A 115,343-nucleotide genomic window follows, 5' to 3' on the forward strand; every position below is an offset into this window, starting at 1 on the left:
AATTCAGCGCCACTATGGGGAACGGTGTCGGTCGCTACGTTGGCCTGGGTGCGGTTGCTGATGTCGCCCTGGTCGATGGAGACCTGGAGACCAGCGAAACCACCGCGGCCTTCGTCGCCTACCGTCACCACTGGAACTCACAATGGCGCTCGAGTGCTGTCTACGGCATGCTTTCCGCTGACTACGATGACTCTGTGTCAGGCGCCATCACCGATGTTTCCAGCATGCGGGTTAACCTGATGCACTCACCGGCAAAACCGTTAACCTACGGCGTCGAACTGAGCACGGCCAAAGTCGAGCGTGAAGATGACGAAGTCAGCATGAACCGCGTCTACTTTACGACCAAATACACCTTCTGAATCTGCTGTTACAAAAAGCCCGGCAAATTTGCCGGGCTTTTTTATGGCCGGAATCCAAAAGTTCCGTCATATCCGGCCATGCTTACACTTTTCTTACATAATTGGCCGGAATTATCCTTAATCTTCGGGTTTTGTGACACAAATACCATTCTGTATATAAGATTAGATCAGCCAGAAGAACAATTTTCCCCTCACGCCCTGATTCCGTCATTTTCCACAACTAATACCATCTTATTTCTGTAACTTACTGAATCGGCATGAAAAATATAAATTTAACAAATAATCACTTAATTGACGGGCTACCTTACGCACCGTAACATCGGGCGTCATAAAGTGACCCTCAACCGATGAGGGCGCGTTGTCATTTGGGTGAGCTGGCTGTTTGAACAATTGGTTTAAGCGCTCAGGAGCAGAACTGCAAAGAGCGCGCAGGACGATCAGAAAACTGACTTTAGTGGGAGCAGCTCTCTCGGGCCTGCTGCTGTCTGTTGTTCCTGCCCATGCTCAGGAAATCGCCCTGTACCGCAGCTATGCCGGCAACATGTCGTTCGCACTGACCGGCAACACCATGCGCAGCGGAGCAGATGGCTGTACCGCACTGAGTGACTCGGCAGCCGTGCTGTCACTGCCTGCGGGATCAACTCTTAAAGCCGCCTACCTCTACTGGTCGGGCTCAGGTCAGCCAGATAACTCAGTCACTCTTAACGGTGCTCAGGTCAATGCCGGTGTCAGCTACACACTGAGCGTCGAAAACCGCCCGTACTACAGTAACCGCGCAGATATTACCTCACGTATTTCCGCCAGCACGGCGAGTTACCGCGTAGGAAACCTGACGTTCGATACTTCTCAGAACTATTGCGGTGGCGAAGCAGCCTACGGTGGCTGGGCCATTGTGGCGGTATATGAGAATGCGGCGGAGCCTCTGCGCGTCATTAACCTGTTCGATGGTTTCAGAGACTACTGGGGCAGCTCCATCACTCTGACACCACAGAATTTTATCGTTGCCAGTAATCCCGGGGCGAAAGGCGGCAAGCACGCGCACATCACCTGGGAAGGCGACGAAGGCAATTCCCAGAGCCGTAACAACGTCAGTGAAGCACTGACATTTAACGGCGCCAGCCTGACAGGAAGTGGTAACCCGTCCGGCAACCAGTTTAACTCATACTCAAACGCCGTATCGTCAGGCACCTCGGGGGTAGACCTCGATGTCTATGATATCGGCAACCTGCTGACAGCGGGCCAGAACAGCGTCACCACGACCTATTCTTCCGGCCAGGACCGGGTGTACCTGTCGGCTGAAATCATCAGTATTCCCAATGAAGCCGTCAGCGATCTGGCGGTCGACATCAGCACTTATGAGACCACAGTGTCACGCGGTTCCGAGATCACATACAGCATCAGTGTTCTCAACCAGGGCCCCAGTGACGAACCTGCCGGATCCGTCGTCCGCCTGCCATTCGGAAGCCAGACGAGTTTTGTCAGTGCCTCTGGTACCGACTGGCAATGCAGCACCTCAGCCAGCGAGCTGACCTGTACACATTCGGCGACTCTGAGACGGAATGCCACGGCTTCGCCACTGTCAGTCATCCTGTCCACCGAGGGCAGTACCGAAAACAATGCCGTTACGACCGCAACAGTGACAGGCGTGAACTTCGATAACAATACAGGCGACAACTCAGATTCTGTGACAGTGCCGATTGCAGATGCTGACTTCTCGGCCTCAGTGAAAAGTGTGACGGACCTTAATGGTGGCCTGCTGTACCCCGGCGACACCCTGCGGTTCACTCTGGATCTGGTCAATAACAGCGGGTTTAACGCTGAGAACGTGCGTCTGACTGATCAGATGCCCCAGTACATCAGCAGTTTCGAAGTCGTCAGACGGCCTGCGGGCAGCACAGACGCTAGCCTGCCGGCACCCAATGGCAGCAACGGTACCGGTACGGTTGTCATTAACAATCTGAGCATCGCCGGTGGCGGCAGCGAAGAACTGGTCATTGACGCAGTGCTTGCCGCGAATGCGCCGCAAGGCTACTCACTGGTGAACACGGCACAGATCACCAGCGGTTCTGCGACTTACAACATCAGCTCACCATCGATCACAGTGGCGTCTCAGAACCAGTCCAATGGTGAGATTCTGTTGCGCGCCAGTCTCGCCGGCAACCTGAACTATGAACTGCTGGGGGGAAGCTTCCGGACCGGCGAAAATGGCTGTGGGACACCTGCCAACTCTTCATCAGACAGTATTACCCTGCCGGGTGGCAGCACCATTAAAGCAGCGTATCTGTACTGGTCGGGATCCGGGAATACCGACAACACAGTAACCTTTAACGGTGCGACGGTCACGGCGGGTTATACCTATAACGAAACCTACGACAACCTCGTCTACTACAGTGCGCGCGCCGATGTGACCAGCCGTGTCACAGGCAGTGGAACCTACACCGTATCTGGCGTCAGTTTTGCCCGGACACAGGACACTTACTGCACAGTTCAGTCAGCTTACGCGGGTTGGTCGTTGCTGGTTGTCTATGAAAACGCCTCAGAACCCCTGCGCGTCGTTAACCTGTACGATGGTTTCCGGGCGTTCCGTGGCGCGTCGATCACGCTGAGCCCGGACAACTTTATTGTTGCGCAGAACGCAGCCAGCCTCGGTGCCAAACACGCGCACATTACCTGGGAAGGTGATCAGCAGAACTCCCAGAGCTTCAATAACTTTTCTGAAGCACTGGTGTTTGAAGGCAACAGCCTCACCGGACCGAACAACCCGACGAACAATCAGTTCAACTCATACTCCAACACCGTGGGCGGCACCACACCCGGTGTGGATATTGATGATTTTAATGTTGGCCAGTATCTGACCCCCGGCAATACGTCAGTCACCACGACCTATTCATCGGGCCAGGATCTTGTGTTCCTGACGGCTGAGGTCATCAGCATCCCTAACGAACCGGTTGCAGACCTGGTGCTGCAAACCAGTGCGCCTGCGCGCGTCAGTCGTGGTGCCGATCTGACATACACCTTTACTGCACAGAATAAAGGCCCGCTGACGGCGCCAGAGGGCACCACCATCACCCTGCCCCTCAATGACGGTGTGACCCTGGTTGGATACAGCGGTACAGGCTGGACCTGTACCCCGTCGGCGTCTCAGCTTATCTGTACTTATGCCGCGACCATTACTAACGGTGCCTCCGCATCCCCCTTGTCCGTGACACTGAACACAGACAGCACAACTCAGTCGGCGATTTCCGGCGAAGCGGTACTCGACGGCGTCTATTTCGATAACAACCTTGCCGACAACCGGGATGATCTGACGGTTCAGCTGCAGGATGCCAATCTGGCAACCTCTACTAAGACTGTGACCGACCTGAACGGCGGCCAGGTGCAGCCGGGCGATACGCTGCGTTATACCCTGAACCTGCGTAATACCAGTAATTTCAACGCGACAGACATCCGTCTGACCGACCACATGCCTGCGCTGATTTCATCGTTCAGTGTCTACAGCCGCCCTGCTGGCAGCACCGATAACAGTGTCACTGCCCCTGCCGGAGACAACGGAACGGGGACGGTTGTCATCGATAATATCCGTATCAATGCGGGCGCGACGGCGACCGTTATTATTGACGCTGTGATTTCCTCGGGCGCTCAGAACGGCAACAGTATTACCAACTCAGCTGTGGTGGGTAATCCCGCCGTCAATTACACAGTGACCTCGCCGACAGTGACGATTAACAGTGCACTGGATAACAGCGGAAATAAGCCTCTGTATCTTCAGTCTGACGCCACACTGAACCGTATCGCTGACACGGGCGGCAACTATCGTACGGTAAATAACAACACGACCCTGAACTGGGGACTGTCTCCAGCTCTGGCGACCGACGTCTCCCTCGATTACAGCAACGCCATTCCGGTGACTCTGCGACTGCTGAACAACGTGTCTTCAGGTCAGGGGATGAACAATGAATATCAGCACAACGTAACCGTCACGCTCTCTCGGGTACGCAATGGTACAGCAACGACGATTGCTTCAGCCTCACGTCAGGTCGGGCTCTTAGCCGCGGGTAACAATAACGTCGCTGACAAAGTCCGGACCTTCCAGTTTGACCTCAGTATTGCCAATGCAGCCACCCTGCTGGCGGGTGACGTACTGCGCCTCAGCATCAGTCAGACCCGCCTGAACGGTTCGTCGCAGTTCCCGCAATACAACAATATGCGTGTTTACAGCTCAGACAACGGCGTAACGTCTCTCGTCGCCCTCACCTCAAACACAGTGATTAACGTTGCCTCTGTTGTTTTGTTCGATGCCGCTTACCCGGATGGCAACAGCATCACCGGTCTGAACCCGGGGCAAGCCGTGTTTGTCCGTGCCGAAGTGACAGACCCCTTTGGTGCCTATGACATCCGCCGCACGCAACTGAACGTATCAGACAGCCAGGGCAATAACCCGGTCAGCAACGCGGTCATGTCAGCCGTGAATACCACCACCGCAGGCATTACTGCGGAATACCCATTCACGCTGCCTGCCGACGCAGCCACGGGTGACTGGCGTTTCCGGGTGCGCGCTGATGAAGGATTCGAAAACAAGGTCTTCCACGAGCGCCTGCTTACCGTTCCGGTGGTACTCCCGGCGCAGCTCAGTATGACGAAAACCATGCGGGTCATCAGTGACCCTCTCAATGGCACACAGAATCCGAAAGCGATTCCTGGCGCCATTGTCGAGTATGAACTGACAGTGACAAACACAGGCGAAGGCACCAGCGACACCGATAGCATAGTCATTGTCGACCACCTGGCTGATAACACTGTCCTGCTGACTGGAGATCTCTCTGGCAGCCCTGTGACGCTCACAGATGGAAGCCCTGCTTCGTCACTGACGCTCAGCTGGTCAGCGTCTGAGCCCGCCACTGACGACATCGATTTTTCGGCCGACAACGCACAGAGCTTTGGCTACCAGCCTCAGCCTGATGCCGAAGGCTTCGACCCCCAGATTACCGACCTGAAGATTTCTCCCAAGGGCGCTATGCCCGGAGAGAGCGACGAAGGTAGTCCCAGTTTCACCCTTAAATATCAAGTAAAGGTCCAATAAGGAGAGCCCTATGAAGACCCTTTCAAAAGCCGCTCTGCTCGCCGCAGGCCTGGTTGCTTCTTCCGCAACCTGGGCTGTGGGTACTCCGGCAGGCACCATTATCTCTAACACGGCAACGGCAACCTTTGATGATCCGGCCACAGGAACAACAGGCGTCACTTCCAGTGACTCTGCAGACCTGACCGTTCTGGAACTGATCAGCGTTAACGTCACTGCAGAAAACACCACTCCGGTTGTTACTGAAGCCGGTGATACTCAGCAGGTGCTGACGTTCACTGTGACAAACACAGGTAACGGTAGCGAAGCCTTTAACCTGGACGCAACCAACCTCGCGGGTGACGAAATCGACGCTGAAAATATTCAGGTCTATATCGACACCAACGGTGACGGTGAACTGGATGCAGGCGACCAGCTGCTGACTGCCGGCTCTACCATCAACCTGGATGCAAACGCATCTAACCCAGACGCGACTGTGTTCGTTGTCGTTGATATTCCTGCTGCCGGAAACGTGGGTGATACCGCCGATATCCAACTGGCAGCAACATCCAACACCCCAGGCGCAGCCACCGGTACTCCGGGTGACCTGCTGGCAGGCGAAGGTACCGGCGTATCTGATGCTGTCGTTGGCAACAACGTGACTGACAGTGCCTCTGCCACCTTCACCATTGGCGAGCCACCAACAGAAGCCACTGTAAACATCGAAAAAACTGTGGCCAGCCGTGTTGACCCGTTCGGCGGCACAACCGATATCCCTGGCACGGTAGTGACCTACCAGATCGCCGTTGAAGTGGTTGGTGGTGACGTTGAAAACCTGGTGATCACTGACTCCATCCCATCTCAGATGCAGTACGTTGCTGACTCAGTCACCGTCGATGGTGCAACTCAGACCGACGCAGCAGATGGCGACATTACCTCTGTTACTGGCGCTGACGTGTCCGTCAACCTTGGCTCTGTTGCCACCGGTACCGATATCGTTATTCAGCTGAAGGCTGAAATCCGCTGATCAGGAGATACCTATGCGTTTACTGACCACTTTATTACTGCTTTTTCCTTTCGCGGCTCTCGCAGGTGTCAGCCTGGAGTCCGCTTCATACCGCATCGTCGCAGTGAAGCAGGACGATGGCAGCATCGCCGAGGAATGGCAGACCGCAGAGACAATTGCACCGGGTGACAAGATTGGTTACCGGGTTACATACGTCAATACCGGGAATGAAGCGGTCAGTGGCGTCACCATCAACAATCCGGTACCGGAAAGCACCGTTTACATCATGAACAGTGCAAACGGCGCCGGTACTGAGATCACCTATACAGTCGACGGCAAGACCTACGGCCGTATTCAGGATCTCAATGTGACGGAAGATGGTGAGGTTCGCCCAGCCCGGGCTAAGGACATTGAAGGTATCCGTTGGGTAATTCCAGCCCCTGTGGCACCGGAAAGCCAGGGATACGTTGAGTTTCAGGTCCGGGTTGACTGACCCGGCGGAGGTATAGAATGAACAGACAGATGAAAATGATCAGTCCCCTGCTGTTAGCTGCAATGGCCACCCTGCCAGCGGCAGTTCAGGCGGCAGGCACCGCAGCGGGCTCTGAGATCACCAACACCGCAACACTGAACTATCAGATTAACGGTGTAGACCAGACTGAAGTCACTGCTCAGGACGTGTTTAATGTCGATATTAAAGTCGACTTCGCCCTGACCCGGCTGAACACAACCGAACCTAACGAAACCTCGCTGGAAGCAGACAACGTCGTGGTTGCGGCAGTTCAGATCACCAACGACGGTAACGCACCCACTGCGTTCGTCGTGCGTGCAGAAGATGAAACCGGTACGACACTGGACATCAATGGCACTACCTATACAGATACTATCGACAGTGGTGCTGCCTACAGCTACTACCTGGATAACCCGCTTGCGGGTACTCAGGGTGTACTCGATGCAGAAGATACCCTGCTGACCGGAAGCACCGGTGAAATCGCAGCGGATGACACTGTGACTGTCTTTGTCACTGTGCCTAAAGGCGACCTGACAGGCGTTGATGGCGATGCGCTGCTCTCCAGTGTGGTTGTTAACGGACTTGAGTCCACGGTTAACGACACCACCTACAGCCTCGACACGGGTGATAACGACCCATCCAACGGCTCTACCGACGATGCGGCCAACCCTAACGGTGCAACGACCATCGAAGTCGTATTCGCAGATACGGATTCCGACAACAGTGAAATCCTGCGGGACGCGCTGGTATTGGTATTCCCGAACCTGGAAGGCGATGGCATCAACAGTAACCTGACCAAAAGCTCAGTGGTCATCAGTGATCCAATCAACGGCACTGAGAACCCGAAAGCTATTCCTGGCGCGGTTGTTGAGTACACCATCACTCTGATTAACACGGGTACTGCAGACGCGACCAACGTCGTGATCACTGACGAGCTGCCAGCCAATACCACCTTCATTGATGCTGAAGGCATCAAAGTTGCGATGGATGGTGCAACCGAGCCGGTGACCGTAGACGCGAGTATTGCTTCCTACGATTCCGACAGCCGCACTGTTACCGTGAACCTGGGCACCGTTGAGGGCGGCCCGGCAGACGGCGATGACGAAACCAACGTCATCACCTTCCGTGTGACCATCAACTGAGGCCAGACGGAAGCGTATGAAGCTGTTTCGCTCAATAACTGAAGCCGGCCGGCGCGGGATATTCCCCGTGCTGCTGAGTGCCGTGCTGTCTGGGGTTTCGTCGCTGGCCAGTGCCGCGACGACGCCTGCAGGCACAGTTATTACCAATACAGTGACAGCTTCATACACCAACGAGAACGGCAGCCGGACACGTTCGGCTTCCGCCTCTTTGACAACTCAGGAAGTGAGTCGGGCTGGTGTAGCACCGACGCCTTCTGATATCCGCCTGTATCACCTCGACCCTGCAGGTACCGTGTTCAACCTCAACGGTACTGATCGCACTGACAGCAGCGGTAACTTCATCACCGGTACCGGATTTGATGATGATAAAGGCAACAGTTACAGCTACCCGGTTACTGTGGGTGGCAGTCCGGACGAGTATGGTTTCAAGGCGGGTGAGCCGGTCCTTGTCGTCGTGACCGACAGCGACGAAAATCTCAACCCGGGTGCGATAGATACCATTATCGTCACTGTACGCAATCAGGATGGCAGTGATTCTGAAACCCTGCGTCTGTACGAGACAGGCGACAACACCGGTGTCTTCGCCGGGGTTCTTCCTACCCGCGATGTCAATCAGGGTACCGCGAATAACGACGGTGTCCTGTCGGTTAAAACAGGCTCCGAGCTGTCCGTCAGCTACACCGACGTAGACGATGCGTCAGACAGCACAACAGCAGTTACCCGCTTTGATCCGCTAAGCCGTATTTTCAGTTCGGCCGACGGTACTCCGGTGAATGGCGTCAGCATCACCCTGATGGACGCGGCCACCGGTCTGCCAGCGACGGACAAAGTCTTTGATGATGACGGCGTGACCCCTTACCCAGTGACCGTCGTCAGCGGTCCGGCAGCGGGAATCACCGCCAGTGCAGTCACCCCCGACTTCCCTGTCGGCAGCTTCCGCTTCCCTGTGATCGAAGACGGTGAGTACTACCTGGCGATTTCGGCGCCGGACACTTTCCGTATTCCTTCCGATCTGAGTGACGATGAACTGCGCCAGACAGCCAATGGCCCCTGGAATGTAAGCGGTATTGCCCGCGGTGAAAACTTTACCGTCAGCAACCGGGTATTCCTGACCGACATCGGTGCCGACCCGCTCGATAATTCTGTTCTGCTGAGTAAGCAGGCAGGTAAAACCGAAGCGGCCATCGGTGATCACATCCGCTTTACGGTGACGCTGACCAACAACGAAGTCCGTGGTACTGATGTAACCATCGTTGACCAGCTGCCTGCCGGCCTGCGTTATGCTGAAGGCTCCGCACGGCTCAATGGTACCGACGTTGACCTGACGGTCAGCGAAGATGGCCGTCAGCTGACCCTGCAACTGGCGGAGATCGCGCCCTTCGAGCGCCTGACCCTGACCTACGTGACTCAGGTCAGCGTGCTGGCCAAAGGCGAAGTCATTAACCGGGTTTCTCTTAACGACGATGTCGTGATTTCAAACGAAGCCTCTTCCCGGGTGATTATCCGCGACGAATTCTTCAAAGACACAGCCCGCCTCTTCGGGCGGATTTACCTGGACGACTGTGAAGGCAACCAGGCCTCTGTCGACGGCGTCCCGGGTATCCGCCTGTTTATGGAAGACGGCACCTATGTCGTCTCCGATAATGCTGGCGAGTGGCATATTGAAGGTGTCCGCCCGGGCGCTCACGTCGTTCAGCTGGATAAAGCGACCATTCCTCCTTACATGGAGCTGATGGAATGTCCGAAGCGTGGTTTTCATGCCGGCCGGAACTACAGCCAGTTTGTCGACGTTCAGGCCGGCTCCTGGTGGCGCGTTGATTTCTTCCTGAAGATGCGCGAGCCGGAAACCGGGGAAATCCGTCATCAGCTGACCCACGAACTGCGTGAATTCTCAGCAGATGAAAGCGTTACGCTGCCCTATGGTTCACCGGTCACTCAGAAAGTTCATTACACCTACACGATGACCGGTAAAGGCATTCCCCTGCAGAATGTCACCGGCATGGTCGCTCTGCCTGAAGGGTTTGTTTACGAACAGGGTTCAACTCAGATTAATGGCAAACCGGCCGCTGATCCTGAAGTCAGCTACGGCACACTGATCTACCGCCTGAAAGATAAGCCTGCGGCGTGGGCATCGGATATCAGCTTTAACGCCTACATCAGCGACCGGACGCCGATGGGCACGCTGACGACCCGGGCAATCACCCGTTTCCAGGCCGATGCACAGGCACCTCAGCAGATTCAGCCGGTCACCACCGCGGTGGATCTCGCGCTGCCCCCTCGCGAAGAAAACGTCAAACCTGTGATTCCGCCTAAGTTTGCTAACTTCTCAGACGTTCTGACCGACGAAGACCGTCAGAACCTGGCAGGCGTTATCCGTTCACTGAACGGGCTGGCCAACCTGAAACTGGAAGTGGTCGGCCATACGGACAGCTCCCGGATTTCCTCCCGCGTGCAGCATATCTTTGCAGATAACCAGGTGCTTTCAGAAGCCCGGGCTCGTTCGGTGGCGCAATACCTTGCCGAACAACTGGGCGTGAACCAGGACCAGATCCTGTCGTCGGGCCGTGGCTTCAGCGAGCCGGTAGCCACTAACCGCACGGCCGAGGGCCGGGCGCAGAACCGTCGGGTTGAAGTCCGTGTTCTTAACGCCGATGCCGCAATCAACCTGGAGAGCGCAGGCAGCGATGTCCGTATGGCGCGCGTGCAGTCTCTTATCCCGGGCCTGACCGGTCTCACCGCCACGGCGGCGGGGAACCCGGCACGCCTGCCGTCCGAAATGATCATGCCTGAGTACGACGAGCGCTGGTTTGAAACAGCACCGGAAGAAGCACAGTGGTTGTGGCCACCGCTCGACCGCAGCCCGTCAATCAGCTCAACCAAAGTCGCGATTTCACACACGAAGGGCCAGCGTGTCACCCTGTCACTGAACGGTAAGCCGGTGAATGCGCTTAACTACGATGGTGATATCAGCAGTAAAACCCGTGATCTCGTGGTATCGCAATGGCGCGGTGTAGACCTGGAATCCGGCCCGAACCGCTTCCGTGTGACCGTCCTCGATACCCGCGGCAACGTCGTCAGTCAGATGGATAAGGTCGTCCATTTCTCTGAAGCACCGGCGCATGCAGAATTTGTTGAAACTCAGAGCACTCTGCTGGCCGACGGTATCAACAGCCCACTGATTGCTGTGCGCCTGACGGATAAAGACGGTTTCCCGATTCGGGCAAACGTTCAGGGTCAGGTAGAAATTCTTGAGCCCTACCGTCTCTGGTCAGAGCAGCGTGAGCAGGAAGTTAATCCTCTTGCTGACATGCAGAAACCGCACTATCAGGTCGGTAATGACGGTGTCGCCCTGATCCGCCTTGAGCCGACGTTCCGATCCGGCGAAGTGGTGTTGCGTTTTAACCACGCCAACGGCCAGAAAGATGAAATCCGTGCCTGGCTGAAACCGAAAGAGCGCGACTGGATCCTTGTGGCACTGGGTGATATGTCCGTCGGCTACAACGCCGGAGGTGGAGATCGTGCTTCAATGAAAGCAGCAGGTGTCGACGACAACATTTATCACGATGGTCGTCTGGCGTTCTTCGCTCAGGGGCAGGTTCTGGGTGAGTGGCTGGTCACTGCCGCTTACGACTCAGGCAAAGAAGACGCCGAGCCTTTTGCACGCCTGATTGAGCCCGACAGATACTACACACTCTATGGCGACGCCAGTCAGCAACAGCTGGACGCCAGCTCCGCCCGTAAGCTCTACGTGCGTGTTGAAAAAGAGCGTTTTTATACCGTCTTTGGTGATATCAATACCGATCTGACTGTGACCGATCTGGCTCGCTACAACCGCAAGCTGACAGGTATTCAGACCGTTTATCAGGGCGACCTCGTCGAGTTCAGTGGCTTTATCAGCCAGACTGACCAGGGCTTTATGCGTGAAGAAATTCAGGGCGACGGCACCTCTGGTCTCTATCGCCTGCAGCATCAGCAGCTGGTTCTGAACAGCGAAAATGTCCGCCTTGAAGTCCGTGACCGCTACCGCAGTGAGGTTGTTCTCTCAACCACCCTGCTCACCCGTGACACTGATTACGTCATTGATTATTCGGATGGCACCCTGTACTTCAAGGGGCCAGTGTCGAGCACCGATGACGCATTCAACCCGCAGTATATTGTCGTCGAATACGAAGTGGAGTCTGGTGAATCGCTGGGCTACATCGCCGGTGGCCGTGCGGGCGTCAAGCTCCTGGACGATACCGTCAAAGCAGGCGTCAGCACCATTACGCAGAACCAGTCGGGTGATGACCGCCACCTGCGGGCGGTCGATGCGAGAGTCACGCTCGGCAAGACCGAGATCCGCGCTGAGGTTGCCGAGTCTGAGGAAGTCATTTCCGGCAATGCTGAGACCGCTGCTGCACACCTGGTTGAAGTTTCTCATCGCGACGAAAATTTCGACGCCAAAGCCTATATCCGCGAACAGGAAGATGGTTTCGGGCTGGATCAGACCAATGCCGCAGAAAACGATTACCGTAAAGAAGGCCTGGAGGGTAACTGGTACCTGAATGACCGTAACCGCATTCAGATGCTGACCTTCCACCATTACGGGCTGACCACCGGCTTCGACAGCTACCAGGGGCAGGCTGACTGGATTCACCGGATTAATGAAGATCAGCAGGTATCGCTCGGCTTTATTTCGGCGCAGCAGGAAAGCACAGACGACGTACTGTATACCGATCAGCTCAGCCTGGGTTACAGCCAGCGTATGCTCAACAACCGTCTGACTCTGAGCAGCCAGCTGCTCACTAATATCAGTCAGCGCTCTGACTCGTACGACCGCCTGTTGCTGGGTGCGGACTATCGCCTGACTCAGCACTACAGCCTGTTTGCCGAACACGAAACCGGCTTCGCCGACGATGCCCCGATGCGCACCGTGATGGGCGTGCGCGCGACACCGTGGGCAGGCGCCCGTGCTGAACAGAGCATCGAGCAGGTTGAAGTCGACGACAACTACCGACTGTTCGCTGTGTCCGGACTGAGCCAGGACTTTATGCTCGACGAGCACTGGAGCCTGAGCATGGGTCTGGAGCAGACGCAGGATCTTGAGAACAGCGCTCCGGAAGAAGCTGGTACCACCGAAAACTTCCATGCCGTTCATGCCGGCTCGGCTTATCGCAGCGAATTCTGGCAGTGGAATAACCGCGTTGAATACCGCAATGGCAGCTCGCTCGATAAGTGGGTTGCCCGCACCAACCTCTATCACCCGCTCAATGAGGCGCTGGCGACCGGAGGTAGCATTGACTGGTTTAACGAGTCTTCGGAAGACTACTACTCCAACCTGCTGGATGCCCGCTTTGACCTGGCACTGCGTCCGCGCGTCAGCCCTGTCGCTTTACTGTGGCAGACCCGCTGGGTTCAGGAAGCTCTGGGCGGCAACGGCAGCCCGGACCGTACGCGCAAGTTCATTAACAACGTACACGCCAACTGGCTGATCAATCACAGTAACCAGCTCGCAGGACAGTACGGTGTCAAACGCGTGTTAGATCAGTTCGATGGCAGTGACTACGCCACCACGACAGACTTTATGGCCGCTGAGTGGCGCCATCATCTGACCGAACGCTGGGACGTCGGTGCGCACGGCCGTCGTCTGCACGCATACGAGGCGGGACAGGTTCAGCATGGCGCTGGTGTATCAGTGGGCTTTATTCCTGCCACCAATACCTGGGTGGGTGTTGGCTATAACTTCAGTGGCTTTATTGATACTGATTTCTCTGATGCGAACTTCACTGCACAGGGCGTCTACCTTAAACTGCGCTTCAAAGCGGACCAGGATTCTCTCGCAGCAATGCGCGCAGCCTTCCGCTGATACACCGGCAGAAACAGGAGTACCTATGTCGTCGCTGGCGCAGCTGATCGGAACCGACGGTCAACCACTATATGGCCGTCTTGAAGCTCCGGTTCAGGACATAAATTTCACCGACTTTGATCTCCGCACCCCGATGGGAAAGGCCATCCCACCGGGCCGCCGGGGCCGCCGGTTTAATCAGTTTCAGTTTATCGGCATTCACAGCGACGCCATCATCGCCGGACTGGCGATCGTTCGCCTGCGCTGGGTCTGCCACGCGTTTCTATACCTCTACGATACCCAGAGCGGCGCCTGGAAAGAGCATAAGTTCACCCGGCCGCTGACATCAGGTCTGGTATTCGGCCAGAGGCCCAATGACGACGTCACCGCCTTCCGGCACGGCCGTAACCGTCTGACCATCCGGGCGACGCCACGTCCGGGAATCCGTCAGCTACGGGTCTCTCTCGCCGATGGCACCCGTATACGGGCAACGATTGATGAAAGTACCGGATACGATCCACTGGCGCTCTGCACGCGGACTGGCTTTACCGGCTGGACCTACACCCAGAAGGCCAGTGCCCGGGTCTGCCATGGACGAATCGACTGGCAGGACAGAAAGTACGATCTCGAAGCTCTCGGGGCTCTGGCATGCGTTGACTGGAGTGGCGGGTACATGCGCCACGAAACCAGCTGGAACTGGGCGTGTATTTCCTCCCGTCTGAGCGATGGGCGTTCATTGGGGCTGAACATTGCGGCAGGCGTGAATGAGACCGGCTATAACGAGAACACCCTGTGGCTGGATAACCGCCAGATCGCCCTGCCCCCGGTGCATTTCCGTTTTGACCGCTACCATGAAAAACACGGCTGGGCGCTGACCTCGGCCGATGATTCAGTGCGCCTGCATTTCGATCCGGTTACCGCCTATCGCGATAAGATCAATGCCCTGATCATGGCGAGTAACTTCAGCCAGTATCTGGGACGGTATTCCGGAGAAATTGATATTGAAGGTGAGACGCTCCATCTGGAGCGCCTCTGGGGCGTGGCGGAAGATCACTACGCCCGCTGGTAATGCGGGGACGCTCAGTCGATCTGTTCTGAGATCGTCAGCAGCTGTTGTGGCGCACCACGGGTGGGAACATTGTGCTGCTGGACCTGCCAGTCACCACTCTGCGCCATTGGCTGACCCGACAGGGACACCCGCGCAGTGACCGTGACCTGTTCGACTGAGCTGAGAGAAGCCCCTGCCGTCATCGCCATTGAGTTATCCAGCAGGATATCCGCAGGCAGCTGAGAAACCACAAGACGCTGAACGGCCAGTGGCATCGGCGGTCCATCCAGTGCACGTGCAAGCACAAACACTGTGGCGCCTGCAGGGACGGCCGCTCTGGCTTCGTCAGAAATATCCACTCTGACCCGGATGCCGGCCGAAACCAGCCAGCTGAGATCCACCGCCTCGCCCTGTTCTGTCAGTACTTCGGCCGCCCGACGTATACCGTTCTCGATTGTCATGGCTTCCATTCCCGCCGGCAACTGCACCCAAAGACTACGCCAGTGACCTATAGCATTACGGTAATCGCCCAGTTCGTAGGCCAGAATGCCAGCCAGTCCAAGCGGCTTACGCTGCTGGGGTGCCAGTTCAAGTGCCGCCAGCAGACGTTGATAAAGCTGCTCATCCGGCTGCTGGTTATTCGCGAAAAAACGGGCCTGCACTGCCAGTGTCATGATGGCCGCGCGATCCTGAATCTGATCCTGGGACAGACGTGCCAGCAAGCCGTCGTAGGCATCCGCAGCCGCGGCAAAGTCGCCTTCGGCTTCCAGCAGCCGCCCCTGCAGGAATGCCCACTCCATGGTGTCCGGCTGTCGTTCAGAGGCCTGTGCCAGACGCTGGCCCAACTCGCTGTATTCTTCGGCGGTCAGCTCGGCCGACGTTGAGTATTCCAGCAACTGCGTTGCACGCACCTCGTTACCCGCCCCCCAGAACATATACAGAGCCGCAACCGACACCAGTGTCACGACCAGCAATGCCAGGCTGAATACCAGACGGGGGCCTTTTGCCGGGCCATCACCGAAACGGGTATCGTCACCCACGGCAGCAAGAAGCTCACGATCCAGTTCGAGCTGCATCTGTGCTTTTTCCGACTCGCTCAGTTCCATAGCCTCAAGATCCGCGACGCGCTCCTGATACAGACGGAGGTTCTCGTCTTTCTGAACCTGATCCTGCTCGGCAGCTTCCGCCCGGGACTGACGCAGCGCCGGATAAAACAACACCAGTAGCAGAGTTACGACCAGAAGAATGATCGACAGCAGCATTAGTTCTGATCCTTTTTCATTTGAGCTTTCAGTTCTGCGAGGCGGGCTTTGTCTGCTTCAGACAGGCCCTCCTGCGGCTGCGATGCCTGCTGGCGGCGTATCGCAGCGAGAATCAGCAGGCCAATAACCAACAGAATGACCGGCCCACCCCACAACAGCAGAGTGTCGATGCGGAAGGGTGGGCGATAGCGGACAAAATCACCGTAACGGTCAACCAGGTAACCGACGATTTCGTCGTCACTCTGCCCTTCCTGCATCAGTTCGTACACTTTATCGCGAAGATCAACAGCCACAGGCGCGTTGGAGTCTGCCAGATTCTGGTTCTGGCACTTAGGACAGCGCAGATCTTCTGCCAGTTGCTCGAAACGCGCGGCGTCTTCTTCAGAACTGAAGCTGTATTTATGACCATCGATCACCGCCAGCGAAAGCGCCGGAAGAAACAACAGAGTCAGAAAAAGTGATCTCATTTCATGCCCTCAAAGCGGGGCTTCAGACGTGCCCAGACCTGTGGATTAAGATCGCCGATGTGCTTGTCACGGATAATGCCCTGACTGTCGACCAGAAAGGTTTCCGGCGCTCCATAAACACCCAGCTCCAGACCCAGCTTACCGTCCGGATCAGACAGGTTGTAAACGTAGGGATTACCGAACGCGGCCAGCCAGTCCTGCGCTTTCGCCACATCGTCTTTGTAATTGATTCCGATGATGCGGATACCGCCGGCCGCCAGCTCATTCAGAAATGCGTGTTCGGCTTTACAGGTCGGGCACCAGGTCGCCCAGACATTCACCAGAACGGGCGCCCCTTTCAGGTCCTCCGTGGTCAATGTCCGGCCATCTTCAACGACCCCCAGCTGAAACTCGGGAAACGCTTTACCGATCAGAGGCGACGGCAGACTGGTCTTATCTTCTTTACCGAGACCGATCCAGAAGACCAGCCCCATAAGAAGAAAAATCACCAGAGGAACAAACAGCAGGATCCGGTTCATCAGTTTTTACTCCGGCGGCGATAACGTTTATCGAGTGTCGCCAGCAGGCCGCCCAGCGCCATAAAGATGGCGCCCAGCCAGACCCAGCGCATAAACGGTTTCACCTGCAGTCGCATACCCCAGGCACCGTCGTCCAGCGATTCACCCATCGACACATACACATCACGGAACAGGGACACATCAATCGCGGCCTCCGTCATGATCGAACCCCGTGCGTTGTAGCGGCGCTTCTCAGGTGTCAGCAGGGCCACAAACTCACCGTCACGGGTGACGTTGAAGCGGGTCGCCTGAGACACATAATTAGGACCTTCGATCGTGCCCGCCTGAGTAAACTCAAAGGTGTAAGGGCCCAGCGTGGCTGTCTCGCCCGGGCTCATCCGCACCGATTTATCAATGCTGTAGTTGGCCACCAGCGTGACACCAATAATAGAGACCGCCACACCGACGTGCGCCAGCACCATTCCCAGGTAACTCATACCCAGTTTCGGAATCCGGCTCAGTTCACCCCGGGACTTCTTCCAGATATCCGCGAGTGTCGCCAGAATCAGCCAGAAAGCGATGCTCAGTCCGAGCAATACCTTACCGTTGAGGTCGCCGTGCCCCACCAGCGTTGCTACTACTGCAAACACAACAGCAGCCACTGCTGCGATCGCCAGTAACTTAACCAACCGCGATGCGCTGTCGGACTTCCAGCGTGTGGCCGCACCGACGCCCATCAGCGCCACCAGGGCCACGGTAAGTGGCACAAACATGGTATTGAACCAGGCCGCGCCCACAGACAATTTGCCCAGCCCCATAAAATCGTATACAAGCGGATAGAGGGTGCCCGTCAATACCGCCAGTGCCATCACCACCAGCAGCAGGTTATTCAGCAACAGAAACATTTCCCGCGACAGTAACTCGTAGCGTCCGACAGACGCCACCGTAGGCGCCTTGAAGGCGTACAGCAGCAACGAGCCTCCGACACAGATACCGAGCAGAGCAAGAATAAAGACACCCCGCTCAGGATCCGACGCGAACGCGTGCACCGAAGTAAGAACCCCGGAGCGGACCAGGAAAGTCCCCAACAGGCTGAGTGAGAAAGCAAAGATTGCAAGCAGCACCGTCCAGCTCTTGAACATGCCGCGTTTCTCCGTCACGGCCAGAGAGTGCAGCAGGGCCGTCGCGACCAGCCATGGCATCAGGGAGGCATTTTCAACCGGGTCCCAGAACCACCAGCCGCCCCAGCCAAGTTCGTAGTAAGCCCACCAGCTTCCCAGTGCAATTCCCACCGTCAGGAAAATCCAGGCGGCCGTGGTCCATGGGCGGGACCAGCGCGCCCAGGCGGCATCCAGGCGGCCACTCATCAGAGCCGCCAGAGCAAAGGCAAAGGCGACCGAAAGACCCACATAGCCCATATAGAGCGTCGGCGGGTGAACGATCAGACCAAAATCCTGCAACAGAGGGTTAAGGTCAGCACCGTCCACCGGTGGTGTCGGGAGGGTACGGGCAAAAGGATTGGAGGTTTCCAGTGTAAAGAGGATAAAGCCGACAGACACCATCCCCATGATGGCCAGCACACGGGCGACCATATCAAGCGGTAAGGACCGGCTGAGCAAGGCAACCGCTACGCTCCACAGCCCCAACATGGTGACCCAGAGTAACAGCGAGCCTTCGTGGGCGCCCCAGACGGCGCTGATTTTGTAAGGCACCGGCAGCAGTGAATTGCTGTTAGCCGCGACATAGGCCACGGTAAAGTCATCCTGCAGGAATGCCAGAGTCAGCATCACCAGACTGATCACCAGAAACAGCGCCTGCCCCACCGCAAACGGGCGCGCATATCCCATCAACCAGAGACGTCCAGCACCGACCCCGACCAGAGGCACGACCACCTGAAATACCGCCATGATGAAAGCCAGAATTAACGCTGTCTGACCAATTTCAGGCAGAAAAAGTGCGATATCACCCATCAGTAATCGCCACCCATCATTGCTTTTTTGCCATCCTGATGAGCCTGTTCAAGTGCATCCTGAACCTCAGGAGGCATGTAGTTTTCATCGTGTTTCGCTAACACTTCAGAGGCGACAAACACGCCATCCGCACGCACCTGTCCGAGGGCGACAATCCCCTGCCCTTCGCGGAACAGATCCGGCAGGATACCTTCGTAATAGACAGGGACTTCTGCAGCACCATCCGTTACCCGGAAAGTGACACCCAGCCCTTCCTGATCACGCTCTACACTGCCAGCAACCACCAGTCCTCCTGCGCGTATCGTACGCCCCGGTGGTACTTCACCGTTGGCGATCTGCGTCGGCGTCTGAAAGAGATTGATGTTCTGCGACAATGAATACATCGCCAGGCCTACGGCTGCGGCCACGGCGACCACCAGAAACAGAATCAGGTGCAGACGTTTTTTACGCTGAGGGTGCATTGCGTTTCTCCCGACGCAGGCGCTGTGCCTGCTCTTTCAATAAACGACGACGACGCAACAGCGGCTGCGCCACGTTATAGGCCACGATGGCGGCAGTCAGACCATACGATAACCAGACGTACAGTCCATGCCGCCCCATGGCGAGAAATTCGGCAAACGAATTAAATTCCATCAGGACTCCAGAATCTTCTTTACCCAGACACGCTTACGCTCATGCAGCAGAATCTCATTGCGGGTACGCAGTATCACCAGCAGTGCGAACAGCAGATACGTACTGACAATCATGATCAGCAGCGGCCAGAGCATGTCAGGATGCATGGATGGCTTTTCCGTCAGCTTCAGCGTGGCTGGCTGATGCAGGGTATTCCACCACTCCACCGAATATTTGATGATGGGGATATTCACCACGCCGACCAGCGCCAGAATCGCGCCCGCTTTATAGGCAGCTTCCTCTGACTCCATCGCCTGCTGTAACGCCATCACCCCGAAATACAGAAACAGCAGCATCAGCATCGACGTGAGACGGGCATCCCAGACCCACCACGTACCCCAGGTAGGTTTGCCCCAGATTGCCCCCGTCAGCAACGCGATCAGGCAGAAAGAGGCGCCAATCGGAGCGATCACACGGGCCACCCAGGCGGCCATTTTCATGCGCCAGATCAGATAGACAGCCCCTGCAACCGCCATCATGATGTAAGCACTCTGTGCCAGCAGAGCCGCCGGTACATGGATATAAATAATGCGGAAACTGTCGCCCTGCTGATAATCTGCCGGCGCAAACAACAGCCCCAGCACCAGACCCACCAATCCGGTTGCCACCGCAGCCAGTGTCAGCCAGGGAATCCAGCGTTCAGTTAATTCATAAAACCACTTGGGCGAACCAAGCCGGTGATACAGCTGCTTGAGCCACTGCCACATAATCAGTTACCGCGATAAATTCAGTTTCAGTGCTGCACCTGCAGCAAAGGGAGTCAGGGCAACGGCCAGCGCCAGCATGGCACCGAGCATTGCAACCTGACCATTGTAAGCCATACCAATCCCTGCGTGGTAAACCGCACTGGCCGCAAAGATAAGTACCGGCACGTAAAGCGGCAGAATCAGCAGCGTCAGCAGAAGCCCGCCACTGCGCAGACTGGCCGTCAGAGCAGCCCCCACAGCCCCTAGCAGGCTGAGCACCGGAGTCCCTACTGCCAGGCTGAGGATCAGTGCCGTGTATGCCTCACCCGGCAGATTCAGCATTAACCCGAGCAGAGGCGACATCAGGGTCAGAGGAAGGCCGGAAATGCACCAGTGCACCAGCGCTTTCCCCAATGTCAGCGCAAACAGAGATTCACCGGACGCCAGCCACTGTTCCAGCGAGCCATCATCGACGTCCGCCCGGAACAGGGAATCCAGCGACAGCAGAGTAGCCAGCAAGGCGGCAACCCAGATCACTCCCCCGGCGATTTTGCCAAGAAATACCGGGTCAGGATCGACCGCCAGAGGAAACAGAGCAGCAACCATGAGAAAAAACATAAGAGGGTTAGCCCACTCTCCCGGGTTACGGGCGGCAAGCAGCAGGTCGCGACGGACAGTAGCGCTGACAAGACTCATGAGGTGCCTCCCAGCTCCAGCTGTTTCAGGCCGGGGATACCTTCGAGCGCGTGATGACTGGTGATAATGACAGCGCCCCCCTCTGCCACTTTCTGTTGCATCAGACCTTCAAGCCAGCTTACCCCCGCTTTATCGAGTGCAGTAAAGGGCTCATCGAGAATCCAGAGTGGGCAGTGGCTGGCCAGCAGACGCGCCAGCGCGACGCGACGCTGCTGACCGGCAGAAAGATGCTGGCAGGGAGTATCTTCATAGCCCAGCAATCCCGCCTGCTCCAGTGCCTGATACAGGCGCTCGGTATCGGGGGCATCCTGAGCCGTTAACCAGCGCAGATTTTCCAGAGGCGTCAGGGCTTTTTTCACCGCGGAGAGGTGCCCGAGGTAGAGACGCTGACGGGCGTAGTCAGGGTAATTGTCATACAGTGGCTGACCGTGCCAGAGAAGGTCTCCGGAGTAATCCCGGTTGAGACCAGCCAGTAAGCGCAGTAAGGTGGTTTTACCGGCACCATTTGGCCCTGCCAGTTGCAGCAGATCGCCGCTACTGACAGAAAGAGAGAGTTCGGAAAACAATTCACGGTCATCGCGTTCACAATGGAGCGCGACGGCCTGTAAATTTACCTGAAGGGCGCCCTGCGATGGCGTCATCCGAACCTCGAGATATCTGAAAGCGGCCGCATTATACCCAAAAAGGCGCCGACAAACCTGAGCTGAAGCAATAAAGATTTGTCAATTGAGGTCGATAGCTAAAGCATGACAAGACCGACCGGCAGCAGTGATCTGCCCCTGATCACCAGGACTGTAATGCAGTCACTTCAGCGTGCGCAGCCAACCGAATCGCCAGCGCAGGAAGGGCAACGCACAGAATTCACAGCCCGGGTGACATCCAGCCAGCCGGCGCCCACTCCTGATTCCGGGTCGCAGAAAGCCAGCACTCCGCCCCCCGGAGATCGATCCGCCTCCTCACAACCTGATCAGATGCCCGCAGGAAAACCGTCCAGCGGCGACACCCGTCAGCCACCGCATTGGTTACTGACGCTCACCAGTGGTGGCAAATCCATTCAGGTGAGTAGTGAGCGGCCACTCGCGACAGGAACTCTGGTAACACTGGCCTCTGACAAAGCGATGCCGTCGCTCCTCAAGGTCATCAGCACCCTGCCTCCCGGCACCCAGGCATCGTCTCAACCGACCCCTACCCAACAGACAGGTGCCCAACCGGGATCAGGTATCGAGCAGAGGCTCCAGCAGGCCATCAGCCAGTTATTGACCTCCCGCATCCCCTGGCAGCCCAGCGCAGGCGATCCCCGCCAGCCGCCGCCCTCACTGACCTATCAACAGGGCAACCGTCCTGCAGGCTCGCACAGCCAACTGCAGACACCTTCCGGCACCCCGGGGCCGGTTACCACGGCAATACCCAATCCGATCAGCGGAGCACAGGTTGCCGTCTCGGGCGAAGCAGCGCTACTGGCCCGACTGCAGCAGGTTACCGCCGCCCTGCCGACGCCCTTACAAGCGCCGCTGAGGCAGTTTACTCAGGCATTACCCACCGAGGGGCAACTGTCACAATCAGGGGGGATCCGCAACGCCGTTGAACACGCACCGGTCCACTACGAACGGAATCTGTTTCGGGGTCCTGCCCCGTCAAACTCGCCTCTGGCACCCGGCCGCGACAGCAGAGACATCGGTCAGATTTTCCAGCAGCTCTGGTCCTCCGCTGCCAGAACTTTGTCGCAGGGAAAAGGCGAGTCTGCATCTTCAGCCGCGCCTTCTCCTGTTCAGACCGGGAGAAAGGCAACCGGTATTTCGGCGAACAGCACGAATTTATCGTCTGCCGGGACTTCTCAGGCTCATTCACCTTCGACCACGGCGGGCAAGCCTACCCTGATGCAGTTGATTGCTCAGCTGGGTGGAAAAACAGAGTCGGCGACTCAGCCCCCGGGCACAGGACCATCACCGGGTGCCATCACTCCGTCGACACAATCTTCTCACCCGGCATTGGTTCCTGCGCCCGTCCTGAGCAACCTGAAGGGGCTGATGATGCACCTGATTCAGCACTGGCCCGAGGGCGACAGGGGCGGTCTCAGCAGCGGTGCGAATGCATCTGTTCCTCAACCACAGGCTCAGGTCATCGCTGCCGCCAACGCTCAGTCGCGCAGTGACAATCTTGCAGAGGTCTTCAGGCTGATACAGCAGGCCGTTGCTCAGACAGAACAGGAGCAGGTCCGGTTGCTGCAGAGCAGTGACCCGACACCGACCTATATTCCTCTGTTGTGGCGCCAGGGGGATCACATCCAGCAGGCCCAGTTGGGAATCTGGCACCACCCACAAGAAAGAAATACGCCAGATAAAGAAAAACGCTGGCAACTGACACTGCACTTTGACCTCACTCAACTCGGCCCTCTCGATGTCGAGCTGGATCTGCGCCCGTCTGGCGTATCCGCAACCTTCTGGTCAGAAAAGCCAGAGACCCTCAGTCAGTTGAATCAGGCCTTACAACCTCTGCGCCGTTCATTAACCGACCTTGGCGCCGACGTCACAGAGCTGATGGCGCGACATGGTCGTCGCCCGCCCCGCACAGACTCGTTCGTGCGTCAGTCACTGGTGGATATACACACATGAGCATTCCGGATCATCTGTTTGAAGTCAGTGAAGCCATTGCACTCAGCTATGATGGCGACCAGGTGCCTAAGGTTGCGGCCAGCGGCAGCGACGACCTCGCACAGGCCATCGTACAACTGGCGCTGGAGCACAATATCCCGGTTTATGAGAATGCCGGGCTGGCGCAGTGGCTGAGCCAGCTGGAGGTGGGAGAAGAGATCCCGGAACAGTTGTACCGGGTCATTGCGGAAATTCTGGCGTTTGTCTTTGCACTGGAGGGACGTACGCCGCCCTCCGGAACCGATCAGTGAGTGTGCTCTGCCTGACGCTCCAGCGAATTCAGCAGCCACTCAATATGAGTTTCAACGATGTCATCAGGAATCAGATCAACGCCGGACAGCAGTTTCGGCAGCGCTTTGTAGTAGTAAGTGTCTATAAGCCCGTGGAGCGATGACACAAAAAACAGCGCCAGCTGCTTCTGGCGGGTCTCACTGGCGGAAGCCAGCGCAGGCACGGCATCGGCCAGCATGGTCAGCAGGTGGGACTGCCATTCTTCTGCCAGGCGATCGACCTGCTGCAGGACATCACGATCCACCAGCTCAGGATCACTCAGACTCAGACGCGGCGGCTGGAACATCAGCTGATAGTAACCAGGGAAGCGCTGCGCGAACTGAATCAGATGTCCGGCAAAATTGAAGAGTGCTGAGCGAGGGTCAAGGTGCTCAGCCATCTGCGAATTAATATCCAGAAATGCCAGTTCAAAACCACGACGGCGGGTATGAACAAACAACGTTTCTTTGTTCGGGAAGTAGTTGTAGATATTGCTGGCTGTCATGCCAAGCTGAGAGGCCAGCTTACGCATCGACAGGTGGTGGAAACCGACATCCGCCATCACATGGGAGGCACTGTCCATAATCCGCTCTCGTTGGGCCGCAATCTCTTCCGGTGTAAACGGCTTCTTTGGCATATATCGACCTTAATCACTACTGTTATGTACGCGCCCGCTGGGCACACTGCATGTACATTTCCCAGGCAGCGTCTATAAAACGACCAAATCTTTACAAAATCAAGGCCCATTAGAGCCTAATTGGAATGAGAATGAAATTCCCTCGCGACACAACTGACATAGCGGCGCTTTAAGGGTCCGGTTCAGCCACGCTATTGATATACAGCAATAAACGCCCAGACACGAACCGTTAGACTTCCGGTCCTGTTTAACGTGAAGCCTGAATTATGACCGAGCACCTCATCTGGGACCCTCTGATGGTCCAGCGCTACAACCGGGCGGGTCCTCGCTACACCTCTTACCCGACGGCAATCGAATTCTGTACTGCCTCTGATGATGCCAATCAGCGCCGGGCGTTAAGCCAGAGTACCTCGCGTCCGTTATCACTGTACCTGCATATCCCGTTCTGCAGTCACGTCTGCTACTACTGTGGCTGCAACAAGATAGTGACGCGGAATAAAGACAGGGCCGAACCCTATCTGCAGTGGCTCCTGCAGGAAATTGATCTGAAAGCCGCCCTGGTGCGTCAGGACCGTGTCGTTGAACAGCTTCACCTGGGAGGAGGAACACCCACCTTTTTTTCGGATGAGCAACTCGACCGGCTGATCACTCACCTGCGTCGACGCTTCCGCTTCAGTGACGCGGACAGCGCTGATTTTTCAATTGAGATTGATCCCCGGGAGCTTGGCCCTGAGACCCTCAGCACCCTCCGGGCACTCGGGTTTAACCGTGTCAGCTTCGGGGTTCAGGACCTGGATCCGGACGTTCAGAAAGCTGTTAACCGCATACAATCGCAGGAAATGATCCACCAGGTCATGTCAGAAGCCCGTGCACTGGGATTCCGCTCAATCAATGTCGACCTGATCTATGGCTTGCCCCTGCAGACGCTGGAGAGTTTTGAACGCACCATCAGAGACATCATTGACCTGCGCCCGGATCGTCTCTCTGTCTTTAACTATGCCCCCCTGCCGCAACGCTTTATGCCCCAGCGCAGAATAAACGCGGAAGATCTGCCGGCTCCCGAAGAAAAACTCACTATCTTCGGTATGGCGATCAGATCACTCAGCGAGGCGGGCTATCACTATGTGGGCATGGATCACTTCGCCCTGCCCGACGACGAGTTGTCGCTGGCACAGGCGAAGGGCACGCTGCATCGGAACTTCCAGGGCTACACCACCCACGGAAACTGTGACCTGATTGGCTTCGGAGTATCATCAATCTCCCAGCTCGGCGACCTGTTTATTCAGAGCCCGGTGGAGCTCGATGCCTGGCAGACTGAGCTTGCCAGAGGTCGCTTACCGACTGCCCGGGAATGTCGCAGCTCCCGGGAAGATGAGATCCGCAAACGCATCATCATGGGCCTGCTGTGTCACCTGAGCGTGCGTTTCAATGATCTGGATGAAGAATTCGGTATCAACAGCCGTGACAGGTTTTCTGCCGAACTGGCGCGACTGCAGGGAATGCAGGAAGACGGCCTGCTGATCATAGATAGTGAGGGTATCCAGGTGACGGATGCCGGGCGACTGCTGGTACGACAGGCCTGTATGGCCTTTGACGCCTACCGCACAGAGAGCGAACAACCACGGTTTTCGCGGGCCATCTGAATCAGTACAGCTCGGGTACCCAGATCTCCCAGCGCTGATTACGGTATTCCAGGGTCAGAGCAGCTTCAAACGGACGCTGCTTCGATTCCATGCTGCGCCTGAGAGTACGCGCCTGACGCAGAACCGGATCGCTCAGCCACGATGGCAGATCGCTGACGTACCAGCGCAGCCTGACTTCGGCAAACCAACGCTCTCCCTGCTGTACCACATCCGATACCGAGTCCACCTCGAGTACCTGACGCATGCCGTAGTACGCGCCTTCATGCGCTTTATCGGCCCATTCATAGGTCCAGTTCATAACCACCCGACGACGTCCGGTGCCAATTTCTTCGGTCGTGATTTCGCGCTCGCGCGTGACCAGCCCGGCGCTATACAGCGAATCCAGCGTCTGGCCCTCGCGACTCTCCTCCCCCTGCCGGACAGTCAATGGCAGGCGGAAGGGAGTCCAGTACAATCTTTGACCAATGTATTCACGCTGCAACGCCTCGTGCGCCAGGTTGGGCGTCAGCAGTGGCGCAGCGTGGGACAAAAGGGGAAACAGTAACAAAAATATCTGTAACAAAGGTTTCATAATTACCTCCATCCCCTTAGGATAGCCCCACTTTTTAAAGGGGCTGTGACAGATAAACACGGAGTAAGGAATGACACTGTCATTCGGCTGTCACATAACTGTTATAAAAATTATACGAAGCAATGCAAAACACCGGTGAGCCCATGCCACAATCAAACGCTCAGATCTGTGCAGAACCAGTCCTCTCTGGCCTGACTGCCCGCATCACGACTGATGTCCGAGAAATCCGCCAGGCGCAGGAACTGCGCTACCGTGTTTTCGCTGAAGGTATGGGAGCCTCTGTTCAGGGGGCAGCCCATGGCATCGACAAAGATCGTTTTGACGATATCTGCATGCACCTGATCGTTAAAGACAACGAGACAGATGCCGTCGTTGCCTACAGCCGCATTTTGACCAACGATCTGGCCGCCCGCGCAGGTGGTTTTTATTCTGCAACTGAGTTTGATCTGAGCCAGGTCCTGCAGCCAGGACGCTCCTATATGGAAATCGGCCGCACCTGTGTCGACCCGGACTTCCGCAGTGGTGCAGCCATTGGCCACCTCTGGGGCTTCCTTGCCAACTACCTGGAAGAACACCGCATTGATTTTCTGATGGGCTGTTGCTCCATCCCCGTCAATGAAGGGTATGAAGAAGTCAGCGCCATCATGGCGTATCTGCGTAACAAACACATGACCAGCGAGTCCATGCGTGCTATACCACGTATTCCGGTACCGCAGACAGACTCCACCCTCGATGGCGGGAAGCTGATTCCATCCCTGCTGAAAGCCTATCTGCGCATTGGTGTCAGAGTGTGTGGCGAGCCGTTTCTGGATTCGGACTTCGGGGTCGCAGACGCCATGATTCTCCTCCGTCGTGAGGACATGAATTATCGTTTTCTCAACCGCATCCTGCGCGGCTGAAATTCCCTCCCCTGCCCGACTACGCCAGTCGGGCCAGCTGTGCACTATACTCATAGAGTACAGACAGATAAGGGGACAGGCATGACTTCCACCACCATCGGCGGTGCCATCAGCACCATCAGCGAATTACTGACTGCACTTGAAACCTGTTACTGGGAATCCGCGGACTGCGCTGAGAAAGATAACGTCTTCAATCTGCTACAGAGCCTGACCAAAGAATATATCGAGCTGATGAAGCTCAGTGTGCAGGATCACGATTACCCGTACGAGGTGATCACTATGCCCGTGACCAGTCTGGCAACCCTGCTGGGAGAATTCGCTGAGGTCCACTGCCCGGTGCTACGACGTCTTCAGACCCGGGAAGAGGTGCAGCACCAGATTCAGGCGCTGCGACACGCCCTGACACCTGTATCCTGACCCTCAGTTAGCGATCAGGCTACGCACTGATGCCAGATCGACAGTTTCACTGAAGCGGTTTCTGCCGCCGGATTTGGCCGCGTAAAGCGCTTCGTCCGCCGCTTCGATCAGCGTTGTTACTTTATCTTTTGCGTTTGGCTCTGCCCAGGCGAGCCCCATACTGACGGTGACCCTTGGGTCCGTGTCCGACGCAGCATTCGGAATGGCCATTGCGGCCAGCGCATCCCGGATACGCTCAGCGACAACTTTCATACCTTCAAAATGAATCGACGGCAGCACAATGGCGAACTCTTCACCACCGTATCGGGCAACCATATCGCGTGGGCGCTGCGCCTGCTCTTTCAGACACTGAGCCACCCGCTTCAGACACTTGTCACCTTCCGGGTGCCCATAGTGGTCGTTAAACCCTTTGAAGTGATCAATATCCACCATGATAAGGCCGATGTTGCCTTCCTCACGGATTGCCCGACGCCATTCAGCGGTCAGGAAATCATCAAAATACCGGCGGTTTGCAATCTGCGTCAGACCGTCTGTTACGCAGAGTGCCTCGAGACGACGGATCTCTTCGCGGGTATCGAGAATTCTGCCGATACGCACCCGACACAAAGGCGAACTCAGCGGCTTGCGCAGATACTCACTCGCGCCCGCAGACAAAGCACCGGTCTCCAGCTCTTCGTCATCCGGCCCCATGACCACCAGACTGATATCCCGGGTAGCAGGGTCATGAGTCCACTGATGACAGAAGCGCTGCAACTGCTGACCAACAAAGGCATGATCGAGCAGCAGCACATCGGGCTGACGCTCAGGTTCGTGCAGCCAGTATTCGAGCTGTTCCTGATTCATTGCACTGACGAGTGAAATCCCCTGTCCCAGGGTTTCACCCAACTGTGCCTGAACGGACAGTGTCTCATCCGCAATGATAATGATGGGTTCTGTTCGCATAATGGAGTATCCAGACCACGTATTCGCGTGAGAATAGTATCGGCCAGCATACCCCAAACTTGCGCTAAGTTAATAAAATTTAACGCTTTTTTACTGGACGCCAATTAAATATACGTTTGATCAGAAAAAAGCGGCAGATAACCGTCAGACTTTGCCTGATATGCCACATCCGAACGGAAGTAGCTTGTCCGGATAAGGCCTTTGTAACGGGTCAAAAGCGAAGTACTTCAGGCTGAGGAAAAAATTGATACACTCCGTGCTTCACAAATGTTCGGAGTGTCCAAGTGAGTGCAGCGGTATCCCATCGCGGTCGCGTTAAATGTCTGTGGTTTGTCTTTGTTTTCCTGCTGGCAGGATGTGAACAGGACGAATCACTCCCCGAACAGGAAATCACTGAGTTTCACCCTCGCAAGGAAGTGACAGAAACCAGCCTCCCGGATTTCTCCCAGATCACCGATGTCTCGCAGAAGAAAGAAGCCTTCTTTGGGTTTCTTCTGCCACTGATCGAAGAGGCAAACGCCGAAATTATTCTCGAACGCGAACAGTTGCAGGCCATGCTGAACGCCGAAAAACTGAGTGCCACGGAGAAATCCCGTCTTCATACTCTGGTGAAGAAGTACCGGGTGAATACCCTGGGGGCGAAAGCGCAGATCCGCAGACTGCTGGAAAAAGTGAATACCCTGCCCCCCTCACTCGCTATGGCACAGGCAGCGAACGAATCGGCCTGGGGCACTTCCCGGTTTGCGACGCAGGGTAACAATCTGTTCGGCCAGTGGTGTTTCACCAAAGGCTGTGGCCTGGTCCCTGAGTACCGCGCCGACGAGGAACGCCATGAAGTGGCCGTGTTCCGGAACCCTTATCAGAGCGTCCGCTCTTATATGCTGAACTTAAACCGTCACAAAGAGTATGCAGACTTGCGTGAGATGCGTCATGATGAAATCAGTCAGCTGGGCTACAGCACCGGACTGACACTGGCTGGAGGCCTGACAGGCTACTCCGCCCGGGGTGAAGAATATGTCGAAGAGTTGCGCAGCATGATCCGCTACAACTCACTGGAACGCTTCGATCACCCCTCGTCAGATCAGCAACCATGATGAAGATACAGGCCCGTGTCAGGCTGAAGCACTGGTTTCCTCTGAAACGTCGTACAGCCGAAGCTGAAGTCAGCTGGCTTTCCCGTCAGGGCATGATTATAGAAACCGCTCAGCGACTCCCTGTTGGCGGACGCTTGTCTGTCGATATTTTCAGCGATTCACATAATGTCCGTCAGCTGCCCGCAGATATTGTCAGGGCTGAGCCTGCGGGCAATATCACCCGCTACAGCCTGCGTTTTCTTTATCAGGAGCGCAACGGCCACGAAACAGGTGAACATATTCTCAGCTACCTGGCCGACGAATTCAGCCGCCGGTAAGCTGATACACAGGAGGATCAATGGACCAGAGTATTCTTGTAGTAAATTGTGGCAGCTCTTCGGTTAAGCTCGCCCTCTACCGCACCACAGACACTGCTGCCCCCATCATTACCGCACTGGCAGAACGCCTCGGCGGCGAGGGAGCCCGGCTCAGAGTCGAAGGCGAAAAGAGCTTCAGCTGTGAAGAGGCCATGGATCACAGCCAGGCCCTGGCCACCTTTATCGAAGAGTGTCAGGACTACCTTCAGGACCTGGCGGCCATCGGACACCGTCTTGTCCACGGCGGTGAAGCCTTTCACGAAAGCACTCTGATTACGGACGACTCGCTGGCAGAACTCGAGAAAGTATCGGTACTGGCGCCGCTGCATAATCCGATGAATCTCATGGGCATCCGCCTGTGTCGGGAATTACTGCCTGACCTGCCGAACGTCGCGGTCTTCGATACCTCATTCCATCAGACCATGCCAGCTCAGGCCTATCTGTATGGTGTGCCTTACGACTGGTATGAAACCCACCAGGTCCGTCGTTACGGCTTCCATGGCACCAGCTACCGCTATGTCAGTGCTGAAACCGCAAGGCGCCTCAACCGTCCCGCCGATGACCTGAACCTGATCATTGCCCATCTGGGTAACGGCTGCAGCGCCTGCGCCATCCGTCAGGGGCAATCCGTCGACAGCAGCATGGGACTGACGCCGCTGGAAGGCCTGATTATGGGAACCCGCAGTGGTGACATCGACCCGGGCCTGCTTGAGCATATGATGCGTGAAAGCGGCAGCTCCATGGCCGAGCTGATGACCGCTCTGAACCGCAACAGCGGCCTGCTTGGGCTTTCCGGAATCAGTAATGATATGCGCACCCTGCTGCAGCACGAAGCCGCAGGCGAGCCGGCAGCCAAACGTGCGTTAGATACATTCTGCTTCCGGGTGGCACGGCAGCTCGCAGCGCTGTCATCGAACCTGAGCAGTACCGATGCCGTCGTCTTTACCGGCGGCATTGGCGAAAACTCCGCCGATATCCGCCGCCGTATTCTGGCCAACTGGCGTAATATTCAGTTCCGGCTGAACACAGCGCTGAACCAGGCCAATGGCGATGAATCCGGTCGCATCAGCGAAACCGGAACACCACTGGTACTGGTCATCCCGACCGATGAAGAGCAGATGATCGCTCAGGACACTCTGAAAATTACTGGACTATGATCAATATTTTTATTGCCCCAACGGGCGTCGACAGCGGCCTGACAACAATCAGTCTGGGTCTGATACAGGCGTTAGACGCTCAAGGACTGAAAGTCGGTTTCGTCAAACCTGTTGCTCCGGGTTACGCCAGCAGCGAGCGCTCCACTTACCTGGCCCGCACCGTGCTTCACCTGAATACCCCCGACCCTATGCATCTTAATGATGTGCAGCAGAGCATCAGCGACGGCATGCTTGACCGGATTCTGGAAGATGCGGTGGCCCTTCACGCTGAAGTTGCCAATGACTGCGATGTTGTTCTGATTGAGGGCCTGGCTCCGGACCGCAGCGAGCCCTACACCGCCAAACTTAACGTCGAAATTGCTAAGGCACTGAACGCAGACGTACTGCTTGTCACCAGTGCAGAAGGACAGAGCACCGGCCAGATCCGCTCTGATCTGAAGTTACAGATGGGGCTGTTCGGTGGGGCGAAGGCCAACATCATGGGGTGCCTGATCAACAAAGCCGGAGCGCCCGATATTCACGGCGCACTGCCCACTGCCGAAGACGCTCCGGACGAGCTTCCTGCCGCCGGTTGCACTACCGCCGAATGCGAGACGCTGGCACTTGATGGCTGCCCGGTGCTCGGCGTCATACCATGGCAATCCGACCTTCTCAGCCCGCGGACTCTCGATGTCGCCCGCGCCCTGAACGCGCAGGTCATTAATGAAGGGAATATCGCAGAGCGTCGGGTGTCACGAATTACTCTGTGCGCCCGGACACTGACGCACATTATTGATCTGCTGCGCCCGGGCACCCTCCTCGTTACACCGGGAGACCGCAACGACATTATCGTTGCCGCTGCGATGGCTGCCGTCAACGGAACGCCTCTGGCAGGGCTGTTGTTGACGAGTGACTACCGTCCCGATCCACAACTGGACAACCTCTGTCAGCGTGCCTGGCAGAGCGGCCTGCCCGTCCTGAGCGTCGCCACCGACAGCTTTTCCACGGCCCGGGCCCTGACGCATATGGACACGCACGTGCCTGTCGACGATACCGACCGGGTTCACCGCATCATGACGACCGTCTCTCAGCACCTGAATACCGATGCCATCATGGCCCGAATCGGTGCACCGCACACACCGCGACTGTCTCCGGCGGCGTTCCGGCATCAGCTGGTGGCCAAAGCCCGTGCAGACCGCAGACGTATTGTTCTGCCAGAAGGCGAAGAGCCGCGGACCGTCCAGGCCGCAGCGATCTGCCAGTCCCGGGGTATTGCCGACTGCATCCTGCTGGGAAAACGCGAGAACATCGAACAGGTGGCCCGCGCTCAGGAGATTACCCTGCCCGAATCATTGACCATAGTGGACCCTGATGAAGTACGTAGCCGCTATGTTGCGGGTATGGTCGAACTACGCCGCCATAAAAACCTGACGGAGCCAATGGCTCTGGCGCAGCTGGAAGACAACGTCGTACTGGGCACTATGATGCTGGCACAGGACGAAGTGGACGGCCTGGTCTCTGGCGCGGTTCACACCACGGCAAATACCATACGCCCCGCCCTGCAATTGATTAAAACCTCCGCCGATGCCCGGCTGGTATCCTCGGTATTTTTCATGGGCCTGCCCGATCAGGTTCTGGTGTATGGCGACTGTGCAGTAAACCCTGATCCACAGCCCGAAGAGCTGGCCGACATCGCTATCCAGAGTGCCGAATCGGCAAAAGCGATGGGGATCCCCGTCCGTATCGCCATGCTCAGCTACTCCACCGGAGAGTCAGGCACAGGGGCAGATGTTGAAAAAGTCCGGGCGGCCACCGCGCTGGTGCGTGAGCAACGCCCTGATCTGGTGATTGACGGACCATTGCAATATGATGCGGCCACCACGGCAAGTGTAGCGCGGAGCAAAGCACCGGACAGCCCGGTGGCAGGCCAGGCAACGGTCCTGGTGTTCCCCGATCTGAACACAGGCAACACCACATACAAAGCCGTGCAGCGCAGCGCCAATGTCATCAGCATCGGCCCTATGCTTCAGGGGCTGGCAAAGCCAGTCAATGACCTGTCACGTGGAGCCCTGGTGGAAGACATTGTCTACACCATTGCCCTGACAGCCATTCAGTCTCAACAACAGAAAAAAGGGTAAACCCTATGCCACCCATTGTTACCGGAATTATTGCCAGCCTTCTGCTGTTGGCGAATATCTTGTTCTGGGCCGTATTCCTGTTCTCTTTCACTCTGCTGAAAATTATTATCCCGGTGGAGTCTGTCCGCAAAGTCATTACCGGGATTCTCAACCTGATTGCCAATGCCTGGATCAGTTGTAACTCTGGCTGGATGATTCTGACCCAGAAGATGAACTGGAGCATTGAGCGTCCGGATTCTCTCGATCGCAATGGCTGGTATTTTGTTCTCAGCAACCATCAGAGCTGGGTAGATATTCTGGTACTGCAACACACCTTTAACGGCCGTATTCCGCTGCTCAAATTCTTTCTCAAGCAGGAGTTGATCAAAGTGCCGATTATGGGCGCAGCCTGGTGGGCGCTCGATTTCCCGTTTATGAAACGCTACAGCAAAGAATATCTCGCCAAGCACCCGGAGATGAAAGGCAAAGACCTTGAGACCACACGTCAGGCCTGTGAGAAATTCAAAGACATGCCCACGAGCGTCATGAACTTCCTGGAAGGCACCCGTTACACTCCGGAGAAACACGCGCAACAGCAGTCTCCTTTCCGCCACCTGCTGAAACCCAAGGCCGGTGGGATGGCTTTCGCTATGAGCGCAATGGGTGACCAGTTCCGCTCCGTGCTGGATGTGACGATTGATTACCCTGAAGGTATTCCGACATTCTGGGACTTTATGCAGGGGAAAATGACCCGCTGTAACGTGGTCGTGAAGGAGAAAACGATTCCCGAAGAACTGCGCGGTGGTGATTACGAAACAGACGAACAGTACCGACTGAATTTTCAGCAGTGGGTGCAGCAGCTATGGGAAGAAAAAGACGAAACTCTGGAGACTCTGCGCCAGCGCTGAGTGCTTCCCGCAGTGCGTCAGGCGGGTCAGATCTGCCCGCCGGCGCCCTCACAGCAGACCTGGTTACGACCACGGTCCTTCGCCCGGTAGAGGGCAACATCCGCTTCACGCAGTAAAGATTCATACCCGGTTGCCGGGTCCGGAACATAAGTCGCAACCCCCATACTGACCGTCACCACCCCATGTTCAGACTGGCTGTGAGGCAATGCCATCGCGGCGACGGCGTTACAGATGTCCTGCGCCAGCTCACAGGCTTTGTCTTTATGAGTTTCCGGCAGGAGGATCAGAAACTCTTCGCCTCCGAACCGGGCACAGACGTCGCCCGGACGACGACAGAAATCGGCCATCCGGGTAGCCACCGACTTCAGACAGACATCGCCCTGCTGATGACCATAAAAATCGTTGTATAACTTAAATGAATCCACATCCAGCATCAGTACCGAGAGAGGCTCCTGACTGCGCGAGCAGCGACGCCACTCGTCCGTCAGCCGCTCTTCAACGTAGCGCCGGTTAAACAGCCCCGTCAGGCTGTCGGTCACGGAAAGCTGCTGCAGTTTCCGCCCCAGGTACTGTAAGCGTTCTGCCTCCAGCGCCAGCAGACGATTTTTAACAAAATCCGTTCTGGAACCGCTTTCGATGATAAACGACAGGTAGCCGCCCATGGCGATGAGAATCAGCCAGAATAAGAGATAAAACGGCAGAATCGCGTACGCCATACGGTCGATCTCATCCGGGCTGTCGACCGGAGGAAGCATGACGACAAAAATCACATACGTGAAGAGCATCAGAAACGAGCAGGCAAGCATTGCCCGATAGTTACTGCGTAATGCCAACAGGGCGAACACCTGCATCGGGATCATGCCGCTGTGGTAAAAGTACGCCAGAGGCACCTTGATCTGAGTAATGTTCCAGCACAGCAACAACATACAGGTATAGATACCCACCACCAGTAAAGGGTAGCCCTGGTGCCTGAGACGGCTTCTTGGAATGAAGAACAGTGCGATAAACAAACCGCCGGTCAGCAACATCCGCGCAGACACCATAAAGGCCGAGCGGGAACCCCCAAAGTAGAAATCTGCCCAACCAAACACCAGAAACACGATCAGACCGGCGGCGATAATACGCAGATCCTGATTCAGCACCTGATTGAGGCGATGATTGACGAACTCGGCTTCGAAGCGGGCAGGAAACCGCGAACGTGCGCGGCCTTTCTCGACCAGTCCACTCAGGGTGTTGATCTGAGTCTCAAGGGGCCCTAATGTGTTGCTTTCCTGGGGAATACTCGGCTTAGGCAACGTTTTTCCTGTTTTCAGGTATGATCGGCTTAGTTATAAGTGTACCCGCACGGAAACATTCCTGCCGCGGCACAGGTCACATTAAGTCTAGACAATAGTAATGAAAAATCACTGAGGTATACATGAAGGTTTACGACGACATCTCTCTTTCGATCGGCAATACCCCGCTGGTCCGGATCAATAAACTGACCAATCACCCTCATGTTTACGCAAAACTGGAAAACCGTAATCCCGCTCAGTCTGTGAAATGCCGTATCGGTGCCAACATGATCTGGGAAGCTGAGAAAGAAGGTCTGCTGAAGCCGGGGATGGAAATTGTTGAGCCGACCAGTGGTAACACCGGCATCGCGCTGGCGTTTGTGGGTACCGCCCGCGGCTACAAAGTAACCCTCTGCATGCCTGAGACCATGAGCATCGAGCGCCGTAAGGTAATGAAAGCATTGGGCGCCAACCTCGTGCTTACCGAAGGCCCTAAAGGCATGAAAGGCGCCGTTGAGGCCGCCGAAAAGATGCTCGCCGAAGCCCCTGATAACCGCATTATGCTGCAGCAGTTTAACAATCCGGCCAACCCGGCTATCCACGAAAAGACTACCGGGCCGGAAATCTGGAACGATACAGACGGAGAAGTGGACGTTGTTGTCGCAGGTGTGGGTACCGGTGGAACAATCACGGGGATTTCCCGTTTTATCAAACAGCACAAAGCCATCACGTCCGTTGCGGTAGAGCCTGAGGCCTCCGCCATCATCGGACAGGCACTGCGCGGTGAAGATATCACCCCAGGGCCGCATAAAATTCAGGGCATCGGTGCTAACTTTATCCCTCAGAATCTCGATCTCGGTATTCTTGACCGGGTAGAAGCTGTCTCCAATGACGACGCCATTGCGATGGCTCACCGCCTGATGTCAGAAGAAGGTATTCTCGCCGGTATCTCCTGCGGTGCCGCCATGACCGCCACACTGCGACTTGCAGACGAGCCGGAATTTGCCGATAAGAAAATTGTGGTGATTCTTCCGGATTCCGGCGAGCGCTATCTGACGTCGCCGCTGTTCGAAGGTCAGCCCGCCAGCTGATGAGCCAGGACCTGTTTGCCAGCGGCCCGGAGTGGCTGCTGGACAATCAACTCCTGCTGATCAAAGACTTTCTATCTTCCGATGAAGCGACTCAGCTTCAGCGAATGCTGACTGAGACTATGCCGTGGAAGCAGGAAACTCTGACGATTTACGGCAAAGAGCACCCCATTCCACGCCTGCAGGCCTGGATGGGCGACGACAATATACAGTATCGCTACTCAGGCAAAACGTTCCAGGCTGAACGCTGGTCCGGACAACTGAAGACTCTCGCCGATAAACTCTCGACCGTTGCCGCAACCAGATTTAACTCCGTACTGTTGAACCTGTACCGGGATGGCAACGATGCCATGGGCTGGCACAGTGACGACGAGCCCGAACTTGGCCCTGCGCCCGTCATTGCCTCACTGAGTCTGGGAGCAGAACGCGATTTCGCTGTCCGTCGCCGCGGTAGCAGCAGACAACACGCTGTCATTTCACTGCCACATGGCAGCCTGCTGATTATGCAGGCTGGGATGCAGCGTCAGTGGCAGCACTCAGTACCCCGCCGCAAGGCCATCAGTGATTCCCGGATTAATCTCACCTTCAGACAGATTTTTACTGATAAAACTCTGCCTGAATCAGGAACATAATAACCGGCCGGGGCTCCCAGTCATTTTCTTCGGTCCAGACATACATCGGCTGAACTTCAGCGAACATCCAGTCTTTATACACCCGGCGACGTAAACGCACACCAGCCTCATATTCCCTGAATTCGATTCCGGCTTCCGTATCCCCCCGCGCCTGCGCCAGTAACGCATAGGCATAAATATGATTGATTTCATGGTACAGACCACCGCCATACGTCAGCTTGAAATAATCATTATTCAGAAGATACTCAGCTTCGGTTTCGAGCCGCAGTAGTTTCCGGATACTTAACGGCAGATCGAAACGGAATCCGGTTTCCGACCCATAACCATCGGTCGTGTAGTAATTAAATTCCTGAGAAATCCGGAAATTCCAGTAATCAAAATAGAAAGGTCGCCGGGCCCGGAAACGCACAAACGGATCGGGCGGAATGCCCCAGCGTACCCCTGCATCAGCCGTTGCAATCCAACGCTCCGATTCATTAATAATAAAACGCAGCGCCGAACTGTAAGTAGCGTTTTCAGGACTCTCAAACGGGTCAGACTCACGTACATCTTCGTCTTCACTCTGCAGCAGGAGGTTCAGACGTTCATTGGTATGTGGCAGCTCAATATTAATACCCACGCCAAATTTATAATCGACCGGTTTACCGAGTTCACGACGGGTAAAGAACGAAAAACGCGCCTGACTGCCTACGCTATCAATGTCCGTCACATCTTCATTAAAGAATTTATCGACAAAGAAAGTATCGATACCGCCGGAAATAGAATCGAGATGCCGGACCAGCCAGCGACGGGAACGCTCAGCCATATCATCGGTAACGACTGTCTGCCGCGCCATTTCGCCTTCCGGCAGAACTGGCCATTGAACGTCAGGGGGATAAAGACGGGGCTGTTGCATGCCTCCGGCCATTGCAGCCGCAGAACAAACGATAAGAATCAGCAGGCCCCAGCGCATTACACCGGATCGTGATGAACGATCACTTCAGCTTTGGGAAAACGTAACCGGATACGTTTCTCCAGCGCATCACCGATATCATGTGCCGATCTCAGTGTCTGCCCCCCATCAAGCTCAAGATGAAACTGAATAAACTGCACGACCCCTGACTGACGGGTACGCAGATCATGATAACCACGGACACCCTGACTGTCTTCGATAATTCGGATCAGATCAGCTTCGTCCTCAGGTTCAAGTGCTTTGTCCATCAGAACAGCGAGCGCTTCGCGGATAATTCCCACCACGCTGTACAGCAGCACCGCGGCAATCAGAAGGGCAATTACTGGGTCGAGCCAGTAAACCTGCCAGTAGGCTGCGACGAGAGCAACCACCACCGCCGCACTGGTCAGAATATCCCCGACATAATGCGCCGAGTCGGCTTTTACTGCCAGCGACCCCGTTTTTCGCGCCACCCAGCGCTGGTAAGCGACCAGCGCTACCGTCGCCACGGTCGAAAAAATCATCACGCCAATACTTTCCGGAATCGCGGTCAGAGCCTGCGGTTTTACCAGACGTTCAACCACATGCAGCAACAGCATGACGGCGGAGCCCAGAATAAAAGCTGACTGCATCAGAGCCGCAAGCCCCTCTGCCTTTGTATGACCAAACGGATGATCATCATCTGCAGGCATCAGGGCATAACGGATAGCGAAAAAATTAATCACGGAGGCCGCGATATCCATCATGGAATCCAGAAGCGAAGACAGCACGCTGGCGGAATCGCTGGCTGTCCAGGCGGCCGCTTTCGCCAGCAGCAGAACCGTCGCAGTCAGCATAGAGGCCACAGCTGCGCGTTTGATGAGATGTCCGTTTTCAATCACTGTTTTCGCGATCCTACCTGATGTTACCTGCCCGGCATTATGCCAGAGAAGCCCGGGAGCGTCCGGTATTTGTCCGCTCTGCCACTGTGATCCAGTTCCTGATATCCACACTAAAGACTTGACGTAACGCTCCGGCATTGGAACTATCGCCAGGTTTGATGGAATGTACGGACCGGACCCATGGTTATCAAGAATGCCTTAATTGTAGATGATTCCCGCTCAGCGCGGCTGGTTTTGCAACGATTGCTGACCCGTCTGCATATGAACGTTGAAGCCGTAGAAAGTGCTGAAGCCGCTTTTGAATTTCTTGAGCACCAGCAGCCGGACATTATTTTCATGGACCATATGATGCCGGGCATGGACGGTCTTGAAGCGACGCAGGTTATCCGTTCAAATCCGAAAACCTCTGCGATTCCGACCATCATGTACACCTCCAAAGAAGGTGAGGATTATTTCCGCATCGCGCGCCAGAGTGGTGCCGACGGTGTTCTGCCAAAACCCGCCAATCAGGAAGCCATCATGGCCGTTATTCAGTCGCTGGATAAGCCTGCTGCTAATGATGAACCTCAGGCAAAACCTGCCACAGACATCCCACTCATTGAAATAGACCGGATCATTCAGAAGCACCTGAAGCTCGCCATTACCGAAGCAAAAAGCGAAGTAACGGCGGGTCTGGACCTGACAACGTCGCAACTGCAACAACATCAGAAGCATCAGCTCGAAGTGATTCAGCGTCAGCTGCAGAAGCAGGTAGAAGCATTGCGGAGTGAGTTCGGGAAAGAACTGGAACCACAACAGATGTTCCGCAAAACACAGGCGCATAACCAACGTCTCGCCGTCGCAGTGGCTGAAAAAGTGTGCCGCAAAACCGCCGATGACCTGACCACAAACAATAATATTCAGCGGGTCGCGCTCGAAAGCCTGATCACCGATCAGAAACTGGAACTGCAGATTCTGATCCGCAGTACGGCCATCCGGGCTGCCTTCGCCGGAGCCAGTATTGGTGTGCTGGCGTCTATTCTCGCGTCCATTCTGCTCTGACCCCTGAAATACTCTGACATAACCCTGCGCTGGGTCATGTCAGAGGCATAAACCCGGGGTGTCCCGGTTTGTGCTCTTTCCAAGTGCCCTCCCTGTCTTTAGACTGTAGTCAAAATCCGAACAGGGAAATCTCAGATTATGTTACTCCGACTTTGCGCCTTAACCGCCGCCTGCCTGCTGACGGCCTGTGCCGCACCAGCACCTCTGCTGGTTGCTGAAGCTGGGGCCTATAAAGTAGCCAAATACGAAGAAGATATCCGGGTACGGGCTGCTGCTGCACTGCGGGATGAGCCAGACCTGCTGACCTACTCCGTCGGAGCCATCAGCCGCGGCCAGACCGAAGAAGCGGTTGCGACCTACCTCAAAGGCTATGAAGCACCGGACTACAGCGACAATATGAAATCGCTGGCTCTGTATCAGATTGGCCTTATTTACATGAACCGTTTTAACGACGATCGTGACGATGCAAAAGCCCGTGAATATTTTCAGCTGCACCGCAAAGAATATCCGCGCTCCCTGCTCTCAGGACGTATTCAGAAGCACCTGGAAATTCTCAACGAGCGGGACCAGAGCGCCGTCAAAGTGTCGGCCACCGAGTTACTCAACGACGTAAACCGCCAAATTCTGCTTGAACGCCCTAACGTTGCCTATGACGATGAACTGAATCCTATGAGTGAGCGGGCCATCGCTGAAAACCGTACAGAAGAAGCTGAAGCCGTTTACCTCATTGTCTACGAGAACGAGGCATCGGGTGCTGAGATCCGCGCGAAAGCTCTGTACCAGCTGGGTCTGATTTACATGAGCCCATATAACAAGTCATCGGACCGGATGAAGGCACTGTCCTACTTCCGGAAAATTCATGAAGAATTTCCGGACGTCAGTATCCGCGAAAAAGTTGACCTGCGTATTACCGAGTTGCTGAACGCTCAGTAACCGGTATCAGAGGGGCCGCGTAATTCTTCAGCAGACGGATTACGATGTCCCTCTCCTCTCCTTCACACCGCCTCATCAGCTCATCAACATCACTCTGATCGGGAGTGCCGGGTCTGGTACTCAGTTCAGTAAGCATTGAGAACTTCTGCTGCAATATCCAGAGCGCCGCGTAGCTATTGGAATACACAGGCGTCATTGCCAGAATCTGCCGGTCGACAGCGGCGGCCATGATTTCGGGGGTTTCCATGTCAGCGACAGTCAGTGGTTTTCCGAAACTGATACGAACCTGCCCTTTGTATCCCTTCATCCCGGCAAGAAGGCTTCGGGTATCTTCTCCCGCTTCTTTTTCATACTGCCCGGTCCGCTCACGAGCGACCAGTTCCCGGGCCTTGAACACGTCACAGGGGTCCCACTCGTAATGCACGGCAACGGGCAATGGCTCAAGACGCTCCAGTGATCCGGTAAAGCCGATGCCATCTTCACGCCCGCTCAACGCCAGCATTTTCAGTACCGCTTTATCGGTGTGATCGCGACTATCCTTCGCCCGCCCTTCGCGCTGTGCCAGCCAGACAGAGTGTCCCTGCGCCAGGGTGTCACGTATATACGCTGAAAGGCGCTGCATTTCGGTCAGTTTTTCCCGCTTGCCCATCGCCGCTGAGCGTTTTACCAGAAACGCTTTATTCAGGCGCATCACGTCCGATAACACCGGGTTCTGCAGGAGATTATCGCCGATCGCAATTTCGGCGGTTGGCCAGGCATGGGTCATGAGTGCGTAATTAATCATGGTCGGATCCATCGCAATATCGCGATGATTCGACAGCATAAGATAGGGGCGTGGCGAGCCCAGCTGATCCAGTCCGGTGACCTGAACCTGTCCCGTAGTTGACTGCACCAGTGTGGCGATCCATTCGCGCAGCCACTCCTGAAATTCCGGTACCGAGCGGACACTGACCAGATGACGACGCAGGCGCCAGCCGAGGAATGCCGATATACCTCCAATCAACCAGTCTGGTGTGAATGGGTATCGGAAGCGCACCAGAGCGGCCAGTAGCTCAGGTGAGCGGCCAAGGCGCTCTAACACCTGTTCAACCTCGTTGTCACGATAGGGTCGTATGTCTTGATACTGATCTGACATGGTCACTCATCCAGAAAGTCGTTCGGATCCGGCATTGCTTTAGTTGTTGGCAGCAAGGAGGATGTTTCTTAAGATAGCCGATCATTCATGCAGGAACACTACTTCCAGGGGGAAAAATGATAGGCGAGTGGGACCCATCACAGACAGCGTCGGTAAACACCCCAGACAGCGATTTTCTGCTACAGCTCGCTGACCTCAGCGCTGCACCGGAACATTCTGACGAAATTACCCGTCAGCGCGCCGCTCAATACATCAAAACTCCAGAGAACGACTGGCAGGAAGCGTTCGGGAAAATGAACGATGAAGCCCTGATCCAGCTCGCTTTTTTCTATGTCCGTGCTGAAGTCACGCTGAGTGGTTTCGAAGCCGGCGCCAAAAATCCAGCCATCTGGGTTTTCCGTTACCTGAGAAACAGTGGCCGCAAGCCAGCGAAGGACATCGTGAAAGCCCTGAAAGCAGAGACAGATAACCGCTTTATACCTTACGGGAACGCGCTTCTGTAACTTCCACGTGTCGGGCAATCAGATCCCGGAGTTCTTCTGGTCTGAGAGGCTTTGACAACGCGCCTGCCGCACCCGCTGCAATAAACTCAGCCTGCTGCTCTGGCATCACATCCGCAGACAGTGCAATGACAGGAATCCCATCGTACCGGCTGTCTGCACGAATCCTTCTGGTCGTCTCCAGCCCATCGATGCCGGGCATATGGCGATCCATGATAATCAGATCTGGCAGGTTGTTTTCGGCGAGCCTGGCGAGGGCCTCCTCGCCACTGACGGCGGTCATTACCTCACATCCGATATTGCGCAGAAAATGCTCCGCAATCTTGAGGTTCACAGGATCATCTTCAGTCACCAGCACATTCAGGGTTAACTGAGGGGTATCCATCTGTGGCAGATCTGTCTGCTCCCCGGAGGGGCCTTCAAGCAGGCGCGTCAGTATCAATGACAGTTCACGCTGATCCAGAGGCCAGGACCAGCTCTCATGCACCAGATCCGCAGGCGCCCGCCAGTCTTCCGAAAAGGTCTCATCACAACTGACGGCGACTTTCATGGCAGTCCCACTGATCAGCCCGGTGTGCGACTGAGTATCAGGAGCAAGAAAGAAACGCCGCGACATAACAAGAATATCCGGCTTGTCATTTTCCAGCGCATTGAGCAGATCCCGGAGCCGGTCAAAACCGCGCACAGACATCCCAAGTCGCCGGGCCACGGCGACCACCAGTGTTCTGTTGACGGCGAAGCTGTCGGCGACCCAGAGCGTATTCTGATGATACTCCTGCGGCATGGATTCGCTGAACAGTAAGCCACCGGCGCGTCGCAGAGGCAGGTCCACCCAGAAGCAGGAGCCAACCTCAGGCGTACTCAGTACACCGATGTAACCACCCATCGCCTCAGTCAACCGCTTACAGATATTCAGCCCTAAACCGGTTCCGCCCTGATCGAGCGAAATCTTACCGTGTACTGTCCCGTATTCTTCAAACAGGCTCCGGGCCAGCTCACTCTCAATCCCCATCCCCGTATCTTCAACCGCAAAACGAATGCCGGTTTCACTGCAGGACACTTTCAGAATAACGTGTCCCTGTTCGGTAAATTTCACCGCATTGCTGAGCAGGTTCATCAGAATCTGGCGTACTCTCAGGGCATCACCCCAGACCTGAACCGGGGTGTCATCAGCAATAAATAGCTGCATCGCCAGGCGCTTCTCACTCGCCTGGTGATGCATCATGCTGGTGACATGCTGAGCGAGGTCAGGAAGATCGAATTCCTCTTCTGACAACTCCAGTTTTCCTGCCTCGATCCGCGACAGATCAAGGACATCATTAACAATTCCAAGCAGGTGATCTGCGGCCTGCTGCAGGGTGTTCAGATACTGACGCTGGCGCGGCTCCAGCGAAGTAGCCCCCAACAGCGTCACCATGCCGGCGACGCTGTTCAGTGGATTCCGGATCTCATGACTCATGCTCGCAAGAAAACGACTTTTGGCTGCACTCGCCCCTTCTGCCGCTGTCTTCTGCAACGTCAGCTCGGCCTCGACTTTGTGCATTTCGGTCCGGTCCAGACTGAGAATCAGCAGAGAAGTCACCCTTTGATCTGCCAGAACAGGCAGGAGGCGATTAGTAAAACTGCAGGGATTTCCGTTTCCGTCGGGCGCGATCACTTCATACATCTGGGGTTCGCGTGTTTCGAGCGCACGGGCGAGCGCACTGGTAAAGGCCGTCTTTGCTTCACCGGCGAGGTAATCACAGACATTGTTCCCCTCAGGAACCCTGCCATTCAGATAAGGAGCAGCACTCTCACCGATACCAATGATAGTGCCATCAGGACGGATTTCCGTGACTATGCCCGGAAACTGATTCCAGAGAGTGCGCAGTCTCAGGTGCTCAGAGTTACGACTCTCAAGCTCCTGCCGCAATTGAATGGCAATCGCTGACACCAACCCCAGAAGCACCAGGAACACAACGATCAGCAGTATCAGCCAGTACCAGGACATGACAACCCCGAAGAAGGCAACACCGACAGGCGCCGGTGCTTGCCTGGATGATCAGGCGGCGATGTTACTCGTCAGCTGCAGAATGAACTGCTGCTGATCCTGAGGCCAGCGCAGATGAACCCAGCCTTCGTGCAGTCCCTGTCGACCTTCCTGATCTGTGGTAATCGAGACACAGAGAATGTCCCGGGTATCACAGTCTTTCAGAATGCGTCGGACAGAAGCCTGATACTCAGGTTGTGTCACTGCAATTGCCGCTGGCTGATTCTGGCTGATCAGGTATCCGAAATACACGGGGTCCTGAGTAACCAGCAGATCCCATCCTGCGCGTCGGACGCAGGCTGCGATCTCCGTTGATATTTCATCAACATCTGCAAGCAACACCAGTTTATGGCCGCCGGTATCCAACTCTTCGGGGATGGGCATATTGTTGTTATTCAGAAAATCAACAAAGCTCTCCACCGGAATACGGTTATCACCGCGGCCGGGCAGTTTGTAAGCGTCCAGGTGTCCGCGTTCAATCCAACGGATCACTGTGCGGAAATTAACCCCACAGTACTTGGCGACTTCACCTGTTGTAAGTGCTTGTTTTTCCCTCACAGCAATATCTCGATTTGGTAACTACACTGAAGTCAGTATAGATAGCCTTCAGCGATTGCAAGGAAAAATGCCGAGGAATTTACAGAGACCCTACAGGACTCATTAAAACTCGCTGCGATGGCCCCTGAAGGCTGATGACACCGCTGACCACTGAGGATACTCATGCAGATAAACATACTCCTGGCTGACGACGAACCCGGTATTCTTCAGGCACTGAAGCGTATGCTGCGCCCGACAACATGGACGATATTCGAGGCAAATGACGGTGAAGAAGCACTTGAGATTCTGCAGCGGGAGCACATACATGTGCTGGTCACTGACTACAAAATGCCGCGACGGGATGGCATATCGCTCTGTCAGGAAGCCCGTCGTCTATCTCCTTATACCTACCGGCTTCTTCTCTCCGGGCAGGTGGATTATGCGGCTCTCCGCTCTGCCTGGCATGCTGGTGATGTGCACAGGTTTGTCGCCAAGCCCTGGGACAATACTCTGCTTACCATGGACATTGAAGAAGGCCTGCGCCAGCAGAAGCTACTCAACCGTACCTGGCAGTTTCAACAGAACATAGCCGCCAATCAGGCCGTTATGCTCACTGATGACAACTGGATCATCCGGCTGGCCAACCCCAGGCTCTGCAAAGCACTGGGAATCGAAGAGTCAGAAGCGCTCGGATTAAATCTCTTCTCTCCTACCCTATCGGCCATGCCCGTCACCCTCGAAGCCGAAGTGACCAGGCAGGTAGAGGCGGGTCAGACCTGGCTGGGTCACTTTACCCTGCACGGCCAGGATCAGAGCCAGATACCGTCCTGGATGGCCATCAGCCCGTTAGGCAAGCGGTACCGCCTGTGTGTATTCGATCTGGTGAACGGCGAAAGTGAGAAGCGGGAAACACGCGCTGAGCATGCGGATGCAGAATCTCTGGTGAGCCCTCAGCCAGTCACCCTGACGCTGGAGTTCACAGAAGCTGACGTGGCTGACCTCACACGATCTGCTGACATTTACCAGGCACTGAAAGGCCTCTGCCCCGGTGGCGCTGAGCTGTATCACCTGCCAGAACCAAACCGCTTCCTGATGAGCGCGACCGGCATCGAAGCCATCGAACAACTGCGCCAGTGGCCGGCTGAAAACAACCTGATTAACGACCTTCGTGTTACCTCGACGCTGGAAGAACTCCCCGACGACGAGGATCACGAGAGCTGGTTGCGCAATCAGCTGGGCCGGATTCAACAGCTGCCGGATTCGATACCCGACGATTTCCGCACCCTCCCGGTCTTCGGACTGCACGGAGGCTTGCTGGCGCTCGAGTGTCGGGCGCCATCCGAGTTTGATGAAGCCCGCTGGCACGACTGGTTTTCGGCCCTGATCACCAGCTGGCAACCGCTGTTTGCGACCGATCTCAAGCTGGTGATAGATGCATCGGGCGCTGGCCCTGAAATCACCCGCGAGTTTCTGCCGGCGCTGAGCAAAGCCAGAGAATCCATGAACATTGAGTGTTATGTCATTCTCGATGAAGACCGCCTGCTCAGCGATCAGAAAGACGACATTATGTGGCAGGGAGATCTCGTCCATCATGGTATAAAACGCCTGATCAGCCACTTCGGCAGAAGCTTCCTGAATGCCCGGCAGATTCTGAGTCTGCCAATAGACGGCATCACTCTCGCTCCGGAATTCCTGGCGCGCCTGCAGGACCCCCGCAACGCCGTACAGGGCGGACGACTACTGCAGAAACTGCATGAACATGGTATGTTGATCTACGCACGGGACATCAACCGTTCCGAACTGCTCGCCGTGTCTCATAAGGCCAGAATCGACTGGATCAGTGGTAATGTGATGTCGCCGGAAATCGGCTTCCGTCAGCTGCAGTGGTACAGCCCCAGTGCGACACTGGGATGAAGTCGCACCGGTCGTGTATGATGGGGGAAAAAGGAGCCCCCTGTGAATAAAGACCAAGCCTACCATCAGATCGCCCTCGCCTGCCTGAAAACGCTGCGCGAGGGAGGCAATGCCACCTCCGAAGACCAGATCAAAGCGTTGTACAACGCAATAGACACTGCGTTCCAGTCACAGTTTTCTCTGGTTATTACGGAACTGGAAGACGCCCGTCACCGTCTCAAACTGATTGCAGAGCTGGACCCTGCACAACATGCCCTGAAAGACGCTCAGGACATAATTAATAATAACGGTACTGCACACTAGGAGCTTGCATGCTGTCTCCACGCTACTGGATTTTCCTGTTTATTGTATTGGCTGCTATTGGTTTCTCTATGCTGAAGCTTTCTGAAGAACCCGAAATTATCACCAGCCCCGCCGACCCATACAGCTACCGTTATATGCAGCTGGAAAATGGTCTCAAAGTGCTGCTGGTGAATACCCCTGACTCAGACAAAGCCAGCGCGGCCATGAGTGTTAATGTCGGTAGTATGGATGATCCGGCCGGACGTCAGGGGCTGGCACATTTTCTGGAGCACATGCTGTTCCTTGGCACAGAACCGTTTCCGGAGCCAGACGAATATCAGCAGTTTATAAAGCAGAACGGCGGGAGCCATAACGCCTTTACCTCTTATGCTCAGACCACTTATTTCTTTGATATCGACAATGAGCAGCTTCCGGGTGCGCTTGACCGCTTTGCTCCCTTCTTTATCTCGCCGGCGTTTAATGCCGAATATGTCGATCGGGAAAAGAATGCCGTCCACGCCGAATACTCCTCCAACCTGAAAGAGGATGGACGCCGGATTTTTTCTGCGCAGAAAATGGCAATGAATCCGGAGTTCGGGTTTTCTGAATTCGCGACGGGTAACCTCGACACTCTGTCTGATCGCCCGGACAGTAAGATCCGTGATGAGCTGATTCACTTCTACGAAACCCACTACTCGTCTGATCGCATGACCCTGGTCATTGCCGGTAATTACGAGCTGGACCAGCTAGCAAACTGGGCCCGGGGACATTTTTCTACGGTTCCTCAGCGCGACGTCAGCTTTTCCCGGCCGGATGTCCCTGTCTTTGTACCAGAGCAACTGCCGCTTGATATGAATATAGAGCCGGTCAAAGAAATCCGTCGCCTGCAGTTTACGTTCCCGCTGCCTGAAGTCGAATCTCAGTATGCGTATAAGCCGGTGTCGCTGCTTTCGAACCTGATCGGGCACGAGGGCGAAGGCAGCATACTTGCACTGCTGAAACAGAAGGGCTGGGCAGAAAGTCTGAGTGCCGGTCGCTCATTGAGTACCGAACACGCCTCTACGCTGGCGGTGACAATTGGCCTGACCCGTGAAGGTCTGGTTCATGTTGACGACATTACCCGCATCCTGATGCGCTATATTGAACTGCTGAAAGAACAGCCCCTGCCTGAATACCTGAAAGAAGAACAGAAACTGCTGAACGAAATGATGTTCCGCTATCAGGAACACGGTCAGCTTTCAGACTATGTCATCCGGCTGAGCAGCAACATGTTGCTGTTTCCTGAGCAGGACATTATTTATGGAAATTATCGCGCAGAGCTTCCGTCAAACGAGCTGATGCAGCGTTATCTGGCAGGTCTGTCACCGGAGAACATGCTGCGGACACTGGTCGCTCCCGGTGTCGTCACCGACACAACCGATCCCTGGTACGACACGAATATCCGCATCCGCCCTTCAGACTACAACAACGAGCGCGAGGTTGAAGGTCTCGACACCCTGCACCTGCCTGCCGCCAACCCGTTTATTCCTGAAGATTTTTCCATGTCGCCGGATCCTGCGACCGACACCCCGGAGATCCTGATTTCGACCACTGAGCGTCAGGTCTGGTACTACCCCGAACACGACTTCCAGATGCCAAAATCACAGGCGCTGGTGCGTCTGCAGATCCCCGAAGTTCAGAATAACGGACGTCAACGGTTACTCGCTAACCTCTACACCCGTGCGGTAAATGAAGCACTGAATACGTACAGTTACCCAGCGACTCTGGCAGGCCTGTCTTACCGACTGGTGGCCACCGACCGCGGCCTGGAAATCGCCGTAGGCGGATATCAGGATAAGTTGCCCGAACTGCTGGGACGCGTACTCGCGGCCATGAAATCGACCGAGATCACGGAAGCAGAGTTCGCCCGCTACAAGGCCAGCCTGCAGCGCTCTCTGGAAAACAATCTCAAAGCCAAGCCTTTCCAGCGCACGGTTGCCGAGCTGAAGAACTGGATCATTGATCCGTCTTTCAGCGATACCGATCTGCTGCCTCTGCTGGACAATATTCAGTTGAATGACGTCACAGCATTTGCCGGTAGCTTTGCAGACAACCTGTCGGTCGTCATGTACGTGCACGGAGCCATGAGCGCCGCAGACGCCCGGGCTCTGGCAGCCATCGTGGACAGTGAATATCCTGCGACGGCGGCGTTCACCGCGATGCCAGAAGTCGTCAAAGTACCTGCCGGTACCTATCAGCAAACCGTGCAACAGGATCACCCGGATAAAGCAATGACACTGTATATGCAGGGTTCAGATACTTCCGATAAAACAAGGGCAGAGTTCGGGTTGCTTGCGCAGATGATTTCATCACCCTATTACCAGTACATGCGCACCGAACAACAACTGGGGTACATTGTTTTTGCTACAGCATTCCCTCAGAAATCTGTGCCTGGACTTCTGTTTATTGTGCAGTCGCCTAACGCGAGTCCTGATGAAATGATGAATCACACGCGGATTTTCTTCAGAAACTATGCGGCGGATATTTCAAGCATCAGCGAAGAGGAGTTTGCTCTCTTCCGTCAGGGACTGATTACCCTGTTGCTGGAAAAACCGAAAAATATGGGGGATAAAGCGGCCTATTTCTGGGGCGAGATTAATTCCGAACGTTTCACGTTTGACAGCCGCAAAGCGATCGCTGCTGAAGTTGAAAAACTGCAGAGAACTGAGATTCAGCACCTGTATGACACTCTGATCAACGGAAGCGGAAAGAGCTGGTTACTGTTTGAAAAAGGTGGTCAGAGTGAAGATATGACCCCACTGTCTGACGTTTCCCGGGCTGAACAGCCGCGTTTTACTGAGGTTAACCTGCCAGTGACCCCAGCAGAAAACGACTGATCCACCAGCAAAGAAAAAGCCCCGCATCGCGGGGCTTTTTTTTTTACTGCAGCTCTTCCGGAGGCCGGGTTCCCGGAGGATTAAGATCCAACAGGTAGTGCCCATACACAGTGGCGTTTTTAAGGTCAGTCACTATCACCATAGCCACGCCCTGATACTGACTGTTAACGAGCACGTGCTCATAGTCTTCACCCATTCTGTACACATGGGTTACGTTACCCGCCCGGCAATCAAATATTCCGAAATCCTCTGCAGGTATCGCAGCAACATACTCCCAGAAGCCTTCAGGGGGAGTACTGTCTTCAACCCGGGTTGGAGTATTTCGGGTGGCATTAAATTCTTCGTGTGTCAGTTTTCTTGTCTGCATCAGAATAAACTTTTCAACTTATCAGTAGTTTTCTTTTTCAGTTCGTCTTTTCTGGCGTCCGCCTCTGCCTTCGCTTTGGCTTCTGCCTCCGCTTTTTCGCGATCCAGCTTCTCCTGAGCTTCCCGCTCCTGCTGCGCTTTAAAGTCTTCAAGCTCGGTCGACGCCATCGACTGTAAACGCTCCAGACGCTGGTTCAGAGAGCCTTCCATGTTGGTCAGCTCCTGCAACTGGGAAGCGTATTGCCCGGCATTGTCAGTAACGGCTTCATTCAGCTTCTTACGCAGTCTCGCTTCCAGCTCGTCCTGCTTCGCCTTCAGTCGTTTATTCAATGCGCTGTTGATCTGCCGATCCAGATCGGAACCCAGTGAGACTTCCGGCGCAGTCAGTTTGCCTTCGGCACCTGCATTCACCGTAAAGCCAGTGATACCGGCCAATGCCTGATTAAGCTCTTTGGCAAACAACGTCTGACCACTGCCGGTAAAACGGGCATCGCGAACCACCGATCTGGCCGACGCCTGCAATTGTCCACCAGTCACCACTGCCTTGCTGTCAATCGCAACGCGGGAAGAAGCCAGCTCAGCTCCGGCCACACCCAGTTTGAGTGGCGCCATCGCCCAGTCAGAGATTTTCACCGTTAAAGTATCGATCCCTTTCTCTCCGGTGTGATCAAGCGTCAGCACAGCATCAAGATCACCGATCCGTTGTAACTTGCTCCCCGTCGCAGTGAGCACAGTTGGTCGTCGGGTTACCTGCTGTTCATTGGTAATATCCACCGCGCTGATAATCAGTTGGCCGCCATCAAATGGCCCCGTCAGACGCGCATTGCGGATAAGAAAAGATGGCCACGGATCCGGCGTCGGAAAGTTCACATAACGCCCGGCCAGGCGCGGGGCCTTTTCATCTTCGGCCTCCAGTTCGTCCTCATCTGATTCGAGATACGGACGAACCCGCTCATACCAGTACAGGGCTTCGGCTGACCACTTGCGGGCATCGTCTCCAAGAAGCAGACCGGTAAGATTGGATACCCCAGCACCACTCAACTGATACTTATCGCTCAGGTAGGCAATGTCTTCTCCGGGCGCTGCGCGCAGGGCCTCCAGTTTCGCCTGAAGGTCGCGCCGGGTTGCCTGTATTGTGTCTCTGGCAGCCGTCACAGCTTTGCGGTCGGACGAGAATTGCTTTTTCAGGGCATCCAGTCTGGCTTTGCGCTCGCGGAAATCTTCAACTGATTCGAGCCGGCCAGAGGTGATGGCCGCAATGTCATCTTCATATTTTTTCAGACTCTGCGAATCCGGAACACCCGCGAGGGCAGCATCAACGTCTGCCTGCCCTTTTTCCCAGCCTGCCTCAAGCGCCGCTTTTGCAGCGGGAGTACGCAGCGTTTCCCGTGCGAGTATGTCATCCGCATCGGGCAGCGCATCACCGACTTTCTGTTTGAACGATGTCTCGCTCTCTTCGTCGTCGCTGATCACCGGTTTTATAATTTCACCGCTGACGCTGCGGGGGGTATGAAACTCCAGCCCGGTAACAGAAAGCTCGTTACTGATCGCCTTCCCGGTCAGTAGCGGAGCAAATTCCAGGTCTGCATGCGCCTGCTGAAATTCGAGTAAATTCTGCATTGGCTGACGCGCATCCGTTACCTGAAGCCGGGTAATCGTCACGCCCAGAGGAACAAGAGAAACATCCACATCATCAACATTGACCTGAGCACCCGCGACTTTCGAGCCAACGTATTCAATACTCGCTTTAAACACCCAGGGAAGCGCCAGAATAATAAGCAGCGCAATCAGTGTCACCACAGCGATAAAGCCGAGCAGTCCCGACCACCGTATCCATTTAGTCATCTGTTACTCCGCAAATGTACGATAGAGGGCATAAACTTTACTGGCCTTAAGTACCTGCACGACTTTCAGGCGATTGATATAGGCAAGTACCCGGTGGCGGTACTGAATAATCAGGACACGGCTGAGATAAGTCACCGGCAAAAGAGACACCAGTGCGATAAGAAAACCGCCCATAGTGACGGTATTGTTAAATGCCAGGACCCGCATCCATTCATTCTGATAGAGACTGGTCCAGGTCTCCTGAAGGCCCGGCGCCAGCAGAACAGCCTCACCCAGAGACGCGCTGACCGGATCAATCAGGTAACCAATCAGCGAAAAAAGCATCACACCGAAAATAAAGGCGCTCAGATTGACTCTCAGAATCAGCACCAGCAGCAGTATCAGAAGATTAAAGACCGACAGAAACGGCATGAGCCCCACGAACAGAGACAGAGAAAAAGCAAAGGCGACCTGCCCCGGAGCGGAGTCGGAATTCAGAGCATTCAGCAGTCTGGCAAACAAAGTCAGCATCACGCAGTCCTGAGTGAAATTAACCGGCCCACTATAAAAGGCAGCGCGGTATAAATCCACCGGCATCAGCGACCGGGTAAATGCACCTGTACTTTTGTTCCCCGTCCCTGACGACTGATCAGACGCATCGTACCTCCATGCGCCTCCACGATGGCATGAGCAATAGACAAGCCAAGGCCAATGCCCTCTCCTACCGGACGCGTGGTATAGAAAGGATCAAACACCTTGTTCACCTGGGCATCGTCCATCCCGCAACCGGTATCGTGAAACTCGATGTAGAGCCCCTTCCCTTTACGATACGCCCGGATTCTGAGGCTGCCCTTGTCTGTGCAGGCGCGCAGAGCATTGTCGATCACTGCTTTAAACACTCTGCGCATCTGCTCAGGTTTGAACCTGACCGGCCGGTCAAGTTCAATCTGAAACTGTACTTCCACCTTATCTTTGTTTGGTGTCGCAAGCTCACTCATCACATGCTCGAGCTCCGACCGCAGACTGACTTCTTCATCGTCAGACTGATCCAGTTCAGAAAAGACCTTCAGGCTACTGACGATATTCTTTACCCGGGACAACCCAAGTAATGAATCCTCAAGTAATGCTTTCATGTCCTGGTGAACGAACTGAATATCTTCTTTTTCCTGAAAGCTCTGCAGCTCTTTATTGATGTTCAGGGCCGCGACAGGATCCGTCATGGAAGCACGGATATAACGATCGTACATATCCACCAGTGTGACGTAGACGCCCGAGTAATCCTGCATGGTATTCATGTTCGCTGTGACCACACTCATCGGATTATTGATCTCATGAGCAACGCCAGCGGCGAGATGTCCGATCGACGCCATTTTTTCCGTCTGGAGCAACTGTGCCTGAGTGGTACGCAATGACTCAGCCATCAGATTAAACTGACGGGCCAGAGTGCCAATTTCATCTTCACGATTTACATCCGCTTTCACCTTGCGCTTGCCCTGAGCAATCTGCTCAATGCTGCGCGAAAGCTCGTAAACAGGGGCTGAAATAGTGAGGGCGACATGACGGGCAATGATGGCGCTGAGAATCAGAATCAGCAGAGTCACCCCCCAGGCCGTGTAACGCAGTTCAATGATGGCACTGAGCGCGACATCACGTTCACGCCGCACAACAACCACACCATCAAGCGCCGGAATGGCCCGCACACTGACCAGCCAGCGATCTCCCCAGCCCTTCATCTCTCCGGAAAAATCCCGACCGAGATACGCCGCAGACAAGATTTTGCCCACCACAGAGCTCCGCTCGATACGGTCAGATCCGAGCACTTCTGCCCAGACGGCATTATTTTCCTGACGGTAAACCGACAGGTACTGAGCAGACTCATTACTGGACTCATCAAGAAAGTGAGCCAGGCCCGCGGTATCCGGAATCATCACCAGCACTCCGCTCAGACGCGTATCCTGAACCGGAGCTGCAACAAAGGCGTATTGTTTCTGATCGAACCCACTTCCGACCGATGCGACACTGTCCATCTGCCAGAGTGCCTGTTCAAAGACCTGGCGGATCGCGGTTCCGCTGTAATCCACATGAATCAGATTCCGTCCATACAGATCGCTCTGCGCGGCAGAAAAAACCACATCCCCTGCGGTGGTTACCAGCAGAAGGTCTTTCAGCTCGTGTTTTTCCGCAAAAAACGACAGATACGTCCAGTAGGTATCCTGAAGGTCCTGGTAGCTCATGCTGTACAGGTCATCAGGTCGGTAGATACGGCTGAAATCCGCCAGAGCTTTCTGCAGGTAAGGAGAGCGGGAAAACACGCGCGCTTCTTCGATCTGCCGCGTGACCAGCAGATCCAGTTCGTACTGTAAGCGGGTGCTCAGATCACCGATTTCAGTTTTCACTTCTTCTGCCAGCTGCCGCTCAGCGTAACTGAGCCCAATGACCACCAGAAGCAGTACAGGAATGAGGGCAATTAATGTCATCCAGCTAAGCAACCGCCCCTTCATCGAGCGGAACTGATAATCCGGCAACTTCAGTCTGAATGTCATAACCAGCGCTTACCTCCCACCGATCCCTGACGCCAGCGCCCACCGTTATTCCTCCAGTAGATCGTGAGGTGGTGCTGCCAGTCTGATGGCGCCTCCAGCCCGGGAAACATCACCGGGCGGATAAGGGAGTCTGACATCCATAACAGATGCTCTCGTTCGCCGAGCGTCCGGACGATAAAGACACTGTGCCAGACTCCCTGAAAATCGAAGTCAACCGCCATGCTACCGGCGGCAGTGAGCGCATTACGGCCACTGATATAAGTACTCAATTCATGATTACTGCGGGTGTAGCCCGCGCGCCGGGCACGCAGGTAGAGATCGACTGCGGTTGTCGCCTGCACAATCAGTGCATTCAGTGGCACCTGGAGTTCCGCCTGCAACTGCAGATTTTCCTGATTGTGATCATGGTCGAAATAATGACTCACGTAGTAAATGTCACGACCACTGAGATGCTCATCAGCACAGAGTGAAAAGACTTTGGTTTTTAGTCCTTCCAGTGCGGTTTTGAGCTCTGGCCGGGGTAACCATTCACAGGCGTCAAACAATACGACATCCGGGCGATACACGTTGATGCGGTCAACGACTGAGGGCAGCAGCTCGATATTGGTCAGATACTCGGAAGACACCAGTTCGCCGCCTGACGATGACAACAACTGACGACTGATCAGTCGCTCCATCATGCGCGACCTTGCCGACTCACTGCCAAGATAGAGAATATCTTCACCGAGGTTCTGGCGGATCCAACTGACCGCAGGGAAAAGAAACTGGTTGGCTACCAGACCGAGATGCATCACCCGGCGTGAGCGGATGAGCCCTTCTGACGAGCCGGGGTACATCAGCAGCAGGCCAAGACGGTCTAACTCAGGAATCACCTGCCGGACGCAGGCAGAATCTCCGCATCCGATCGTCAGTGCCGGTTCACCTGCGGCCATCACCTCGTCCAGTGCTGTAGCCAGTGCATCCGGAGACTGCGCGACATCCACCTCAACGATATCAAAATGGATATCCCGTTCCTGTCCACGCAGCGCCAGATAGCGGGTGACCGCCTCTGTCATTCTGAGGTCCCGCTCAGCAACGCCCGGAGCCGAGCTACTGAGAAGCAGCACTCGCACCGAGGGGTCGGGTATCAGAAAGAGCGCACCAAGGCCGACAATCATTACAAGTGCGATCAGTATTAAGCTTTTCTTCATATTCTGAAAATAATCCGGGATTACTTTCAGATTAGCCGGTTCTGCACCGTCTGCGGCCTTTCTCCCGAAATGATTCACTTCATTCGGGCCAACCGCCTTTTCAAGGGGTTGTCATAAGATAATCAAATTGAAGGAGGTGAAATTGTTCCACAGCAGGGAACAATCATTTCCCTCTCCGGGGCTGGTTAGAGACATCCCATGCGCTTATAACTGTCACTACAATTTTCTGACCGGGACAAAGCCATGCGTATCCGCAACACTTCAGGCACCCTCATCGCAGCGGTGCTGATGTTTTCATCCATTTCTACTCTGGCCGAAGGCGCGCCACAGGGGCTCCCAGCCGAAGTGGTGAAAGCACGCAAGGAAACCGTCACCAATGATATTCATGCCGTCGGCACGCTGCGCGGTAATGAAACCGTCACGCTGCGGCCGGAACTGACTGCGATTGTCGAGTCCATCGCCTTTGAAGAAGGCAGCAAAGTGAAGAAAGGCGCTGTTCTGATTCAGCTCGATGATGATCAGTACCGTGCTCAGGTGAAGGAAGCCGAGGCCAGAGTCCGTCAGAGCGGTGCAGAAAACCGCCGTATTCAGAAACTCTTTCAGAACGGTGTCGGTTCTGAAACTGACCGGGATACCAGTCTTGCGGCCATTGAGATCAATGAAGCGCAGCTTGATCTGGCGCGCCTGAATCTGGCAAAAACCCGTATCACAGCGCCTTTCGATGGCATTACCGGACTGCGTATGTTCAGCCCGGGAGATTACATCAACGCCGGTACAGAATTGCTCGAGCTGGTCGATATCAGCCGTATGAAAGTAGACTTCGCCGTCCCTGAGATTCACCTCAGCCGGGTGTCCGTCGGTCAGCCTCTGGAAGTCCGCCTGGCTGCGTTTCCCGGAGAGACCTTCGCCGGAAAAATCACCGCGATCAGTCCCCTGATTAATGAAAGAGGCCGCAGTATTCAGGTACGCGGCGAAATCGACAATCAGGAAGGCCGCCTTCGCCCGGGTCTGTTCGCAGAAATCCGCCTGACCACGTCCAGCCAGGAAGCACTTACCGTCCCGGAAGAAGCGCTGATCCCACAGGGCAACCAGTACTTCGTCTATCGCGTAAAAGACAACACAATCGATATGGTCCCGGTAAAGATCCAGCAGCGTAAAGACACCCGCGTCGCCTTATCCGGCCCCTTAGCAGAAGGTGACGTCGTCGTTACAGCCGGCCAGCTGAAGCTGCAGCCAGGCTCTCCCGTCACTCCGATATTCACCGACGGATCACAGCCAGTAGCTGGAGGTGACAACGAATGAAGATTGCTGAGCTCAGTATCCGTCGCCCGGTACTGGCAACAGTAATGAACCTGTTGCTGATTCTGGTAGGTATCATTGCCTACCAGACGCTCCCGGTACGGGAATACCCGAACATCGATGTCCCGGTCGTCAGCGTTGAAACCGCCTATGCCGGTGCCAACGCCAGTATTATCGAAACTCAGGTTACTCAGATTCTGGAAGACTCCCTGTCGGGCATCGAAGGCATTGACTATATGACCTCGATCAGCCGTTCAGAGAAATCTCAGATTACTCTGACCTTTAAGCTGGATCGCGATGCCGATGCTGCTGCATCAGACGTACGCGACCGCGTCGGCCGTGTTCGCGGCCAGCTGCCTGACGATATCGAAGAGCCTGTTGTCGCTAAAGTTGAAGCTGACGCTCAGCCAATTATCTGGTTGGCGTTTTCCAGCGACCGACACAGCGAACTTGAAATTACTGATATCGCCGAGCGTCAGGTAAAAGACCCGCTGCAGACCGTGAATGGGGTTGCCAGTGTCCGCGTCGTTGGTGAGCGTCGCTTTGCAATGCGTATCTGGCTCGACCGCACGCGCATGGCCGCTTTCTCGGTCACGCCGCAGGAAGTAGAAGCTGCGCTGCGTAGTCAGAACGTCGAGATTCCGGCAGGTCGCATTGAAAGTAAAGACCGCGAGCTGACCGTACTGACTCAGACGGATCTGAATACGCCAGAGCAGTTTGAAAATATCATTCTGCGGGATGAAGCGGGCTATCTGGTGCGCCTGGGGGATGTCGCCAGTGTCGAAATTGGCCCGGAAGACGATCGTATTATTTCCCGTTTTAAAGGCAAAACAGCCGTCGCTCTGGGGGTAGTCAAACAAAGTACGGCCAATCCACTGGACGTATCTGCTGGCATCCGTGAGCGTATGGCTGAGCTGGAAGACAAGCTGCCTGCGGGTGTACAGGTCAACGTGGCCTATGATTCATCTATCTTCATTCAGAAGTCGATTGACTCGGTCTACACCACCATTATCGAAGCCGTAGTACTGGTGATTCTGGTGATCTTCCTGTTCCTCAGAAACCTTCGTGCAACTCTGATTCCACTGGTGACCATTCCAGTCTCTCTGATCGGCGCTTTCGCTATCATGTCGCTGTTCGGCTTCAGCGTGAACACGCTGACTCTGCTGGCACTGGTACTGGCCATTGGTCTGGTGGTGGACGATGCCATTGTTGTCCTGGAAAACATCTACCGTCATATCGAAGAAGGTATGCAACCCATTGAAGCCGCCTTTGTCGGTATGAAAGAAATCGGCTTCGCGGTCGTTGCTATGACGATGACCCTCGCCGCGGTATTCGCTCCGATTGCCTTCACCGAAGGACGCACCGGTAAGCTCTTCTCTGAATTCGCACTGACACTTGCCGGAGCGGTGGTTGTGTCCGGGTTTGTCGCCCTGACGCTCTCGCCTATGATGAGTTCACGGATGCTGAAGCACAGTGAAGGTGGACGTTTCTATCAGTTTGGTGAGCGTGTGCTGAACGGCCTGACTCATGGCTATGAAAAAGTACTGGGCGCAGTCATGCGCGGCTGGGTCATAGTTCTGGGCGCAGGACTGGTGGTTATTGGTGCGACGGCGTTCGTTTATACCACTCTGCCACAGGAGCTCGCCCCGACTGAAGACACAGGCACGGTGATTGGCTTTGCCATTGCACCGGAAGGCTCGTCGCCGCAGTTTATCGACAAGTATGCCCGTCAGATGGAAGGCCTCTACAGCAATATTGAAGAAGCCGACCGTTACTTCATGATCATTGGCTTCCCGAGTGAAACCAACGCCATTTCGTTCGTCGGTCTGAAAGACTGGGACGAGCGCGAGCGCAGTCAGGGCGAGATTATCGGCTCTCTCATGGGCCCGATGTTCGGCGGTATTCCGGGGGTGATGGCCTTCCCTATGGCGCGTCCGTCACTTGGTCAGAGCCCACTGTCACGCCCCGTTGAATTTGTCATTCAGACCTCTGGCTCCTACGAGGAACTGCAGCAGGTCGTCGGCGCGATGATGGGCAAAATCTGGACAAACCCCATGTTCAGCCAGCCCGACGTTGATCTGAAGATGAACAAGCCGGAACTGCTGGTCACTGTGAACCGGGACAAAGCTGCCGCGATGGGGGTCGACGTCTCTGTGATCGGCCGTACCCTCGAGACGATGATGGCAGGCCGCGATGTCACCCGCTTCAAAAAAGACGGTGAACAATACAATGTGGTGGTGCAGGTCGCCGACACAGACCGTTCTAATCCAACGGATCTGATCAATGTTTATACCCGCAGCAGCAATGGTGACATGGTGCAGCTGGCCAATCTGGTCGATGTTGAAGAAACCATCTCGGCGAAAGAGCTGAACCACTTCAACAAACTGCGTTCAGCCACCATTAAAACCGGTCTGACGCCAGGCTACAGCCAGGCCGACGCGATTGCCTACCTGAACGACGCTTTTGCCGAACTGACAAAAGATCAGAGCGGTTTCCAGGTGGACTACGGTGGTCAGATGCGTGAATTCGTGCAGGCAGGCAGCAGTCTGATGTTCGCCTTCGGTCTGGCACTGATGTTCATCTACCTGGTTCTTTCTGCGCAGTTTGAGAGCTTCCGCAACCCTCTGCTGATCATGCTTTCGGTACCGACAGCCATGCTCGGGGCTCTGGCGGCACTGAAGCTGACAGGAGGCTCTCTCAACGTATACAGCCAGATTGGTCTGATTACACTGGTCGGCCTGATCACCAAGCACGGGATTCTGATTGTGGAATTCGCAAATCAGTTACAGCTTTCAGGTAAATCGCGCTTCGATGCCGCTCTGGAAGCTGCCAGCCTGCGTCTGCGTCCGATCCTGATGACCACCGCTGCGATGGTTCTGGGTGCCGTTCCGCTTGCCCTGGCAACAGGTGCCGGCGCCGAGAGCCGCAGTCAGATTGGCTGGACCATCGTCGGTGGTATGACGCTGGGAACCTTGCTGACACTCTTCCTGGTACCAACGATTTACGCGTTGTTTGCCGCGAAACCCAAGATCATAGAGGGACCTGCAGAGTAAACAGCTCCACTCTGCAGTTTATCCCCGGCAAGTCCGGGGATTTTTTTATCCCGGCTAGTAGCAGTTCTCTTTGATGCGCCGGTTAATCTCGTCTTTCTCGGCGCGTATCTGGCGCAGACGGTTCATGTCTGCAGACGCAGTGCGGGTATAGCTGCGCCGTGAATCCGCCCGGGCCTCTTCACACTTACGGGCACGTTTCTCGTCCAGACGCGCGGTCTGCTGACGCTTCAGTTCTTCCTGACGACGGTTTTCAAGCTTCTGCTGATACTCAGGATTGTACGACCCTGAACGGGTATAGCCGGCGCTGGCAGGCGACTCGTAGACGGAGTGAATCACTGGATTGACGACTTTTGCCTGAGCTGCAGGCCGCACGTCGGAAAAGTGTGTCTGCCCTTTCTCATCCTTCCATTGATAAATTTCTGCGTTTGCACAACAGGCGACGCACGCACAGATCAGTGGCGTCCATTTCATCTGAGTTCCCTTTTTTTACACAGTCACTATTCAAGATGTCTGATCAATAACTGAACGGTCCGGGCGCCGCGAAACTCATTAACGTCGAGCTGGAAAACACAGTGGACTTCCTCTCGCTGGTAGTCGGGCCAGGCAGTCGTATCAATGTTGAACCAGATTGCATCCATTGCCAGGTCAGAGTGTCGCGGTTGCAGCACCATTTTTAAATGTCGCTCGCCGACAATCCTCTGCTGCACCAGTCGGAACCAGCCTTCAAAGACGGGCTCCGGAAACCCCTGCCCCCAGGGGCCACCCCAGCGCAACTGCTCTGCCAGCTCCAGTGAGAACTCAGCCGGACGCAACTCACCGTCGGTATCAATCCGTTCTTCCAGGGCGTCATCGCTCATCAGGGTCCGGCATACCTGATCAAATGCCTGCGCAAATTCATCAAACACACCAGCGCGCAGAGTCAGCCCCGCAGCCATTGCGTGGCCACCAAACTTCACAATGAGTCCCGGGTGCCGGCGGTCAAGCAGATCCAGTGCATCTCGGATGTGCAGGCCAGGTACCGATCGCGCCGAGCCTTTCAGCTCACCGTTATCTGCACTGGCAAAGGCAATCACAGGCCGGTACACCTTTTCTTTGATCCGCGACGCCAGAATACCAATCACCCCCTGATGCCAGTTTTCCTGCCACAGACAGACTCCCGCACGCTCCTGGGGCGCGACGGCGCTGTCATCCAGCAGTGCCAGAGCTTCCTGTTGCATCCCCTGTTCGATCTGGCGACGCTCCCGGTTGAACGCATCCAGCTCGGTAGCAATGGTTAATGCTTTCTGCTCGTCATCGGTCAGCAGACACTCAATCCCCAGAGACATATCATCGAGACGGCCTGCGGCATTGATCCTCGGCCCCAGTGCAAAACCAAAGTCCGCCGCAGTAATCCGCTCAGCAGAGCGCCCGCTGACCTGTAACAGCGCACGGACACCAGCCTGAGCCTGTCCGGCACGGATACGCCGCAGCCCCTGCTCCACCAGTATCCGGTTATTGCGATCCAGAGGGACAACGTCTGCTACGGTGGCGAGTGCCACCAGGTCAATCAGAACCGCGAGATTGGGCGCTCCCGCGGGGAACGCACCCTGCCTCTGCAGCTCGGCTCTTAAAGCGAGCATGAGGTAAAACACGACCGTACAACCACAGGCGGCCTTGGAAGGAAACTCACAGCCAGGCTGGTTAGGATTCACGATCGCCAATGCTTCGGGAAGCTGGTCTCCAGCCAGATGATGATCTGTGACGACAACCGGGATGCCAGCGGCGTTTGCCGCCGCGACTCCCTGCAAAGCGGCAATGCCGTTGTCCACGGTCATGATCAGGTCAGGTGACATATGACGGGCAACGTCCACCAGCTCCGGAGTCAGGCCGTATCCGAAATCAAACCGGTTAGGCACCAGATAGCCCACATCGGTTGCTCCCATCATTGCCAGAGCGCGCAGTGCAACCGCGGTACTGGTAGCACCGTCAGCATCGAAATCACCGACCACCAGTAAGCGGCGGCCCTGCGTCACTACAGGCACGAGTGCCGCGACAGCCTCTGAAATTCCGGACATAGAGTGATAAGGCAGAAGCGTCTGAAGCGTCAGCTCCAGATCGTCAGGTGACGTAATACCACGGGCGCTGTAGACCCGGTTGAGGACCGGGTGCAGATGATCAAGAACAGGCAGTGGCGTCGCTGCCCGGTTGTGAATCCGAGGCATAGAATTGATCCGGCAAAAGCCGGATCATATCACGATGGCTATTCGACGGGTCGCACACGATCAAAACTGGCAAACCGGGGCAGACCGCTACTGGTCAGACCACGATACGTAAACCGGACCCGCTCTCCAGGCGAGGGAGGATTGCGTCTCTGGGCATCCGTAAAGCCACTTCCGAGCAGAAATTCACGACCATCAGCCAGCCGGACCCTGAGCGCTCCCATCAGCCCTTCCAGCCGCCCTTTACCGGGCTCATAACCCAGGACTACCGCCTCATCATCGTCCGTCTGCGTAACCTTCAGCAGGTCCGCCGAACGCCCCGGCGTATACTGAGATTCCAGACGGTGCAGCATCAGCCCTTCCCCGCCACCAGCAATCGTTGCCTGAAGCCGTTGATCGAGTGCCTCGACGGAATCAATCAGACTTTGTTCGACCAACTGGCATTCACTGCAGGGCAGCTGTTCGATGAGGGCCTGCAAGCGGGCATAACGCTCGCGGAAAGTACCAGGGGCATCCGGCAGGTCAAAGACCATAAAGCGGACTTCCTGCCACAAGGGATCGTCCTCACCATCCACTTGCCGGACAAGGCCACTGACCTCATCAAAACGGCCATAACCAATCCATAGTTCACCATCCATAGGCACGTCCGGAAGATCGGCGATAAACCAGTCAGGCACGCTGATGATGCGACCACTGCGGGTCATCAGCTGCATGCCATCCCAATAAGTACGCACACCATCGTATTTTTCGCTGACACTGTAGTGTGCCAACACCTCATCACCCTGAAAGCGCTTGGCCAGCATAAGAAGTGGCGGCGCTTCCGACGCCTGAGCTGCAGCCCAGACAGGAAGCATGCTGCCGAATATCACCAGCAGCGCGATAAGAAAGGGGGTCCATCCCGACATGATTCTGTCCCTGACGTTAAAGATAGCCTCATTGTGAACCAGGATGGTTAACAGACAAAAGTGGCATTTTGTACATTTACAGGGTTTTCACCGGACTGGCGTCACTTGACACACAGCGCCACAAAGCAAATCCTTAAGGGTATCCACTGATAAACGACATGGGCTTTATGAGTTTTTTCCTGTTGGGACTGGGCAGTAACATCAAACCTGAAGACAACCTGACTCAGGCGGCCTCTGCCCTTGAACAACTGGGCCGCGTAGCGGCGACATCACCCGCCCTGGCGACGGCGCCGGTCGGCGAAACCTTCCACCACGAATTCCGTAATCAATTACTCATTCTTGAGTGTGATCTGCCTGCCCCTATGCTTAAACACCGACTTCAGGCGATCGAAGTCGATCTGGGACGGGAACCGAAGTCACCCGCCCGGAAAACCCGCGACCGTCCGATCGACATCGACATACTCGCGCAGGCAGAGACACTGGAGAGCTGCCGGCACGCAGTGCCGGAAGAAAGCTATTACCAGAGTGTGTATCAGCTCTGGTGTCAGGAAGAAAACGTCTGATCGTAGCGGTTAGTCACGAAGCGACCACCGTCAACTCTCATTACCGTGCCCGTCACCGCCCGGGCACTGAGCAGATAATCGCACGCGCTGACAATGGCGCCATAACCCAGCTCTTCACCAATCAGTGATTGCGACAGCACCCGCTGACGATAAGCTTCGTCGTGCTCGGGAAGAAACTGCACAGGCCCCGGCTGTATAACATTCACCCGGACCCTGCCAGCGAGACGCTGCGCCATGCTCAATGACCAGTTCTGCAAGCCCGCTTTTGCGGCACAATACACAGCGAACCACTGGTTAGGGATATCAGCGTAGATATCACTGATGCTGATCATGCAGGCTGCTTCAGCCCACGCCTCTTTCAGGGCCTCCGTGATCATCACAGGCGCAGTTACATGAACATTCTGATGCATGGCAATGTGTTCTGGCAGATCCGCGGCGGCGGCATCGGGCACAAAACAGGAAGCGTTATGGATCACAGCGTCGAATGGGCCGAGTGCCTGCAGTTCATCACAGAGCTTCTCAATGTCGCGGACATCAGACAGGTCTGCTTTCACTGACGTCAGGTTGGGATGTGCTTCCAACTCACTGCGGGTGTTGTAGTGTGCAACCACCTGCCACCCCTGCGCCAGATAATGCTCGCTCAGTGTTCTGCCCAGACGACGCCCGCCGCCAGTAATAAAAATACGCTTAGCCACACGCACCTCAATCAGATTCTCAGGGCTATCAGTGTAAAAAGAGGGGGGGGACGACCGCAAGGTCGGCGCCTGTCGGAATCACAGGCACAAAAAAACCAGCTCGATGGCTGGCTGATTTGTTGGTTGCGGGGGCCGGATTCGAACCGACGACCTTCGGGTTATGAGCCCGACGAGCTACCAGGCTGCTCCACCCCGCGACAAATACTCTGACTAACATGACCAACTTATGAGCAGTTCAAAAGTTAAGTTGGTTGCGGGGGCCGGATTCGAACCGACGACCTTCGGGTTATGAGCCCGACGAGCTACCAGGCTGCTCCACCCCGCGTCAGAGGCTGCGCATATTACGCCCACCAAAGTGGCGCGTCAAGCCCAATACATGAAATGTATGAAAGTCGTGTTCGATACCGCCAAACTGGCCTGGATTTGTCCACTAATGACTGGTCTGCCTTGTAAAGTAATGTTAACTTAAGATGATGGTGTCGGGTGAGTTGCGCCACGAGCGTTTCTCGTAGTCCCAGACAGACCAGAAAAAATAAGAACAATAAAAAGACATTCTTAGCCCTATGAGCACTAGTCCAGCCAATACAATGACGACGGCGGCTTTGCAGCCCCTGTTGCGCCTCTTGGAGAGCAAAGGCATCTCCAGCAGAGAGTTGCTGGGTTCCCTGGGTCTGGACGCGCCTGCCGTCACCAGTGCAACACAGCGAATTTCCATCAACCATTTTGACCAGCTGTTAGAACAGGCTTCCCGTCTGCTCGACGACCCGGCGATCGGCCTCGCCGCAGGTCAGCGACTGGAAATGCCAAGCTTTTACCTGCTTGGTTTTCTGATCAGCAGTTGTCAGACAGGACGAGAGGCCCTTGCTGTCCTGAGGCGCTATTACGCGCTGATCAGCGATACGCGGGCACCTGACTTCTTTATCGGTCAGGATTCGATAAAAATCGTCTTCTACGTCACTGAAGGTACCCCCTTCGGCAGTCAGACGCGGTCAGAATTTATCGCCTCGGGTATACATACCGCCGGCCAGGCCATCGGGGGCAGCTATTATCAGCTGCAGGGAATCGGCTTCCGCCATCCCGCTCCGGCCTACAAAGACCGGTTGCAGCGCTTCTTTAATGTGCCTGTGCAGTATAACCAGCCTCAGAACTGGGTCAGCTTCTCCAGCCGGCATCTGGACAGTCCGCTGTCTTATGCCAACCCTCAGCTGTTCGCCATGCTGAGGCAGGAAGCAGAACAGGCTCTGGCGCGCTTCAGCGAGCTTAAGACGTTCAGTCAGCGGGTGATGCATATCCTGTATCAATGGCCCGAAACGGTTCCTATGACCAAGGATGCCGTGGCTGAATTGCTGAGCACCAGCAGCCGGACTCTGACCCGACGACTTCAGGAGGAGGACTGTCAGTTCTCCAATCTGGTGAAAGAAGTCCGCTTAGAGAAAGCCAAAGTGGCGTTGCGCTCTGCACGTACTGATGTGCAGCAACTGGCACTTGATCTCGGCTTCTCTGACCGACGTGGCTTTGAGCGGGCATTCAAGCAATGGACGGGGATGACGCCAGCAGCGTACCGCCGCCAGCAACTTTCAGAAGCCGCGAATCGTCGTCTTGCAGAAGAAGCAACACAATAAATAGCCGCCCTGCCGCAATTGACTACCAGTCATTTGTGGACAGGGCCGCGCGTACCGCGCTGATTTTTTCTGCCTGCTCAAGTTCCGCGAGATTACTGAACAGCTCTCTGGCTTCTGCAGATGCCGCGTCTGCAGCCAGTTGCTGGTAGGTTTCGATAAGAAAATCATCGACTTTCAATGCAATGGCAACCAGATCCTCCACACTGATATCGGAGTGAATCTGGCGGCAGTCTTTCAACACGTCACCAATATCTGCAGGCTCAAACTGATGCCACTCTTTCAGGATGCGGCTGCGACTCTCGTCGCGGTAATCTGCGACGGCCTGCGCCAGGCGGTCTTCATGATGAGATAACAGGCGCAGCAGCATATCGACGCGCTCGCGCTGGGTTTCTTCTCGCAACTGCTCGTATAAAGCCCGTGCATGTTCATGCACTTTCTGGCTGTAATTAAGAATATCGAGAACGGTGCTGTAACTCATGGTCTGCTCCCTCAGTCTCTGAAAGGTTTCTGAAGGTCCAGTATAGGCCGAGGACAGAAAAAATCCCGGTAAGGAATGCGCTGGCGTGGCCGCCAGCGCAACCACTGACTGTCAGTGCCCGTGTCCGAAACTCTGCTCAATGGCTTTCATGTGCGGACGTACCACAGCTTTGTCGCCCTCAGGCACAGCGCTTACTTCTTTCATCATAGCCAGAGTACCTTCCAGCATTCCCAGCATGACGCGCTTCTGCTCGTCCGGCAGCGGGCTGTCTTTTACCTGAACAATCTGTGCCTGAATCATGGCCGGGTTGATCTGCTCGCCTTCCATTTTTATCGCCATAAATGCGGTAGTTACGCCCTGCGTATCCGCTGCCCAGCCTTCTACAGAGGCATAGCCGTGCTTCTTCAGAAGGCCGGCGAAGTCATCGTAAAGACCTGCGTTTTTAAGTTCGGTAATGGCTTCGTCGAACATGCCTGAAAGCCCTTTGCTGCTGCTTTTAAACAGCGAATGCGTGTCGACCTTTGACTCATTAGCTTCCATCCACTCCTGGACAGGCTTCATGGTTGGCAACCACTGCTGGATTTTTTCTGGTGTCAGCTCTGCGTGGGCAAACGCTGTCATCATGGTCATAACAAGCACAAACAGATAACGCATAAAGTTTTCCTTCTTATTGTTGTCTTCAGTGATCAGTTAAGAGTTACTGCCTCAGACCGGCAATAAATATCAACGTTCACTGCTTCATCAAAATCTCCGATCGCCGGCAGTGTTGCGGTCGTCTGGGTGTCCAGGCACTGCAGGCTGACAAAGTCAGGCGCAACCGCCCGTGATTCTGCCATCAGCCACTCAGGCACGGCCGCCGTCAGACGGCGGAGGTCATCACTGCTGGAAATATCGTAAAGAACATCAGCCGCCAGCAATACGTCTACTTCGGGCCATTCGCCCGGCAACACAGGGTGCACTTCGACACCATTCAGCGCCGCATTAATGTGCGCGATCTCCAGGGCGTTGTTATCCAGGTCTGCCACCCAGACCTGCTTGGCGCCTGCCAGTGCAGCGGCAATTCCGACGATGCCGGAGCCACAGCCAAAGTCGAGCACTGTCTTGCCGGTGACAGACTCAGGGTGCGAAGCAATCCAGGTAGCAAGTGCTCTGCCTCCTGCCCAGGCAAACGCCCAGAAAGGCAATTGTTGCCAGAAGCGACCAATCGCCTGAGTATCCAGACGTGTCGATTCCGCTTTAATGTCCAGCAACCAGAGTGCCAGCACTTCGTTATCCAGCCAGCAGCGCTTCAGATGCGCATCCGGCAGATTGAGTGCCTGTTCAAGACGATCCAGCTCCCGGGCAAAGGCCGGTTTATCTGAGGCTGACATAGCGTTTCTTCTTCTCTGTCACTTTTTTGAGATAATTGCGGGTTTCTTCCCGGGGATGATGCCGGACAATATAACGGTAAACTTCATCGGCAGACATACGGTTGATACGCCGTACAGCTTCCTGACGGTCGCGATGGAAAGTTTTCAGCAGATTCCCCGCCCCACCATTATAAGCAGCAATCGTACAGTATTCTTTTGCCAGTGAGCCGCTGATTCCGCGCAGGTAGTTATCACGAAGAATAGAGAGGTACGCTGTTCCTGCGTCAATATTATTGGCCGGGTCAAACAGATAGCGGCGTCCGGGCGTCCGGTCTCTGTTATAGATTTTCTGCATGACATCCCGCCCAGCGGTGCGGGGCATCACCTGCATCAGTCCGTAGGCATTCGATGAGGACACGGCAAAGGGGTTAAAACTGCTTTCGGCATCAATAACGGCATACACCAGTGCGGGGTCGACACCGTAGCGCTTTGCTGAGCGGCTGACATGCTCCCGGACGCCGGAAGCCGCCACCATCTGGTGCTGACGGACCATCGGAATCACAACCCGGAAGCCCTGCGAAGTCCGCTTCAGTCGGTCTTTCAGCAGGTAATCGGCAAAGCGCTGGGCACGCCATTGGGTGAGAATATCCTGCCCATCATGGTCTACTACCTGTCCTTTCAGAAAAGGAGTGCCGGTTAAACCAAAGTCGGTCGCGGTGTAGAGATCAATGACCCGGGGATCGGCGGGGGTGAGTAGTGTACCCACAATTGCCTGACGCAGTTGTTGAAGAGGTTCATCACCACCGCGGGTCTCGACTCTGACCCAGCCCGCACTGAAGTCAACCGTGACCTGGGTATGAAAGTCGTCGAGATAACGTACCAGAGTGTGGGTACCGGATGACAATGCATCCTGCCCCCACAGCTCGCCCTGCTCCGGAGATATAAAATCGAGCAGGACGGTCTGAAGGTCATCCGGTAAATCGTCAAAATTATCGGGCAGGGATTCGGCAGACGCCTGAAATACCACACCCGCCAACAACCAGCCTAAAACTTTCACGCTATCAGGATCGCCTGCAAACAAGTGCAGGCAGTGTATCCTCTGGCAACCGGAATGTCAGTGATCAGAGGTAATCAGGAGCGAGGCCCATTCCCCAGAGAATCACTGTGATCGCCATTCCGCCCACCAGCATACAAAGCCCGGCTGTCGTCACCATAAAGGAGAACATCATGCCCCGCTCTTCCGGGATATCCATAAATACCGGCACCCCCGTGAAGAGCAGATAGAGGCTGTACGCTGCGGCGACCATGACGACCAGAACATCCAGCCAGAGTACCGGCAGGAAACCGGCCACACCCGCCAGAAACATGGGCGACGAGGTGTAAATCGTCAGCATCAGGCAGCGTTCATAACTCACGCTGGCGCCAAACACATGCTCCATCGCGAAGACGAAGAAGGACATCAGCGCCAGTCCGAGAAGGAGCGCAAAATAAAACGCAACGGCGATGACCGCAGCGCTTTCGGTGGTCAGAAAAGTAAGGTCTCCGCCCTGTAAGCTCCAGCCCATCTGGGTCGTACCAGTGAACAATGCGAAGGGAGGAATCAACGCCAGCAACAGGGCATGACGTAAGTACACCTGAGAGATAGTCTCAGTCGGTTCGCGGCGGATTTCCCGCCACTCACGGGGAGCATCATAGAGAAGGCCGAACATATGATTGGAGAACATAACTCTCCCTCCTGGTTCAGTAATGGGTGCCCCTGCACGGTATTGCAGGCTACTGCTGCCCATCACTTCGCCTCAAGGACAATTTCCGCCACCGGGTGATAGATCAGATTGTCAGTTCCCGCGGTTATATTGTTTTGACCTTTCAGATCATATGGAAGCAAAACGGGGGAATATCCGGTACAGATTCTGCTGTGTCTGGAAAGCAACCGACGCCAGACTGACATTCTGAAGTGAGGCCAGTATTGCGCCATATAAAGGAATCATCACCGGGCTGTTGACCGCCCGGTTCAGGAAGGCCGGTCGCATATCCGGCGCATCTGTCTCCAGTAACAGGGAAGTTAACGGAAGTTGTGCCAGCGTACCTCGCAGCCGCGTCGCGCCGGGGTGCGACATCGCGCCGCCCACGCCAAGTAAAAACCCCTGATCAATCCAGCGCCCGGCCTGCTGCAGACTGCCGCTGAAGGCGTGCACCAGGCCACCATGGGTGAAGGATCGGCGGCGCAGCTCAGCCGCAACGTCATCGTGCATACCGCGGACATGCAGCACCAGCGGTAAGTGAAACTTTTCCGCCAGATCAATCTGCTGTTCAAACCAGCGCCATTGCAGGTCAACGGCCAGTCGCTCCTCACGCGCGAGGGTCCGGTCCATACCGCACTCACCGACGGCCACCACAGAAGGCAGGGTTAACTGCTGCTCCAGCCAGGCGACATCTGCGTCGGTATGCTCATCGGCCCAATAAGGATGCAGCCCCACCGCTGCCTTCCAGCCCGGCCACTGGCTGATAAACTGAGGTAAGCCTTCACTCAGCCGCCGGCTGACTCCCGGGATGATCCCACCTCTGAGGCCGAGCCTCTGTGCAAGGTCCCAGTCTGAATTGCGGGTGTCGTCCAGTGCGGCAAAGTCAAAATGACAGTGTCCGTCATACCAGCTAAGTGGTATCTCAGATGCCATAAAATCCGACATAGGTCGCAATCATCTCCTGTCGCGGTAGCGGTCCGGATAAAACACAGGTTACCATGCAGTGACGTTTGGCCGGAGTGCATTCATGGAACTGGCAGCTCAGGAATTGCGGGATCTGATCCGCACAACCCTGGATTATTTAGATGTACACAGTGACGCCGCCGAAAATCTGCTGCTGAGCCGGGCAGCACAGGCCGCGAAGCATTCTCCCTCGCAGGCGCACGGCCTGTTTGCCATCGACGCCGCGACGCACCGCCTGGTGTGGGACAAATATCTCGCTTTTAAGCCCGACCTTGCCAGCCGCATCCGTGGCCTCGCATCGCAGCATGCCTTTCTCTCGGACCCTCACCTGGAGTTGTCGATCAACCTCAGGTACGCCACGGCAATCGCCTGGGCGATCCACCTTGCGTTTCCGGAAGTCCGGGAGCAGGCTCAGACCGCCTGAGCCAGATCAGTGATCGCGATATCTGACGTGGCAACCGCTCAGGCCGCAATATCCACCCGGGTTTTTCGCCAGATACTGTTGATGACCCGTCTCAGCAAGGTAGTAAGGCACCCCCGTCCGGATCTCGGTCGTAATGTCCGGAAAGCCAGACAGGCTCAATGCCCGTTGGTAGTTGTCACGCGAGCGCTCAGCAACGATCAGATCATCGTCAGAGCTTAAGTAGATCGCCGACCGGTACTGGGTGCCGATGTCATTGCCCTGGCGCATCCCCTGAGTGGGATCGTGCTCTTCCCAGAACGCCTTAAGCAAATCCTCAAGCCTGACCTCCGCCGGGTCATACCAAATTCTGACCAGCTCGGTATGGCCAGTATGGCCCGAGCATACTTCGTCATATGTCGGATTCGGCGTGTGCCCACCCCCATAACCTACCGACGTCACCCGGACGCCGGGCAGCGTCCAGAAAAGACGTTCTGCTCCCCAGAAACATCCCATTCCGACCACCAGTTCCCGCAGGCCTTGCGGACAGTCACCCGTGATAGTATTGCCGTTAACGAAATGTGCAGGCTCGACCAACAAAGGCGTCTCCCGACCGGGCAAAGCTTCCTCCGGGGTTGGAAGTCGCATCATCTTAGGTCTCCACATACGATATAGTCTCCTGTTACACCAATTAAGGCAGCGCTGAATCATCATGACATCACATCTGCAGAATTATTCACTGTATTTTACCGGTACAGGAAGCGGCGGTAACCTGGCCCCCGGATCATCCGCCGCCTGTTTCGAAGTGAACCGCCAACCTGTGTTACTGATTGACTGCGGCCCGGGCACACTGAATGCATTCGCGCATCGTTATGAAAACACGCTGCCGCCTGCCATTTTTATTACCCACGGTCATCTGGATCACATTGCTGATCTGGAAATTCTTACCGTGAGAGCAAAACTGGCAGGTGCAGCACCGATCCCTCTGTATGTCCCTGTGTCTCTGATTCCTGTACTGCATCACCGGCTGGCGACCTACCCGGGCACCATGGCCGAAGGCGATCATGATTTCTGGCAGTCATTCCAGCTTCGCCCGGTCAGCGACCGCTTCCTGTGCGCCGGCCTGCAGTTTTCAACTCACGCCACCCGGCATCATGCTCCGGGATCAAGCTTCGCCCTGCAGCTCCCCGGAATATTTTTCTATACCGGCGACACCCGGCCAGTTCCTGAATTGCTGCACCATCACAGCGAGCCGACTGAAGTGATATTTCACGACTGCGGCCTGATCGCCAACCCTTCTCACACCGGAGTCGATGATCTCGAGCGGGAATACCGCAGCGATCTGCGTCAGCGGATGGTGCTTTATCACTACGCGGATGCCACCGCCGCCAATACGATACGACAACAGGGCTATCGGGTGGCAGATCCCGGCGAAGCCTTCGTACTGAAAAGCTAAACACCCGCACACCGCTTGTGCAGAACGATTCAGAGATGCCTTAATCACTATGACAAACCCCGTACCGGATTCCCTGGTCCGCATCATTAAACACATGAACCCGGCGGCCGGCATCAGCGCCCAGGCCCTTCCTCAATGCCCGGATATTTCACTCTGGCTGGTCGAACCTGATTCGATGCGTCGCCGCTTCAGTCAGGACGAAATTCTTCAGATTCAGTCATACCCCGCGTATTGGGCCTTCTGCTGGGCAAGCGGCCAGGTGCTGGCACGCGAAATTCTCCGGCATCCGCACTGGGTAAAAGGTAAAAAAGTCATGGACTTCGGAGCTGGTTCAGGTGTCGTTGCAATCGCCTGTATTATGGCAGGGGCACGGGAAGTCATCGCCTGCGACATTGATCCGGACGCACTGATCAGCTGCGAAGAAAACGCGGCGTTAAATGGCGTCAGTTTTCGCTGTCATGGCGATCTTTTCAGTTTTGATGAAGAGCTGGATCTGCTGATTGCGGCAGATGTCCTCTACGACCGCGCCAATCTGGTGCTGCTGGAGGAATTCCTGAGGCGCGCTCCTGATGTTCTTATTGCCGACTCGCGCATCCGCGACTTTGACTACCCGCCCTATGTCGCTCAGGGCCGCCATGAGTCCTGTACCGTGCCGGACCTGGATGAGCTGGATGAGTTCCGGCTGGTCAATCTCTACCGGGGGCAACGGTGAAGTTCGCAGAACTCACTCTCAGCCTCTCGAAGCCATCGGCCAAATCCGCTAAACTTGCGGCCTTTTCAGAATCTCAGAGCCCACCGGATGCTTGATATCAATGCCCTTTCGCAGCTGAAACAGCTGAAGCAGGAAATTCACGAGAACACCCCACGCTTCGACGGCCGCGTTCGTGGCAGCAGCGGCCGTTTTGGTTTCGCGGTCACGGAAGAAGGTCAGAGCTATTTTCTGAGCCCGGATGAAATGGAAAAAGTCCTTCCCGGTGATGAGATCAGCTTCCGGGTTGAACCAGCGGGCGATGACAAAGAACAGGCACTGGTTGAAAAACTGATCCGCTCAGAAATTTCAGACTTCTGTGGGCGTTACATCGTACGTGGAAAAGGCCACTTTATTGAGCCTGACCACGACCAGTTTAATCGTTGGATATTTGTTCCACCGAATGCGCGGATGAATGCCAAAGACGGCGATTATGTGGCGGCGACAATGAGCCGTCACCCCTATCCGTCAGGCAAAGCTCAGGCGAAAATTGAGGCCATCCTTGGCGATGAAACCACGCCTCATATTGAACGTCTGGTCATGCAACAGCGCTTTGCGCTGTCTGCGGAATTCAGCGAAGACGTGATGAAAGAAGTCGAAAATCTGGTGGCCGCAGGTATCGATGCGAAGTGCGCAGACCGCACTGACCTTACCCACCTGCCCTTCGTCACTATCGACTCTGCCGGCACCCGTGACATAGACGACGCTTTGTTCGCCGAAGCGCACAGTGACGGCTGGACACTCTGGGTCGGGATCGCCGATCCCGAAGCTCTGATCGACGCCGGTTCTGCGCTCGACAATGAAGCCCGGAAACGCTCGACCTCGGTATACTTTGCCGACCGGGTTCTGCCCATGCTGCCACCGGAATTATCAGAACAACTGTGCTCTCTGCAGGCCGGTAGCCGTCGCCTGGCCATGGTAGCTGAGTTGCGCCTTGAGCAGGACGGAAACGTACGCGAAGTTAAGCTTCACAATGCGCTTATCGAAAGCCGGGCCAAACTGACCTACGCGCAGGTTGCGCAGTTAATTGATGATACCTGCGAAGAAATTCCGGCCGAACTTCATGGCCCGCTACGCCACCTCGCAGACTGCGCCCGCACCCTGAATCAGTGGCGTGCGGCACACTGCCTGCTGATGGATGACCGCCCGGATTACAAACTTATTCTCGGAGAAGACGGCCGCGCCAGCGACATCGTAAAAATTGAACGCAATGCAGCGCATAAACTGGTCGAAGAATGCATGCTGGTGTGCAACCGCTCCGTGGCTTTATGGCTTCGCGAACGTAACGCCGGTTTCTTTATTGAACAGAACGGCATCCGCACAGAACGACTGGGTGAAGCAGCAGCCTTACTGAAAGAACAGTTAAACCTCGAAGGCAAACCTGTTCTTGGTGAACTCGAGAGCTATGTCGCGCTCCTGCAGCAGGCAGAGCAATCCTCCAGCGATCTGCCGCTGCGCACGATTCTGAGCAGACAGATGGAACGCAGTCAGTTCGGTCGCGAAGGCAAACCGCACATGGGGCTGGGCTTCAACTGCTACACCACCTTCACTTCGCCACTGCGCAAATACAACGATTTTCTGATTCATCGTACCGTGCGCGCGCTGTTGAATGACGAACCTGCACCGGCGATTGAAGATGACGTTCTGACCGGCATCCAGGATATGCAGACGCGTGGACGTATCGGTGCGTCACAGGCTGAGCAGTGGCTGAAACTGCAATGGTTACAGACGCAGCCAGAGAACGGTATTTACGAGGGCACGATTGTTCACATGAACAGCGGTAGCCTGACCGTGCGTCTCGATGACACAGGCATTGAGGGTGTGATTGATCGTCGTAAAGCCAAAGGCTGGACGTACGACAGTAAAACCATGACACACTCCAACGGCGAAGAGCGGTTTATCCTCGGTCAGCCTATGCGGGTGATCGTTCACGAAATCGATGTGCCAAAGCGTAGTCTGAAATTACGCATGGCCTGATATTCAGGACAATAAAAAAGGAGCCACTGGCTCCTTTTTTATTGTGCAGGCACTGTATCAGGAAATTTTCCAGGTACGGACTGTCTGAAAACCGTACTCTTCAATCCACTGATCCAGCTGACGTGGATTACGTTTAATTTTTTCCACTTTTTCCTGAGTTGCCGGATTACGATATGTACCTACCGCCAGTTTTGGTTTTGGCAGAGAGGATGATTTCTTCTCACCTTTACGACCATCACGGGCAATCGACTTTTCGAAATGACGCTTGAGGTTGTTATAAATAGAAGATGGTACTTCTTCTTTTGCCATTGAAGTGATCCAGGCTTCGATCTGCTCTGAACGGGAAACGTACAGCTCTTCTTCAGTCAGTGCACTCTGGTTGCACAGGCGTTTGATAGCGGCATCAAACTCTTTCAGTCCTTCGAGTTTTTTTTCCTGATCTTTCTTCAGTTGCTCCAGCTCAACTATTTTCTGCTGGTGCTGCTGAATCTGCTTATCGATATCGTTAGTGAATGCGGTCACTTCTGAACCTCTGAATAGAATTTACTATTTATCACATACAAGGGATATGTACGGAAAACTGCTTATAAAATATACAACGCAGAGACATATTCTCCGGTTTGTATATAGGGCCGGATATATTAACTAAATCCAATGCACAGGAGAATATATATTAATAGAAATATAACACTTCCTATCACTGTCTTTATTAATCACCAGGCGTGCTTGCGCCACTTAATGATAAGAATTATCATTAACGCCATTTACTCTGTTCCCCAGGTCACCCCGGAGGCACACGCCGAGAAGCCTTATGACGCAATCCACTCTTGATCTAATCCAGGTAGGCGGCAAAGCCCGAATTTCAGGCTTCACTGCAGTTGAAACTAACTTCCGCCGTAAGCTACTCGCGCTCGGCCTGATGCCTGGCGCCGAAGTGGAAGTCCGCCGCGTTGCGCCTCTTGGCGACCCGATACAGATACAGCTCCGTGGTGCGTCCGTCAGTCTGCGGAAACAGGAAGCAGCGATTATTGAGGTAGAAGCTCTGTGAGTAATGGTTCCATCATTGGTGTTATCGGCAATCCGAACTGCGGTAAAACGACTCTTTTCAACGCACTCACCGGCGCGCGCCAGAAGGTAGGTAACTGGCCCGGGGTCACAGTTGATCGCAAAGAAGGTCAGCTGTCTCTGCGTGGTACCCAACACACACTGGTTGACCTGCCCGGGACATACGCACTCGACAGCCACGACGATGAGCTGTCCACCGATGAGAAAATTGCCCGCGAATTCGCCCTGAGCGGCGAAGCGGATCTGATCATCAATATCCTCGATGCCAGCAACCTTCATCGCAATCTGTTCCTGACGTCGCAGCTGCTGGATATGGGCGTGCCTGTGATCTGCGCCGTAAACATGATCGACGTGGCCGAGCGCGAAGGCATTCATGTCGACTGCCAGGTTCTGTCACAACAGCTGGGCGTTCCGGTGGTACCTATCGTTGCGTCAGAAAACACCGGCATTCCGGAACTGCGCAGAACTATGGCTCACAAACTGGAGCATGCGACCGTTGCGACGCCAATGAGCCGGCCGGATAAAGATGTCGAAGAAGCAGTGGCTCAATTGAAAGACGCCCTCCAGGGCCACACCGAAAATGCCTACTGGACGGCAACCCGGGCACTGGAGTGCGATGTCTATGCACTGAACAGCCTCCCGTCTGAAGTGCGCCAGAAGATTGCCACGCTTTCTGCGGGACTGAGAACATCGCTGGAAGAAGCACATGGCCAGCCCATTGATGTACTGATTGCCAATAGCCGTTACCGTGCAATCGAGCACGTTCTGCAACAGGCACTGACGATCAACAGTCGCGGACAGACCCTGACCGAGAAGATTGATGCCTGGGTTCTCAACCGCTGGCTCGGCATTCCTTTCTTCTTCTTCATGATGTACCTGATGTTCACCTTCGCGATTAACATCGGCGGCGCTTTTATCGACTTTTTCGATATCGCCTTCGCGACGGTCTTTGTCGACGGCACCCGCGAAGTCATGGACAGCATCGGCTCGCCTCAATGGCTGACAACCCTGATGGCGGATGGCCTGGGTGGCGGTATTCAGTTAGTTGCTACTTTTATTCCTGTTATCGCCGGCCTGTATCTCTTCCTCTCGGTGATCGAAGATTCTGGCTACATGGCCAGGGCAGCCTTCGTAATGGACCGCCTGATGCGCAGCGTCGGACTGCCCGGCAAATCGTTTGTCCCCCTGATCGTGGGCTTCGGCTGCAACGTGCCCGCCGTAATGGCAGCTCGGACTATGGATACTGAAAAAGACCGCCTGCTCACGATTGCCATGGCACCCTTTATGTCCTGTGGTGCACGCCTGAGTGTGTACGCACTGTTCGCCGCGGCTTTCTTCACAGAGAATGGCGCGCTGATGGTCTTTATTCTCTATGTGCTGGGGATCGCGATGGCGATGCTGACAGGCATGGCGCTGAAGAACACTCTGTTTAAGCCAGAGCTGACGCCTTTCGTGATGGAGCTGCCTGCCTATCACATTCCAACGGTCAAAGGGGTACTGCTGAAAACCTGGGAGCGCCTGCGTTCGTTCGTTATGCGTGCAGGTAAAACCATTATTACTGTGGTAATAATCCTCAGCTTCCTGAACTCCATTGGTTCAGATGGTTCGTTCGGTAACGAGAATAATGAAAAATCGGTACTTTCCGGTATCGCCCGCGTCGTCACCCCTGCGTTCTCCCCCTTGGGTGTGCAGGAAGACAACTGGCCAGCAACCGTAGGTATTATCACTGGTATTTTTGCGAAAGAGGCCGTCGTCGGCACCCTCGACGCACTCTACTCCCCTGAAGCAGGCGACGACAGTGAGTTCGACCTCCTCGGTGGTCTGTCAGAAGCTATCATGACCATTCCGGATAATCTGGCTGGCGTCGCAGACACTCTGCTGGACCCACTCGGGTTATCGCTGATCGGTGCGGATCAGGGTGAAGAGCAAGGCGTGCATGACTCAACCTTCACAACAATGGAGACGTTGTTCGGAAGCCAGTGGGCTGCCTTCTCCTACCTCGTCTTTGTCCTTCTCTACACCCCTTGTGTTGCAACGCTGGGGGCGATGGCACGTGAATCCGGTATCCGCTGGATGCTGTTTGTCACCGGCTGGAGCACCGGCCTGGCCTATACAACTGCTGTGATCGTTTATCAGCTGGGACAACTGACCACGCAGCCGGCCATCGCACTTTCGTGGATTGGTGGCTGCATCGCCTTTATTGCACTCTGCCTGTGGCGGATGCGCGCATACGGCAAGGCCCGCGATGCACGTATGATCCCAATCACCAGCGTCGACTGATTATTCAGGTCGACTGCGCTGAGTACGCTGCCCCAGGGAAGCGTACTCAGTGCCTCCCAGACGAGCGATGGGATTGATCAGTTCAGACGACAGAAGCAAGCGCTCAGCGGCTGGATCAATCACCCCCTCATCTATATACATACGCTCAATTTCCAGAAAGACCACATGCTGCGGGCCACTGCCCAGGTCGACCTGTTGTTGATAGCGACAGAGAAACGCCACTGGCGAAGCCGCAACACGAGGCAGAGGCCAGTCCTCGACCGGGGCAACGCCAATGTCAAAGGCCTGCGTTTCACTGATACCTGCCGCCAGCGTCGCCGAGGACATATTGACCGCATCCACCTGAGCGGCATCGGCAATATTCACCACACACCATCCACTGCGACGCAGGTTCCGGTAGCTGTCTTTCTCAATACCTGCGGACTTCTGCCCCACAGAAACGACCAGTGTCGGAGGCGCGGAGCAGACCGGCGCAAAAAAAGAATAAGGTGCAAGATTCACCGAGCCATCTTCATCCGCAGTAAGAATCCAGGCAACCGGACGGGGAATCACTGACTGTACAAGAAGGTGATAACGCTCCAGCGGGGTTCTATCGGTAAATTTAATATCCACAAAGGCCTCCTGATATCCGAACCGCAAGGTTACTCTGAGCGGGCTGCGCTTGCACCCACCTGACAAACCTTATATAAGGCCAATCCCAACGTATTCCCGCAACGGAGACTGGATGATTACCACCGAACGGATGTTTCCTATCCTTGCCGTTATCGTCAGCCTGCTCGCCTGGCAACAGCCTGAACCGCTGCTGGGCTTTACCAGTGCCATCGTGCCCCTGCTCACCATCATTATGTTCACTATGGGCCTGACCCTGCGCTGGCAGGACTTCCGGCGGATCTGGCAGAAGCCTGAGCCTGTAGCTCTTGGTATTGTGCTGCAGTTCGGCCTGATGCCGCTATTTGCCTGGGGCCTTGCACTTATATTCGGGCTGGCCCCGGAAATCGCGGCCGGTCTGATTATTGTTGGCAGCTGCGCCGGTGGAACAGCGTCTAATGTGATGACGTATCTGGCACGCGGGGATGTCGCCTTATCGGTCACCATGACCGTGGCCTCCACCCTGTGGGGCGTCGTTCTGACTCCCTGGCTGGTTGGCTTCTATGCCGGTGACTTTATCGAAACCGACACCAGCGGCATGCTGCTGATGATCGCAAAGATCGTTATCCTGCCAGTCGCTGCTGGTCTCGCGGTTAATCACTTTCTGCCCGTGGTCCGCCAGAGCACTGAGCGCCACCTGCCACTGATCGCCTCTGCCGCCATACTGTTTATTATCGCCATCATCGTTGCTGCAAACGCCGATGAACTGAACAGCCTCAGTTATGGTCTTATGGCGGCCGTCATATTGCATAACCTTGCCGGTTTCACTGCAGGCTATCTGATCGCCCGCTGGAATGGCCACACTCAGGTACAGGCAAGAACCATAGCAATTGAAGTCGGCATGCAGAATTCCGGTCTTGGCGTCGCGCTTGCAAACAGCTTTTTCGGCCCACTTGCGGCCCTGCCGGGAGCGCTGTTCAGTATCTGGCAGAATGTTGCAGGAGCACTTCTTGCCGGCTTCTGGCGCTGGCAAACGGAGCGGGCCATTAAAAAAAGTCAGGAATCGCGGAGTAAAAGCGGATGCGGACCCCACTAATCAGTTTCTTAATGTCAGTATTTCTGAGCAGCGCTGCCCACAGCTACGAAGTCATAGTTGCAGAACAGCAGATACAGGACACCCTGAACAGTCGCATGCCCCTCACCCGTCAGGGCCGGCTGGCAACGCTGACGATTGATAACACAGCCATTGATCTGCTGGATGAGAACAACCGGGTTCGCCTGGCTGCTGATGTTCAGTTGGTACTGACAATCGGTATTCAGTCGCGGGGCAACCTGATTGCGGAAGGCGACGTGCGCTTCGATGACGCCAGTGACAGTTTCTTTATCGATAATCCGACCGTGATTGACCTGAATATCGAGGGCGTACCGGCATCTTACAAGCCGTCTGTCATTCAACTCGCTCAACAGACTCTGGCGCCCTCTCTTGAAGGGCAGCCGGTCTACACGCTGTCAGAAGAAGGTCAGCAGGGCATCGCCCGTATGATGCTGAAATCCATGACCATTAATGATCATTCAGTGTTGCTGGATTTCAGCCCATTCTGATCCGGCCAATAACGATAGTGTAATACCTTCAGACCCCGGCCAGGCATCGCCTCCCTGAAGACCTCCGGTGCAGGTATCGCAGCAACCAACTCTGCACCGGGACACCCTCTGCTGACTTCACTGCGCAGAAATTCTTCATCCAGATTCTGCGCATTGAGACACAGCAACATATCTGCCCCGGGCAACATAAAATCATCAAGACGGCGGAGAATCCGGGCGTAGTCGCGTGCGATATCCACACTTCCCTTCTGAAAGGTAGGCGGGTCACAGATAAGCAGATCGTAGGGGCCGTGGCGACGAATACGCCCCCACGAGCGGAAAATATCAACCCCCTCAAAACGGACCTGAGACAATGCCTGTCCGTTCAGGCGGTGGTTATCGCGTCCGGTACTCAGAGCGCCTTTCGCCATATCAACATTCAGCACGGACTCTGCGCCCCCGGCGACTGCAGCGACAGAGAAGGCACAGGTATAGGCAAAAAGATTGAGAACGCGCTTGCCCTCTGCATGCTCCCTGACCCAACGCCGACCGTTGGCCATATCCAGAAACAGCCCGGTATTCTGATTCTGAAACAATCTGAGACGGTATTTCAGCCCGTCTTCACATATCGCCATTTCGTCCGACGCCTCACCAATAAGAGTCTCGAAGGGAGCCCCACGTCGGCAGCGGAACTGCACCACGACCGAGATACCGCTGAAACTCCGCTCTTCCAGCCCCTGTTTCAGTGCTGTTGCCGTCTCTTCCAGCCAACCCACGTCAGGTTCATCAAAACAGGTGATCAGAACCACCGGTGAATACCAATCGACGGTGATATGCTCGTAGCCCGGAAAAAAGTGTCCGCGCCCGTGAAACAGGCGAACCGCCTCGTGACTCGTTGGCCAGGAAATATTGTCTATCACGGGGCACTCCGGAAACCGTTATATTTCAGTGAGTTAGACTGGCCAAAAGGCCTGCTGTTAAAAAAGCGTTACAGTACCTCAGACGCTGCAGAATGTCGCCTTTGCCCTGACTGAGAAAATCATTACGTTCAGCCACTGTTTTTCGCTTGGTATGCACCACTTCTTGGGATACTATGGCTGCGTCGTTCCTCATTGAGCGGCCTGTTGACGGGTTCTGAAAACACAGATCTCTGTTAATAAGGGCATTATTTGTTTATAAGCCCGGTCTGTCCGGCCTGTATTGAACTAATGCCATACGTTATGCACGAAACTGGTTAAACCAGTGAATAATCTCAGGAAAGAAAAGATGGCAAATATTGTTCAAGGCACCGTCAAGTGGTTCAACGACGAGAAAGGCTTCGGCTTCATCGCACAGGACTCCGGCAAAGACGTTTTCGTTCACTACAGCGCAATCAACGGCAATGGCCGTCGTTCGCTTGCTGAAGGCCAGCTCGTGACCATGGAAGTGGTTCAGGGCCAGAAAGGTCCTCAGGCTGAGAACGTTACCCCAGCGGAATGATTTCTCAGGGCCCGGTCAATTGACCGGGCCTTTTCATTTGCGCACTTCATTCTCGACAGGCTCAAGTTAACTGGTAATCTGTCAGCAGATTAACCGGATGGTTTTTGCATGATCGATCAGGGTGAACTCTTCTCTATTCCAAATCCGTGCCGTGGCATATGCACGTCAAACAACCGTGGCTATTGCAGAGGTTGTCTGCGTTCTCGCCAGGAGCGTTTTCATTGGAATGAGTTCAGTGCATTTCAGCAGCAGCTGATTATCAATCTGTGTGAACGTCGCAGGCTTAAAATTCAGGCCGACCGTAATCCTGTGCCTGACGATGATGATATTCACGATATCGATCAACCTGACCTGTTTGACCTGCCTGCAGATACCCCAGCAGACACCGGCGATGTAACCTCAGTAGCAGCATTGTCACCTGACGCTGCCAAAGACGCGATCACACCGTCCGGGACGGACCTGCCTGCAAAGCCTGACAGCTCGTTCCCTCAGCACGGCCAATACGATTTATTCTGACTTCCAGTCCAGTGTCCTGCTGGTCGAAACATCGGATGGGCGATATTCAGCAGCCACCCAGCCCGCGTAGCCAGTCTCGCTGATCGCAGCAAACACAGAGGCAAAATCTAATGCCCCTTTGCCTGGCTCGTTGCGTCCCGGAGCATCAGCAAACTGGATATGACCAATCTGGTCGATGTTGCCACGCAGCAGTTCAGTCACATCCTGCTGCATCATTGCCATATGGTAGATATCAAACTGCATTTTAACAGACAGGCCTGCAAGATCCTCAATCACCGACGTCATATCAGCGAAGGTGGAGATCAGAAAATCCGGCATATCGACCGTATTGATTGCTTCAAAGGTAACGGTCACTCCGAGAGGAGAAAGCACCTCGTCTGCGAGACGCAGGTTATTCAGAAACACGTTCCGGTATTCATCGTAGCGTGACTTATCAGTGCAACGTCCCGCGAGCACGTTGACACGGGATGGCCGCAGAACACGGACATACTCTGCGCACTGCTGCAAAGCATCCGCAAAAGCCCCCTGCTTACCAGGAACCGATGCCAGCCCTTCCCCGCCCTGCATCAGATCTCCAGCAGGAACATTGATCAGCACACAGGTCTGTCCATTGCGATCAAGTGCTGCCCTGATATCAGAGACAGGTGTATCGTAGGGGAACTGTATTTCAACCGCATCGAAACCATCAGCGGCAGCGGCACTGAAACGTTCGATAAACGGATACTCTGTATACAGAAGAGAGAGGTTGGCGGCCCATTTCATCAGGACTTTTCCTCATACATTGAAATCAGCGTGCAGGGGTCATCATCAGCGTGGCCCTGTGCGGCATGCAGTCGCATCAGCTCGGCGCCAAGTCCAGCCATAGGGATTGCACTCTGCATCGACTTGCCCAGCGCATTGGCCATATCGAGATCTTTCAGCAGCGTTCGGACATGCCACTTCACCGGATCAAAGTCCCGCTCTGCCATGCGCGGTCCTGTGAGCTGAAGCGGAACAGAATCGGCGAAGCCGCCTTTCAGAGCGCCCGGAATGGCACCCGCATCAACTCCAGCTTTCTCTGCCAGCGCCATCACCTCGGCCATCACCAGAACATTGCAGCTGACGATCATCTGATTGCAGATCTTGGTCACCTGGCCGGCACCGGTCGGCCCCATGCGTGTGACACGCTGCGACAGAGGCGCCAGCACCGGCCGAAGCTGATCGATCAGAGCTTCCTCACCCCCCGCCATAATGGCCAGTGACCCCTGCTCTGCGCCCGCAACGCCACCTGACACCGGAGCATCAACCCACTTCACCCCTCGCTCGTTTTCCAGACGGGTCGCCAAGCTGCGGGTTGCGGCGGGATCAATACTGGAAAAGTCGACCAGCACCTGACCCGGCCTCGCGTATGTGGCAATGCCTCCCTCACCAAAGACGACGGCTTCAACAGCGGCGGTGTCCGACACACAGAGCATCAGAATCTCACATTCTCCGGTCAGCTGTTGTAAGTGTTCGCATACCTGAACGCCCTTATCAGCTAAGGGCATTGTCTTCTCTGGATTTCGGTTCCAGACCTTCACATCAAACCCGGCCTGATGCAGACGCAGGCTCATAGGGACCCCCATCAGGCCCATGCCAATAAATCCGATTGCCGCTTCTTTCATTGAGATTTCACCCTGTACCGCCTCAGCCTGATTGGGCGAGTTTATCATTAACGAATCTTAACCTAGGATTTTTACGCAGAATTTCATCCCTGTCCTATGCTTACTTCCAGTTACTCGAGAAGGAAGTATAACTATGAATATGGCCTCTATTTTCGCTGAACCTAAGCAACTCCCGCACATCCCTCGTGTGGTTCAGGAGCTTATGGAAAGCTTCCGTGATGACGATAATGACGTCGATGTTGATGAAATCAGCGGCAAAGTAGCCCTCGACCAGTCTCTGACCGCGAAGGTCCTGCGACTGGCTAACTCTGCTCATTACGGGGTGTCCCGCACCATCGCCAATCCGCACGATGCTGTCATGCTGCTTGGCTTTAATACACTGCGCACTATGGTACTGGCATCAGGCGTGACCGGCGCATTTAAACTCGATGGCTTTGACCAGAATAAGTTCTGGCGCAATGCTTTCGGTATCGCCGCACTGTCTAAGTGGATTGCCGGTTATGTACCGGGCGCAGACAAAGAAACCGCCTTTACCTGTGGCATGATGCATTCCGTCGGCAGCCTGCTGCTGGTCATGTTCTATCCGAAAGAAGCGATGCACCTGGATGAATCGGAAGCGATGGGCTCATCACATCGTCATGAACTGGAGAATGGTCAGTTCGGTTATAACTACGCCGATGTGGGTGCTGAACTGGCGAAACGCTGGAAGTTTCCGGAAATTATTCAGACGGCGATTCATGAACAGAACAACCCGCAGGAAGACGCTGATTACTCAACCGAAGCGGGCATTATTTATCTGGCCAAGTACCTGAAGCGTGCTCATGACTCAAACATGTCTGAGGATGAAATCGTCGCGGGCTTCCCTCTGGCCGTCGCCGACAAAATTGGCCTGGACGTTGGCCGGGCCTACAAAGACCTGGCGAATATCGGTGACCTGAACTCAGGACTGGACGGTCTGCTCGACTGAGCCAAACCAGCTCTGGCTGAGCCTGACCCGCTCCTCTGCAGGAGCCGACAGCTCAGCGTCTGACAGATCATCAATGCGGCGCAGTCTTGGTAACAGGCCTGCGCCGTTTGCTACCTGAATGGCCAGTCCCGGACGGGCGTTCAGTTCGAGAAGCTGCGGCCCCTTGTCGCGGTCAATCACAATATCAGTGCCCAGATAACCTAACCCAGTTACTTCATAACAACGTGCAGCCATAAGAAGCAGGGCATCCCAATCGGGGACTTCCAGCTCATCCAGCCGTTGCCCGGTGTCCGGGTGTTGCGTCACCGTCTGACCAAACTGCACGGCATTCAGCGCGCGTCCCGTTGCCATATCAAGGCCCACACCGACGGCCCCCTGATGCAGGTTGGCTTTCCCATCGGAGGCATGAGTCGCAAGGCGCATCATTGCCATCACAGGAAACCCGCGACAGACGATCACCCGGATATCCGGCACCCCTTCTACCGTGAAACGATCGAATCGGGGATCGGCATGAATCAGCTCTTCGATAATTGCGACGTCAGGTTTGCCGCCCAGACTGTAGAGGCCTGCCAGTATATTGGATACATCCCGGCGCAGATCAGAGATTGTTAAACGCGCCCCACTGGCTTTGATAAACTCGTCACCGTCGCGGCCGGTCACTACGATGATCCCTTTACCACCACTGCCTTTTGAGGGCTTGATCGCAAACCCGGCATGCCCTTCAAGCAGGTTGCTCAATCCCGCGACCTGAGACTGCTCCGCTACTGTACCTATCGGCGCGGGCGTCGGAATGCCCGCCGGATGCACGGTCAGCTTAGTTTTGAGTTTGTTGTCCACCAACGGAAAGAGGCGGCGTGGGTTATACCGGGCAATATACCGGCTGTTACGGCGGTTAATGCCCAGTATGCCGTAGCTTCGCAGAGTCCAGGGTGCAATAAAACGCGACATTTAACGCTGCCTGAACGAAGCAAACCGCCGAAGCTCAGACAGGCGGTAACCCGCATACGCACCGAGCATGACAATCAGACCGACAATAATGAACTGCACACCCATAAAGTTGAACGTCAGATGCTGTACCACGGGATTCTGCATCGCCCAGTACGCTAAAGCGGCAGTGAGCAGACTTCCGCCCCCCTGAATCAGGACTTCCTTACCGCCTTCTTCTTCCCAGAGAATCGACATGCGCTCAATTGTCCAGGCAAGAATGACCATAGGGAAGAACATGATCTTCAGACCTTCGGTCATACCGAGCTTGTACGAAAGCACACTGAACAGACTGATGATGGCAATCACCGTCACGATGACCGCCGATATTCGTGCAACAAGGAGAAGATTCAGTCGCGACAGGTAGCTGCGTATGAACAGACCACAGGCCACCACAAGCACAAATCCAACAATGCCTGTGCCCAATGACGTCTGCATAAAAGCGACTGCAAACAGGACAGGCATAAAGGTACCGGAGGTACGCAGGCCAACCAGAATTCTGAGAATACATACCACCAGCGCACCGACCGGCAGCAGCAATATGGTTTTGAACATTGCCTGCTCTTCGACAGGCAGGCTGTGAATCGAGAAATTCAGCAGACTCTGCCCTGTATCCGTGTGCTCAGTCAGTGCACTGTAGGTTGATTCTTCGCGGCGTATCATTGAGAAACGGATGCGCGAATCACGGCCACCAATAACATCCAGCACTGGCGCGCCACGCTGCTCCCAGAGCAGAAGTGGTAATTCTTCGTCGGGTGAATCACTGACGCGGAAAATCTGACTTTTTCCGCCCTGCCAGACCCGCAACAGCGGCGTCAGTAATTGCCTGCGGCGTCCGTCTTCCAGTTCCAGACCGTAGACGACCGTGGCCGGAACCTGAGCTTCGTTCAGAATATCCGCCATCAGATTTGGCATGCGCCCATTGAAAGCACGTCTCAGTAAGCGGATATGCTGAGGCGCATCGGTCTGATTGAAACGCTTGATCAGTTCCCGCGCAAAACTGAAGTTGTCGGAGGAGGTGTTATAAGCCCCTTCCAGAACCGTAAGAACTGCAGTGCGGTATGGGTCCTGCCAGTCGGGACTGACTATTTTAGGTGCGGGAAAATTATTCCCTGACCAGTTATCGGACTCCAGCACATCCACCTGATAGTAAAGTTCCTGCGCACCACTGGCAGCCCGGACAGTCCACTCAGCTCTCGGGTCGGCCCCTTCAATAAAATTAAGTCCGTAGCCCGGCGAGGCTCCGGACTGACGCAGAATGGTAAAATCCGACTGTTCTGCCGGACGCGCCATGGACACTTTGACCGGGCCGCCATCGGCAGTGAATTCAATACGGGCTTCGAGCGACCAGACGGTCTGAGTTTCTCCGTAAATAAGAGGAACTTCATACACCCAGTGACGATGCAGAACTAATGCGGTACCGATAAGCAGTAATAAAGTGACCAGCCCTGGCAAGGCTAAATCAGACGGACGTCTCATGGCGCATCAGGCTCCACTTTGGGGTGCAGATATTCCGAGCCGACATCGACCAGAGCCATATCCCGCAGGAAAGATCGTCCAAGCAGAACCGGATAACTCATCCGCGAGCGATCAGCCAGAGTAAACTCCGTCTGCTGTCTCAGATTCTCACCCAACATCACGTCCAGCTCGACGACTGGACGACGGTCGGTGTCGTCATAGGAGGCCTGACGGATGCGGACGTTACGTTTAAGTCTTGCTTCGAGATGCACAGGCTCCTGGTTGTCGATTTCCAGGTCAAACGACACCCAGCGTTTACCATCCCGTTCAAACCGTACGATATTCGTCGCACTGATACTGGAAGTGGCGGCACCGGTGTCAACACGCGCGGCCAGGTGGATGCCCGGAGGGTTCAGATAGATCCACTCGTTGGACCCCACAACCACTTTATTATCGAAATTCAGAGATTTTTTAGCGACAGGCTTACAGCTGACGACAGAAACCGGCGCGGGGGGTGCTTTCACCACCGGAGCTGGTGTTGCCAGCATGGCCTCGATCGAGTGCAGCTGCTGCTCCTGTTCCGTTAACTGAACACTGAGCGAATCGATATCGTCGCGGACACTCTGATCCGCAGTACACGCTTCCCTGACGACCTCCGAAATGCCCTGCATCGTCACCTGACGATGGTCCGGCCCTGGCCAGTGACTACAACCAGCCATGAGAGACGCAGCGCTCATCGCAGCAGCGAAACACGCTACTCTGGATAGCATAAAAACACCCCGGTATTTCTAAGAATGCAGCATTTAACCATAGATTATGCCCGGCAAAGAACCTGCCGGAAGCTCTGAGACCAAATTAATCACCAGATGTTCAATGCTCAGCGACTACCCACTTCAAAACTTCCGTCTGAATGAAAACGGGCAACCTGTAAACGCTTGCGTGCAAGGAGCAGAGGCTCCTCGTCGTAAAACAGAAAATTCTTCCAGCACTGGCGGAAAGTGCGCCAGCTGGTCTGGATCACATGCTGGCTGTCGTAGCAGAAAAACACCTGTGTGTTCGCTTCCCAGTCCTGAAAATCCAGTTCTTCCGGGAGCGAATTGTCATCGGATTCCCACTGGGTCTGCCAGTCAGCACGGGTATGCCAGACCCCGTTGGCCGACGGCCAGTCATCACCGAGAAAATGGCTGGCGTGCGTGGCTTCTTTGCTGACATGCTGACGCCAGTACACCAGAGCAGACTCGGCTGTCAGCGGGCGGATGTCAGCCGCTAATTCGTCGGGCACCGGAAGCTCCCGGTGGCGGAATATCCAACCCTGGTCATAGTCTGAGAGTGTCTGATAATCCATAGCAGTATCCGAAGGTAAATATAACAACAGCATGACACAAAAAAGCCGCCTGATGGCGGCTTTAGTGAGGCATTCCCCGATCAGTCGCGGAAGGTATTTTCTGCAATAAACTGCTGAACAGTGTTCAGGTCTGCCGGCAGAACAGACAGACGCTCTTCGCGCTCCATCAGGTCTTTCAGATGATGCGGCAATTCTGGCATGTCAAAACCAGCGCGTCCTACGGCATCTTCAAACTTCACCGGATGCGCTGTTCCCAGCGTAATCATCGGAATGTTCGGGTTACGACGACATTCTCGCGCGGCTTTGACACCAATCGCTGTGTGAGGGTCCAGCAGGTAGCCTGTTTCAGCGTACACTTCTTTCATCACTTCAACGGTCGTGTGTTCATCGACTGCCAGACTGTCGAACAGTTCGCGGGCTTTGGCGAGTTTATCTTCGTCGAGAGAAATGATGTCGTCGCGAGCGTTCATTTTTGCCATCAGGCCCGCCAGTACCGAACCGTCGCGGTCATACAGATCAAACAGCAGACGTTCGAAGTTGCTGGATACTGCGATATCCATCGACGGTGTGATGGTGTGCTTCAGCGGACGCACCTCATACTGGTTTTTGCTCATCAGACGATGCAGAACATCGTTGGTATTGGTCGCAATCACCAGCTGCTCAATCGGCAGCCCCATCTTACGCGCCATATAGCCCGCAAAAATGTCGCCGAAGTTACCGGTAGGTACGGAGTACGCCATCGGACGCAGCGGACCACCCAGATTCAGGCTTGAATAGAAGTAGTAAACGATCTGAGCCATGATCCGGGCCCAGTTGATGCTGTTAACGGCAACGAGTTTACGCTCACCACGCAGGAAGCTCTGATCACCAAAGCTTGCCTTGACCATGTCCTGCGCCTGATCGAAGTTACCCTCAATCGCGATGTTATAAATATTATCGCCTTCAACCGTGGTCATCTGACGGCGCTGAACCTCAGACACCTTACCGTTCGGGTGCAGAATAAAAATATCCACATTACGGCAGGCTTTTGTACCTTCAATCGCCGCAGAACCGGTATCGCCGGAGGTTGCCCCCATGATCACGACTTTCTCGTTGCGACGCTCCAGAACATAGTCCAGAAGACGACCAAGCAATTGCAGGGCGAAATCTTTAAAGGCCAGGGTCGGACCGTGGAACAGTTCAAGGACGTACTCGTTGTGATCCAGCTGCTGCAGAGGCGCAATCGCCTTGTGACCGAAGTTCGTGTTGTTATACACGTCTTCCAGCATGCCTTTCAGGGCGTCACTGTCGACACACCCTTCAACAAAGGGATAAATCACTTTGTGAGCCAGCTCAGTGTAAGGCAGGTCGCGCCATGACTGAATTTCTTCCAGTGAATACTGTGGTACTTCTTTCGGTACATAGAGACCGCCGTCCGTCGCCAGACCTGTCAGCAGTACGTCTTCAAAGGTGAGTTCCGGCGCATTACCGCGCGTGGAGATATATTTCATCATGACTGGGAGACCCAAGGGTGTTCATTAAAAATGCGCGTAGTTTACATGCTTTACTGGCGATGCGCACCCGCACTCAGAGCCGATCCAGCAATTCCGGGTGATAGTCGTCAACACTGATGTTGAGGCCGGATTCTTCCAGCTGATCACGCAGATCACTCAGCTCTTTGGACAGCTCGCTCATGGTAAGCGTGTTGTCGTCCAGATCGTAGACCTGCCGCGAGCCTTCGAGGTTGTAAAGGCGGATAATCATGGCCTCTCTGCGCCCCTCCTGTACCGCCGCATCCAGCTTTTTCTGGGCGCGGTAAATACGGTTCAGCTCCTGCTTGAGCTTCCAGACATAGTGCACTTCATCAAAATATTCTGTATCACGCAGACGGAAGAGCACCAGAGTCACTATACCCACAGCGGTCGCTACCCCGGCTGCGTTGAGCCAGAAACTGGATTCACCCGCCGCAAAAAGATAACGGTATAATTCAGATGAACTCAATGCGATAACGAACAGACCGGCAATCATGCTCCACTGGATGCGTGAGCGGCGCTCCTGATAGGTCGCTTTATCAATTTTTCTTAGCTTCATGGCTCTCTCCTTACTACAGGGTGGCGAGAATAGCGACTCTGAGTCCGTGATGAAACTTTATATCGCGGCAATTCCCGGCAATGGCACATTTAACACGTTACAGGCTCGTAGCGCCGGGATAAGCTACACCGCAAACAACATAATGTGGAGTTTCCATGAGCAAAATAGACGCCCTCTTTCAGCCAGTCACCCTGGGCCCTCTTGAATTGTCCAACCGGATAGTGATGGCGCCTATGACCCGGACCTATTCACCGGGTAACGTTCCCAACGACCTTAACGTCGCCTACTACGAACGTCGGGCGAAAAATGAAGTTGGCCTGATCATTACTGAAGGTACCTGCATTGGGCACAAGGCTGCTAATGGTTATCCCCGCGTCCCGTTCATATACGGCGAAGAAGCGCTCGCAGGCTGGAAGAAAGTCGTCGATGCTGTTCATGCTGCAGGCGGGAAAATCGCTCCACAGCTCTGGCATGTAGGTGCCGTGCGCAAAGAAGGAGTTGAGCCAGACCCATCAGTACCCGGCTACAGCCCTTCCGGTCTGTTTAAACCCGGAAAAGAAACCGGCGTTGCAATGACCAAACAAGATATTCAGGAAGTCGTCGAGGCGTTTGCTCAGGCCGCTGAAGATTCAAAACGCATAGGGTTTGATGCCGTTGAAGTACACGGTGCGCATGGCTATCTGGTCGATCAGTTCTTCTGGGAAGGCAGCAACCAACGTGACGATGAGTATGGCGGCGATCTGGTCGCCCGAACCCGTTTCGCCTGTGAAATTGTGATGGCGATCCGTGAGCGTGTGGGTCCGGATTTTCCGATCATCTTCCGTTTTTCACAGTGGAAGCAACAGGACTATAACGCCCGTCTGTGTAACACCCCGGAAGAACTGGAGTCCTTCCTCAAGCCCCTCGTCAATGCCGGTGTGGATATCTTCCACTGCTCTACCCGTCGTTTCTGGGAAAAAGAGTTCGAAGGTTCAGATCTCAACCTGGCAGGCTGGACGAAACAGATTACAGGCAAGCCAGTGATCACCGTCGGCAGTGTCGGCCTGAACGCCAGTTTTATTGATGAAGACAAACGCGATATGGTCGACGCCTCTGGCGTTGCCAGCGGTAATATCGAAGAACTCGCAGAACGCCTTGCAAACGAAGAGTTTGAGCTGGTCGCCGTCGGCCGTGCTCTGTTGCAGGACCCGGAATGGGTTATAAAAGTACGCGAGGGGCGCTTTGATGAGCTGAGCGATTACAGCAAAAAATCGCTGATGGAACTCAAGTAAATCCAGTACAAGGATAGGGTATACTGCCCCACACAGTTACCCTATCCTGCGGCCCTCCTGATGACCTCGTTCGATCTCTTCAAGCTCTCACCTGTACTGCAGAACAACCTGAAACAACTTAAATATCTGGAGACTACTCCGGTTCAGGAGAAAGCAATCCCTCTCGCTCTGAAAGGTCGCGACCTGATGGCGTCAGCGCAGACAGGTACAGGTAAAACCGCCGCTTTCACGCTCCCTGTTCTCGAGTGTATGGCCACTACGCGTATCTCAGGCCCGACGTCAGTCAGAGCACTGATACTGGTCCCTACCCGGGAGCTGGCTGAACAGGTGCTTCAGGCTGTACTGAAATACAGTCAGGGGCTGCCATTTAAGAGTTATGCGGTATACGGCGGAGTTGCCCTCAACCCTCAGATCGCGGCGGTGAAAGAAGGCGTTGATATTCTGGTAGCCACACCGGGGCGACTGCTGGATCTGTACCGCCAGAACGTATTGGAATTCCCAGATCTTAAATATCTGATACTCGACGAAGCAGACCGTATGCTGGATCTGGGCTTTGCGGATGAGCTGGATGACCTGTTCTGCGCCTTTCCGAAGCGCCGCCAGACCCTGCTGTTCTCGGCCACGTTCTCTCCGCGAATTAAAGAGTTGGCGAAAGAATTGTTGCGCGATCCTGCCATGATCGAAATAGCAGCACCTAACACTGCTGCAGAGACAGTCATCCAACGCGTTATTCCGGTGGATAAAAAGCGTAAAACCGAATTATTAGAGCATCTCATTAAAAAGCACGGCGAGAAGCAGGCGCTGATATTTGTGAAAATGCGCAGGCAGGTCGACGAGCTTGAAAATCTGTTCAGCGAGGCAGGATACAGCGTCGCTGGTCTTCACGGCGAAAAGTCTCAGGCCACGCGTAATGCCACCATGCAGGCCTTCAAAGAGGGAGCGATTAGTATTCTTATTGCCACAGATGTTGCTGCTCGCGGTCTGGATGTTGATGATCTGCCTCTAGTCATCAATGTCGACTTACCGTTCAACGCCGAAGACTATGTCCACAGAATCGGACGCAGCGGCCGCAAAGGCAAAACAGGCTCGGCAATTTCGCTGGTGACCGCCGATGAAGTAAATCAGCTGGCAGCGATCGAAGCACTGACCGGCGCCTTGATTCCGCGTCACAATGAAGCAGGATTCGAACCAGCACACAAGCTGCCAGAAACGCAGTCAGGCGGGATTCTAGTATCGAAAAATCGCACCGCCAATGCTCCCGGAAAGCGAACAGCGCCATCAGGGAGAGGCGGAGGTCCCCGCATGTTCGATCATTCCGACGATGGCCGTTCAGGCAGAAATAAAGACCGCAGAAAACGCAGAAAAAAGTAACCCTGGAATTCGGAATGCACTCGCTAAGGCCTGCATTATTCAGGGCTCTGGTTGCTCCAGCTCCTGTATGACATAGTCGGCCTCCAGGATTTTTTCCTGGATGCACCTGTGCGCATCCTGCAATCCCCGGTTATAGAAAGTACCGCCCAGCTCCTTCGAAAAGAACTGAATCAGAAATTCAGCATCAAAACTACCAATGTCCTGATGTAACTCGTCTTCAAAATAGCGCTTAATTCTGGCTACCATGTTGTCCGTCTGTTCTCTGCTGAACTCAATATCCATTACGCCCCCGCGTTAGTTTTTCTGGTAGACCCAACACCGCTCACTTCGTTCAAAGCCCAGGGGCTCATAGTAATGATTGGCTGACGGTGCTGCGATAAGAATTATTTTACAGCCCGCCTCAAGAGCATCTGCTGTGTGTTTCAGAAGAGCCTGGCCCAGTCCTTGTCTCTGATAATCACTATCAACAGCGAGATCAGACAGATAGCAGGCGTAATGAAAATCCGTCATGCTCCGCGCAATGCCCACCAACGTTTCGCCGTCCCATACGCTGATGATCAGGTTTGCATGTTCGAGCATACCTTCGAGACAGACCTGATTATCGAGGGGACGACGTTCGCCCAGTGTCGAGCGTTCGAGAAGGCTGCGGAATTCATCGACAGAGATCCGGACATTTTTCCGGAAGCTGAATGGCATGGGACACATCCTGGTGTTTTAGTCGTCCACCAGCATACGGCGCTGGCCGCTCAAAACCAAACTCAGTATTCACTGAAAGAAATAATGCGGGCTTCCTGATCAACTGCCGTCAGTGTGGTTGCCGTCGCATAAAACAGACTACCGCGGAAAAGCATACCGGTATCGTGCTGACAATTGCCCTGAAACAGATAGCACAAAGCTCCTTCCGGCAGTGAAAATACGTCACCGGCCTGCCTGACAGAAACAACAACCCGCCAGCGATCCTGTTGGCAGATATCAGTATCACCGGACTCAGGGTCGAATATCGTCAATGTCGGACCCGGCAGGACCTCGCTGCCGGGATGCAACCAGATCTGCACCATCCCTGCGACATCGTCATCCGGATTTATTTCATTGTGGCTGAAGCCCGAAGCTCCAGAACACTGCAGCATCACCTGCCCGGCGACGACATCCCCCTGCTCTCCTGCAGTACCCTCATGTCTGATGCGTCCGCGGGTAATGATGCTGATGATATTAATATTGCTGTGCGAATGACGCCCGGTAGAACCGCCCGGTCGGAACGCTGCATGCGCAAGGTAGCGTAGCGGTCCTTCCCCCTGCCAGGTGTCTTCACGCTTCTGGTCACCAAACTCGCGACTGTCCATCACGAGAATTCGCTCTCGGATGCCACCAAAACTCAGGATATCCAGATCGTCGTAATGCAGTATTTTCAACTATTCACCCTGTAACGTCAGAATCACCCGGCGGCTGCCGCCATAATTCCTGTGTTCACACAGATAAATCCCCTGCCAGGTGCCCAGGTTAAGCTCACCGTCGGTCACTGGAATCGTGAGTGACGGGCCGAGAATGCTGGATTTAATATGAGCAGGAAGGTCGTCCGACCCTTCAAGAGTATGTTGATAGAATGGCTGATTTTCAGGCACCAGACGGTTAAACACCGATTCAAAATCGGTGCGCACCGTCGGATCAGCGTTTTCATTGATCGTCAGGGACGCGGACGTATGCTGAATAAAGACATGCAGTAATCCGACCGACACCCGGCGAACCTCTGGAATCGCCTGTTCAATATCGTGAGTAATTAAGTGGAAACCACGGGATCGTGATTTTAGTTGCAGGGTTTTCTGGGTCCACATAGAAGTATATCCCGGGGCGGAGGTTAGACGTCTGAGGGCGAAACGCGGTGATGCCGGATACTGAGTAGGAGCGTCAGCGAGGCTGCAACAACAAGGCGCAGAGTTTTATGGAAGCGGAGCGTATTGTAATACGTGAGCATTCCAGAAAACTCTGCAACACAGTTGTTGCAACGCAGCTAGCTTCGGGCCAGATGCTTAGCGCATCATCGGTGGCATGCCCCCTGGCGGCATACCACCACCCGGGCCGCCCATTCCACCCATACCGCCCATCGCACGCATCATTTTCTTCATGCCGCCTTTGCCGGTAACCTTTTTCATCATCTTCTGCATCTGCTTGTGCTGCTTCAGAAGACGGTTAATGTCCTGAATTTCTGTTCCGGAACCGCGGGCAATACGCTTCTTGCGCGAGCCATTAATTTTGTCAGGGAAGCGACGCTCTTCGACTGTCATCGAAAAGATGATGGATTCCATCTGCTTAAACTGTTTCTCTGCGGCGTCAGTCTGCTTGGCCATCGCACCCAGATTGCCCATCCCGGGAAGCTTGTCCAGCATACCGGTGAGGCCACCCATATTCTTCATCTGCTGGATCTGATCCAGAAAATCTTCCAGATCGAAGCCCTTGCCGGTTTTCAGTTTTTTCGCCAGCTTATCGGCCTTGCTCTTATCGATCTTGCGCTCGGCTTCTTCGATCAGCGTCAGAACATCGCCAAGATCCAGAATCCGTGAGGCCACACGATCAGGGTGGAAAGGCTCGAGTGCTTCGGTTTTTTCACCCATACCCATAAATTTGATGGGCTTACCGGTGATATGTCTGACCGAAAGTGCCGCACCGCCACGGGCGTCACCGTCCGCCTTGGTAAGAACAACACCGGTCAGTGGCAGGGCTTCGTTAAACGCCTTAGCGGTGTTTGCTGCATCCTGACCTGTCATGGCATCAACAACAAACAGGGTTTCAACCGGATTAATACCCGCATGCAGCGCTTTGATCTCGTCCATCATGTCCTGATCGACAGTGAGACGACCGGCGGTGTCCACGAGGAGTACGTCATAACCACCGCGGCGGGCAGCGTCTATGGCGCCCTCTGCGATAGCAAGAGGCTTCTGATCCGCCGTCGACGGATGGAATCTGGCACCGACAGAGTCTGCGAGGGTTTCCAACTGCTTGATCGCGGCCGGACGGTAGACGTCGGCTGACACCACCATGACCTTTTTCTTTTCGCGCTCAATCAGGAATTTAGCGAGTTTCCCCACTGTGGTGGTTTTACCCGCTCCCTGAAGGCCCGCCATCAGCACAACGGCTGGCGGCTGAGTAGCGAGGTTCAGCTTTTCATTCGCCTCACCCATCACGCTCTGCAGCTCTTCATGAACGATCTTCAGGAAGACCTGTCCCGGGTTAAGGCTTTTCATCACCTCGGTGCCGATAGCCCGCTCTTTTACCTGCTCGGTAAACGCCTTAACGACGGGCAGTGCTACGTCGGCTTCAAGCAGCGCCATGCGTACTTCACGCATAGTGCCTTTAATGTTTTCATCCGTCAGTTTTGCCTGTCCGGTAATTCCTTTCAGGGCACTACTGAGTCGGTCGGTAAGGCTCTCAAACATCTCGGTGACTCTGTCTGTACATATAAAGAAGGGAGAGTATAACGCGATGAACCAAGTCTCCCCAAGTCCGGTGCTTCTGTCATTTCCACCACTTCCGTGAGCCGGCACCTTGTGCGACACTGACGCCCTCTGTTTGAGGAAGATACATGACAGGTAAGCTGTTGGCGGTTGTAGCCGCCGCTCTCTACATCGCCGGGGCCTGGCGTCAATGGCAGACTGCCCGTGGTGCTGCCCCCTCAGCGCGTGGACAACTCCTGTCACTGACAGGCGCAGGCGCCCTGTTCCACCTTGCGTCGTTGTCGTTCACTTTTATTACCCCGCAGGGCCCGAATCTGGCCATGTTTCAGGTCGGCTCACTGATTTCACTGGTTGTCGTACTTCTGTTGCTGTTCTCTGCCTGGAAGAAGCCTGTCGACAATCTGTTTATTGGCCTGGTACCCATGGCCGCCGTCATCGCTCTGATCGCGGCATCGGTTGATCACCATGTTTTTATCAGCAATGTCAGCTACGCCCTGGTGTGGCATATCCTCCTGTCGATACTGGCGTTCAGTCTGTTTACCATTGCCTCTGTACAGGCCATCCTCGTGATGCTGCAGGACCAGCAGTTACGCCAGCATAAAACGCGCGGCCTGCTGAGATCGCTACCCCCTCTGCAGACAATGGATGCACTGCTGTTTGAAATGATCTGGCTGGGCATCATTCTGCTGAGTGCCGCCTTTGCTATTGGCTGGCCCGTCGTAGTTGATCTCAAAGCTCAGCACCTCGTCCATAAAGTAGCCTTTGCAACCATTGGCTGGGCCGTGTTCGCCACCCTGCTCTTCGGACGTTACCGTTTTGGCTGGAGAGGCCCGGTTGCCGGCAAGTGGACAATCACAGGAACCGCTTTTCTGATTCTGGCGTACTTCGGAAGCCAGTTCGTTCTGGAGTACATTCTGGCCAGATAACAGGGGCCGGGTTGACAGTAACAACACAGTGCCTATGATGGCGGAATCTTTATAACGACAGGATTCCGTCTTGAACGACGTTCCCTTAAGTGTGCTTTTCGGCATACTTGCTCTCCTGATCATTCTGTCAGGATTTTTCTCCAGTTCCGAAACGGGCATGATGTCCCTGAACCGTTACCGGCTACGCCACCTCGCCAGAAGCAAACACAAAGGCGCAGAACGGGCAGTAAAACTGCTGGAAAAGCCCGATCGTCTTATCGGTACCATCCTCACTGGTAACAACCTGGTTAACTTTGCTGCGGCCGCTCTCGCCACCATTATCAGCCAGCGTCTCTGGCCTGATAACCCGGATCTTGCCGTCTTTGTAAACACGATACTCTTCACACTGATCGTGCTGATCTTCGCTGAGCTGACGCCTAAAACTCTGGCCGCCATTGCTCCCGAGAAGATCGCGTTTCCGGCCTCACGGATTCTGATCGGACTGCAGTGGGCGCTGCATCCGGCCGTCTGGTTCGTAAACACCATTGCCAACGCTCTGCTGCGTCTTATCCGGATCGATGTAAACAACGCCACGCCAGACAACCTCAGCACCGAAGAACTGCGTACGGTCGTGCGCGAAGCCGGCTCTATGATTCCGAAGCGCCACCAGCACATGCTGATCTCTATTCTTGATCTGGAAAAGATGACGGTTAACGACATCATGGTTCCGCGCAATGAGATCATCGGTATCAACCTGGAAGATCCACTGGGCGATATCATTCAGCAGCTGCGGACCACTCAGCACACCCGCCTGCCGGTATACCGTGGCGACATTAATGATGTTGTTGGTGTGCTTCATACCCGCAACATCAGCCGGTTTCTGTCATCTGGTGAGTACCTGAAACAGGACATCGAAAAACTGAGTCGTGAGCCCTACTTCATTCCGGAAAGTACGCCACTGCATACGCAGCTGTTTAACTTCCAGAAGTACCAGCGTCGTATCGCACTGGTCGTCGATGAATACGGCGATGTGCAGGGCATCTGTACCCTGGAAGATATCCTCGAAGAAATCGTGGGCGAGTTTACCACTGACGTGGCCTCAAGCAGCTCGCCTGATGTCCATCCTCAGGACGACGGCAGCTTTATCATCGACGGTACGGCATTTGTCCGCGACGTGAATAAGACCATGCACTGGGACCTTCCTACCGACGGTCCTAAGTCTGTCAGCGGTATGATCGTTGAGTACCTGGAGCATATTCCTGAAGCGCCGGTCTGCCTGCGCATGGGACGCTACCGGATCGAGATCATGCAGATCAAAGACAACACCATCCGCAGCGCGAAAGTCACCTTCGATCCGAAATTCCGCGACGCGGACGATTGATTCCCAGAGCGGGGTAGGAACTGCCCCGCTTCAACAGCTACAATACCCCACCATTTTTCAGAGCCACCGAAACGAATTGTCATGACCGATCTGAACGCTCGCAAAATACTTGTCACCAGTGCCCTGCCCTACGCAAACGGCTCCATTCACTTAGGCCACCTGCTGGAATACATCCAGACCGATATCTGGGTCCGCTTCCAGAAAGCCCGCGGCCATCAGTGCACTTACGTGTGTGCTGACGATGCTCACGGCACGGCCATCATGCTGCGTGCCGAGAAAGAAGGCATCAGCCCGGAAGAGCAGATCGCCCGCGTCAAAGCTGAGCACGAAACCGATTTTGCCGATTTCCAGATCGCGTTTGATAATTTCCACAGCACACACAGCGAAGAAAACCGCGAGCTGTCGGCGGCTATCTACAAAGCCTGCCGCGACAAAGGCCACATCGCCACGCGCAGCATTAAGCAGCTGTACGATCCGGTCAAAGAACTGTTTCTGGCTGACCGTTACATCAAAGGCAACTGCCCTAAATGCGACGCCGAAGACCAGTACGGCGACAACTGTGAAGTCTGTGGCGCGACCTACACCCCGGCGGAGCTGAAAAAACCTTATTCGGTGATTTCTGGTGCCACGCCGGTTGAAAAAGAGTCCGAGCACTTCTTTTTTAAACTGCCGGACTTTCAGGACTTCCTGAAAGAGTGGACCCGTTCTGGCACCCTGCAGGACGAAGTCGCGAACAAGCTGGCCGAGTGGCTGGATTCTGGCCTGCAGGAATGGGATATCTCCCGTGATGCGCCGTACTTCGGTTTTGAAATTCCGGACGCTCCGGGCAAGTATTTCTACGTCTGGCTGGATGCACCGATCGGTTACATGGCGAGCTTCAAAAACCTGTGTGACCGCCGCGATGATCTGGATTTTGATGATTACTGGAAGAAAGGGTCTGACGCTGAGGTCTACCACTTCATCGGTAAAGACATCATCAACTTCCACGCCCTGTTCTGGCCATCCATGCTGACGGCTGCGGATTACCGCACGCCAACCGCGGTCAACGCACACGGTTTCGTCACGGTAAACGGCAGCAAGATGTCCAAGTCGCGTGGCACCTTCATCAAGGCCCGAACTTACCTGAATCATCTGAATCCTACGTATCTGCGCTACTACTTTGCCGCCAAACTCAGCAGCAGCGTCGACGACTTCGACCTCAACCTCGAAGACTTCGTGCAGCGTGTAAACTCGGATCTGGTGAACAAGCTGATTAATATTGCCAGCCGTACCGCCAACTTCATCAAGAAATCCGGTGGTGTTCTCAGTGAGACCTGTGCTGAAGAAGCCATGGTGAACGATTTCATCAACGCCGGTGATCATATCGCTGAGCTGTATGAGAAACGCGAATTCGGCCGCGCCATGAAAGAAATCATGACGCTGGCTGACCGTGCTAACGAATACATTCAGGCAAAAGCGCCATGGGCAATGTCGAAAGAAGAAGGCCGTGAGCAGGAAGTGCTCGAGGTCTGCTCGGTGGCCGTTAACCTGTTCCGTCAGCTGATGACTTACCTGTCACCGGTACTGCCGGAACTGGCGGACAAAACCGCCGCCTTCCTCAACCTGGAAACGCTGGGCTGGGAAGATCGTCGCACCATCCTGACGGGTCACGAGATCAACAAGTTCAAGCCGATGCTGGCCCGTGCCGAAATGGACAAGGTCACCGCCATTCTGGAAGAAACCAAAGCTGAACTTGAAAAAGAGAACGGTGGTGCTGCTCCAGCAGCTGAGAAGAAAGCGGACAAAAAAGCAGAGAAGAAGGCCAAGAACAAAGGGCCAGAGCTCCGTGAAGACGGCAACGAAGTGATCGCCGACACCATCGAGTTCCCGGACTTTGCCAAGGTTGACCTGCGTATTGCCCGTATCGTTAAGGCCGATCACGTTGAAGGAGCAGACAAACTGCTGCAACTGACACTGGACATCGGCAACGGCGAGACCCGTAACGTATTCTCCGGCATCAAAGCGGCCTACAAGCCCGAAGATCTGGAAGGGAAACTGACCGTGATGGTCGCCAACCTGGCACCGCGCAAAATGAAATTCGGACTGTCCGAGGGCATGGTGCTGGCCGCCGGCCCAGGTGGCAGCGATATTTACCTGCTTGAGCCTCACGATGGTGCTCAACCAGGCATGCGAGTAATGTAAGGAGAATATTATGAAAACACTGATTACCTGCCTTTCGGCAATGATCCTGCTGCTGGGAATGGTGAACGAAGCCCAGGCCAAGCGCTTTGGCAGCGGCGGTTTTGGTAAAGCGTTTCCGACTAAGACGGCCCCTGCCCCTCAGAAGCAGACGCCGCAGAAATCTACCCCCGACGGTGCCCAACAAGCTGCACCGGCTAAAGGTGGGCTGATGGGCGGTATGCTCGGTGGTCTTCTTGCCGGTGGCCTGTTCGCCTATCTGCTCGGCAGTGGTGCGTTTGAAGGTCTGCAGCTCATGGATATCCTGCTGTTCGCCGGTATCGCCTTTCTCCTGTTCAAACTGTTGAAAGGTGCGTCCCGACCACAGCATCGGGCAGCCACCAGCGCCGGACCACAGACGTTTCAGGCTGAAGCTCCGTTCTCTGGTTCGTCCGCCTCAGCAGATCACTCCTTGAATGAAGTGAACCTTCCCGATGGTTTTGACGCCGATACATTTATCGCCGGTGCACTGGAACACTACCGACTGGTGCAGCAGGCCTGGAATGAAGGCAACCTCGATCTCATCCGTGAGTATGTCAGCCCGGAACTCTACGCCGCTCTCGCAGCACAACGTAATCGTCTGATGGTGCCACCGCAGACAGAGATTCTTGATCTGGATGCCAGCATCGTACGTGCCGATGGCAATGCCACACATCGCGAGATCAGCATTCTGTTCAAAGGGCGCTGCAAAGATGAGCTGGAGAAGTCTGAAGACGGCATCTTTGACGTCTGGCATCTGGAGCGCGACATGCGCGAAGATGATTCTCCATGGATCGTCGTAGGTATCGAAGCCGAAGGTTGAGCAAAAAAAAGCCCGGTGAAACACCGGGCTTTAAAGTGGAGATAAAGATCCCTATGTCAGAACCTTTGAGCGGATAGTACTCTCACTTTTCCGCCTCAGATAGGGAAAATTCAGCCAAACAGTTACAAAACGCGCCATATGTTACACATGACTCGTTTTATGTAACAATCAGGCCAACCTATTCAGACACTTATACGACTGTGTCTAAGTATCTTCCAGGCACATATCCTGAGCGTGAAGTAACACAGGTACCCTGCTAACAGGGTGTCGCTCAGAAAATGCCCCCCCTGAATGATCCGGGTCGCACTCAGTACCAGACCCGTCACTACCCCCGCCCAGAACCATCCACGGGACCCCAGTGCCCAACCCAGCGCCATAAACCAGAATCCCATCGCAGCATGACCACTGACAAAGCTGTTGCAGCCTTTATCGCAGGACGAACTGATTTCGTAGGCTCGGGTAAACTCTTTGCGGCCACCAAATTGCTCAACATTCTTAGGGCGGGCGCGGTCAAACCCTTCTTTCGCCACGGAGTGCACGAGAATGCCCGGTCCTGCGAGCAGACTGACCAGCAGAAATACCCAGATACGATGGAGCGACTTATCCATCATGCCTTTCTTAAGACCAAGAAGCACAACCGCCAGCATCACCGGAACCAGCAGAAACGGCAGATACCGGAACAAGCCGTAGATAGAATCAGCTACCGGGCTGCTGGCGCCCCACCATGTATCCGTCGTGGGGTTATAAAACCAACCACTGACCGTGAGATCGACCGCAGGAAAGGCGACAAAGATAATCGAGAGAACAATAAAACTGAGCCAGTCCGCATGGCGGACGACAAAAGACTTCATGACGTTGTGTTCCGGAATTCTGGAATGCCAGAGGATACCGGAATTTTACTCTGGTGGTAGCCTCAGCGTTGGCAGGCGCAGGATATAGACAGTGACGCCCACTCCGATGGCAGGCAGAAGATAGTGCAGCATCGCCCGGTCGACCAGCACGAACGCGGTGAGTAACAGCATGCTCCACATCAGAATCAGGGTATAAACCTTTGCTTTGAGGGGCATCCCCTCGCCATTCAGGTAATAGACAAGATACCGGCCAAGACGCGGGTGACTGACCAGCCATTCATAGAAACGTGGCGAGGTACGGACAAAGCAGGCAGCCGCCAGCAGAAGAAAAGGGGTCGTCGGCAGTACCGGAAGGAAAATGCCGATGACTCCAAGAATGACACTCAACCACCCAGCGCCAATCACGCTGTATCGCAGCAGCGGATTGCGGATCATTGCCGGGCGTTGGACGGGTTCTGTCATCAGAGCCGCCGGCTGAAACGACGCCGGTACTCAGTCGGCGTAAGCCCCGTCTTTTTGCGGAACAGACGACGGAACGAGCTGGCGTCCTCATACCCCACATCCGACATTACAACATCAACAGTGCGGTCAGTTTCTTCAAGCAACTTGCGGGCGGATTCAATACGGATCGACTGGATATAGGTGTTAGGCGGCATATCGAGCGCCGCGTTAAAGCGGCGAATCAGAGTGCGCTTGGACATACCAAACTTATCAGCCAGCTCTTCAACCGTAATGTCACTGGCGTAATGCTCATCCAGCCAGGTCTGTATCTCAGCCACTTTGTCGTCTTTATGCGGCTTGGACAGACGCATCAGGGAATAGGTCAACTGGCTGTCACGGCGGTAATCAAACACAAATGCCTTGGCTGTCTGCACGGCGACTTCGAAGCTGATTAATCTTTCCAGCAGGTGCAGCGCCAGATCAAACCAGGACAGGCCGCCACCGGCACAGTATATATGGCCGTCCCGGGTAATCAGCTGATCGGCCTGTAACTCAACATCCGGATAGCGTTGCTGAAACAGGCTCTTATACCCCCAGTGAGTCGTCGCTTTGCGACCGCTCAGCACCCCGGCTTCTGCTAACAGAAAGGTCCCGGTGCAGTTACCACAGATCAGCCATTCTTTTTCATCCGCTCGACGTAACAGCTCCATTGTGCTGGACAGTTCTGACCCAACCAGCCCCGCGGGATCTCCCAGTGTCGGAATTACCAGAATGTCAGCATCTGTGACTTCGTCGTAGCTCATGTGCGCTCCCAGCTCAATGCCATTAATGCAGCGCACAATGCCGCCATCCGGCGAGGCAATACGCACATTAAACAGACGCTCTGGTGTCTGACCCTGAATTGAATTCCAGGTGACACCAGCGAGCGCGAGCAGATCGAGTACCCCGGTGATGGCGGAAGCGAGCGATTTCGGATACCCGACGACTACGACATTAAGCATGGTGTTTTGTCACGTACGGCTTGGTGAGTGTGTATCATGCCAATGACAGGGAATGATAACAAGTACCACCCAGAAATAAGAAATTAACTATCAAGTTGAGAAAAAATATAAATTTTAACTAAGAAAAGTCTCCTAATAAGATGACTACACACTTATAAAGGAGTAACGGAAATGAAACAGATCATCAGAAAAATCCGCCGCCCGGCCACCACCGACTGCGAATATAACTACGCCAACAATTACTACGGTGACCAGGTGTGCGTGAAACGCAGATAAGAAGCCTCAGGTGGGCTTCTTATAGCTCTTACGGAGTTGCTTACGGGCTTTATCGACTTTGATTTTCCGCTTGTTCTGGGTCCGCTCAACCGCTTGTGCGCGGCGCTTGCTGGAGTGACGGACCTCTTTTTTCTTGTCAGAAAACGGGTTGTCCCCTTTGCGGAACTCGAAGCGGATCGGTGTACCTTTAATATTCAGCACACGGCGGAAGGTGTTAGCCATGTAGCGCTTATAATCTTCAGGCAGCTCATCAACCATATTGCCGTGAACGACAATGATTGGTGGGTTAGAGCCCCCCTGGTGTGCATAACGCAGCTTAGGACGGCGGCCACGGACGATCGGCGGCTGATGCGAAGCCGCAGCGTCTTCCATAATCCGCGTGAGCATATTGGTCTGCCATTTTGCCATCGCCGACTCATACGCCTGATCGACTGACTCATACAGATGCCCGACCCCGGTACCATGTAACGCAGAAATAAAATGCATATCGGCAAAGGTCAGAAAATCGAAGCGGCGGTCAATTTCGTCTTTAACACGCTGCTTGTCATCCGCATCCATGCCATCCCATTTATTGATGGCAATCACCAGCGCCCGGCCGGAGTTGAGCACGAAGCTCAACATATGCAGATCCTGCTCTACGATCCCCGTACGCGCATCCAGCACCAGAATACAGACGTTACAGTCCTGAATGGCCTGCAGGGTTTTGATGATGGAGAATTTTTCCGCGGCTTCAGAAATGTTCTTCCGGCGGCGAACCCCCGCGGTATCAATCAGGGTATATTCCTGACCGTGACGTTCATAGGGGATATAAATGCTGTCCCGGGTGGTACCGGCTTCGTCAAAAACGACCACGCGGTCTTCGCCCAGAAAGCGGTTAACCAGTGTGGATTTACCCACATTCGGGCGCCCCACCACGGCGATCTTGATGCCTTTAATATCCAGCTCTTCGTGATCGCGCGCGCTTTCCTCCAGCTCGTCTTCGTAGTAATAGCCAGTTTCTTCTTCCGCCGCTTTCTCTTCGCCTTCCAGCTCATCCATGACGTAATCAATCAGCGCTGAAACACCGCGGTTATGTGCCGCAGCGATTGGCAGCGGCTCGCCCATACCCAGCTCGAAAAACTCGCCCAGAACCATATCAGGGTTCTTACCGTCGATCTTATTCGCAACCAGGTAGGCAGACTTTTCATTGCGACGCAGGTATTCCGCAATCATGCGGTCACCCGAGGTCATGCCTGCGGCGACATCGACCATAAAAAATACGATGTCTGCTTCACGGATTGCCTGAAAGCTCTGTGCCGCCATCGCCTCATCGATGCCCTCTTCCTGACCGCTGATACCGCCAGTATCAATGACAATAAAAGGACGATCGCCAACCTTCCCCTCGCCGTATTTACGGTCACGGGTCAGGCCCGCAATTTCAGCAACCAATGCATCACGGGTTTTGGTAAGACGGTTGAACAGGGTCGACTTACCGACATTCGGCCGGCCAACCAGTGCAATCACAGGTACCATGTCAGGAACCTCAGAACAGAGTTAAATTCGTTGCTGGTATTACTCGACGTCGAGTAATACCAGTTCACCATTGTTGGTATATACCAGCAAGCCTTCACTGGTATTGATCAGAGTGCTGCGGATACCAAAATCACGTCCGCGCACCAGACGCCAGTTAGTTGATTCCGGCTGGTGTGGATAATTCACATGCAATGGACGGGGACGCAGAAGAATCCGCCCGGTCAGACGACCATCCACCTGACTCAGGAAATGCACATAGCCTTCCGCATCCGCTACCGCCAGACTGGAACCAATGGCAGCTACCTGCCCCAGCGTACGCCCGCTGAGCGCCGCCTGATTCCAGCCCATGGCACCAGACAACATGTCGTAAGACTGAATCGCATCATCATCCAGGGTCAGATAGATACTGCCCAGTGCCAGTTCAGGGCTGGTGTAGCTGGAACCGTTTTCCTGCCAGATGACTTCGCCATTCTCAGCAACCGCGGCAATTTTACCGTGATACGACGCGGCATAAATAATACGTCCGTCCTGCACTGGCGCACCGTCGACATCGACCAGGCGCTCCAGTTCTGAACGCCCGTCAGGCACCCCAAGGCGGACATCCCAGCGCGGAATGCCGAGGGTTTTATCCAGGGCAACCAGCTTACCTGTGGCAAAGCCCGTGACGACGAGCTGATCAAGCACGAGTGGCGCACCAGTTCCGCGAACCGAAAGTACCGGCATTCCCGCCTCGTACGACCAGGCCTGAGCACCCGTGTCGCGTTCCAGCGCGGTCACGCGGCCGTCGATGGTCTGAACGAAGACCCGACGGGCATCAGCACTTGCCGTCGCAACCGCTTCGCTCGGCAGCATAGTGCGCCAGAGTTCTTCGCCGGTCTCTGCTGACAGAGCCACCAGCGATCCTTCTTTCAGGCTGACAAAAAGTTGATCGTCTTCCAGCGCGACGCCGCCCAGAATGTCCTGACCGAGATCGGTCGTCCATTCATTGTCACCGTCTTCCAGCGTGAGCGCCGATACGGTTCCCCGGGTGTCGGCTGCATAGACGATGCCATCCGCAACTGCCGCCCGCAGCCGCGTGTAAGTCACTCCCGGACCTTCTCCCAGCGAAGTACGCCAGCGCACAGACACATCAACAGATCCGTCTGTTGCCGCCAGTTCAGTCTTCTGAGTGCTGGCGCAACCGCTGAGCAGTATCAGCGCAGCGCTCAGCGTCACGGCAAGAAGCTTCCGGGGTGTGAGCATCAGGCGTCTTCTCCGCCAGTATTCAGAGTATCGATTTTACGCTGCAGAGTGCTGTTGGTCTGACCCAGAGTCCGGGCAGCTTCCATCGCACGCTGATACGCTTCGCGGGCATCCGCCAGTTGTCCTTTACGGTACAGGGCGTCACCACGGGCCTCTTCAATCTGTGGCGCAAAAGCCGCATCCGCAGACGGTGGCAATGCCGCCAGAGCTTCATCAGCGCGGTCCAGCTGAACCAGTACCGTCGCCAGACGTGCCTGCGCCAGCGATTTCACAGCACCGCTGTCGGCTTCTTTGATCAGCGTTTTCAGTTCTGCCGCCGCGGCTTCGTAATCACCGCTCTGAGCGGCCAGGCGTGCGATAAACAGACTACCGAAGTCAGCGTAAGCCGTGCTCGCGAACTCAGTCTTCAGCTGCTCAGCCAGAGCCTGCATCTCTGTCGCGTTATCCTGATTTTCCTGGGCCGCCAGTTCCACCAGCTGACTGTAGGTCGCAGACGCAGCCTCGCCCGTCGCTACCTTCTGGTCCTGCCAGTAATTCCAGCCGGTGACACCAGCAACCGCTACGGCTGCTGTCGCCAGCAGACCTGTACCGTTCTCAGACCACCATTTTTTAATGATCTCTGCCTGTTCTTCGTCCGTACGCAATTCGCTCATTGTCTGCTCTCCGACAGCCTGTTTCTTATTTTCAGTTCAGATGTTCTTTCAGCCAGTCACTCAACCCGGCCTGTGTAAGGGTCTGCTGATCAGCCCCACCGCGCAGGTCTTTAACGGTTACCTGCCCGGCTTCAATCTCGCTTTCGCCCAGCAGCAGCGCAATCAGCGCACCGCTTTTATCGGCTTTTTTCATCTGGCTCTTGAAGCTACCACCACCGCAATGTGTCTGTATCCGCAGCCACGGCTGTTCGCCACGCAGCTGATCAGACAGCAGAAGTGCCGCTTTTGCAGCCCCTTCGCCGACACCGCAGACATAGATATCGACGGTCTGCATGACTTCCTGCGGGATAACATCAAGCGTTTCCAGCAGCAGGATAAGGCGTTCGACACCCATTGCAAAACCAACGGCAGGCGTGGCTTTACCACCAAGCTGCTCGACCAGACCATCGTAACGTCCGCCAGCACAGACAGTTCCCTGCGCACCCAGCTTGTCTGTTACCCATTCAAAGACGGTTTTGCAGTAGTAATCCAGACCACGGACCAGGCGCTGATTAATCTCGTACTTCACGCCTGCAGCGTCAAGGATACTGCGCAGGGTTGCAAAATCTTCACGACTTTCATCGTCGAGGTAGTCATGCAGCTCTGGGGCATCGGCAAGCAGAGCCTGCGTTTCAGGGTTCTTACTGTCGAGAACCCGCAGCGGGTTCGTTTCAAGACGGCGCTGACTGTCTTCGTCCAGCTGATCCTTACGGGCCGACAGATAATCGACCAGAGCATCCCGGTAACGCGCACGCGCTTCATTGCTGCCGAGGGTGTTGAGCTGCAGCGTCACCGCCTCAGCCAGACCGAGCTGCTGCCATAAACGAGCGGTCATCAGGATCAGTTCAGCATCGACATCAGGCGTTGCCATCCCGAATGTCTCTACCCCAATCTGGTAGAACTGACGGTAACGGCCTTTCTGAGGGCGCTCGTGCCGGAACATAGGACCGGTGTACCAGAGTCGCTGCGTCTGGTTATAGAGCAACCCGGCTTCTTCACAGGCGCGGACACAGCTGGCAGTGCCTTCGGGACGTAAGGTCAGGCTATCGCCATTGCGGTCTTCGAAGGTATACATTTCTTTTTCAACGATATCGGTGACTTCACCAATAGAGCGTTTGAACAGCGCGGTCTGCTCGACAATCGGCATACGGATTTCATCGTAGCCGTATGAGGCCAGCAGATCTTTGACCGTGCCTTCCAGATACTGCCATACCGGGCTCTGCGCCGGCAGGATATCGTTCATTCCACGGATTGCCTGAATTTTATTACTCATAGTCTCTGTCTTGCTGTGACTGATCAGCTTTCGCTGACAATCAGATTTTTACGTTCTTCGTCCAGTTGAGTCGCGCGTTCACGGATCAGACGCTCAAGATCATCAACCAGGGTTTCGTTCTGCAGTTTGCCCGCTGGCTTGCCGTCGATGTACACCAGATTAGGTTGTCCACCGGCCAGACCCAGATCGGTCTCTTTCGCTTCACCCGGACCATTCACAACGCAACCGATCACAGACACACTCATGTCTGTACGGATATCTTCTACGCGCTGCTCCAGCTCATTCATGGTTTTGATGACATCAAAATTCTGACGTGAACAACTTGGACAGGCGATAAAGTTAATGCCGCGGGAGCGAAGCTTCAGCGATTTCAGCATATCCCAGCCGACTTTCACTTCTTCAACCGGATCGGCCGCAAGTGACACGCGGACCGTATCGCCGATGCCATCCCACAACAGCAGTCCAAGTCCGATGGATGACTTAACCGTACCACCACGCAGACCGCCGGCTTCCGTAATACCCAGGTGCAATGGCTGTTCGATCTGATCAGCGATTTTGCGGTACGCGGCCACCGTCATAAAAATATCGGACGCCTTCAGGCTGAGCTTGAAGTCAGGAAAATTCATCCGGTCCAGAATATCGATATGGCGCATTGCGGATTCCACCAGAGCGTCTGGTGTCGGTTCGCCATATTTCTTCTGCAGATCTTTCTCCAGAGAACCGGCATTCACCCCGATACGGATTGGAATATTCTTATCGCGGGCAGCCTCAACTACCGCACGGACTCTGTCTTCGCGACCAATGTTGCCCGGATTAATGCGCAGGCAGTCAACGCCAAGCTCTGCGACGCGCAGCGCGATGCGATAGTCAAAATGAATGTCGGAGACCAGAGGAATATCAACCTGCTTACGGATTTCTCCGAATGCCTCAGCTGCATCCATCGTCGGTACAGAGACACGGACGATATCAGCGCCGGCATCCTGGGCACGACGGATCTGAGCCACAGTCGCGGCCACATCCGTGGTTTCCGTGTTAGTCATGGTCTGAATAGCAATCGGGGCATCGCCGCCGACAGGGACATTACCTACCCAGATCTTACGACTCTTACGTCGTTTGATCGGGTTTTCCATATTCTTGTTCACAGCGTACCCCCGTGCAGGGACTCCTGATATAGGCGATATTCGTTAGATTTCGGGAAGCGTTGCTTCAGCTCTGCCGCCAGCTCAATTGCCCGACCGGTGTTCTGATGAATGGTCAGCAGTTTGATACCCAGCCACAGGCTGTGAGACGTATGTTTAGTCTGACCACGCTTCACCAGGCGGTCAAAACGCTCGTAGTACTTCATCGATTCGTCATAACGCTGGGCTTCGAATAACAACGTCGATGCGTTCACCAGCGCGTCTACGTTATAGGGGGCGAGACGCAGAGACTGTCCATAGGCCTCAATGGCTGCCGCAGGGTTATCCATGCGGTAGAAGTTGAGCGCAAGGTCGTTATAAGCTCCCACCCGATTGTTGTAGTAGCGGTCATTGGCCACTTCTTCGAGATAGGTCCGTGCCTTTTTATACTCTTTGATCTGAGAGTACAGCCGGCCCAGGTGATGTCTGGCCAGAGTGAAGCCCGGATCACCTTTGATTGCTTTCAGATAAAATTCTTCTGCCAGATCCAGTTCGCCTTCGGTCTGCCACACCAGCCCCATAGCGTCATTTGCCGGCGGGTTGTCGGGATCAATTTCCAGGGCTTTGTGGAGTCGGTCTCTGGCCCAGTCCGGGCGCCCTTTCTGAAGATAACCCAGACCCAGCTGGGTATAGTTCTCGACCGCTTTTTCTGGCGATGCCTTTTTCGTAAACCGGCTTTCAGTAACAGTGACGCAGCCGCTCAGTACGACCAGTGGCAGAACAATAAGCAGAGATCTGAGCAACAGACTTCGGGTCATACCTGATTGCCTTCCTGTGGATTATCAAGTTGTACCGCTTTTATATAGCGGGCGCTGCGGCGCGTGCGGTCTTCCACCTTACCGACCAGCTGACCGCAGGCAGCATCAATATCATCCCCGCGGGTGGAGCGGATCGTGGCAATGTAGTCACGACTGATCAGATGGTCCCGGAATTTGTACACGCGGTTGTTACTCGGGCGCTTATAACCCGAGTTCGGGAACGGATTGAACGGGATCAGATTAATCTTACAGGGCGTATTGCGCAGCAGCTGTGCCAGCGCTTCTGCCTGTTCGATGGAATCGTTGACGCCGTCAATCAGGGTATATTCAATCGTTGCTTTGCGGCGATCCGGGAGTTTACCCAGATAGCGGTTGGTGGCATCGATCAGCTCAGCCAGCGGATACTTTTTGTTGATCGGCACAAGGACATTGCGCAGATCATCCGTCGGAGCATGCAGAGAGACGGCCAGAGACACGTCGATCACATCACCCAGTTTATCCATCATAGGGACCACACCGGATGTACTCAGAGTCACCCGACGCTTTGACAGGCCGTAAGCGTTGTCATCCATCATCAGATGCATGGCATCGACCACGTTGTCGAAGTTCAGCAGCGGTTCGCCCATCCCCATCATCACCACATTGGTGATACGACGTTCGCGGCGCTCTCCGGGCTCATGGAAACTCATGGCTGCAACATATACCTGACCGATGATTTCAGCCACGGTCAGGTCCCGGTTAAAGCCCTGTTTACCAGTGGAGCAGAAACTACAGTCCAGAGCGCACCCGATCTGGGAGCTGACACACAGCGTACCGCGGTCTTTCTCTGGAATATAAACGGTCTCAACGGCACTGCCACCTGGCATACGCATCACCCATTTGCGGGTGCCGTCTTTAGAGAAATCTTCATAAACTACTTCAGGCAGGGCAACTTCACTGATCTCTGCCAACTTTGCGCGCAGAGCCTTGCCCATGTTCGTCATCTTCTCGAAATCTGACTCGCCGTACTGATGAATCCATTTCAGCATCTGATGAGCACGGAACTTCTTTTCGCCGATGCTGGCAAAAAACTCTTCCATCTTAGCGGGCGACAGCCCTAACAGATTGATCTTGGCGGGTGTATCAGACATCAGAGATTACCTGGAGTGATGCGTCCTGATTCAGGGTGATCAGGGAAGGGCTCCGCCCTCCCCTTATGCGTCACTCAGCGTGCGCAGATTTCTTCAGCGCTGAAGAAGTATGCGATTTCACGCGCAGCAGATTCTGCAGAGTCAGAACCGTGTACTGCGTTAGCATCGATGCTTTCAGCGAAGTCAGCACGGATAGTGCCTGCCGCAGCTTCTTTAGGGTTAGTTGCACCCATCAGTTCGCGGTTTTTAGCGATCGCGTTTTCACCTTCCAGAACCTGAACAACAACAGGGCCAGAAGTCATGAAACCAACCAGGTCACCGAAGAAAGGACGCTCTTTGTGCTCAGCGTAGAAACCGCCAGCTTTTTCGTCGTCCAGTTTAACCATTTTAGCGGCTACGATCTGCAGACCAGCTTTTTCGAAACGAGTCAGGATTTCACCGATAACGTTTTTACCAACAGCGTCCGGTTTAACGATCGACAGAGTGCGTTCAACAGCCATCTTTATGCTCCAAATTTGTGTGTTTAAGGGTTTGGGATCAAAAACCCGCGGATTATACGCACCTTTCTGTGAAAGTTGTAGAAAGGAACTCCCAATCGCCTGTAAAGACCAATACGCGGACTGCCCGCGGTTACTGGCGGCGCAGCAGGGTCACGACCCGCGTGATTTCCGCCAGCGCGTTTTCAACATCAGCAGACGAGGTATAACGCCCCAGCGTCATACGCAGACCCGCGTGTGCCAGGTCGTCGCTGCGGCCGATGGCTTTCAGCACATACGACGGCTCGACCGATTCCGAGTTACAGGCCGATCCTGAGGACACCGCAACTTTCGCCAGCGACGCCAGCAGAATCTCACCATCGACTCCCGCGAAGCTGACATTCAGATGATTCGCACAGCGCTGAGTTCCGTGACCGTTCAGGTAAACCTCCCCCAGGGCCTGCAGTCCCTGCCAGAGCTGATCTCGCAGCGCTCCGATACGGGCCTGATCCTGCTCCACCTGCTCAGTCACTAAACGGGCGGCCTCGCCCATACCCGCCAGCTGATGAGTAGCCAGCGTTCCCGAGCGCATGCCCCGCTCGTGTCCACCACCGTGCATCTGTGCAGCAATACGTATCTGTGGCTCACGGCGGACATACAAGGCACCGACCCCCTTGGGACCATAAAATTTGTGCGCAGAGACAGACAACAGGTCAACATCCCAGGTCCGGACATCGACAGGCATCTTACCTATCGCCTGAGCGGCATCCACATGCAGGATCGCATCATGAGACTTCAGCAGGGCCGCGATCGCCGGAATGTCGGTCACCGTCCCAAGTTCGTTATTCACAGCCATCAGGCTGACCAGGCAGGTATCAGGCTG

108 protein-coding genes and 2 tRNA genes (2 of these 110 cut by a window edge) are annotated in these 115,343 nt (G+C 55.0%); 46 read left to right on the top strand and 64 right to left on the bottom strand.

Features of this window, described 5'->3' with window-relative positions; translation table 11 throughout:
• The 7 genes from Q1L85_RS02050 to Q1L85_RS02080 all read left to right on the top strand — a co-directional run.
• Positions 1-359, top strand: partial view of a DcaP family trimeric outer membrane transporter gene (locus tag Q1L85_RS02050; protein ID WP_300427327.1) — the 3' end only. The gene continues 742 nt to the left of window position 1, outside the view; 359 of the gene's 1,101 nt are visible here — the last part of the coding sequence; the start codon falls outside the window, past its left edge; its stop codon occupies positions 357-359.
• A 454-nt stretch (positions 360-813) separates the two neighbouring features.
• Positions 814-5,439 (top strand): hypothetical protein, encoded by a 4,626-nt coding sequence (locus Q1L85_RS02055; RefSeq protein ID WP_300432137.1) that lies wholly within the window; start codon positions 814-816, stop codon positions 5,437-5,439.
• Positions 5,440-5,449: 10 nt separating this feature from the next.
• Positions 5,450-6,442: a hypothetical protein gene (locus Q1L85_RS02060; protein WP_300425621.1), complete on the top strand. Its 993-nt coding sequence runs from the start codon at positions 5,450-5,452 to the stop codon at positions 6,440-6,442.
• A 13-nt stretch (positions 6,443-6,455) separates the two neighbouring features.
• Complete coding sequence (locus Q1L85_RS02065; protein ID WP_300425619.1) at positions 6,456-6,914, top strand: hypothetical protein; 459 nt, start codon at positions 6,456-6,458, stop codon at positions 6,912-6,914.
• A 17-nt stretch (positions 6,915-6,931) separates the two neighbouring features.
• Complete coding sequence (locus tag Q1L85_RS02070) at positions 6,932-8,074, top strand: DUF11 domain-containing protein (RefSeq protein ID WP_300425617.1); 1,143 nt, start codon at positions 6,932-6,934, stop codon at positions 8,072-8,074.
• 16 nt (positions 8,075-8,090) lie between these two features.
• A complete protein-coding gene (locus tag Q1L85_RS02075; RefSeq protein WP_300425615.1) occupies positions 8,091-13,919 on the top strand; it encodes an OmpA family protein in 5,829 nt (1,942 codons plus the stop codon).
• 25 nt (positions 13,920-13,944) lie between these two features.
• Positions 13,945-14,967: a DUF2804 domain-containing protein gene (locus tag Q1L85_RS02080; RefSeq protein WP_300425613.1), complete on the top strand. Its 1,023-nt coding sequence runs from the start codon at positions 13,945-13,947 to the stop codon at positions 14,965-14,967.
• Positions 14,968-14,978: 11 nt separating this feature from the next.
• Here the strand turns inward: Q1L85_RS02080 and ccmI are convergent, their stop codons facing one another.
• From ccmI to ccmA, 9 genes are read right to left on the bottom strand one after another with little or no spacing between them, the layout of a single operon-like run.
• Complete coding sequence (gene ccmI, locus Q1L85_RS02085; protein ID WP_300425612.1) at positions 14,979-16,208, bottom strand: c-type cytochrome biogenesis protein CcmI; 1,230 nt, start codon at positions 16,206-16,208, stop codon at positions 14,979-14,981.
• On the bottom strand, positions 16,208-16,675 hold the full coding sequence (locus Q1L85_RS02090) for a cytochrome c-type biogenesis protein CcmH (protein WP_300425610.1): 468 nt from the start codon (positions 16,673-16,675) through the stop codon (positions 16,208-16,210). The genes ccmI and Q1L85_RS02090 overlap by 1 nt, the downstream gene beginning before the upstream one ends.
• Positions 16,672-17,193, bottom strand: coding sequence for a DsbE family thiol:disulfide interchange protein (locus tag Q1L85_RS02095; RefSeq protein WP_300425608.1), 522 nt, complete (start codon positions 17,191-17,193; stop codon positions 16,672-16,674). Before Q1L85_RS02095 ends, Q1L85_RS02090 begins: the two co-directional genes overlap by 4 nt.
• A complete protein-coding gene (locus Q1L85_RS02100; RefSeq protein ID WP_300425607.1) occupies positions 17,193-19,142 on the bottom strand; it encodes a heme lyase CcmF/NrfE family subunit in 1,950 nt (649 codons plus the stop codon). The genes Q1L85_RS02095 and Q1L85_RS02100 overlap by 1 nt, the downstream gene beginning before the upstream one ends.
• Entirely contained in the window at positions 19,142-19,603 is a 462-nt protein-coding gene (gene ccmE, locus Q1L85_RS02105; protein WP_300425606.1) for a cytochrome c maturation protein CcmE, read from the bottom strand. The genes Q1L85_RS02100 and ccmE overlap by 1 nt, the downstream gene beginning before the upstream one ends.
• Complete coding sequence (ccmD, locus tag Q1L85_RS02110) at positions 19,587-19,775, bottom strand: heme exporter protein CcmD (protein ID WP_300425604.1); 189 nt, start codon at positions 19,773-19,775, stop codon at positions 19,587-19,589. The genes ccmE and ccmD overlap by 17 nt, the downstream gene beginning before the upstream one ends.
• Entirely contained in the window at positions 19,775-20,521 is a 747-nt protein-coding gene (locus Q1L85_RS02115) for a heme ABC transporter permease (protein WP_300425602.1), read from the bottom strand. The genes ccmD and Q1L85_RS02115 overlap by 1 nt, the downstream gene beginning before the upstream one ends.
• A 6-nt stretch (positions 20,522-20,527) precedes the next feature.
• Entirely contained in the window at positions 20,528-21,196 is a 669-nt protein-coding gene (gene ccmB, locus Q1L85_RS02120) for a heme exporter protein CcmB (RefSeq protein WP_300425600.1), read from the bottom strand.
• Complete coding sequence (gene ccmA / locus Q1L85_RS02125) at positions 21,193-21,837, bottom strand: cytochrome c biogenesis heme-transporting ATPase CcmA (protein WP_300425598.1); 645 nt, start codon at positions 21,835-21,837, stop codon at positions 21,193-21,195. Before ccmA ends, ccmB begins: the two co-directional genes overlap by 4 nt.
• Positions 21,838-21,993: 156 nt before the next feature.
• On the opposite strand from ccmA, the gene Q1L85_RS02130 reads away from it, so the two are divergent.
• Positions 21,994-23,808, top strand: coding sequence for a flagellar hook-length control protein FliK (locus tag Q1L85_RS02130; protein ID WP_300425596.1), 1,815 nt, complete (start codon positions 21,994-21,996; stop codon positions 23,806-23,808).
• The gene (locus Q1L85_RS02135; protein ID WP_300425594.1) at positions 23,805-24,098 is read left to right on the top strand and encodes an EscU/YscU/HrcU family type III secretion system export apparatus switch protein; all 294 of its coding nucleotides are present in this window, start codon (positions 23,805-23,807) and stop codon (positions 24,096-24,098) included. Before Q1L85_RS02130 ends, Q1L85_RS02135 begins: the two co-directional genes overlap by 4 nt.
• On the opposite strand, the gene Q1L85_RS02140 is transcribed toward Q1L85_RS02135, so the two are convergent.
• The gene (locus Q1L85_RS02140) at positions 24,092-24,754 is read right to left on the bottom strand and encodes a TetR/AcrR family transcriptional regulator (RefSeq protein WP_300425593.1); all 663 of its coding nucleotides are present in this window, start codon (positions 24,752-24,754) and stop codon (positions 24,092-24,094) included. The genes Q1L85_RS02135 and Q1L85_RS02140 overlap by 7 nt on opposite strands.
• Before the next feature lie 266 nt (positions 24,755-25,020).
• On the opposite strand from Q1L85_RS02140, the gene hemN reads away from it, so the two are divergent.
• Positions 25,021-26,397 carry an oxygen-independent coproporphyrinogen III oxidase gene (gene hemN / locus Q1L85_RS02145; RefSeq protein WP_300432143.1) on the top strand — a complete coding sequence of 459 codons (1,377 nt, stop codon included), beginning with the start codon at positions 25,021-25,023 and terminating at the stop codon, positions 26,395-26,397.
• Between the two features lies 1 nt (position 26,398).
• Here the strand turns inward: hemN and Q1L85_RS02150 are convergent, their stop codons facing one another.
• Positions 26,399-26,968 (bottom strand): hypothetical protein, encoded by a 570-nt coding sequence (locus tag Q1L85_RS02150; RefSeq protein WP_300425590.1) that lies wholly within the window; start codon positions 26,966-26,968, stop codon positions 26,399-26,401.
• A gap of 143 nt (positions 26,969-27,111) precedes the next feature.
• On the opposite strand from Q1L85_RS02150, the gene Q1L85_RS02155 reads away from it, so the two are divergent.
• Positions 27,112-27,867 carry a GNAT family N-acetyltransferase gene (locus Q1L85_RS02155; RefSeq protein ID WP_300425589.1) on the top strand — a complete coding sequence of 252 codons (756 nt, stop codon included), beginning with the start codon at positions 27,112-27,114 and terminating at the stop codon, positions 27,865-27,867.
• Positions 27,868-27,948: 81 nt separating this feature from the next.
• Complete coding sequence (locus Q1L85_RS02160; RefSeq protein ID WP_300425587.1) at positions 27,949-28,284, top strand: hypothetical protein; 336 nt, start codon at positions 27,949-27,951, stop codon at positions 28,282-28,284.
• Positions 28,285-28,287: 3 nt separating this feature from the next.
• Here Q1L85_RS02160 and Q1L85_RS02165 read toward each other — a convergent pair whose 3' ends face one another.
• On the bottom strand, positions 28,288-29,226 hold the full coding sequence (locus Q1L85_RS02165; RefSeq protein ID WP_300425585.1) for a diguanylate cyclase domain-containing protein: 939 nt from the start codon (positions 29,224-29,226) through the stop codon (positions 28,288-28,290).
• Between the two features lie 284 nt (positions 29,227-29,510).
• Between Q1L85_RS02165 and Q1L85_RS02170 the strand changes: the two genes are divergently transcribed.
• The 5 genes from Q1L85_RS02170 to Q1L85_RS02190 are packed head-to-tail and all read left to right on the top strand — an operon-like array spanning position 29,511 to position 34,837.
• Complete coding sequence (locus tag Q1L85_RS02170; RefSeq protein WP_300425583.1) at positions 29,511-30,320, top strand: glucosaminidase domain-containing protein; 810 nt, start codon at positions 29,511-29,513, stop codon at positions 30,318-30,320.
• Positions 30,317-30,637 (top strand): PilZ domain-containing protein, encoded by a 321-nt coding sequence (locus Q1L85_RS02175; RefSeq protein ID WP_300425581.1) that lies wholly within the window; start codon positions 30,317-30,319, stop codon positions 30,635-30,637. Before Q1L85_RS02170 ends, Q1L85_RS02175 begins: the two co-directional genes overlap by 4 nt.
• Positions 30,638-30,657: 20 nt before the next feature.
• Entirely contained in the window at positions 30,658-31,833 is a 1,176-nt protein-coding gene (locus Q1L85_RS02180; RefSeq protein ID WP_300425579.1) for an acetate/propionate family kinase, read from the top strand.
• Positions 31,830-33,950 (top strand): phosphate acetyltransferase, encoded by a 2,121-nt coding sequence (gene pta, locus Q1L85_RS02185; protein ID WP_300425577.1) that lies wholly within the window; start codon positions 31,830-31,832, stop codon positions 33,948-33,950. Before Q1L85_RS02180 ends, pta begins: the two co-directional genes overlap by 4 nt.
• 5 nt (positions 33,951-33,955) lie before the next feature.
• Entirely contained in the window at positions 33,956-34,837 is an 882-nt protein-coding gene (locus Q1L85_RS02190; protein ID WP_300425576.1) for an acyltransferase, read from the top strand.
• Between the two features lie 26 nt (positions 34,838-34,863).
• Here the strand turns inward: Q1L85_RS02190 and Q1L85_RS02195 are convergent, their stop codons facing one another.
• Complete coding sequence (locus Q1L85_RS02195; RefSeq protein WP_300425574.1) at positions 34,864-36,132, bottom strand: GGDEF domain-containing protein; 1,269 nt, start codon at positions 36,130-36,132, stop codon at positions 34,864-34,866.
• A gap of 122 nt (positions 36,133-36,254) precedes the next feature.
• Between Q1L85_RS02195 and cysK the strand changes: the two genes are divergently transcribed.
• Together cysK and Q1L85_RS02205 are read left to right on the top strand one after the other, a co-directional pair.
• On the top strand, positions 36,255-37,202 hold the full coding sequence (cysK, locus tag Q1L85_RS02200; protein ID WP_300432148.1) for a cysteine synthase A: 948 nt from the start codon (positions 36,255-36,257) through the stop codon (positions 37,200-37,202).
• On the top strand, positions 37,202-37,831 hold the full coding sequence (locus Q1L85_RS02205; protein WP_300425571.1) for an alpha-ketoglutarate-dependent dioxygenase AlkB: 630 nt from the start codon (positions 37,202-37,204) through the stop codon (positions 37,829-37,831). The genes cysK and Q1L85_RS02205 overlap by 1 nt, the downstream gene beginning before the upstream one ends.
• Here the strand turns inward: Q1L85_RS02205 and Q1L85_RS02210 are convergent.
• Positions 37,797-38,666: a hypothetical protein gene (locus Q1L85_RS02210; RefSeq protein WP_300425569.1), complete on the bottom strand. Its 870-nt coding sequence runs from the start codon at positions 38,664-38,666 to the stop codon at positions 37,797-37,799. The genes Q1L85_RS02205 and Q1L85_RS02210 overlap by 35 nt on opposite strands.
• A gap of 116 nt (positions 38,667-38,782) precedes the next feature.
• The gene (locus tag Q1L85_RS02215; RefSeq protein ID WP_300432150.1) at positions 38,783-39,781 is read right to left on the bottom strand and encodes a cation diffusion facilitator family transporter; all 999 of its coding nucleotides are present in this window, start codon (positions 39,779-39,781) and stop codon (positions 38,783-38,785) included.
• A 42-nt stretch (positions 39,782-39,823) separates the two neighbouring features.
• Here Q1L85_RS02215 and Q1L85_RS02220 point away from each other — a divergent pair, with 42 nt between their 5' ends.
• Complete coding sequence (locus Q1L85_RS02220; protein WP_300425566.1) at positions 39,824-40,684, top strand: response regulator; 861 nt, start codon at positions 39,824-39,826, stop codon at positions 40,682-40,684.
• A 138-nt stretch (positions 40,685-40,822) separates the two neighbouring features.
• Positions 40,823-41,617 (top strand): tetratricopeptide repeat protein, encoded by a 795-nt coding sequence (locus Q1L85_RS02225; protein WP_300425564.1) that lies wholly within the window; start codon positions 40,823-40,825, stop codon positions 41,615-41,617.
• Here Q1L85_RS02225 and Q1L85_RS02230 read toward each other — a convergent pair.
• A complete protein-coding gene (locus Q1L85_RS02230) occupies positions 41,592-42,752 on the bottom strand; it encodes a 1-acyl-sn-glycerol-3-phosphate acyltransferase (RefSeq protein ID WP_300425562.1) in 1,161 nt (386 codons plus the stop codon). The two genes, Q1L85_RS02225 and Q1L85_RS02230, sit on opposite strands and share 26 nt — an antisense overlap.
• A gap of 116 nt (positions 42,753-42,868) precedes the next feature.
• Here Q1L85_RS02230 and Q1L85_RS02235 point away from each other — a divergent pair, with 116 nt between their 5' ends.
• Entirely contained in the window at positions 42,869-43,255 is a 387-nt protein-coding gene (locus tag Q1L85_RS02235) for a hypothetical protein (protein WP_300425560.1), read from the top strand.
• Here the strand turns inward: Q1L85_RS02235 and Q1L85_RS02240 are convergent.
• Entirely contained in the window at positions 43,227-45,242 is a 2,016-nt protein-coding gene (locus Q1L85_RS02240; RefSeq protein ID WP_300432153.1) for a response regulator, read from the bottom strand. The genes Q1L85_RS02235 and Q1L85_RS02240 overlap by 29 nt on opposite strands.
• A gap of 51 nt (positions 45,243-45,293) precedes the next feature.
• On the bottom strand, positions 45,294-45,839 hold the full coding sequence (locus Q1L85_RS02245) for a helix-turn-helix domain-containing protein (RefSeq protein ID WP_300427749.1): 546 nt from the start codon (positions 45,837-45,839) through the stop codon (positions 45,294-45,296).
• Between the two features lie 162 nt (positions 45,840-46,001).
• Here Q1L85_RS02245 and Q1L85_RS02250 point away from each other — a divergent pair, with 162 nt between their 5' ends.
• From Q1L85_RS02250 to Q1L85_RS02260, 3 genes are read left to right on the top strand one after another with little or no spacing between them, the layout of a single operon-like run.
• Positions 46,002-47,732, top strand: coding sequence for a response regulator (locus Q1L85_RS02250; RefSeq protein WP_300427748.1), 1,731 nt, complete (start codon positions 46,002-46,004; stop codon positions 47,730-47,732).
• A gap of 42 nt (positions 47,733-47,774) precedes the next feature.
• On the top strand, positions 47,775-48,035 hold the full coding sequence (locus Q1L85_RS02255; RefSeq protein WP_300427747.1) for a hypothetical protein: 261 nt from the start codon (positions 47,775-47,777) through the stop codon (positions 48,033-48,035).
• Between the two features lie 8 nt (positions 48,036-48,043).
• Positions 48,044-50,890 carry an insulinase family protein gene (locus tag Q1L85_RS02260; RefSeq protein WP_300427746.1) on the top strand — a complete coding sequence of 949 codons (2,847 nt, stop codon included), beginning with the start codon at positions 48,044-48,046 and terminating at the stop codon, positions 50,888-50,890.
• 43 nt (positions 50,891-50,933) lie between these two features.
• Here Q1L85_RS02260 and Q1L85_RS02265 read toward each other — a convergent pair whose 3' ends face one another.
• The 5 genes from Q1L85_RS02265 to Q1L85_RS02285 all read right to left on the bottom strand — a co-directional run bounded on the left by Q1L85_RS02265 (position 50,934) and on the right by Q1L85_RS02285 (position 56,813).
• On the bottom strand, positions 50,934-51,257 hold the full coding sequence (locus tag Q1L85_RS02265) for a hypothetical protein (protein WP_300427744.1): 324 nt from the start codon (positions 51,255-51,257) through the stop codon (positions 50,934-50,936).
• A complete protein-coding gene (locus Q1L85_RS02270) occupies positions 51,257-53,101 on the bottom strand; it encodes a TIGR03545 family protein (RefSeq protein ID WP_300427742.1) in 1,845 nt (614 codons plus the stop codon). Before Q1L85_RS02270 ends, Q1L85_RS02265 begins: the two co-directional genes overlap by 1 nt.
• A gap of 3 nt (positions 53,102-53,104) precedes the next feature.
• Complete coding sequence (locus Q1L85_RS02275; RefSeq protein ID WP_300427740.1) at positions 53,105-53,611, bottom strand: TIGR03546 family protein; 507 nt, start codon at positions 53,609-53,611, stop codon at positions 53,105-53,107.
• Between the two features lie 65 nt (positions 53,612-53,676).
• Positions 53,677-55,623 (bottom strand): ATP-binding protein, encoded by a 1,947-nt coding sequence (locus tag Q1L85_RS02280; protein ID WP_300427738.1) that lies wholly within the window; start codon positions 55,621-55,623, stop codon positions 53,677-53,679.
• Entirely contained in the window at positions 55,620-56,813 is a 1,194-nt protein-coding gene (locus tag Q1L85_RS02285) for a transporter substrate-binding protein (RefSeq protein WP_300427736.1), read from the bottom strand. Before Q1L85_RS02285 ends, Q1L85_RS02280 begins: the two co-directional genes overlap by 4 nt.
• A 243-nt stretch (positions 56,814-57,056) precedes the next feature.
• Between Q1L85_RS02285 and Q1L85_RS02290 the strand changes: the two genes are divergently transcribed.
• Both Q1L85_RS02290 and Q1L85_RS02295 read left to right on the top strand, forming a co-directional pair.
• Positions 57,057-58,115 carry an efflux RND transporter periplasmic adaptor subunit gene (locus Q1L85_RS02290; RefSeq protein WP_300427734.1) on the top strand — a complete coding sequence of 353 codons (1,059 nt, stop codon included), beginning with the start codon at positions 57,057-57,059 and terminating at the stop codon, positions 58,113-58,115.
• The gene (locus Q1L85_RS02295; RefSeq protein WP_300432157.1) at positions 58,112-61,165 is read left to right on the top strand and encodes an efflux RND transporter permease subunit; all 3,054 of its coding nucleotides are present in this window, start codon (positions 58,112-58,114) and stop codon (positions 61,163-61,165) included. The genes Q1L85_RS02290 and Q1L85_RS02295 overlap by 4 nt, the downstream gene beginning before the upstream one ends.
• 54 nt (positions 61,166-61,219) lie before the next feature.
• Here Q1L85_RS02295 and Q1L85_RS02300 read toward each other — a convergent pair whose 3' ends face one another.
• From Q1L85_RS02300 to Q1L85_RS02310, 3 genes are read right to left on the bottom strand one after another with little or no spacing between them, the layout of a single operon-like run.
• On the bottom strand, positions 61,220-61,636 hold the full coding sequence (locus Q1L85_RS02300) for a DUF4124 domain-containing protein (protein WP_300425494.1): 417 nt from the start codon (positions 61,634-61,636) through the stop codon (positions 61,220-61,222).
• A gap of 26 nt (positions 61,637-61,662) precedes the next feature.
• Positions 61,663-63,366 (bottom strand): single-stranded-DNA-specific exonuclease RecJ, encoded by a 1,704-nt coding sequence (recJ, locus tag Q1L85_RS02305; RefSeq protein ID WP_300425493.1) that lies wholly within the window; start codon positions 63,364-63,366, stop codon positions 61,663-61,665.
• Between the two features lie 38 nt (positions 63,367-63,404).
• The gene (locus Q1L85_RS02310; RefSeq protein WP_300425492.1) at positions 63,405-64,268 is read right to left on the bottom strand and encodes a DNA ligase; all 864 of its coding nucleotides are present in this window, start codon (positions 64,266-64,268) and stop codon (positions 63,405-63,407) included.
• Between the two features lie 167 nt (positions 64,269-64,435).
• Here Q1L85_RS02310 and folK point away from each other — a divergent pair, with 167 nt between their 5' ends.
• Positions 64,436-64,831, top strand: a complete 396-nt coding sequence (gene folK / locus Q1L85_RS02315) for a 2-amino-4-hydroxy-6-hydroxymethyldihydropteridine diphosphokinase (RefSeq protein ID WP_300425491.1) — start codon at positions 64,436-64,438, stop codon at positions 64,829-64,831.
• Here folK and Q1L85_RS02320 read toward each other — a convergent pair.
• The 3 genes from Q1L85_RS02320 to Q1L85_RS02330 form a co-directional block, all read right to left on the bottom strand.
• On the bottom strand, positions 64,813-65,526 hold the full coding sequence (locus Q1L85_RS02320; protein WP_300425490.1) for an SDR family oxidoreductase: 714 nt from the start codon (positions 65,524-65,526) through the stop codon (positions 64,813-64,815). The two genes, folK and Q1L85_RS02320, sit on opposite strands and share 19 nt — an antisense overlap.
• A 120-nt stretch (positions 65,527-65,646) precedes the next feature.
• Positions 65,647-65,723 (bottom strand) — tRNA-Met (locus tag Q1L85_RS02325).
• A gap of 51 nt (positions 65,724-65,774) precedes the next feature.
• Positions 65,775-65,851, bottom strand: a tRNA-Met gene (locus Q1L85_RS02330).
• Positions 65,852-66,089: 238 nt separating this feature from the next.
• Between Q1L85_RS02330 and Q1L85_RS02335 the strand changes: the two genes are divergently transcribed.
• Positions 66,090-67,148: an AraC family transcriptional regulator gene (locus Q1L85_RS02335; RefSeq protein ID WP_300425489.1), complete on the top strand. Its 1,059-nt coding sequence runs from the start codon at positions 66,090-66,092 to the stop codon at positions 67,146-67,148.
• 22 nt (positions 67,149-67,170) lie between these two features.
• Here Q1L85_RS02335 and Q1L85_RS02340 read toward each other — a convergent pair whose 3' ends face one another.
• The 6 genes from Q1L85_RS02340 to Q1L85_RS02365 form a co-directional block, all read right to left on the bottom strand.
• Entirely contained in the window at positions 67,171-67,626 is a 456-nt protein-coding gene (locus tag Q1L85_RS02340; RefSeq protein WP_300425488.1) for a hypothetical protein, read from the bottom strand.
• 111 nt (positions 67,627-67,737) lie between these two features.
• On the bottom strand, positions 67,738-68,280 hold the full coding sequence (locus tag Q1L85_RS02345; RefSeq protein ID WP_300425487.1) for a hypothetical protein: 543 nt from the start codon (positions 68,278-68,280) through the stop codon (positions 67,738-67,740).
• A 32-nt stretch (positions 68,281-68,312) separates the two neighbouring features.
• A complete protein-coding gene (locus tag Q1L85_RS02350; RefSeq protein WP_300425486.1) occupies positions 68,313-68,996 on the bottom strand; it encodes a methyltransferase in 684 nt (227 codons plus the stop codon).
• Positions 68,980-70,032 carry a murein transglycosylase domain-containing protein gene (locus tag Q1L85_RS02355; RefSeq protein WP_300425485.1) on the bottom strand — a complete coding sequence of 351 codons (1,053 nt, stop codon included), beginning with the start codon at positions 70,030-70,032 and terminating at the stop codon, positions 68,980-68,982. The genes Q1L85_RS02350 and Q1L85_RS02355 overlap by 17 nt, the downstream gene beginning before the upstream one ends.
• Before the next feature lie 64 nt (positions 70,033-70,096).
• Positions 70,097-70,699: a Yip1 family protein gene (locus Q1L85_RS02360; protein WP_300425484.1), complete on the bottom strand. Its 603-nt coding sequence runs from the start codon at positions 70,697-70,699 to the stop codon at positions 70,097-70,099.
• Between the two features lie 147 nt (positions 70,700-70,846).
• Complete coding sequence (locus Q1L85_RS02365) at positions 70,847-71,662, bottom strand: TatD family hydrolase (RefSeq protein ID WP_300425483.1); 816 nt, start codon at positions 71,660-71,662, stop codon at positions 70,847-70,849.
• Between the two features lie 82 nt (positions 71,663-71,744).
• Here Q1L85_RS02365 and Q1L85_RS02370 point away from each other — a divergent pair, with 82 nt between their 5' ends.
• Positions 71,745-72,104, top strand: a complete 360-nt coding sequence (locus tag Q1L85_RS02370) for a hypothetical protein (protein ID WP_300425482.1) — start codon at positions 71,745-71,747, stop codon at positions 72,102-72,104.
• 6 nt (positions 72,105-72,110) lie between these two features.
• Here Q1L85_RS02370 and msrA read toward each other — a convergent pair whose 3' ends face one another.
• Complete coding sequence (gene msrA / locus Q1L85_RS02375) at positions 72,111-72,731, bottom strand: peptide-methionine (S)-S-oxide reductase MsrA (RefSeq protein WP_373914401.1); 621 nt, start codon at positions 72,729-72,731, stop codon at positions 72,111-72,113.
• A gap of 61 nt (positions 72,732-72,792) precedes the next feature.
• Between msrA and Q1L85_RS02380 the strand changes: the two genes are divergently transcribed.
• The 3 genes from Q1L85_RS02380 to Q1L85_RS02390 all read left to right on the top strand — a co-directional run bounded on the left by Q1L85_RS02380 (position 72,793) and on the right by Q1L85_RS02390 (position 76,261).
• Positions 72,793-73,536, top strand: a complete 744-nt coding sequence (locus tag Q1L85_RS02380) for an MBL fold metallo-hydrolase (RefSeq protein WP_300425481.1) — start codon at positions 72,793-72,795, stop codon at positions 73,534-73,536.
• Between the two features lie 49 nt (positions 73,537-73,585).
• A complete protein-coding gene (locus tag Q1L85_RS02385) occupies positions 73,586-74,248 on the top strand; it encodes a methyltransferase (protein WP_300425480.1) in 663 nt (220 codons plus the stop codon).
• 87 nt (positions 74,249-74,335) lie between these two features.
• Positions 74,336-76,261 carry a VacB/RNase II family 3'-5' exoribonuclease gene (locus tag Q1L85_RS02390; protein ID WP_300425479.1) on the top strand — a complete coding sequence of 642 codons (1,926 nt, stop codon included), beginning with the start codon at positions 74,336-74,338 and terminating at the stop codon, positions 76,259-76,261.
• Between the two features lie 57 nt (positions 76,262-76,318).
• On the opposite strand, the gene Q1L85_RS02395 is transcribed toward Q1L85_RS02390, so the two are convergent.
• Positions 76,319-76,783 (bottom strand): hypothetical protein, encoded by a 465-nt coding sequence (locus Q1L85_RS02395; protein ID WP_300425478.1) that lies wholly within the window; start codon positions 76,781-76,783, stop codon positions 76,319-76,321.
• A 289-nt stretch (positions 76,784-77,072) separates the two neighbouring features.
• On the opposite strand from Q1L85_RS02395, the gene Q1L85_RS02400 reads away from it, so the two are divergent.
• Positions 77,073-77,309: a FeoA family protein gene (locus Q1L85_RS02400; protein ID WP_300425477.1), complete on the top strand. Its 237-nt coding sequence runs from the start codon at positions 77,073-77,075 to the stop codon at positions 77,307-77,309.
• A complete protein-coding gene (gene feoB, locus Q1L85_RS02405; protein ID WP_300425476.1) occupies positions 77,306-79,606 on the top strand; it encodes a Fe(2+) transporter permease subunit FeoB in 2,301 nt (766 codons plus the stop codon). Before Q1L85_RS02400 ends, feoB begins: the two co-directional genes overlap by 4 nt.
• Here the strand turns inward: feoB and Q1L85_RS02410 are convergent, their stop codons facing one another.
• The gene (locus Q1L85_RS02410; RefSeq protein WP_300425475.1) at positions 79,607-80,218 is read right to left on the bottom strand and encodes a flavin reductase family protein; all 612 of its coding nucleotides are present in this window, start codon (positions 80,216-80,218) and stop codon (positions 79,607-79,609) included. It abuts the gene before it with no gap.
• 112 nt (positions 80,219-80,330) lie between these two features.
• Between Q1L85_RS02410 and Q1L85_RS02415 the strand changes: the two genes are divergently transcribed.
• A complete protein-coding gene (locus tag Q1L85_RS02415; RefSeq protein WP_300425473.1) occupies positions 80,331-81,290 on the top strand; it encodes a bile acid:sodium symporter family protein in 960 nt (319 codons plus the stop codon).
• An 11-nt stretch (positions 81,291-81,301) separates the two neighbouring features.
• On the top strand, positions 81,302-81,796 hold the full coding sequence (locus Q1L85_RS02420) for a DUF1439 domain-containing protein (protein WP_300425472.1): 495 nt from the start codon (positions 81,302-81,304) through the stop codon (positions 81,794-81,796).
• Here Q1L85_RS02420 and Q1L85_RS02425 read toward each other — a convergent pair.
• On the bottom strand, positions 81,763-82,695 hold the full coding sequence (locus Q1L85_RS02425) for a class I SAM-dependent methyltransferase (RefSeq protein ID WP_300425470.1): 933 nt from the start codon (positions 82,693-82,695) through the stop codon (positions 81,763-81,765). The genes Q1L85_RS02420 and Q1L85_RS02425 overlap by 34 nt on opposite strands.
• 346 nt (positions 82,696-83,041) lie before the next feature.
• On the opposite strand from Q1L85_RS02425, the gene Q1L85_RS02430 reads away from it, so the two are divergent.
• Together Q1L85_RS02430 and Q1L85_RS02435 are read left to right on the top strand one after the other, a co-directional pair.
• Complete coding sequence (locus Q1L85_RS02430; protein WP_300425468.1) at positions 83,042-83,254, top strand: cold-shock protein; 213 nt, start codon at positions 83,042-83,044, stop codon at positions 83,252-83,254.
• Positions 83,255-83,362: 108 nt separating this feature from the next.
• Positions 83,363-83,770 carry a DUF1289 domain-containing protein gene (locus Q1L85_RS02435; RefSeq protein ID WP_300425467.1) on the top strand — a complete coding sequence of 136 codons (408 nt, stop codon included), beginning with the start codon at positions 83,363-83,365 and terminating at the stop codon, positions 83,768-83,770.
• Here Q1L85_RS02435 and Q1L85_RS02440 read toward each other — a convergent pair.
• Both Q1L85_RS02440 and Q1L85_RS02445 read right to left on the bottom strand, forming a co-directional pair.
• On the bottom strand, positions 83,762-84,532 hold the full coding sequence (locus Q1L85_RS02440; RefSeq protein ID WP_300425466.1) for a hydroxypyruvate isomerase family protein: 771 nt from the start codon (positions 84,530-84,532) through the stop codon (positions 83,762-83,764). The two genes, Q1L85_RS02435 and Q1L85_RS02440, sit on opposite strands and share 9 nt — an antisense overlap.
• Positions 84,532-85,461, bottom strand: a complete 930-nt coding sequence (locus Q1L85_RS02445) for an NAD(P)-dependent oxidoreductase (RefSeq protein ID WP_300425464.1) — start codon at positions 85,459-85,461, stop codon at positions 84,532-84,534. Before Q1L85_RS02445 ends, Q1L85_RS02440 begins: the two co-directional genes overlap by 1 nt.
• An 85-nt stretch (positions 85,462-85,546) precedes the next feature.
• Between Q1L85_RS02445 and Q1L85_RS02450 the strand changes: the two genes are divergently transcribed.
• On the top strand, positions 85,547-86,380 hold the full coding sequence (locus tag Q1L85_RS02450; protein WP_300425463.1) for an HDOD domain-containing protein: 834 nt from the start codon (positions 85,547-85,549) through the stop codon (positions 86,378-86,380).
• Here Q1L85_RS02450 and Q1L85_RS02455 read toward each other — a convergent pair.
• From Q1L85_RS02455 to Q1L85_RS02480, 6 genes are all read right to left on the bottom strand, one after another.
• A complete protein-coding gene (locus Q1L85_RS02455) occupies positions 86,354-87,328 on the bottom strand; it encodes an alpha-L-glutamate ligase-like protein (RefSeq protein WP_300425461.1) in 975 nt (324 codons plus the stop codon). The genes Q1L85_RS02450 and Q1L85_RS02455 overlap by 27 nt on opposite strands.
• A complete protein-coding gene (locus Q1L85_RS02460; protein WP_300425459.1) occupies positions 87,329-88,843 on the bottom strand; it encodes an inactive transglutaminase family protein in 1,515 nt (504 codons plus the stop codon).
• Positions 88,840-89,592: an ATP-dependent zinc protease gene (locus Q1L85_RS02465; RefSeq protein ID WP_300425458.1), complete on the bottom strand. Its 753-nt coding sequence runs from the start codon at positions 89,590-89,592 to the stop codon at positions 88,840-88,842. Before Q1L85_RS02465 ends, Q1L85_RS02460 begins: the two co-directional genes overlap by 4 nt.
• A 107-nt stretch (positions 89,593-89,699) precedes the next feature.
• Positions 89,700-90,167, bottom strand: a complete 468-nt coding sequence (locus Q1L85_RS02470) for a DUF2947 domain-containing protein (protein ID WP_300425456.1) — start codon at positions 90,165-90,167, stop codon at positions 89,700-89,702.
• Positions 90,168-90,247: 80 nt separating this feature from the next.
• Positions 90,248-91,657, bottom strand: a complete 1,410-nt coding sequence (gene thrC, locus Q1L85_RS02475) for a threonine synthase (RefSeq protein WP_300425496.1) — start codon at positions 91,655-91,657, stop codon at positions 90,248-90,250.
• A gap of 76 nt (positions 91,658-91,733) precedes the next feature.
• Positions 91,734-92,237 (bottom strand): DUF3087 family protein, encoded by a 504-nt coding sequence (locus tag Q1L85_RS02480; RefSeq protein ID WP_300425455.1) that lies wholly within the window; start codon positions 92,235-92,237, stop codon positions 91,734-91,736.
• 155 nt (positions 92,238-92,392) lie between these two features.
• On the opposite strand from Q1L85_RS02480, the gene Q1L85_RS02485 reads away from it, so the two are divergent.
• Together Q1L85_RS02485 and Q1L85_RS02490 are read left to right on the top strand one after the other, a co-directional pair.
• Positions 92,393-93,508 carry an NADH:flavin oxidoreductase gene (locus Q1L85_RS02485; protein WP_300425454.1) on the top strand — a complete coding sequence of 372 codons (1,116 nt, stop codon included), beginning with the start codon at positions 92,393-92,395 and terminating at the stop codon, positions 93,506-93,508.
• 60 nt (positions 93,509-93,568) lie between these two features.
• A complete protein-coding gene (locus Q1L85_RS02490; RefSeq protein WP_300425453.1) occupies positions 93,569-94,879 on the top strand; it encodes a DEAD/DEAH box helicase in 1,311 nt (436 codons plus the stop codon).
• Positions 94,880-94,918: 39 nt separating this feature from the next.
• Here the strand turns inward: Q1L85_RS02490 and Q1L85_RS02495 are convergent, their stop codons facing one another.
• The 5 genes from Q1L85_RS02495 to ffh all read right to left on the bottom strand — a co-directional run bounded on the left by Q1L85_RS02495 (position 94,919) and on the right by ffh (position 98,307).
• Positions 94,919-95,161 (bottom strand): DUF2164 domain-containing protein, encoded by a 243-nt coding sequence (locus tag Q1L85_RS02495; RefSeq protein WP_300425451.1) that lies wholly within the window; start codon positions 95,159-95,161, stop codon positions 94,919-94,921.
• Positions 95,162-95,173: 12 nt separating this feature from the next.
• The gene (locus tag Q1L85_RS02500) at positions 95,174-95,575 is read right to left on the bottom strand and encodes a GNAT family N-acetyltransferase (RefSeq protein WP_300425450.1); all 402 of its coding nucleotides are present in this window, start codon (positions 95,573-95,575) and stop codon (positions 95,174-95,176) included.
• A 62-nt stretch (positions 95,576-95,637) separates the two neighbouring features.
• A complete protein-coding gene (locus Q1L85_RS02505; protein ID WP_300425448.1) occupies positions 95,638-96,288 on the bottom strand; it encodes a pirin family protein in 651 nt (216 codons plus the stop codon).
• Positions 96,289-96,708 (bottom strand): secondary thiamine-phosphate synthase enzyme YjbQ, encoded by a 420-nt coding sequence (locus tag Q1L85_RS02510; protein WP_300425446.1) that lies wholly within the window; start codon positions 96,706-96,708, stop codon positions 96,289-96,291. It lies immediately after the preceding gene.
• 195 nt (positions 96,709-96,903) lie between these two features.
• On the bottom strand, positions 96,904-98,307 hold the full coding sequence (gene ffh, locus Q1L85_RS02515; RefSeq protein ID WP_300425445.1) for a signal recognition particle protein: 1,404 nt from the start codon (positions 98,305-98,307) through the stop codon (positions 96,904-96,906).
• Between the two features lie 146 nt (positions 98,308-98,453).
• Between ffh and Q1L85_RS02520 the strand changes: the two genes are divergently transcribed.
• From Q1L85_RS02520 to Q1L85_RS02535, 4 genes are all read left to right on the top strand, one after another.
• Positions 98,454-99,251 (top strand): inner membrane protein YpjD, encoded by a 798-nt coding sequence (locus Q1L85_RS02520; protein WP_300425443.1) that lies wholly within the window; start codon positions 98,454-98,456, stop codon positions 99,249-99,251.
• A gap of 70 nt (positions 99,252-99,321) precedes the next feature.
• Entirely contained in the window at positions 99,322-100,611 is a 1,290-nt protein-coding gene (locus Q1L85_RS02525) for an HlyC/CorC family transporter (RefSeq protein ID WP_300432170.1), read from the top strand.
• Between the two features lie 81 nt (positions 100,612-100,692).
• Positions 100,693-102,792 carry a methionine--tRNA ligase gene (metG, locus tag Q1L85_RS02530; protein ID WP_300428018.1) on the top strand — a complete coding sequence of 700 codons (2,100 nt, stop codon included), beginning with the start codon at positions 100,693-100,695 and terminating at the stop codon, positions 102,790-102,792.
• Between the two features lie 10 nt (positions 102,793-102,802).
• Positions 102,803-103,630, top strand: coding sequence for a Tim44-like domain-containing protein (locus Q1L85_RS02535; RefSeq protein ID WP_300428017.1), 828 nt, complete (start codon positions 102,803-102,805; stop codon positions 103,628-103,630).
• 182 nt (positions 103,631-103,812) lie between these two features.
• On the opposite strand, the gene Q1L85_RS02540 is transcribed toward Q1L85_RS02535, so the two are convergent.
• The 12 genes from Q1L85_RS02540 to Q1L85_RS02595 form a co-directional block, all read right to left on the bottom strand.
• Complete coding sequence (locus Q1L85_RS02540; protein WP_300428016.1) at positions 103,813-104,481, bottom strand: phosphatase PAP2 family protein; 669 nt, start codon at positions 104,479-104,481, stop codon at positions 103,813-103,815.
• 45 nt (positions 104,482-104,526) lie between these two features.
• A complete protein-coding gene (locus Q1L85_RS02545) occupies positions 104,527-104,943 on the bottom strand; it encodes a YbaN family protein (RefSeq protein WP_300428014.1) in 417 nt (138 codons plus the stop codon).
• Complete coding sequence (locus tag Q1L85_RS02550; protein WP_300428013.1) at positions 104,943-105,923, bottom strand: GlxA family transcriptional regulator; 981 nt, start codon at positions 105,921-105,923, stop codon at positions 104,943-104,945. The genes Q1L85_RS02545 and Q1L85_RS02550 overlap by 1 nt, the downstream gene beginning before the upstream one ends.
• A gap of 282 nt (positions 105,924-106,205) precedes the next feature.
• The gene (gene der, locus Q1L85_RS02555) at positions 106,206-107,711 is read right to left on the bottom strand and encodes a ribosome biogenesis GTPase Der (RefSeq protein WP_300428012.1); all 1,506 of its coding nucleotides are present in this window, start codon (positions 107,709-107,711) and stop codon (positions 106,206-106,208) included.
• 39 nt (positions 107,712-107,750) lie between these two features.
• Positions 107,751-108,953 (bottom strand): outer membrane protein assembly factor BamB, encoded by a 1,203-nt coding sequence (gene bamB / locus Q1L85_RS02560; protein WP_300428011.1) that lies wholly within the window; start codon positions 108,951-108,953, stop codon positions 107,751-107,753.
• Positions 108,953-109,606 (bottom strand): tetratricopeptide repeat protein, encoded by a 654-nt coding sequence (locus Q1L85_RS02565; protein WP_300428010.1) that lies wholly within the window; start codon positions 109,604-109,606, stop codon positions 108,953-108,955. The genes bamB and Q1L85_RS02565 overlap by 1 nt, the downstream gene beginning before the upstream one ends.
• A gap of 31 nt (positions 109,607-109,637) precedes the next feature.
• Complete coding sequence (gene hisS, locus Q1L85_RS02570; protein ID WP_300428009.1) at positions 109,638-110,918, bottom strand: histidine--tRNA ligase; 1,281 nt, start codon at positions 110,916-110,918, stop codon at positions 109,638-109,640.
• A 23-nt stretch (positions 110,919-110,941) separates the two neighbouring features.
• Positions 110,942-112,048 carry a flavodoxin-dependent (E)-4-hydroxy-3-methylbut-2-enyl-diphosphate synthase gene (gene ispG, locus Q1L85_RS02575; RefSeq protein ID WP_300428020.1) on the bottom strand — a complete coding sequence of 369 codons (1,107 nt, stop codon included), beginning with the start codon at positions 112,046-112,048 and terminating at the stop codon, positions 110,942-110,944.
• Positions 112,049-112,056: 8 nt separating this feature from the next.
• Positions 112,057-112,854: a tetratricopeptide repeat protein gene (locus tag Q1L85_RS02580; protein WP_300428008.1), complete on the bottom strand. Its 798-nt coding sequence runs from the start codon at positions 112,852-112,854 to the stop codon at positions 112,057-112,059.
• Positions 112,851-113,984, bottom strand: a complete 1,134-nt coding sequence (gene rlmN, locus Q1L85_RS02585) for a 23S rRNA (adenine(2503)-C(2))-methyltransferase RlmN (protein ID WP_300432175.1) — start codon at positions 113,982-113,984, stop codon at positions 112,851-112,853. Before rlmN ends, Q1L85_RS02580 begins: the two co-directional genes overlap by 4 nt.
• A 74-nt stretch (positions 113,985-114,058) precedes the next feature.
• Positions 114,059-114,484: a nucleoside-diphosphate kinase gene (gene ndk, locus Q1L85_RS02590; protein ID WP_300428566.1), complete on the bottom strand. Its 426-nt coding sequence runs from the start codon at positions 114,482-114,484 to the stop codon at positions 114,059-114,061.
• A 130-nt stretch (positions 114,485-114,614) separates the two neighbouring features.
• Positions 114,615-115,343 carry the 3' portion of an aminotransferase class V-fold PLP-dependent enzyme gene (locus tag Q1L85_RS02595; protein WP_300428565.1) on the bottom strand. It continues 435 nt past the right edge of the window, so only the last 729 of its 1,164 coding nucleotides appear in the window; its start codon lies off the right edge, out of view — the gene reads right to left on this strand; its stop codon occupies positions 114,615-114,617.

The sequence above is a fragment of the uncultured Thalassolituus sp. genome, from assembly GCF_950066645.1.
GTDB lineage: Bacteria > Pseudomonadota > Gammaproteobacteria > Pseudomonadales > Oceanobacteraceae > Thalassolituus.

Excerpts from the sequence above, each read along its gene's own strand:
- Q1L85_RS02060 (WP_300425621.1), top strand. The coding sequence starts at position 5,450 with ATGAAGACCCTTTCAAAAGCCGCTCTGCTCGCCGCAGGCCTGGTTGCT.
- Q1L85_RS02065 (WP_300425619.1), top strand. The coding sequence starts at position 6,456 with ATGCGTTTACTGACCACTTTATTACTGCTTTTTCCTTTCGCGGCTCTC.
- Q1L85_RS02070 (WP_300425617.1), top strand. The coding sequence starts at position 6,932 with ATGAACAGACAGATGAAAATGATCAGTCCCCTGCTGTTAGCTGCAATG.
- Q1L85_RS02075 (WP_300425615.1), top strand. The coding sequence starts at position 8,091 with ATGAAGCTGTTTCGCTCAATAACTGAAGCCGGCCGGCGCGGGATATTC.
- Q1L85_RS02080 (WP_300425613.1), top strand. The coding sequence starts at position 13,945 with ATGTCGTCGCTGGCGCAGCTGATCGGAACCGACGGTCAACCACTATAT.
- ccmI (WP_300425612.1), bottom strand. The coding sequence starts at position 16,208 with ATGCTGCTGTCGATCATTCTTCTGGTCGTAACTCTGCTACTGGTGTTG.
- Q1L85_RS02090 (WP_300425610.1), bottom strand. The coding sequence starts at position 16,675 with ATGAGATCACTTTTTCTGACTCTGTTGTTTCTTCCGGCGCTTTCGCTG.
- Q1L85_RS02095 (WP_300425608.1), bottom strand. The coding sequence starts at position 17,193 with ATGAACCGGATCCTGCTGTTTGTTCCTCTGGTGATTTTTCTTCTTATG.
- Q1L85_RS02100 (WP_300425607.1), bottom strand. The coding sequence starts at position 19,142 with ATGGGTGATATCGCACTTTTTCTGCCTGAAATTGGTCAGACAGCGTTA.
- ccmE (WP_300425606.1), bottom strand. The coding sequence starts at position 19,603 with ATGCACCCTCAGCGTAAAAAACGTCTGCACCTGATTCTGTTTCTGGTG.
- ccmD (WP_300425604.1), bottom strand. The coding sequence starts at position 19,775 with ATGGAATTTAATTCGTTTGCCGAATTTCTCGCCATGGGGCGGCATGGA.
- Q1L85_RS02115 (WP_300425602.1), bottom strand. The coding sequence starts at position 20,521 with ATGTGGCAGTGGCTCAAGCAGCTGTATCACCGGCTTGGTTCGCCCAAG.
- ccmB (WP_300425600.1), bottom strand. The coding sequence starts at position 21,196 with ATGAGTCTTGTCAGCGCTACTGTCCGTCGCGACCTGCTGCTTGCCGCC.
- ccmA (WP_300425598.1), bottom strand. The coding sequence starts at position 21,837 with ATGACGCCATCGCAGGGCGCCCTTCAGGTAAATTTACAGGCCGTCGCG.
- Q1L85_RS02130 (WP_300425596.1), top strand. The coding sequence starts at position 21,994 with ATGCAGTCACTTCAGCGTGCGCAGCCAACCGAATCGCCAGCGCAGGAA.
- Q1L85_RS02135 (WP_300425594.1), top strand. The coding sequence starts at position 23,805 with ATGAGCATTCCGGATCATCTGTTTGAAGTCAGTGAAGCCATTGCACTC.
- Q1L85_RS02140 (WP_300425593.1), bottom strand. The coding sequence starts at position 24,754 with ATGCCAAAGAAGCCGTTTACACCGGAAGAGATTGCGGCCCAACGAGAG.
- hemN (WP_300432143.1), top strand. The coding sequence starts at position 25,021 with ATGACCGAGCACCTCATCTGGGACCCTCTGATGGTCCAGCGCTACAAC.
- Q1L85_RS02150 (WP_300425590.1), bottom strand. The coding sequence starts at position 26,968 with ATGAAACCTTTGTTACAGATATTTTTGTTACTGTTTCCCCTTTTGTCC.
- Q1L85_RS02155 (WP_300425589.1), top strand. The coding sequence starts at position 27,112 with ATGCCACAATCAAACGCTCAGATCTGTGCAGAACCAGTCCTCTCTGGC.
- Q1L85_RS02160 (WP_300425587.1), top strand. The coding sequence starts at position 27,949 with ATGACTTCCACCACCATCGGCGGTGCCATCAGCACCATCAGCGAATTA.
- Q1L85_RS02165 (WP_300425585.1), bottom strand. The coding sequence starts at position 29,226 with ATGCGAACAGAACCCATCATTATCATTGCGGATGAGACACTGTCCGTT.
- Q1L85_RS02175 (WP_300425581.1), top strand. The coding sequence starts at position 30,317 with ATGATGAAGATACAGGCCCGTGTCAGGCTGAAGCACTGGTTTCCTCTG.
- Q1L85_RS02180 (WP_300425579.1), top strand. The coding sequence starts at position 30,658 with ATGGACCAGAGTATTCTTGTAGTAAATTGTGGCAGCTCTTCGGTTAAG.
- pta (WP_300425577.1), top strand. The coding sequence starts at position 31,830 with ATGATCAATATTTTTATTGCCCCAACGGGCGTCGACAGCGGCCTGACA.
- Q1L85_RS02190 (WP_300425576.1), top strand. The coding sequence starts at position 33,956 with ATGCCACCCATTGTTACCGGAATTATTGCCAGCCTTCTGCTGTTGGCG.
- cysK (WP_300432148.1), top strand. The coding sequence starts at position 36,255 with ATGAAGGTTTACGACGACATCTCTCTTTCGATCGGCAATACCCCGCTG.
- Q1L85_RS02205 (WP_300425571.1), top strand. The coding sequence starts at position 37,202 with ATGAGCCAGGACCTGTTTGCCAGCGGCCCGGAGTGGCTGCTGGACAAT.
- Q1L85_RS02210 (WP_300425569.1), bottom strand. The coding sequence starts at position 38,666 with ATGGCGCGGCAGACAGTCGTTACCGATGATATGGCTGAGCGTTCCCGT.
- Q1L85_RS02215 (WP_300432150.1), bottom strand. The coding sequence starts at position 39,781 with ATGCCGGAGCGTTACGTCAAGTCTTTAGTGTGGATATCAGGAACTGGA.
- Q1L85_RS02220 (WP_300425566.1), top strand. The coding sequence starts at position 39,824 with ATGGTTATCAAGAATGCCTTAATTGTAGATGATTCCCGCTCAGCGCGG.
- Q1L85_RS02225 (WP_300425564.1), top strand. The coding sequence starts at position 40,823 with ATGTTACTCCGACTTTGCGCCTTAACCGCCGCCTGCCTGCTGACGGCC.
- Q1L85_RS02230 (WP_300425562.1), bottom strand. The coding sequence starts at position 42,752 with ATGTCAGATCAGTATCAAGACATACGACCCTATCGTGACAACGAGGTT.
- Q1L85_RS02235 (WP_300425560.1), top strand. The coding sequence starts at position 42,869 with ATGATAGGCGAGTGGGACCCATCACAGACAGCGTCGGTAAACACCCCA.
- Q1L85_RS02240 (WP_300432153.1), bottom strand. The coding sequence starts at position 45,242 with ATGTCCTGGTACTGGCTGATACTGCTGATCGTTGTGTTCCTGGTGCTT.
- Q1L85_RS02250 (WP_300427748.1), top strand. The coding sequence starts at position 46,002 with ATGCAGATAAACATACTCCTGGCTGACGACGAACCCGGTATTCTTCAG.
- Q1L85_RS02260 (WP_300427746.1), top strand. The coding sequence starts at position 48,044 with ATGCTGTCTCCACGCTACTGGATTTTCCTGTTTATTGTATTGGCTGCT.
- Q1L85_RS02265 (WP_300427744.1), bottom strand. The coding sequence starts at position 51,257 with ATGCAGACAAGAAAACTGACACACGAAGAATTTAATGCCACCCGAAAT.
- Q1L85_RS02270 (WP_300427742.1), bottom strand. The coding sequence starts at position 53,101 with ATGACTAAATGGATACGGTGGTCGGGACTGCTCGGCTTTATCGCTGTG.
- Q1L85_RS02275 (WP_300427740.1), bottom strand. The coding sequence starts at position 53,611 with ATGCTGACTTTGTTTGCCAGACTGCTGAATGCTCTGAATTCCGACTCC.
- Q1L85_RS02280 (WP_300427738.1), bottom strand. The coding sequence starts at position 55,623 with ATGACATTCAGACTGAAGTTGCCGGATTATCAGTTCCGCTCGATGAAG.
- Q1L85_RS02285 (WP_300427736.1), bottom strand. The coding sequence starts at position 56,813 with ATGAAGAAAAGCTTAATACTGATCGCACTTGTAATGATTGTCGGCCTT.
- Q1L85_RS02290 (WP_300427734.1), top strand. The coding sequence starts at position 57,057 with ATGCGTATCCGCAACACTTCAGGCACCCTCATCGCAGCGGTGCTGATG.
- Q1L85_RS02295 (WP_300432157.1), top strand. The coding sequence starts at position 58,112 with ATGAAGATTGCTGAGCTCAGTATCCGTCGCCCGGTACTGGCAACAGTA.
- Q1L85_RS02300 (WP_300425494.1), bottom strand. The coding sequence starts at position 61,636 with ATGAAATGGACGCCACTGATCTGTGCGTGCGTCGCCTGTTGTGCAAAC.
- recJ (WP_300425493.1), bottom strand. The coding sequence starts at position 63,366 with ATGCCTCGGATTCACAACCGGGCAGCGACGCCACTGCCTGTTCTTGAT.
- Q1L85_RS02310 (WP_300425492.1), bottom strand. The coding sequence starts at position 64,268 with ATGTCGGGATGGACCCCCTTTCTTATCGCGCTGCTGGTGATATTCGGC.
- folK (WP_300425491.1), top strand. The coding sequence starts at position 64,436 with ATGAGTTTTTTCCTGTTGGGACTGGGCAGTAACATCAAACCTGAAGAC.
- Q1L85_RS02335 (WP_300425489.1), top strand. The coding sequence starts at position 66,090 with ATGAGCACTAGTCCAGCCAATACAATGACGACGGCGGCTTTGCAGCCC.
- Q1L85_RS02340 (WP_300425488.1), bottom strand. The coding sequence starts at position 67,626 with ATGAGTTACAGCACCGTTCTCGATATTCTTAATTACAGCCAGAAAGTG.
- Q1L85_RS02345 (WP_300425487.1), bottom strand. The coding sequence starts at position 68,280 with ATGCGTTATCTGTTTGTGCTTGTTATGACCATGATGACAGCGTTTGCC.
- Q1L85_RS02350 (WP_300425486.1), bottom strand. The coding sequence starts at position 68,996 with ATGTCAGCCTCAGATAAACCGGCCTTTGCCCGGGAGCTGGATCGTCTT.
- Q1L85_RS02360 (WP_300425484.1), bottom strand. The coding sequence starts at position 70,699 with ATGTTCTCCAATCATATGTTCGGCCTTCTCTATGATGCTCCCCGTGAG.
- Q1L85_RS02365 (WP_300425483.1), bottom strand. The coding sequence starts at position 71,662 with ATGTCGGATTTTATGGCATCTGAGATACCACTTAGCTGGTATGACGGA.
- Q1L85_RS02370 (WP_300425482.1), top strand. The coding sequence starts at position 71,745 with ATGGAACTGGCAGCTCAGGAATTGCGGGATCTGATCCGCACAACCCTG.
- msrA (WP_373914401.1), bottom strand. The coding sequence starts at position 72,731 with ATGATGCGACTTCCAACCCCGGAGGAAGCTTTGCCCGGTCGGGAGACG.
- Q1L85_RS02380 (WP_300425481.1), top strand. The coding sequence starts at position 72,793 with ATGACATCACATCTGCAGAATTATTCACTGTATTTTACCGGTACAGGA.
- Q1L85_RS02385 (WP_300425480.1), top strand. The coding sequence starts at position 73,586 with ATGACAAACCCCGTACCGGATTCCCTGGTCCGCATCATTAAACACATG.
- Q1L85_RS02390 (WP_300425479.1), top strand. The coding sequence starts at position 74,336 with ATGCTTGATATCAATGCCCTTTCGCAGCTGAAACAGCTGAAGCAGGAA.
- Q1L85_RS02400 (WP_300425477.1), top strand. The coding sequence starts at position 77,073 with ATGACGCAATCCACTCTTGATCTAATCCAGGTAGGCGGCAAAGCCCGA.
- Q1L85_RS02415 (WP_300425473.1), top strand. The coding sequence starts at position 80,331 with ATGATTACCACCGAACGGATGTTTCCTATCCTTGCCGTTATCGTCAGC.
- Q1L85_RS02420 (WP_300425472.1), top strand. The coding sequence starts at position 81,302 with ATGTCAGTATTTCTGAGCAGCGCTGCCCACAGCTACGAAGTCATAGTT.
- Q1L85_RS02430 (WP_300425468.1), top strand. The coding sequence starts at position 83,042 with ATGGCAAATATTGTTCAAGGCACCGTCAAGTGGTTCAACGACGAGAAA.
- Q1L85_RS02435 (WP_300425467.1), top strand. The coding sequence starts at position 83,363 with ATGATCGATCAGGGTGAACTCTTCTCTATTCCAAATCCGTGCCGTGGC.
- Q1L85_RS02440 (WP_300425466.1), bottom strand. The coding sequence starts at position 84,532 with ATGAAATGGGCCGCCAACCTCTCTCTTCTGTATACAGAGTATCCGTTT.
- Q1L85_RS02445 (WP_300425464.1), bottom strand. The coding sequence starts at position 85,461 with ATGATAAACTCGCCCAATCAGGCTGAGGCGGTACAGGGTGAAATCTCA.
- Q1L85_RS02450 (WP_300425463.1), top strand. The coding sequence starts at position 85,547 with ATGAATATGGCCTCTATTTTCGCTGAACCTAAGCAACTCCCGCACATC.
- Q1L85_RS02455 (WP_300425461.1), bottom strand. The coding sequence starts at position 87,328 with ATGTCGCGTTTTATTGCACCCTGGACTCTGCGAAGCTACGGCATACTG.
- Q1L85_RS02460 (WP_300425459.1), bottom strand. The coding sequence starts at position 88,843 with ATGAGACGTCCGTCTGATTTAGCCTTGCCAGGGCTGGTCACTTTATTA.
- Q1L85_RS02465 (WP_300425458.1), bottom strand. The coding sequence starts at position 89,592 with ATGCTATCCAGAGTAGCGTGTTTCGCTGCTGCGATGAGCGCTGCGTCT.
- Q1L85_RS02470 (WP_300425456.1), bottom strand. The coding sequence starts at position 90,167 with ATGGATTATCAGACACTCTCAGACTATGACCAGGGTTGGATATTCCGC.
- thrC (WP_300425496.1), bottom strand. The coding sequence starts at position 91,657 with ATGAAATATATCTCCACGCGCGGTAATGCGCCGGAACTCACCTTTGAA.
- Q1L85_RS02480 (WP_300425455.1), bottom strand. The coding sequence starts at position 92,237 with ATGAAGCTAAGAAAAATTGATAAAGCGACCTATCAGGAGCGCCGCTCA.
- Q1L85_RS02485 (WP_300425454.1), top strand. The coding sequence starts at position 92,393 with ATGAGCAAAATAGACGCCCTCTTTCAGCCAGTCACCCTGGGCCCTCTT.
- Q1L85_RS02490 (WP_300425453.1), top strand. The coding sequence starts at position 93,569 with ATGACCTCGTTCGATCTCTTCAAGCTCTCACCTGTACTGCAGAACAAC.
- Q1L85_RS02495 (WP_300425451.1), bottom strand. The coding sequence starts at position 95,161 with ATGGATATTGAGTTCAGCAGAGAACAGACGGACAACATGGTAGCCAGA.
- Q1L85_RS02500 (WP_300425450.1), bottom strand. The coding sequence starts at position 95,575 with ATGCCATTCAGCTTCCGGAAAAATGTCCGGATCTCTGTCGATGAATTC.
- Q1L85_RS02510 (WP_300425446.1), bottom strand. The coding sequence starts at position 96,708 with ATGTGGACCCAGAAAACCCTGCAACTAAAATCACGATCCCGTGGTTTC.
- ffh (WP_300425445.1), bottom strand. The coding sequence starts at position 98,307 with ATGTTTGAGAGCCTTACCGACCGACTCAGTAGTGCCCTGAAAGGAATT.
- Q1L85_RS02520 (WP_300425443.1), top strand. The coding sequence starts at position 98,454 with ATGACAGGTAAGCTGTTGGCGGTTGTAGCCGCCGCTCTCTACATCGCC.
- metG (WP_300428018.1), top strand. The coding sequence starts at position 100,693 with ATGACCGATCTGAACGCTCGCAAAATACTTGTCACCAGTGCCCTGCCC.
- Q1L85_RS02535 (WP_300428017.1), top strand. The coding sequence starts at position 102,803 with ATGAAAACACTGATTACCTGCCTTTCGGCAATGATCCTGCTGCTGGGA.
- Q1L85_RS02540 (WP_300428016.1), bottom strand. The coding sequence starts at position 104,481 with ATGAAGTCTTTTGTCGTCCGCCATGCGGACTGGCTCAGTTTTATTGTT.
- Q1L85_RS02545 (WP_300428014.1), bottom strand. The coding sequence starts at position 104,943 with ATGACAGAACCCGTCCAACGCCCGGCAATGATCCGCAATCCGCTGCTG.
- Q1L85_RS02550 (WP_300428013.1), bottom strand. The coding sequence starts at position 105,923 with ATGCTTAATGTCGTAGTCGTCGGGTATCCGAAATCGCTCGCTTCCGCC.
- der (WP_300428012.1), bottom strand. The coding sequence starts at position 107,711 with ATGGTACCTGTGATTGCACTGGTTGGCCGGCCGAATGTCGGTAAGTCG.
- bamB (WP_300428011.1), bottom strand. The coding sequence starts at position 108,953 with ATGCTCACACCCCGGAAGCTTCTTGCCGTGACGCTGAGCGCTGCGCTG.
- Q1L85_RS02565 (WP_300428010.1), bottom strand. The coding sequence starts at position 109,606 with ATGAGCGAATTGCGTACGGACGAAGAACAGGCAGAGATCATTAAAAAA.
- hisS (WP_300428009.1), bottom strand. The coding sequence starts at position 110,918 with ATGAGTAATAAAATTCAGGCAATCCGTGGAATGAACGATATCCTGCCG.
- ispG (WP_300428020.1), bottom strand. The coding sequence starts at position 112,048 with ATGGAAAACCCGATCAAACGACGTAAGAGTCGTAAGATCTGGGTAGGT.
- Q1L85_RS02580 (WP_300428008.1), bottom strand. The coding sequence starts at position 112,854 with ATGACCCGAAGTCTGTTGCTCAGATCTCTGCTTATTGTTCTGCCACTG.
- rlmN (WP_300432175.1), bottom strand. The coding sequence starts at position 113,984 with ATGTCTGATACACCCGCCAAGATCAATCTGTTAGGGCTGTCGCCCGCT.
- ndk (WP_300428566.1), bottom strand. The coding sequence starts at position 114,484 with ATGGCTGTTGAACGCACTCTGTCGATCGTTAAACCGGACGCTGTTGGT.